102 protein-coding genes and 1 tRNA gene (1 of these 103 cut by a window edge) are annotated in these 112,243 nt (G+C 68.5%); 60 read left to right on the forward strand and 43 right to left on the reverse strand.

The annotated features are described in order from the left end of the window. Positions 1-474 precede the first annotated feature (474 nt). A complete protein-coding gene (locus H9656_RS08430) occupies positions 475-2,490 on the forward strand; it encodes a TonB-dependent receptor (protein ID WP_318240621.1) in 2,016 nt (671 codons plus the stop codon). An 83-nt stretch (positions 2,491-2,573) separates the two neighbouring features. On the opposite strand, the gene H9656_RS08435 is transcribed toward H9656_RS08430, so the two are convergent. Both H9656_RS08435 and H9656_RS08440 read right to left on the reverse strand, forming a co-directional pair. Then, positions 2,574-3,914, reverse strand: a complete 1,341-nt coding sequence (locus H9656_RS08435; protein WP_191743809.1) for a sigma-54-dependent transcriptional regulator — start codon at positions 3,912-3,914, stop codon at positions 2,574-2,576. Between the two features lie 14 nt (positions 3,915-3,928). After that, positions 3,929-5,761: a sensor histidine kinase gene (locus H9656_RS08440; RefSeq protein WP_191743810.1), complete on the reverse strand. Its 1,833-nt coding sequence runs from the start codon at positions 5,759-5,761 to the stop codon at positions 3,929-3,931. 237 nt (positions 5,762-5,998) lie between these two features. On the opposite strand from H9656_RS08440, the gene H9656_RS08445 reads away from it, so the two are divergent. The 9 genes from H9656_RS08445 to H9656_RS08485 all read left to right on the forward strand — a co-directional run bounded on the left by H9656_RS08445 (position 5,999) and on the right by H9656_RS08485 (position 18,492). Beyond that, positions 5,999-7,354, forward strand: coding sequence for a dicarboxylate/amino acid:cation symporter (locus tag H9656_RS08445; protein ID WP_225212404.1), 1,356 nt, complete (start codon positions 5,999-6,001; stop codon positions 7,352-7,354). A gap of 64 nt (positions 7,355-7,418) precedes the next feature. Continuing rightward, the gene (locus tag H9656_RS08450) at positions 7,419-10,451 is read left to right on the forward strand and encodes a TonB-dependent receptor domain-containing protein (RefSeq protein ID WP_191743812.1); all 3,033 of its coding nucleotides are present in this window, start codon (positions 7,419-7,421) and stop codon (positions 10,449-10,451) included. Between the two features lie 16 nt (positions 10,452-10,467). After that, complete coding sequence (locus tag H9656_RS08455) at positions 10,468-11,790, forward strand: hypothetical protein (RefSeq protein WP_191743813.1); 1,323 nt, start codon at positions 10,468-10,470, stop codon at positions 11,788-11,790. Between the two features lie 118 nt (positions 11,791-11,908). Continuing rightward, a complete protein-coding gene (locus H9656_RS08460; RefSeq protein ID WP_191743815.1) occupies positions 11,909-13,150 on the forward strand; it encodes a putative DNA modification/repair radical SAM protein in 1,242 nt (413 codons plus the stop codon). Next, positions 13,150-14,577, forward strand: coding sequence for a UdgX family uracil-DNA binding protein (locus tag H9656_RS08465; protein ID WP_191743817.1), 1,428 nt, complete (start codon positions 13,150-13,152; stop codon positions 14,575-14,577). The genes H9656_RS08460 and H9656_RS08465 overlap by 1 nt, the downstream gene beginning before the upstream one ends. Positions 14,578-14,657: 80 nt before the next feature. Then, on the forward strand, positions 14,658-15,686 hold the full coding sequence (locus H9656_RS08470) for an Ldh family oxidoreductase (protein WP_191743819.1): 1,029 nt from the start codon (positions 14,658-14,660) through the stop codon (positions 15,684-15,686). Positions 15,687-15,798: 112 nt separating this feature from the next. Continuing rightward, positions 15,799-16,728, forward strand: a complete 930-nt coding sequence (locus H9656_RS08475; protein ID WP_225212405.1) for a dihydrodipicolinate synthase family protein — start codon at positions 15,799-15,801, stop codon at positions 16,726-16,728. A gap of 12 nt (positions 16,729-16,740) precedes the next feature. Then, positions 16,741-17,739, forward strand: a complete 999-nt coding sequence (locus H9656_RS08480; protein ID WP_191743820.1) for a 4-hydroxyproline epimerase — start codon at positions 16,741-16,743, stop codon at positions 17,737-17,739. Positions 17,740-17,823: 84 nt separating this feature from the next. Continuing rightward, positions 17,824-18,492: a GntR family transcriptional regulator gene (locus H9656_RS08485; RefSeq protein ID WP_225212406.1), complete on the forward strand. Its 669-nt coding sequence runs from the start codon at positions 17,824-17,826 to the stop codon at positions 18,490-18,492. A gap of 21 nt (positions 18,493-18,513) precedes the next feature. Here the strand turns inward: H9656_RS08485 and H9656_RS08490 are convergent, their stop codons facing one another. Beyond that, entirely contained in the window at positions 18,514-19,392 is an 879-nt protein-coding gene (locus H9656_RS08490; protein WP_191743824.1) for a TSUP family transporter, read from the reverse strand. Positions 19,393-19,493: 101 nt separating this feature from the next. Here H9656_RS08490 and H9656_RS08495 point away from each other — a divergent pair, with 101 nt between their 5' ends. The 3 genes from H9656_RS08495 (at position 19,494) to ligD (ending at position 24,507) form a co-directional block, all read left to right on the forward strand. After that, complete coding sequence (locus H9656_RS08495) at positions 19,494-20,663, forward strand: M24 family metallopeptidase (RefSeq protein ID WP_191743825.1); 1,170 nt, start codon at positions 19,494-19,496, stop codon at positions 20,661-20,663. Beyond that, the gene (locus H9656_RS08500) at positions 20,660-21,910 is read left to right on the forward strand and encodes an NAD(P)/FAD-dependent oxidoreductase (RefSeq protein ID WP_191743827.1); all 1,251 of its coding nucleotides are present in this window, start codon (positions 20,660-20,662) and stop codon (positions 21,908-21,910) included. Before H9656_RS08495 ends, H9656_RS08500 begins: the two co-directional genes overlap by 4 nt. Before the next feature lie 62 nt (positions 21,911-21,972). After that, the gene (gene ligD, locus H9656_RS08505) at positions 21,973-24,507 is read left to right on the forward strand and encodes a DNA ligase D (protein ID WP_191743829.1); all 2,535 of its coding nucleotides are present in this window, start codon (positions 21,973-21,975) and stop codon (positions 24,505-24,507) included. Between the two features lie 3 nt (positions 24,508-24,510). Here ligD and ku read toward each other — a convergent pair whose 3' ends face one another. After that, complete coding sequence (ku, locus tag H9656_RS08510; protein WP_191743831.1) at positions 24,511-25,356, reverse strand: non-homologous end joining protein Ku; 846 nt, start codon at positions 25,354-25,356, stop codon at positions 24,511-24,513. Between the two features lie 213 nt (positions 25,357-25,569). Between ku and H9656_RS08515 the strand changes: the two genes are divergently transcribed. From H9656_RS08515 to mnhG, 6 genes are read left to right on the forward strand one after another with little or no spacing between them, the layout of a single operon-like run. Beyond that, entirely contained in the window at positions 25,570-28,524 is a 2,955-nt protein-coding gene (locus H9656_RS08515) for a monovalent cation/H+ antiporter subunit A (RefSeq protein ID WP_191743833.1), read from the forward strand. Next, the gene (locus tag H9656_RS08520; RefSeq protein ID WP_191743835.1) at positions 28,521-28,865 is read left to right on the forward strand and encodes a Na+/H+ antiporter subunit C; all 345 of its coding nucleotides are present in this window, start codon (positions 28,521-28,523) and stop codon (positions 28,863-28,865) included. Before H9656_RS08515 ends, H9656_RS08520 begins: the two co-directional genes overlap by 4 nt. Further along, on the forward strand, positions 28,862-30,457 hold the full coding sequence (locus tag H9656_RS08525) for a monovalent cation/H+ antiporter subunit D (protein ID WP_191743837.1): 1,596 nt from the start codon (positions 28,862-28,864) through the stop codon (positions 30,455-30,457). Before H9656_RS08520 ends, H9656_RS08525 begins: the two co-directional genes overlap by 4 nt. Continuing rightward, a complete protein-coding gene (locus tag H9656_RS08530) occupies positions 30,454-30,951 on the forward strand; it encodes a Na+/H+ antiporter subunit E (protein WP_191743839.1) in 498 nt (165 codons plus the stop codon). The genes H9656_RS08525 and H9656_RS08530 overlap by 4 nt, the downstream gene beginning before the upstream one ends. Next, complete coding sequence (locus H9656_RS08535; protein WP_134582140.1) at positions 30,948-31,229, forward strand: K+/H+ antiporter subunit F; 282 nt, start codon at positions 30,948-30,950, stop codon at positions 31,227-31,229. The genes H9656_RS08530 and H9656_RS08535 overlap by 4 nt, the downstream gene beginning before the upstream one ends. Continuing rightward, the gene (gene mnhG, locus H9656_RS08540) at positions 31,226-31,657 is read left to right on the forward strand and encodes a monovalent cation/H(+) antiporter subunit G (RefSeq protein ID WP_191743841.1); all 432 of its coding nucleotides are present in this window, start codon (positions 31,226-31,228) and stop codon (positions 31,655-31,657) included. The genes H9656_RS08535 and mnhG overlap by 4 nt, the downstream gene beginning before the upstream one ends. On the opposite strand, the gene H9656_RS08545 is transcribed toward mnhG, so the two are convergent. From H9656_RS08545 to H9656_RS08565, 5 genes are all read right to left on the reverse strand, one after another. Then, positions 31,617-31,913 carry an HPr family phosphocarrier protein gene (locus tag H9656_RS08545; protein ID WP_191743843.1) on the reverse strand — a complete coding sequence of 99 codons (297 nt, stop codon included), beginning with the start codon at positions 31,911-31,913 and terminating at the stop codon, positions 31,617-31,619. The genes mnhG and H9656_RS08545 overlap by 41 nt on opposite strands. Then, positions 31,910-32,314, reverse strand: coding sequence for a PTS sugar transporter subunit IIA (locus tag H9656_RS08550; protein ID WP_191743845.1), 405 nt, complete (start codon positions 32,312-32,314; stop codon positions 31,910-31,912). Before H9656_RS08550 ends, H9656_RS08545 begins: the two co-directional genes overlap by 4 nt. Before the next feature lie 77 nt (positions 32,315-32,391). Further along, positions 32,392-32,847: an HPr kinase/phosphorylase gene (locus tag H9656_RS08555; RefSeq protein WP_191743846.1), complete on the reverse strand. Its 456-nt coding sequence runs from the start codon at positions 32,845-32,847 to the stop codon at positions 32,392-32,394. Further along, positions 32,844-34,454 (reverse strand): ATP-binding protein, encoded by a 1,611-nt coding sequence (locus H9656_RS08560; RefSeq protein ID WP_191743848.1) that lies wholly within the window; start codon positions 34,452-34,454, stop codon positions 32,844-32,846. The genes H9656_RS08555 and H9656_RS08560 overlap by 4 nt, the downstream gene beginning before the upstream one ends. Continuing rightward, positions 34,423-35,130 carry a response regulator transcription factor gene (locus H9656_RS08565; RefSeq protein ID WP_134582144.1) on the reverse strand — a complete coding sequence of 236 codons (708 nt, stop codon included), beginning with the start codon at positions 35,128-35,130 and terminating at the stop codon, positions 34,423-34,425. The genes H9656_RS08560 and H9656_RS08565 overlap by 32 nt, the downstream gene beginning before the upstream one ends. A 210-nt stretch (positions 35,131-35,340) precedes the next feature. Here H9656_RS08565 and H9656_RS08570 point away from each other — a divergent pair, with 210 nt between their 5' ends. Continuing rightward, a complete protein-coding gene (locus tag H9656_RS08570) occupies positions 35,341-37,062 on the forward strand; it encodes a hypothetical protein (RefSeq protein ID WP_191743850.1) in 1,722 nt (573 codons plus the stop codon). A gap of 9 nt (positions 37,063-37,071) precedes the next feature. Here the strand turns inward: H9656_RS08570 and H9656_RS08575 are convergent, their stop codons facing one another. The 10 genes from H9656_RS08575 to nepR form a co-directional block, all read right to left on the reverse strand. Continuing rightward, positions 37,072-37,422: a TFIIB-type zinc ribbon-containing protein gene (locus tag H9656_RS08575; protein WP_191743852.1), complete on the reverse strand. Its 351-nt coding sequence runs from the start codon at positions 37,420-37,422 to the stop codon at positions 37,072-37,074. Between the two features lie 146 nt (positions 37,423-37,568). After that, entirely contained in the window at positions 37,569-38,792 is a 1,224-nt protein-coding gene (locus H9656_RS08580) for a BaiN/RdsA family NAD(P)/FAD-dependent oxidoreductase (RefSeq protein WP_191743853.1), read from the reverse strand. Between the two features lie 53 nt (positions 38,793-38,845). Continuing rightward, entirely contained in the window at positions 38,846-39,154 is a 309-nt protein-coding gene (locus H9656_RS08585; protein WP_191743855.1) for a GNAT family N-acetyltransferase, read from the reverse strand. A 377-nt stretch (positions 39,155-39,531) separates the two neighbouring features. Continuing rightward, positions 39,532-42,426: a DNA polymerase I gene (polA, locus tag H9656_RS08590; protein WP_191743857.1), complete on the reverse strand. Its 2,895-nt coding sequence runs from the start codon at positions 42,424-42,426 to the stop codon at positions 39,532-39,534. A gap of 185 nt (positions 42,427-42,611) precedes the next feature. Continuing rightward, entirely contained in the window at positions 42,612-43,667 is a 1,056-nt protein-coding gene (gene obgE / locus H9656_RS08595) for a GTPase ObgE (protein WP_191743858.1), read from the reverse strand. Between the two features lie 48 nt (positions 43,668-43,715). Next, positions 43,716-44,834 (reverse strand): alanine dehydrogenase, encoded by a 1,119-nt coding sequence (gene ald, locus H9656_RS08600; protein ID WP_191743860.1) that lies wholly within the window; start codon positions 44,832-44,834, stop codon positions 43,716-43,718. 139 nt (positions 44,835-44,973) lie between these two features. After that, positions 44,974-45,111: an entericidin A/B family lipoprotein gene (locus H9656_RS08605; RefSeq protein WP_025976938.1), complete on the reverse strand. Its 138-nt coding sequence runs from the start codon at positions 45,109-45,111 to the stop codon at positions 44,974-44,976. 47 nt (positions 45,112-45,158) lie between these two features. Beyond that, positions 45,159-46,847: a sensor histidine kinase PhyK gene (gene phyK, locus H9656_RS08610; RefSeq protein ID WP_191743862.1), complete on the reverse strand. Its 1,689-nt coding sequence runs from the start codon at positions 46,845-46,847 to the stop codon at positions 45,159-45,161. A gap of 80 nt (positions 46,848-46,927) precedes the next feature. Continuing rightward, a complete protein-coding gene (locus H9656_RS08615; protein ID WP_191743864.1) occupies positions 46,928-47,536 on the reverse strand; it encodes a sigma-70 family RNA polymerase sigma factor in 609 nt (202 codons plus the stop codon). Beyond that, positions 47,533-47,739, reverse strand: a complete 207-nt coding sequence (gene nepR / locus H9656_RS08620) for an anti-sigma T factor NepR (RefSeq protein WP_191743866.1) — start codon at positions 47,737-47,739, stop codon at positions 47,533-47,535. The genes H9656_RS08615 and nepR overlap by 4 nt, the downstream gene beginning before the upstream one ends. Before the next feature lie 197 nt (positions 47,740-47,936). Between nepR and phyR the strand changes: the two genes are divergently transcribed. Then, positions 47,937-48,728: an anti-anti sigma factor/receiver protein PhyR gene (gene phyR, locus H9656_RS08625; protein ID WP_191743868.1), complete on the forward strand. Its 792-nt coding sequence runs from the start codon at positions 47,937-47,939 to the stop codon at positions 48,726-48,728. 70 nt (positions 48,729-48,798) lie between these two features. Here phyR and H9656_RS08630 read toward each other — a convergent pair whose 3' ends face one another. Further along, on the reverse strand, positions 48,799-49,101 hold the full coding sequence (locus H9656_RS08630; protein WP_191743870.1) for a hypothetical protein: 303 nt from the start codon (positions 49,099-49,101) through the stop codon (positions 48,799-48,801). A gap of 333 nt (positions 49,102-49,434) precedes the next feature. Between H9656_RS08630 and H9656_RS08635 the strand changes: the two genes are divergently transcribed. After that, complete coding sequence (locus H9656_RS08635) at positions 49,435-50,457, forward strand: NADP-dependent oxidoreductase (protein WP_191743872.1); 1,023 nt, start codon at positions 49,435-49,437, stop codon at positions 50,455-50,457. Between the two features lie 17 nt (positions 50,458-50,474). Continuing rightward, positions 50,475-50,882, forward strand: a complete 408-nt coding sequence (locus H9656_RS08640) for a MaoC family dehydratase (RefSeq protein ID WP_191743874.1) — start codon at positions 50,475-50,477, stop codon at positions 50,880-50,882. Positions 50,883-51,022: 140 nt separating this feature from the next. Here the strand turns inward: H9656_RS08640 and H9656_RS08645 are convergent, their stop codons facing one another. Further along, positions 51,023-51,814, reverse strand: a complete 792-nt coding sequence (locus tag H9656_RS08645; protein WP_191743875.1) for a SapC family protein — start codon at positions 51,812-51,814, stop codon at positions 51,023-51,025. Positions 51,815-51,965: 151 nt separating this feature from the next. Between H9656_RS08645 and H9656_RS08650 the strand changes: the two genes are divergently transcribed. The 3 genes from H9656_RS08650 to H9656_RS08660 are packed head-to-tail and all read left to right on the forward strand — an operon-like array spanning position 51,966 to position 54,191. Next, complete coding sequence (locus tag H9656_RS08650; RefSeq protein ID WP_191743876.1) at positions 51,966-52,460, forward strand: Fur family transcriptional regulator; 495 nt, start codon at positions 51,966-51,968, stop codon at positions 52,458-52,460. A gap of 5 nt (positions 52,461-52,465) precedes the next feature. Continuing rightward, positions 52,466-53,353 (forward strand): alpha/beta fold hydrolase, encoded by an 888-nt coding sequence (locus tag H9656_RS08655; protein WP_191744380.1) that lies wholly within the window; start codon positions 52,466-52,468, stop codon positions 53,351-53,353. A 34-nt stretch (positions 53,354-53,387) separates the two neighbouring features. Then, positions 53,388-54,191 (forward strand): hypothetical protein, encoded by an 804-nt coding sequence (locus tag H9656_RS08660; RefSeq protein WP_191743877.1) that lies wholly within the window; start codon positions 53,388-53,390, stop codon positions 54,189-54,191. A gap of 4 nt (positions 54,192-54,195) precedes the next feature. Here the strand turns inward: H9656_RS08660 and H9656_RS08665 are convergent, their stop codons facing one another. Both H9656_RS08665 and secA read right to left on the reverse strand, forming a co-directional pair. After that, positions 54,196-55,359, reverse strand: a complete 1,164-nt coding sequence (locus tag H9656_RS08665; protein ID WP_191743878.1) for a kynureninase/PvdN C-terminal domain-containing protein — start codon at positions 55,357-55,359, stop codon at positions 54,196-54,198. 83 nt (positions 55,360-55,442) lie between these two features. Then, positions 55,443-58,295 carry a preprotein translocase subunit SecA gene (secA, locus tag H9656_RS08670; RefSeq protein WP_191743879.1) on the reverse strand — a complete coding sequence of 951 codons (2,853 nt, stop codon included), beginning with the start codon at positions 58,293-58,295 and terminating at the stop codon, positions 55,443-55,445. 276 nt (positions 58,296-58,571) lie between these two features. Between secA and H9656_RS08675 the strand changes: the two genes are divergently transcribed. The 4 genes from H9656_RS08675 to H9656_RS08690 are packed head-to-tail and all read left to right on the forward strand — an operon-like array spanning position 58,572 to position 61,494. Then, positions 58,572-59,495 carry a peptidylprolyl isomerase gene (locus H9656_RS08675; RefSeq protein ID WP_191743880.1) on the forward strand — a complete coding sequence of 308 codons (924 nt, stop codon included), beginning with the start codon at positions 58,572-58,574 and terminating at the stop codon, positions 59,493-59,495. Next, positions 59,492-60,877, forward strand: coding sequence for a bifunctional glutamate N-acetyltransferase/amino-acid acetyltransferase ArgJ (gene argJ / locus H9656_RS08680; protein ID WP_191743881.1), 1,386 nt, complete (start codon positions 59,492-59,494; stop codon positions 60,875-60,877). The genes H9656_RS08675 and argJ overlap by 4 nt, the downstream gene beginning before the upstream one ends. Continuing rightward, on the forward strand, positions 60,874-61,290 hold the full coding sequence (locus tag H9656_RS08685; RefSeq protein WP_003168254.1) for a (deoxy)nucleoside triphosphate pyrophosphohydrolase: 417 nt from the start codon (positions 60,874-60,876) through the stop codon (positions 61,288-61,290). Before argJ ends, H9656_RS08685 begins: the two co-directional genes overlap by 4 nt. Positions 61,291-61,317: 27 nt before the next feature. Next, positions 61,318-61,494 (forward strand): Flp family type IVb pilin, encoded by a 177-nt coding sequence (locus H9656_RS08690; protein WP_191743882.1) that lies wholly within the window; start codon positions 61,318-61,320, stop codon positions 61,492-61,494. Between the two features lie 3 nt (positions 61,495-61,497). Here H9656_RS08690 and H9656_RS08695 read toward each other — a convergent pair whose 3' ends face one another. After that, positions 61,498-62,394: a methyltransferase domain-containing protein gene (locus tag H9656_RS08695; RefSeq protein ID WP_191743883.1), complete on the reverse strand. Its 897-nt coding sequence runs from the start codon at positions 62,392-62,394 to the stop codon at positions 61,498-61,500. On the opposite strand from H9656_RS08695, the gene H9656_RS08700 reads away from it, so the two are divergent. The 6 genes from H9656_RS08700 to H9656_RS08725 are packed head-to-tail and all read left to right on the forward strand — an operon-like array spanning position 62,393 to position 65,732. Then, positions 62,393-63,199: a ComF family protein gene (locus H9656_RS08700; protein WP_191743884.1), complete on the forward strand. Its 807-nt coding sequence runs from the start codon at positions 62,393-62,395 to the stop codon at positions 63,197-63,199. The genes H9656_RS08695 and H9656_RS08700 overlap by 2 nt on opposite strands. Before the next feature lie 35 nt (positions 63,200-63,234). Beyond that, entirely contained in the window at positions 63,235-63,492 is a 258-nt protein-coding gene (grxC, locus tag H9656_RS08705; RefSeq protein ID WP_191743885.1) for a glutaredoxin 3, read from the forward strand. Position 63,493: 1 nt separating this feature from the next. Beyond that, positions 63,494-64,333: a carbon-nitrogen hydrolase family protein gene (locus tag H9656_RS08710; RefSeq protein WP_191743886.1), complete on the forward strand. Its 840-nt coding sequence runs from the start codon at positions 63,494-63,496 to the stop codon at positions 64,331-64,333. Further along, complete coding sequence (locus tag H9656_RS08715) at positions 64,330-64,779, forward strand: DUF1178 family protein (protein ID WP_191743887.1); 450 nt, start codon at positions 64,330-64,332, stop codon at positions 64,777-64,779. The genes H9656_RS08710 and H9656_RS08715 overlap by 4 nt, the downstream gene beginning before the upstream one ends. 4 nt (positions 64,780-64,783) lie before the next feature. Continuing rightward, a complete protein-coding gene (locus tag H9656_RS08720) occupies positions 64,784-65,152 on the forward strand; it encodes a DUF6265 family protein (RefSeq protein ID WP_225212407.1) in 369 nt (122 codons plus the stop codon). Positions 65,153-65,198: 46 nt separating this feature from the next. Then, the gene (locus H9656_RS08725) at positions 65,199-65,732 is read left to right on the forward strand and encodes a GNAT family N-acetyltransferase (protein ID WP_225212408.1); all 534 of its coding nucleotides are present in this window, start codon (positions 65,199-65,201) and stop codon (positions 65,730-65,732) included. A gap of 4 nt (positions 65,733-65,736) precedes the next feature. Here the strand turns inward: H9656_RS08725 and ubiG are convergent, their stop codons facing one another. Next, entirely contained in the window at positions 65,737-66,567 is an 831-nt protein-coding gene (gene ubiG, locus H9656_RS08730) for a bifunctional 2-polyprenyl-6-hydroxyphenol methylase/3-demethylubiquinol 3-O-methyltransferase UbiG (RefSeq protein WP_225212409.1), read from the reverse strand. A gap of 45 nt (positions 66,568-66,612) precedes the next feature. On the opposite strand from ubiG, the gene H9656_RS08735 reads away from it, so the two are divergent. The 5 genes from H9656_RS08735 (at position 66,613) to H9656_RS08755 (ending at position 73,335) form a co-directional block, all read left to right on the forward strand. After that, complete coding sequence (locus tag H9656_RS08735; RefSeq protein WP_191743888.1) at positions 66,613-67,902, forward strand: aspartate kinase; 1,290 nt, start codon at positions 66,613-66,615, stop codon at positions 67,900-67,902. 55 nt (positions 67,903-67,957) lie between these two features. Then, positions 67,958-70,237 carry a phosphoenolpyruvate--protein phosphotransferase gene (gene ptsP / locus H9656_RS08740; RefSeq protein WP_025976913.1) on the forward strand — a complete coding sequence of 760 codons (2,280 nt, stop codon included), beginning with the start codon at positions 67,958-67,960 and terminating at the stop codon, positions 70,235-70,237. Between the two features lie 98 nt (positions 70,238-70,335). Continuing rightward, complete coding sequence (locus H9656_RS08745; protein ID WP_191743889.1) at positions 70,336-71,490, forward strand: helix-turn-helix domain-containing protein; 1,155 nt, start codon at positions 70,336-70,338, stop codon at positions 71,488-71,490. Between the two features lie 91 nt (positions 71,491-71,581). Next, the gene (ispG, locus tag H9656_RS08750; RefSeq protein ID WP_191743890.1) at positions 71,582-72,736 is read left to right on the forward strand and encodes a flavodoxin-dependent (E)-4-hydroxy-3-methylbut-2-enyl-diphosphate synthase; all 1,155 of its coding nucleotides are present in this window, start codon (positions 71,582-71,584) and stop codon (positions 72,734-72,736) included. A 2-nt stretch (positions 72,737-72,738) separates the two neighbouring features. Continuing rightward, on the forward strand, positions 72,739-73,335 hold the full coding sequence (locus H9656_RS08755) for a glutathione S-transferase N-terminal domain-containing protein (RefSeq protein ID WP_191743891.1): 597 nt from the start codon (positions 72,739-72,741) through the stop codon (positions 73,333-73,335). Positions 73,336-73,338: 3 nt separating this feature from the next. On the opposite strand, the gene H9656_RS08760 is transcribed toward H9656_RS08755, so the two are convergent. The 3 genes from H9656_RS08760 to H9656_RS08770 form a co-directional block, all read right to left on the reverse strand. After that, positions 73,339-74,031: a hypothetical protein gene (locus H9656_RS08760; protein ID WP_191743892.1), complete on the reverse strand. Its 693-nt coding sequence runs from the start codon at positions 74,029-74,031 to the stop codon at positions 73,339-73,341. A gap of 64 nt (positions 74,032-74,095) precedes the next feature. Continuing rightward, positions 74,096-74,866, reverse strand: coding sequence for a sulfite exporter TauE/SafE family protein (locus H9656_RS08765; RefSeq protein WP_191743893.1), 771 nt, complete (start codon positions 74,864-74,866; stop codon positions 74,096-74,098). A gap of 87 nt (positions 74,867-74,953) precedes the next feature. Then, positions 74,954-75,571, reverse strand: coding sequence for a response regulator (locus H9656_RS08770; protein ID WP_191743894.1), 618 nt, complete (start codon positions 75,569-75,571; stop codon positions 74,954-74,956). Positions 75,572-75,769: 198 nt separating this feature from the next. Between H9656_RS08770 and prfA the strand changes: the two genes are divergently transcribed. After that, on the forward strand, positions 75,770-76,837 hold the full coding sequence (gene prfA, locus H9656_RS08775) for a peptide chain release factor 1 (protein WP_191743895.1): 1,068 nt from the start codon (positions 75,770-75,772) through the stop codon (positions 76,835-76,837). A gap of 29 nt (positions 76,838-76,866) precedes the next feature. On the opposite strand, the gene H9656_RS08780 is transcribed toward prfA, so the two are convergent. Next, positions 76,867-78,048 (reverse strand): YihY/virulence factor BrkB family protein, encoded by a 1,182-nt coding sequence (locus H9656_RS08780; protein ID WP_225212410.1) that lies wholly within the window; start codon positions 78,046-78,048, stop codon positions 76,867-76,869. Positions 78,049-78,207: 159 nt separating this feature from the next. Between H9656_RS08780 and prmC the strand changes: the two genes are divergently transcribed. The 5 genes from prmC (at position 78,208) to H9656_RS08805 (ending at position 83,002) form a co-directional block, all read left to right on the forward strand. Beyond that, positions 78,208-79,116, forward strand: coding sequence for a peptide chain release factor N(5)-glutamine methyltransferase (prmC, locus tag H9656_RS08785; protein ID WP_191743897.1), 909 nt, complete (start codon positions 78,208-78,210; stop codon positions 79,114-79,116). 276 nt (positions 79,117-79,392) lie between these two features. After that, complete coding sequence (locus H9656_RS08790) at positions 79,393-80,274, forward strand: DUF4167 domain-containing protein (RefSeq protein ID WP_225212411.1); 882 nt, start codon at positions 79,393-79,395, stop codon at positions 80,272-80,274. An 82-nt stretch (positions 80,275-80,356) separates the two neighbouring features. After that, entirely contained in the window at positions 80,357-81,700 is a 1,344-nt protein-coding gene (locus H9656_RS08795) for an ATP-binding response regulator (protein WP_191743899.1), read from the forward strand. Between the two features lie 138 nt (positions 81,701-81,838). Continuing rightward, entirely contained in the window at positions 81,839-82,525 is a 687-nt protein-coding gene (locus H9656_RS08800; RefSeq protein ID WP_225212412.1) for a DUF4893 domain-containing protein, read from the forward strand. Positions 82,526-82,597: 72 nt separating this feature from the next. Further along, positions 82,598-83,002 (forward strand): hypothetical protein, encoded by a 405-nt coding sequence (locus H9656_RS08805; RefSeq protein ID WP_125900338.1) that lies wholly within the window; start codon positions 82,598-82,600, stop codon positions 83,000-83,002. Positions 83,003-83,059: 57 nt separating this feature from the next. On the opposite strand, the gene H9656_RS08810 is transcribed toward H9656_RS08805, so the two are convergent. The 3 genes from H9656_RS08810 to H9656_RS08820 all read right to left on the reverse strand — a co-directional run bounded on the left by H9656_RS08810 (position 83,060) and on the right by H9656_RS08820 (position 87,667). After that, positions 83,060-84,712: a serine hydrolase gene (locus tag H9656_RS08810; protein ID WP_191743901.1), complete on the reverse strand. Its 1,653-nt coding sequence runs from the start codon at positions 84,710-84,712 to the stop codon at positions 83,060-83,062. 70 nt (positions 84,713-84,782) lie between these two features. After that, entirely contained in the window at positions 84,783-86,693 is a 1,911-nt protein-coding gene (locus H9656_RS08815; protein ID WP_191743902.1) for a BCCT family transporter, read from the reverse strand. A gap of 89 nt (positions 86,694-86,782) precedes the next feature. Next, positions 86,783-87,667: an isoaspartyl peptidase/L-asparaginase family protein gene (locus H9656_RS08820; RefSeq protein ID WP_191743903.1), complete on the reverse strand. Its 885-nt coding sequence runs from the start codon at positions 87,665-87,667 to the stop codon at positions 86,783-86,785. 109 nt (positions 87,668-87,776) lie between these two features. Between H9656_RS08820 and H9656_RS08825 the strand changes: the two genes are divergently transcribed. Beyond that, the gene (locus tag H9656_RS08825; RefSeq protein ID WP_191743904.1) at positions 87,777-88,778 is read left to right on the forward strand and encodes an NADPH:quinone oxidoreductase family protein; all 1,002 of its coding nucleotides are present in this window, start codon (positions 87,777-87,779) and stop codon (positions 88,776-88,778) included. A gap of 2 nt (positions 88,779-88,780) precedes the next feature. Here the strand turns inward: H9656_RS08825 and H9656_RS08830 are convergent, their stop codons facing one another. Next, positions 88,781-89,185 (reverse strand): YkvA family protein, encoded by a 405-nt coding sequence (locus tag H9656_RS08830; protein ID WP_191743905.1) that lies wholly within the window; start codon positions 89,183-89,185, stop codon positions 88,781-88,783. Between the two features lie 54 nt (positions 89,186-89,239). Between H9656_RS08830 and H9656_RS08835 the strand changes: the two genes are divergently transcribed. The 4 genes from H9656_RS08835 to lpdA all read left to right on the forward strand — a co-directional run bounded on the left by H9656_RS08835 (position 89,240) and on the right by lpdA (position 95,026). Next, the gene (locus H9656_RS08835) at positions 89,240-90,022 is read left to right on the forward strand and encodes an SDR family oxidoreductase (protein ID WP_191743906.1); all 783 of its coding nucleotides are present in this window, start codon (positions 89,240-89,242) and stop codon (positions 90,020-90,022) included. Between the two features lie 269 nt (positions 90,023-90,291). After that, positions 90,292-90,366 (forward strand) — tRNA-Gly (locus tag H9656_RS08840). A gap of 223 nt (positions 90,367-90,589) precedes the next feature. Beyond that, positions 90,590-93,424: a TonB-dependent receptor gene (locus H9656_RS08845; RefSeq protein WP_191743907.1), complete on the forward strand. Its 2,835-nt coding sequence runs from the start codon at positions 90,590-90,592 to the stop codon at positions 93,422-93,424. 189 nt (positions 93,425-93,613) lie between these two features. Further along, the gene (lpdA, locus tag H9656_RS08850; protein WP_191743908.1) at positions 93,614-95,026 is read left to right on the forward strand and encodes a dihydrolipoyl dehydrogenase; all 1,413 of its coding nucleotides are present in this window, start codon (positions 93,614-93,616) and stop codon (positions 95,024-95,026) included. 66 nt (positions 95,027-95,092) lie between these two features. Here lpdA and H9656_RS08855 read toward each other — a convergent pair whose 3' ends face one another. Both H9656_RS08855 and H9656_RS08860 read right to left on the reverse strand, forming a co-directional pair. Further along, positions 95,093-96,121, reverse strand: coding sequence for an FUSC family protein (locus H9656_RS08855; protein ID WP_318240637.1), 1,029 nt, complete (start codon positions 96,119-96,121; stop codon positions 95,093-95,095). A 92-nt stretch (positions 96,122-96,213) separates the two neighbouring features. Further along, positions 96,214-96,765: a MarR family winged helix-turn-helix transcriptional regulator gene (locus H9656_RS08860; RefSeq protein ID WP_225212414.1), complete on the reverse strand. Its 552-nt coding sequence runs from the start codon at positions 96,763-96,765 to the stop codon at positions 96,214-96,216. A 35-nt stretch (positions 96,766-96,800) separates the two neighbouring features. Between H9656_RS08860 and H9656_RS08865 the strand changes: the two genes are divergently transcribed. Then, complete coding sequence (locus H9656_RS08865) at positions 96,801-97,592, forward strand: SDR family oxidoreductase (protein WP_191743910.1); 792 nt, start codon at positions 96,801-96,803, stop codon at positions 97,590-97,592. Here H9656_RS08865 and H9656_RS08870 read toward each other — a convergent pair. The 4 genes from H9656_RS08870 to fsa all read right to left on the reverse strand — a co-directional run bounded on the left by H9656_RS08870 (position 97,579) and on the right by fsa (position 100,951). Then, positions 97,579-98,526: an aspartyl protease family protein gene (locus H9656_RS08870; protein WP_191743911.1), complete on the reverse strand. Its 948-nt coding sequence runs from the start codon at positions 98,524-98,526 to the stop codon at positions 97,579-97,581. The two genes, H9656_RS08865 and H9656_RS08870, sit on opposite strands and share 14 nt — an antisense overlap. A gap of 133 nt (positions 98,527-98,659) precedes the next feature. Continuing rightward, entirely contained in the window at positions 98,660-99,589 is a 930-nt protein-coding gene (locus H9656_RS08875) for a tyrosine recombinase XerC (protein WP_191743912.1), read from the reverse strand. Next, positions 99,571-100,272 carry a DUF484 family protein gene (locus H9656_RS08880; RefSeq protein WP_191743913.1) on the reverse strand — a complete coding sequence of 234 codons (702 nt, stop codon included), beginning with the start codon at positions 100,270-100,272 and terminating at the stop codon, positions 99,571-99,573. Before H9656_RS08880 ends, H9656_RS08875 begins: the two co-directional genes overlap by 19 nt. A 25-nt stretch (positions 100,273-100,297) precedes the next feature. Then, positions 100,298-100,951 (reverse strand): fructose-6-phosphate aldolase, encoded by a 654-nt coding sequence (gene fsa, locus H9656_RS08885; RefSeq protein ID WP_191743914.1) that lies wholly within the window; start codon positions 100,949-100,951, stop codon positions 100,298-100,300. Between the two features lie 203 nt (positions 100,952-101,154). On the opposite strand from fsa, the gene H9656_RS08890 reads away from it, so the two are divergent. Further along, entirely contained in the window at positions 101,155-103,317 is a 2,163-nt protein-coding gene (locus H9656_RS08890) for a primosomal protein N' (RefSeq protein ID WP_191743915.1), read from the forward strand. Between the two features lie 162 nt (positions 103,318-103,479). Here H9656_RS08890 and H9656_RS08895 read toward each other — a convergent pair whose 3' ends face one another. Further along, entirely contained in the window at positions 103,480-104,265 is a 786-nt protein-coding gene (locus H9656_RS08895; protein ID WP_191744384.1) for a glutaminyl-peptide cyclotransferase, read from the reverse strand. A gap of 26 nt (positions 104,266-104,291) precedes the next feature. Beyond that, positions 104,292-105,119 carry a TerC family protein gene (locus H9656_RS08900; protein ID WP_191743916.1) on the reverse strand — a complete coding sequence of 276 codons (828 nt, stop codon included), beginning with the start codon at positions 105,117-105,119 and terminating at the stop codon, positions 104,292-104,294. 332 nt (positions 105,120-105,451) lie between these two features. On the opposite strand from H9656_RS08900, the gene H9656_RS08905 reads away from it, so the two are divergent. The 5 genes from H9656_RS08905 (at position 105,452) to H9656_RS08925 (ending at position 110,344) form a co-directional block, all read left to right on the forward strand. Beyond that, on the forward strand, positions 105,452-106,006 hold the full coding sequence (locus H9656_RS08905; RefSeq protein ID WP_191743917.1) for a F0F1 ATP synthase subunit delta: 555 nt from the start codon (positions 105,452-105,454) through the stop codon (positions 106,004-106,006). A 67-nt stretch (positions 106,007-106,073) separates the two neighbouring features. Continuing rightward, positions 106,074-107,606, forward strand: coding sequence for a F0F1 ATP synthase subunit alpha (gene atpA / locus H9656_RS08910; protein WP_191743918.1), 1,533 nt, complete (start codon positions 106,074-106,076; stop codon positions 107,604-107,606). 37 nt (positions 107,607-107,643) lie between these two features. After that, a complete protein-coding gene (locus tag H9656_RS08915; protein WP_191743919.1) occupies positions 107,644-108,513 on the forward strand; it encodes a F0F1 ATP synthase subunit gamma in 870 nt (289 codons plus the stop codon). A gap of 37 nt (positions 108,514-108,550) precedes the next feature. Next, positions 108,551-110,071 carry a F0F1 ATP synthase subunit beta gene (atpD, locus tag H9656_RS08920; protein WP_191743920.1) on the forward strand — a complete coding sequence of 507 codons (1,521 nt, stop codon included), beginning with the start codon at positions 108,551-108,553 and terminating at the stop codon, positions 110,069-110,071. Between the two features lie 3 nt (positions 110,072-110,074). Next, positions 110,075-110,344, forward strand: coding sequence for an ATP synthase F1 subunit epsilon (locus H9656_RS08925; RefSeq protein ID WP_003166300.1), 270 nt, complete (start codon positions 110,075-110,077; stop codon positions 110,342-110,344). A gap of 84 nt (positions 110,345-110,428) precedes the next feature. Here H9656_RS08925 and H9656_RS08930 read toward each other — a convergent pair whose 3' ends face one another. Beyond that, on the reverse strand, positions 110,429-110,905 hold the full coding sequence (locus H9656_RS08930) for an RNA pyrophosphohydrolase (protein WP_191743921.1): 477 nt from the start codon (positions 110,903-110,905) through the stop codon (positions 110,429-110,431). A gap of 77 nt (positions 110,906-110,982) precedes the next feature. Between H9656_RS08930 and H9656_RS08935 the strand changes: the two genes are divergently transcribed. After that, positions 110,983-111,378: a Tat pathway signal protein gene (locus H9656_RS08935; RefSeq protein ID WP_191743922.1), complete on the forward strand. Its 396-nt coding sequence runs from the start codon at positions 110,983-110,985 to the stop codon at positions 111,376-111,378. 25 nt (positions 111,379-111,403) lie between these two features. On the opposite strand, the gene H9656_RS08940 is transcribed toward H9656_RS08935, so the two are convergent. After that, positions 111,404-112,243 carry the 3' portion of an ABC transporter ATP-binding protein gene (locus tag H9656_RS08940; protein WP_191743923.1) on the reverse strand. The gene runs 135 nt beyond the window's last position, so the window shows 840 of its 975 coding nt (coding positions 136-975); its start codon lies off the right edge, out of view; its stop codon occupies positions 111,404-111,406.

Consider the following 112,243-nt stretch of genomic DNA (forward strand, 5'->3'; position numbering starts at 1 on the left):
GATGGAGCAGCCCGGTAGCTCGTCAGGCTCATAACCTGAAGGTCGTAGGTTCAAATCCTACTCCCGCACCCAAGCCTTACCAAACCCCGTAGCCCATGCTGCGGGGTTCTCTGCTTTCTGGCTCACTCCGACGTCAGCGCGCCCAGGTCGCACAATCCCGCCCGGCCCGTCAGAACGCGTTGCGGCAGGACGCAGAAGGGGCGCTCGGTCGCACCATGCCGCTTTCCCCATGATGTGACCCGACGCCTATTCAGTCGACCATTTCTGGCGTGAACCCAAGGCGCCGCACCGGCGATGCTTCAGCGCCCTCCGTTCAAGAGCCCCTTCTTATAACCGGGGGCGGAACCTCAAGAGGAGAGTGGGATTCCATCGTCTCTTGTATGGAGGCCGACGGCATGCAGGCCTCTGCGGGCGACATCGGCGCTGTCATCACGTAGGGCTTTGCCGTCCAGGCAGCGTCGCAGGAGAAGTAGCGTGTTCGAATCTCAGCCGGTTTCCGTGGACGAGGTGGTGGTGACGGCGGCGCGCTTGCCGCCTGCAGCGGGGGAAGCCGCCTTTTCGGTCGTGCGGCTGGATGGATCTGCGCTCGATCGGTCGATGCGGCTGGACGAAGCGCTGGCCAGTGTGCCGGCGGTTTCGTTGTTCAGGCGCACCACCAGCCTCTCGGCCAATCCGACGACCCAGGGGATCTCCCTGCGCGCCATCGCGCCTTCCGGGGCCGGGCGCACGCTGGTGACGCTCGACGGCGTGCCTCTGAATGATCCGTTCGGCGGCTGGGTTCTGTGGTCGCAGTTGCCGACGGAAGCATTGGAAAGTCTGGATATCGTGCGCGGGGCGGGGGCGGGTCCCTACGGCGCGGGCGCCCTGACCGGGGTGATCCAGCTGCGCGAGCGCGAGCGCGGCGGCGTGCTGGACGCCTCAATCGCCGAGCGCGCCGGCGCGCGGTTGGCGGGATCGGGCGGGATCGACGCCGGACCAATGCGGCTGACCGGTTCCGCCCTCTACGAGACCAGCGACGGCTATGTTCCCGTGCGCGGCGCGGCGGCGGGTCAGGCGGACACGCCGCTGGATCTCGAGACGCGAGCGGCGGCTCTGCGGCTGGACGCGCCGCTTGGCGGGGCGCGCCTGTCCCTGCGCGCCTCGGCCTATGACGAAGAGCGCGGCTCGGGCCTGTCAGGCGCGCGGTCCAGCGCCAGCGGCCATCTGCTGTCGGCGACGGCGGCGCGGCGGCCTCAGGAAGGCGCCTATGGCTGGCGGCTGCAGGCCTGGCGACGCGAGAGCGACTTCGCCAACAGCTCGGTCGCCGTTGCGGCGGACCGCAGCGCGACGACTCCCGCCAACGATCAATATGCGACCCCGGCGACCGGCTGGGGCGTCAACGCCGCCCTGCGCCGCGCCGCGCGCGATGTGGCGGGCGGGCGGCTGGAATGGGAGTTGGGCGCCGACGCGCGCTTTAACGAGGGCGAGACCCGCGAACGCTTCCGCTTCATGGACGGCGCCTTCACCCGCGACCGCTTCGCGGGCGGCGAGACCTCGGTGGCGGGCCTCTATGGCGAGGCGTCGTGGCGTGACGACCTGTGGCTGGTCGCCGGGGGCTTGCGTCTGGACGGCTGGAAGAACGAAAACGGGCGCCGGCTGGAGCGTGATCGAGCCAGCGGCGCGGCGACCCTCGATGAGGCCGATCCCGAGCGTTCCGGCGAGGTGGTCAGCGCCCGCCTGGCGGCGCGGCGTATGATCGGCGGCGGCTGGGCGGCACGGGCTGCGGCCTACTCCGGCTTCCGTCCCGCCACACTGAACGAGCTGCACCGTCCGTTCCGGGTCGGCAACGATCTGACCGAGGCCAACGCCGGCCTGGTTCCCGAGGCGCTGCAGGGCGCGGAGGCGGGTCTGGCCTATGAGGGACCGATCGCGACATTCGGCGCCACCCTGTTCTGGAACCGGATCGAGGACGCCATCGTCAATGTGACCATAGGCGAGGGGCCGGGAACCTTCCCGCGCGCCGGTTTCGTTCCGGCCGGCGGCGTTCTGCGCCAGCGCCAGAACGCCGGGACCATCGAGGCGACGGGTATCGAGCTGACGGCGCGCCGCAGCCTGGCCGGCGGAGTGACCCTGGACGGGGCTGTTTCCGTCACCGACGCCCGCATGGACGGCGGCTCGGCGGCCCCGCAGCTGACAGGTCTGCGTCCGGCTCAGGCGCCGATCTGGAGCGCCACGGCGGGGCTGGACTGGCGCGCCAGCGACCGGCTGACCCTGGCCGCCCAGGCCCGCTATGAGAGCAAGCGGTTCGACGATGACCTGAACAGCCGCGTTCTGGGCCCGGCTGTCGTGATGGACGCCCGCGCCGAATGGCGGATGACGCCGGCGGCCATGATCTGGGCGGCGGCCGACAACCTGTTCGACGAGGCGGTGGAGGTGTCCGAGACGGGAACGGGCGTCGAGGGCTACAGCCCGCCGCGCACCCTGCGCCTGGGCGTCCGCTGGACCTATTGAAGCGATCAGCGGCAGTGACGTCGCGGCCTGAGGGGGACCCCGTTCGAGGCGTGAGCGGGCGCGGGGCGGCGGCTTCGGGCGTCTCAGCCGCTGCGATAGTCCGCCGGCTTCAGGTTGTGGCGCTTCAGCTTGTCGTAGAGGGTTTTGCGGGGAACCCTCAGCTGTAGAAGGGCCTCGCTGACGTTGCCGCCGACGGCTTCCAACGTGTCCTCCAGGATTCGTTTCTCGAAATCGGCGACGCGCTCCACCAGGCCGCGGGTCTCGCTGCTCGCCATGTCTTCGCGGCCTTCCAGACCGAGGGCGAAGCGTTGGGCGAAGTGGGACAGCTCGCGGATGTTGCCGGGCCAGCTATGCTCCAGCAGGTGGGAGCGAACCGTGTCGGTGATGACCGGCGGCTCAGCCCCCGCCGCGATCGGCGCGCGCGCCGCCAGGCTGGCGAACAACAGGGGGATGTCTTCGCGACGCTCGCGCAAGGGCGGCACGCGCAGCCGTACGACGTTCAGGCGATAGTAGAGCTCCTCGCGAAGGCGGCCGCTGGCGAGGGCCTGATCCAGGTCGCCGGTCGCCGAGGCGAGGACGCGAATGTCGACGGTGCGCGGCTCCGACGCGCCGATGGGGTGGATCTCGCGCTCTTCGAGGACGCGGAGCATCTTGACCTGGGCGGCGGTTGGCATGCTTTCCACGGCGTCCAGAAACAGCGAGCCCCCATGCGCGCGCTCGACATGGCCGATCCGGCGTCGCAGGGCCCCGGCGAAGGCGCCCAGCTCATGACCGAACAGTTCGCTTTCGATCAACCCGTCGGGCAGGGCGCCGCAGTTGACCGCGACGAAGGGGTGGGGGCGGCGCCGACCGCCATTGTGCAGGGCGCGGGCCACAGCTTCCTTGCCGACGCCGGTCTCGCCTTCAATCAGGACGTCCATGCGTGCGTCGGCGATCTGGGCGATGGTGGCGCGCAGCGAGCGGATCGCAGGGCTGTCGCCCAGCAGCGGCAGTTCCAGCCCGGCCTCGGACGACAGGGCGGTCAGCCGCCGATTGTCCAGCACCAGGGCGCGCTTCTCCAGCGCCCGAGTCAGGCTTTCGCACAGGCGGTCAAAGGCGAAGGGCTTGGCGACGAAGTCATAGGCGCCGCCGCGCATGGCGGCGACCGCTTCGGCCACGTCGCCGTGCCCGGTGCTCAGGATGACGGGCAGGGCGGGGTCGAGCGCCTGAAGCCGGTTGAGCGTCTGACGGCCGTCCAGACCCGGCATTCGCAGGTCGGTCACCACCACGCCGGGAAAGTCGGCGTCGATTTCGGCCAGCGCGGCCTCGGCTGAGCGATACGCGCGCACGCTCAGGCCTTCGACCTCCATGCGTTCGGCAAGGGCGTTGCGGAAGTCGTCGTCATCCTCGATCAGGGCGACGGTCTCAAGGCGAAGGAAATTCATGACGCGCGCCTCCATCAAGCGGCCTTCAGGCGGATCGTAAAGGCGGCGCCGGCGGCAGCTGAGCGCAGGTCCAGTTCTCCCCCGAAGCCGGCGACGATGTCGCGGCTTATGACCAGGCCCAGACCCAGGCCGTTGGCCTTGCTGGTGACGAAGGGGGTGAAGAGCTGGTCGCGAATCTCGTCGGTCACGCCAGGTCCGTTGTCCGCAACCCGCAGTTCAACCTGGTCTGCGATCCGCTCCACCGCCAGCGTGATGTGGCCGTCGGGACGTCCTTCCAGCGCCTCAGCGGCGTTCTGCATCAGGTTGACGATCACCTGCTCGAGACGAAAGCGGTCGGCGACCACCATCATGTCTTCGCCGCGCGGACGGGTCAGACGGACCCCGGCCTGGCGCAGGCGTCCGCCCAGCAGCAGCAGGGCGCCGTCGATCGCCTCGTTGAGCGAGACCGGGCGCAACTGCGGCTCGGCCTTGCGTGAGAAGACCCTCAGTTCGTGCGTGATGGCGCCGATGCGGGCGGTCAGGTCGCCGATGCGGCTTAAGGCGCGGGCGGCTTTGGCGCCCTGGTCACGCTGCAGATAGGCTGAAGCCGTTTCAGCCTGGGTGCGGATGGCGGCGACGGGCTGGTTGATCTCATGGGCCACGCCGGCGGCGATCTGGCCCAGAGCCGCCAGCTTGCCGGCCTGCACCAGTTCGTCGCGCAGGGCTTCGCGGCTGGCCTCGGCGCGAACGCGTTCTTCAATCTGGCGATTCAGGGCGATATTGGCTTGGCGAAGGTCGTGCGTCCGCTCCTCAATGCGGCGTTCCAGTTCCAACCTGGCGGCCTCGGCAGTGCGTTGCCGTGCGGCGGCCTGCTGGCGCCGACGCAGAAGCACGGCGGCGACGCCGAAGGCCAGGGTTGCGATCAGGACGGCGAGGGTGCGGGCGTTGGCGACGTTCGTCTCTATGGCGCCCCGGTCGGGGGTCAGCAGGTGCAGCGTCCAGCCGGGCGTCATGGTGTCGACGCGAGCATGCATCCATGGGCGCGGGACGCCTTCCAACGGCGCTTCGACCCGCTGGGTCTTTCCGCCCTGCGGCGTGTGGAAGGGCAGGGGCTTCAAGGCGCCGTCGGTCAGGGTCTGGTCGGCCAGGGTCAGACGACGGCTTTCGGCGTCCATCGGCCGCAGGGTGCGGAAGCGCCAGTCCGGAATGCTCGTGATCAGCACCACGCCGCCCGGATCGACGACATAGGCGGGCTCGCCCGAGGCGCGCCACTCCGCCTCCAGGGCGTCGAACTCGACCTTGACCACCACCACCCCGATGGCGCGAGCTCCCTCAACGACCCGCCGCGCCAGGAACAGCCCAGGCTTGCCGCTGACCGTGCCCAGGGCGAAAAACTCCGCCGACCCGTCCCGCATCGCCTTGTTGAAATAGGGCCGAAAACTGTAGTCAGCCCCAATGAAGGTCACCGGATGGTTCCAGTTGCTGGCGGCGCGCGTGACGCCGTCTGCGCCGATGACGTAGATGGCCGACGCGCGGGTCTGATCTGCCAGGGCTTCCAGTCTTTGGTTCAGGGGCCTGGCGTCGAAACGCGGCGTCGTCAGCAGCCGCGCGACGTCGGCGTCGGTCGCCATGGCGGGGGCCAGCGCGCGGTATTTCTCCAGTTCGCTGCGCAGGACCGCCGCGTGCAGAGCGGCCGCGGCTTCCGACTGGCGCGCCAGTTCGGCGGCGGCTTCTTTGCGGGCGGTTTCGCCAAGGGCGTAGGCGCCCGCCGTCGCGGCAATCAACCAGCCGAGCACGAGGCCCGCCCACAGGCCCAGCTGTCGCCGGTGACCGTTGCCGCGAGAGGATGCAGGGCGCGCAGAGTTCATCGTGACAATGTGCGGTAATCCGCACTAATCCGCCATAGATCAAGGCGATTAATCGCACAAACTGCGTCTGCGTCCATGCTCATTCTAAAAAATTAATAGCAAATACAAATATTTGTTGCCGTTCCTGCCGCGCCTTGGCTCCGGCAGACGTCGTGGCCACACTAAGGTCGAAGCGTGGCGAAGATCGCGCCGAGAGGAAATCCGCGAGCCGTGCGCTCGCCATCAGGAGCGACCTTCTTGTCCCCTATCGCGTCCCAGACGCCGGCGGTTGTTCGCCGGCCCTTCTATCAGCATCTTTATGTGCAGGTGCTGGTCGCCATCGTGCTGGGCGGGGCCATCGGCCACTTCTGGCCGACGTTCGGCGAAAGCCTGAAGCCGCTGGGCGACGCCTTCATCAAGCTGGTGAAGATGATCATCGCGCCGGTGATCTTCCTCACCATCGTCACCGGCATCGCCGGGATGCGCGATATCGGCCGGGTCGGTCGGGTGGCGGCCAAGGCGTTCGGTTACTTCCTTTTCTTCTCGACCCTGGCGTTGATCGTCGGTCTGATTGTCGCCAATGTGGTCCAGCCCGGCCGCGGTCTGAACATCGATCCCGCCAGCCTCGATAACGGCGCAGTGGCGCAGTACGCGCAAGCGGCGCACGAAAGCACCATCGTCGGTTTTCTGACGGGCATCATCCCGGACACCGTGGTCAGCGCCTTCTCGACCGGCAACATCCTGCAGGTGCTGTTCGTCTCCATCCTGTTCGGCATCGCCCTGGCCATGATCGGCGATCTGGGCAAGCCGGTGATGACCTTCCTGGAGTCGGTCAGCGCGGCGTTCTTCAAGCTGGTCGCCATTCTGATGAAGGCGGCGCCGGTCGGCGCCTTCGGGGCCTTCGCCTTCACCATCGGCGCCTATGGCATCGCCTCGGTCGCCAACCTGTTCGCCCTGATCGCCACCTTCTATCTGACGTCCGCCATCTTCGTGGTCGGGGTGCTGGGTCTGGTCGCCATCGCCAACGGCTTCAACATCCTGAAGCTGATCCGTTATCTGAAGGAAGAGCTGCTGCTGGTGCTGGGCACCTCCAGCTCCGAGGCCGCCCTGCCCAGCCTGATCTCCAAGATGGAGCGCGCGGGCGCCGCCAAGTCGGTGGTCGGCCTGGTCGTGCCGACCGGCTATTCCTTCAACCTGGACGGCACCAACATCTATATGACGATGGCGGCCCTGTTCATCGCCCAGGCGCTGAACATCGACCTGAGCCTGCAGGACCAGATCCTGCTGCTGCTCGTGGCCATGCTGTCGTCCAAGGGGGCGGCGGGCATCACCGGCGCCGGCTTCATCACCCTGGCCGCCACCCTGTCGGTGGTGCCTTCGGTGCCGGTGGCGGGCATGGCCCTGATCCTGGGCATCGACCGCTTCATGAGCGAGTGCCGGGCCCTGACCAACTTCATCGGCAACGCCGTGGCCACCATCGTCGTCGCCCGCTGGGAAGGCGAACTGGACCGCGATGCGCTGAAGGCCGCGCTGGATGGCGGGCCTCAGCCGCTGGCCGCCGCCCCTGATCCCGCCGCCGGACCGGGCGACGACCTGGTCCTCGCCGACGACTAACCCAAACCCTGAATCAAACGACCTCAACGACACGATCGCCGCCCACGGCGACTGGGAGAGAGATATGAGACACCCCTTCAAGATCGCCCTGATGGCGACATCCGCCTCGACGGTGCTGTTCGCGGGCGCGGCCATCGCGCAGGAAGCTCCGGCCGAAGCCACCCAGGTCGAGGACATCGTCGTCGTCGGCACCAACATCCGCGGCGCGCGCACCACGGCGGCCCTGCCGGTGGTGGTGGCCGACCGCGAGCAGATCGAGGCCACCGGCGCCACGACCGGCGACGAGCTGATGCGCACCATCCCGCAGATGGGCGACGTCCTGTTCGATTCCGCCAACAACCCCCAGACGTCGAACTCGGCGCGCGGCGATGTCAACTCGGTCAACCTGCGCTCGCTGGGCGTGGGCAACACCCTGGTGCTGCTGAACGGTCGTCGTCTGGTCCAGCACCCGACCAGCCAGGGCACGTCGGACACCGGCACGGTGCCGGTGCTGAGCTACAACTCCAACGCCATCCCCGTGTCGGGGCTGGAGCGGCTGGAGGTCCTGCTGGACGGCGCCGCCGCCATCTATGGCGCGGACGCGGTGGCGGGCGTGGTCAACACGGTCCTGCGCGACAACATCGACGGCCTGACGGTCAGCGCCCGCTACGGCGGCGCCGAGGGCACGCAGATGCGCGACACCGAGTTCAACCTGTTCACGGGCAAGAATTTCGATCGCGGCAACGTCTCCCTGTTCGCCAACTACGCGCAGCGCACCGCCCTGTGGGCCTCGGATCAGGACTTCACCCGCTCGGACGACCTGCGTCCGCTGTTCGCCGGCTATCCCGATTTCGCCGACGTCCAGTCGCTGGACGGCCGCTCCTCGCACACGCCGTGGGCGCGCTTGTCGGTCGGCTCGCGCCCGGTGATCCGCTCGAACGGCGTGGCGGTGACCAACACTGCGGGGGCCTTCCGCTTCCAGCCGTCCAGCTTCGGCTGCGGCGTCGACATGGGCGGCGACATCTGCCTGTCCAGCGGCAACCACAACTTCAACACGACCAACCGCGACATGCGGTACGACACCCGGCATGAGACGACGGTCCGCCCGTCGGTCGAGCGGCTGAACCTGTTCCTCACGGGTCGTTACGACCTGACCGACAGCGTCGAGGCCTTTGGCGAGGTCGGCTATTACAGCGCCCACAGCCGCGCCGTGCAGCCGCCGGTGGTCAACCTGAACCAGATCTGGATTCCGGCCAGCAACTACTACAACCCGTTCGGCCCCATGACCTTCGCCGACGGAACGCTCAATCCGAACCGCCTGCCGGGTCTGTCCGGGGTTCCGGCCGAGGGCCTGCCGGTCCTGATGACCAACTACCGCTTCGTCGACACCGGCTTCCAGGTGGTGAAGGTCGACAACTATCAGGCCCGCCTGCTGGGCGGCCTGCGCGGCGAATGGCGCGGCTTCAACTGGGAGACGGCGGTCGTCTACTCCGAGGCCGAGGCCAAGGACGTCTCGCCCAACGTCAACATGACGGCCCTGCAGAAGCAGTTGGCTCTGTCCACGCCCGACGCCTACAACCCCTTCAGCGGGGGCTGCGTCGCCACCACCAGCTACGGCGACTGCTCGCCCAGCTCGCAGGCGGCGATCGACGCCATCATCTTCGACCTGCGCCGGGTGTCGCGCACGACCCTGACGATGGCGGACTTCAAGCTGTCGCGCGGCGATCTGTTCCAGCTGCCGGGCGGACCGGTCGGCATGGCCTTCGGCGTCGAGGCGCGCGGCGAGACCCAGAAGGACGACCGCGACGCCAACCTGGACGGAACCTTCACCTTCACCGACATGGTCAGCGGCGAAACCAACCTGTCGAACGTCTCGGCCGTGAGCCCCAACCCCGACACCTCGGGCAGCCGCGAGGTCTTCTCGACCTATGTCGAGTTGGCCGTGCCGGTGGTCTCGCCCGAGATGAACATTCCTCTGGTCTATCAGCTGGATGTGCAGCTGGCCGGCCGCTACGAGCACTATTCCGACTTCGGCTCGGTGGCCAAGCCGAAGATCGCCGCAGCCTGGGACGTCGTGCCGGGTGTGCGCGTGCGCGGCTCCTATTCGCAGGGCTTCCGCGCGCCGAATCTGGAGCAGACCCACGCCACCGAATACGCCCGTCTGGCCAGCGGCACGGACTATGTCCGCTGCGAGGCCGACCTGCGCGCCGGCCGCATCAGCAACTTCTCGCAGTGCGCGCAGAACACCTCGGGCGCTTCGCTGCTGGTCGCCGGCAACCCGGACCTGGAGCCGGAAGAGAGCACCAACACCTCCTACGGCCTGGTGCTGCAGCCGTCCTTCATCCCAGAGCGTTTCGGCGCCTTCACCTTCACCATCGACAAGTGGCGGATCGAACAGGAGAAGATCGTCGGCCTGCTGGGCGCCCAGACGGCGCTGGCGCTCGACTATCTGAACCGCGTCGAGGGCGGCTCCAATCCGCTGGTCAACCGTCGCGCGCCGACGCCTGAGGACATCCTGCTGTTCCAGGGCACGGGCCTGACCCCGGTGGGCGAGGTGGTCTCGATCAACGACCGCTTCATCAACCTTCAACCCCAGACTGTCAGCGGCCTGGACCTGGCCATGAACTGGTCGCTGCGTCGCACCAAGTACGGCACCTTCATCGTCAATGTGAACGCCAGCAAGCTGGACGAATTCACGCGCGATCCGGGCGACATCGTCAATGAGCTTTACGCCGCCCGCGAAGCCGGAACGATCAATGCGGGCACGACCCTGCCGGACTCCTCGCAACTGGTGGGGCAGAACGGCCGTCCGGAATGGCGCCTCAACGCCAGCCTGACCTGGCGCAAGGGTCCGTGGCGCGCAGGGATGACCAGCCAGTACGTCAGCGACTTCCAGCAGCCCGGCCTGCTGGGCGCCTCGGGCGATCCGTGGGTCGTTGACGCCCGCCAGACCGTCAACGCCTATGTGGACTATGAATTCCCGGCCGAGACCCGAGTCCGCCTGGGCGTGCGCGACCTGACCGATGAAGGCCCGTCGCTGGCCGACAACGGCTATCGCGGCACGGTTCACAGCCCGTGGGGCCGTTACTGGTACGTCACGGCGACCAAGTCGTTCTGATCTGAGGAGGCGAGGGATGCGTCTGTTTTCGATGCTGGCGGCGGCTTCCGCCATCACGCTGACCGGCGCGCCCTTCGCCGCCGCCCAGGATGCGCCGGCGAACCCGTCGCCGGCGCCCGCCCCGGCCGTCTGTCCCGATTTTCTTCCTCAGCAGGCGCACTGCTGGTCGGGGCGGGCGGCCAAGGGCGGCTATTACTGGATCGCCATGCCGGAGAACTGGAACGGATCGCTGATCGTCCACGCTCACGGCGGGCCCCGCACCGGCGCGCCCAAGGCCGATGATCCGCTGGAGGATCTGGAACGCTTCTCCATGACGGTGAAGGAGGGCTTCGCCTGGGCGGGCTCCACCTATCGCCGGGGGGGCTACGGCGTTCGCATGGCGGCCGAGGACACCGACGACCTGCGCCAGATTTTCTGGGACGCCTTCGGGCGGCCTCGCCGCACCATTCTTCATGGTCAGTCGTGGGGCGGAAACGTCGCGGCCAAGGCGGCCGAACTCTATGCGCGCGACGCCGAAGGCCAGGTGGTCTGGGACGGCGTGCTCCTGACCAGCGGGGTGCTGGCGGGCGGAACCGAGGCCTACAGGTTCCGAGCGGACCTGCGCGCGGTCTATCAGTTCTATTGCCAAAACCACCCCGGCCCCGACGAGGCGCAATACCCCGTGTGGCAGGGCCTGCCCGAGGGCGTGCGCCTGACCCGCGCCCAGCTGGCCGAGCGGGTCAAGACCTGCACCGGCGTCGGCCTGCCTGCGGCGGAACGCACGCCCGAGCAGGAGCAGCGCCTGGCCGACATTCTCAATGTGGTGGGGATCGGCGAGGGCCAGCTGGTGTCGCACCTGGCCTGGGGCACCTTCCTGTTTCAGGATCTGGTGCAGAAGCGCCTGGACGGCCTCAATCCGTTCGACAACAGCCGGACCGTCTATCAGGGCTCGCACGACGACGCGGCGCTGAACGCCGGGGTCGAGCGGTTCGCCGCCGATCCGATGGCGGTGGCGCGTCTGGCCTATGACGCGGACCTGTCGGGCCTGATCGTCGCCCCGACCGTGACGATCCACGGCAAGCACGACCCCGTCGCCTTCGTCTGGCACCAGGACGCCTATCGCGACCGCGTGGCGGCGGCCGGGCGTGCGGATCTGCTGGTCCAGACCTTCACCGAGGAAGCGGAACACAGCGCGCTCAGTCCTCCCGAATACGTCGCGGTGTTCGAGGCCTTGATGGCTTGGATCGACCAGGGAGCAAAGCCGAACGCCGGCTCGATCGCCGCCCTGTGCGAGGCGGCGCGCCCGCGCTATGACGCCGCTGCCTGCCTGTTCGATCAGCACCTGAGCGGCGAGAAATAACTCCGCCCAGCTGGCCGGTCGCGCCGGCCAGCTGGCTGAGGGCCGTCTTTCCAACCCGGATCGAAAAAGCTCTGCGGCCAAGCTGGACCCGTTCCTCATTGGAACATAACATGAACGCATGGCTCAGATCGATCTTCGACGAAAGCTGGCGGTTCTGGCGGACGCAGCGAAATACGACGCCTCCTGCGCCTCGTCCGGCACGACAAAGCGGAACTCTCTGGGCGGCCGGGGGATCGGTTCGACCGAGGGCATGGGCATCTGCCACGCCTATACGCCCGACGGTCGATGCATCAGCTTGCTGAAGATCCTGCTGACCAACTTCTGCATCTACGACTGCGCCTATTGCATCAACCGGGTGTCGTCGAATGTCGAGCGGGCGCGCTTTACGGTGCAGGAGGTCGTCGACCTGACCCTGGCCTTCTACAAGCGCAACTATATCGAGGGCCTGTTCCTGTCGTCCGGCGTGATCCGCAACGGCGACTATACGATGGAGCAGCTGGTCGAGGTCGCGCGGCGCCTGCGCGAGGATCACGACTTCCGGGGCTATATCCACCTGAAGCTGATCCCCGAGGCGGACCCGCGGCTGGTGGAGCTGGCGGGCCTTTACGCCGACCGCCTGTCCGCCAATATCGAACTGCCCCGTGACGAAGCCCTGGGCCGCCTGGCCCCCGAAAAAGACGCGCGAACCATCCGCAAGGCGATGGGGCAGGTGCGGCTGAAGCTGGAAGAGGCCAAGCCGGAAAAGCGGGACCGCAAGCGCCCGCCCGCCTTCGCCCCGGCGGGGCAGTCGACCCAGCTGATCGTCGGCGCCGACGGCGCGCCGGATACGGAGATCATGGCCCGCAGCGCCGCCCTGTACGGCGGTTATGGCCTGCGTCGGGTCTATTACTCGGCCTTCAGCCCCATTCCCGACGGGTCAAGCCTGCTGCCCCCGACAAAGCCGCCGCTGATGCGCGAACACAGGCTCTATCAGGCCGACTGGCTGATGCGGTTCTACAGCTTCACCGCGCCTGAGATCGGGGAGGGGACCGACGACGGCATGCTGGATCTGGCCGTTGATCCCAAGCTGGCCTGGGCGCTGCGGCGCCGCGAGGCCTTTCCCGTCGACGTGAACCGGGCGGCGCGCGAGACCCTGCTGCGCGTGCCGGGGCTGGGGGTGAAGGCGGTGGACCGCATTTTGTCCGTGCGGCGCCATCGCACCTTGCGGCTGGAGGATGTCGGCCGGCTGACGCGGTCAATCGAGGCGGTGCGGCCGTGGATCACGGCGCTGGACTGGACGCCGGGCGGTCTGACCGACGCGGTCGACCTGCGCGCGCGCCTGGCGCCCCAGCGCAAGCCTAAGCAGTTGAGCCTGTTCTGATGCGCACGGCGGTCCTGTCCGATCCGCTGGATTTCGACGGCTGGCGCAAGGCGGCGCGGCGCCTGCGTCTGGCGGGCGTTGAGCCGGACCGCGTGAAGTTTGTCGTGGGCGCATCCCTTGGCGGACTGTTCGACGTGGACGCCGCCCTGCCCGAGGTCGAGGGCGCCTTCACCGCGCCGCGCGCGTTTCTGGATATGGCGGCGCAACTGATCCAGCATCGGTCCGAGGATCGCTTCGAGCTGATGTATCGCCTGCTGTGGCGGCTGAAGGATCAGCCGAACCTGATGGCGGTCCTGTCCGACCGCGACGTGGCCGAGGCGGCGGATCGGGTGAAGGCGGTGCGCCGCGCCGCCCACAAGATGAAGGCCTTCGTGCGCTTTCGACAGGCGCAAGACGAGGCGGGCGAGCGCTGGGTGGCGTGGTTCGAGCCCGCCCATCGTGTGCTGCAGGCGACGGCCCCCTTCTTCGCGCGGCGGTTCAGCGCCATGCGGTGGTCGATCCTGACGCCGGACGGGGCGGCGCATTGGGACGGAACGCTCCTGACCTTCGGCCCGCCCGCCGACCAGTCGCAGGCTCCCGCCGAAGACGCGGTGGAGGATTTCTGGCGCACCTACTACGCCTCGACCTTCAATCCGGCGCGGCTGAGGCCTCAGGCGATGCGGTCGGAAATGCCCAAGCGCTATTGGAAGAACCTGCCCGAGGCCGGGCTGATCCCGGAACTGACCGCCGCTGCGTCGGTTCGCACCGATGCCATGGTGAACCAGCCCGCGCCCACGCCCAATGACCGGTTCCAGCGCGTGCGCGCGCCGGTGGTGGATCGCGCCGCGACGGATGATCTGATCGCCGACAGTCTGGACGAACTGGCGCGCGGCGTTCAGGGCTGTCACCGCTGTCCGCTGTGGCGCGACACCACTCAGGGCGTCTGCGGCGAGGGGCCCAGGCGCGCGGCTCTGATGGTGGTCGGCGAACAGCCGGGCGATCAGGAGGACCTGGCCGGTCGGCCCTTCGTCGGCCCCGCCGGGCGCCTTCTGGATGCGGCGTTCGAAGAGGCGGGGCTGGATCGCCGCGACCTCTACCTCACCAATGCGGTCAAGCACTTCAAGCATGAACCGCGCGGCAAGCGCCGTCTGCACAAGACGCCTAACGCGGGCGAGGTCGAGGCCTGCCGCTGGTGGCTGGATCATGAGCGAAGTCTGGTGAAGCCCCGACTGATCCTGGCTCTGGGCGCGACGGCTGGGCTGGCGGTGCTCGGCCGAAAGCCCGCCGTTCAGACTGAGCGCAGTCGCGTTCTCACGACCGAGGATGGCGCGCGCGTGCTGTTGACGGTCCACCCGTCCTACCTGCTGCGCCTGCCCGACCCGGCGTTGCGCGCCGAGGAGCGGAGCCGGTTCCTGGCCGACCTGACCGTGGCTCGCCACGCGCTCTAAACAGCGGCCTCAGCGCCAGCGGACTTGAAGTTTTCGCGCGCGCCCATATCGTATACGATATCGTGAGGCGGGAGAACGATATGAGCGTGTTTGAGGCCCAGGAAACGGTCGCCTTGTCGATCGACGAAGTGTTCGCCCTGTCGCGGCGGGTGCTGACGGGGGCGGGGCTGTCCGTCCCGCACGCCGAGGCGGTGGCTCGGGTCATCACAGCGGGCGAGCGGGACGAGTGCGCCTCGCACGGGCTCTATCGTCTGCCCGGCTGTGTCATGACCATCCGATCGGGCAAGATGTCGCTGGACGCCGAGCCTGTCATCACCGACGCCTCACCCGCCCTGGTGCGCGCCGACGCGCGCCACGCCTATTCCCTGCTGGCCTTTGAACGCGCTGCGCCACTGTTGGCGCAGAAGGCCAAGGAAGTCGGGGTCGCGGCGCTGGTCATCAACAACTGCTTCCACTTCTCGGCCCTGTGGCCCGAGATCGAGCAGCTGACCGGGATGGGCGTAGCGGCCCTGGCCATGACGCCCAGCCATTCGTGGGTGGCGCCGGCGGGGGGCAAGCGCGGCCTGCTCGGCACCAATCCGATCGCCTTCGGATGGCCGCGTCCGGGGCCGCACCCCTATGTCTTCGACTTCGCCACCAGCGCCATCGCGCGCGGCGACATGGCGCTGCATGACATCGCCGGCAAGCCGATCCCCGAGGGCTGGGGGGTCGACGCCGAGGGGCGGCCGACGACGAACGCCCGCGCCGCCCTGGACGGCGCCATGCTGACCTTCGGCGGGCACAAGGGCTCGGCCCTGTCGACCATGATCGAACTGATGGCGGGGCCGCTGATCGGCGATCTGACCAGTCGCGAGTCGATGGCTTTCGATGACGGCGCCAAGGCGGCGCCCATGCATGGCGAACTGATCCTGGCCTTCGATCCCGATCTGATGGGCGGCGGCGACGCGGCGGTGAACGCCGCCCGGGCCGAGGCTCTGTTCGCCGCCTTCGCGGACCAGGACGCGCGCCTCCCGTCGCACCGCCGTTACGAGGCCCGCGCGCGGAGCCTGGCGGACGGCGTGCGCACGCCCAAGGTTCTCTACGACCAGATCGTCGCGCTAGGCTTTTAGGCAAATGGAGACGGGCGCCTCGGCTCAAAGGCGGTTGTTCGACGCTTGACGGCCTACGCCTGCTACAATCATATACCGTATACAAAAATGGCGAGCTCGGGAGGGGCTGCATATGGCGGGGATGAAGTTGGACTGGACGGGGGTGATCCCGGCGGCCACCACGCAGTTCGATGAGACGCTGGCGGTCGATTTCGACGCCACCCAGAAGGTGCTGGACGGTCTGATCCGCGATGGCGTGGACGCCATCATCGTCATGGGCACCGTGGGCGAGAACAACTCGCTGGAGCCGGAAGAAAAACGCGCCGTCCTGAAGGCGGCGGTCGAGGTCGCGGACGGCCGCGTGCCGATCATCACCGGGGTCAGCGAGCTGACCACGGCGCGGGCCGAGGCCTACGCCAAGGACGCGGAGGACATCGGGGTCGACGCCCTGATGGTGCTGCCCGCCATGGTCTATGTGCCGACCCCGGCGGAGCTGGAGGCGCACTTCCGCGCTGTGGCGGCCGCCAGCGGCCTGCCGAACATGCTGTACAACAACCCGCTGATGTACCGTCAGACCCTGAACAACGACGACCTGCGCCGTCTGTCCGACGTTCCGAACATCGTGGCCCTGAAGGAAAGCGCCCCGGATTCGCGTCGCATCACCGACATCTTCAACGAGCTGGGCGACCGCTACTCGGTCATGGTCGGCCTCGACGACGTGGCGCTGGAAGGCATGATCCTGGGGGCCAAGGGTTGGGTCTCGGGCCTGACCAACGCCTTCCCCGAAGAATCGGTCGCCCTCGTCAAGGCGGTGCAGGCGGGCGACATCGCGCGCGCTCTGGAGATCTATCGCTGGTTCATGCCGCTGCTTCACCTGGATTCGGTTGCGGATCTGGTGCAGTCGATCAAACTGTCCGAGATGATCATGGGGCGCGGGAGCGAGCGGGTCCGCATGCCGCGCAGGCCGCTGGCGGGCGCTCGTCGGGCCGAGGTCATCGCCATGGTCGAAAAGGCGGCGGAAACGCGCCCGATCGGCTCGGGCAAGGCCATCAAGATCACCTGATCCGGAGCCCAGATGCGCGACGTCTTTTTCTGCATCGACGGTCATACCGCCGGCAACCCGGTTCGCCTGGTCGCCGGCGGCGCGCCCCTGTTGTCAGGGGCCAGCATGGCCGAGCGTCGGCTCGACTTCCTGAGCCGTTACGACTGGATCCGCACCTCCTTGTGTTTCGAGCCGCGCGGCCACGACATGATGAGCGGCGGCTTCCTCTATCCGCCGACCCTGCCGGATGCGGACGCGGGCATCCTGTTCATCGAGACCAGCGGCTGCCTGCCCATGTGCGGCCACGGGACGATCGGCATGATCACCTTCGGGCTGGAGCACGGCCTGATCCGGCCACGCACGCCGGGTCGGTTGAAGATCGAGGTCCCTGCGGGCGTTCTGGACATCGCCTATGAGACTGAGGGCGACAAGGTGACCTCGGTGCGCATCCGCAATGTCCCCGCCTATCTGGCGGCGGAAGGCATCGATATCGACGTGCCGGGCCTTGGCCCGCTGAGCGTCGACGTGTCCTACGGCGGCAACTACTACGCCATCGTCGAACCGCAGGGCGCCTACACCGGCCTGGACGATCTGGGCGCCAGCCGCATCATCGAACTGAGCGGTCTGGTGCGCGAACGGGTGCGGGCGGCCTTCCACCCGGTGCACCCGGACGAACCGTCGATCAACGGAGTCAGCCACGTGCTGTGGGCCGACAAGCCCAAGGGCGACGGCGCCGACGGCCGCAACGCTGTCTTTTACGGCGACAAGGCCATCGACCGCAGCCCCTGCGGCACCGGCACCTCGGCGCGGCTGGCCCATCTGCACGCCAAGGGACGGCTGCAGGTCGGCGACGCCTTCGTGCACGAAAGCTACATCTGCAGCCGCTTTATCGGCCGCGTCGAAGCCGAGACGACCGTGGGCGACCACAAGGCGATCGTGCCCTCGATCGAGGGATCGGCCGTCGCCACCGGCTTCAACACCATCTGGGTGGACCGTCAGGACCCCTTCTGGGCGGGCTTCCAGGTCGTCTGACCGAGTTGCGCGTCGTAATTGCGATCTGTGCGCGTTATGGCTGGGACGGGCGACCGGCCCAGCCTTTTCGACTTGATGAACCGCATGGCCGCATCTCCGCTTGAAGTCCGCACCCTGTCCGACCGCTTGGTGGAGGTCGTCCGCGACATGATCTTGTCGGGGGCGATCGCGCCGAACGTGCCGATCCGTCAGGACGCCCTGGCGGCGGACCTGAACGTGTCCAAGATTCCCCTGCGCGAAGCCCTGGTGCGGCTGGAACAGGATGGGCTGGTCGTGTCGCACGCCAACCGCGGCTTCTTCGCGCGCGGCATGAGCTCGGCTGAGGTCGAGGAGATCTTTGAACTGCGCCTCAAGCTTGAGCCGGACGCGGCGGCCGAAGCCTGCCTCGTCGCCGATGACGCGCGACAGGATGAAGCTCGGCGGGTGCTGGCCCAGCTGAACGCGGCTGCGGCTGCCGGCCTGCCGACGGTCGGCCCGCTGAACCGCGCCTTCCATATCGCCATGGTGCGGCCCGGCGGGCGCGCCTTGACAACCGAAATCACCGCCCGCCTGCACGTCATGGCCGACCGCTATGTCCGCAAGCACCTCGAGCACAAGGGCCGCCATCTGACGGCCGAGACCGAGCATCAGGACATCCTTCAGGCCTGGCTGGCTCGCGACGCCGCCACGGTGCGGCGACTGGTGGCCGACCACCTGCAGCACACCCTGGCTGACCTGCGCGAAGAGTTCGCACAGGGCGACGGGCAAGGCTGACGGACAGCCTCGCCCGCGACCTTAGCCCTGTTCGACCGGAACCGGGTCCGGACGGGCCTTCAGGGCGGTCATCAACAGGTTGACGGCGGCGTACAGCACCACCACCACGACGCCCCAGCGCAGGATCGTCAGCGGCAGGGAGGTGATGACGAAGGCGGCCAGCAGCACTGCCGGTATCCCCCCGATGGCCATGCCCAGCACCAGTCGCAGGTCGATGCGCTCGCTCTTGATGAAGCGCAGGCTCGACACCGGCATCAGGAAGGCGCAGGCGCCCATCATGATCGGGAAGGCCGCCGTCGGGTTCATCCCCATGAGGCTGAGCATGATCAGCGAGGGGGCGTAAAGCCCTATGCCGAAGCTCATCAGGGCGCCCATCACCACGTGAGCGACGACAGCGATCACGAACAGATGGCCGTCCAGGGCGACCGCCTCCCCGCCCGTCGGCATCAGGTTCAGATTGGTCATGGCGTACAGCGCTGCGGCGATCAGCAGGGCTGCGCCCACCACCATCTGAACGGCGCGCACCGGCAGGCGCAGCACGATAGGCGCGCCGATCACGGCTCCGACGATGGAGGCGCCGATGCAGGCGATCAGCAGCACGGGATCGACCTGGATCAGCTTCATGAAGACCAGCCCCTGCAGGACCGTCGGCAAGCAGTGGCCTGCATTCAGCACCGCCGGAAGAAAGCTGTCCGGCACCAGTTTGCGAAACCGAAGCCAGGCCGTGGTCGGCGCAAAGGAGCCGATGCCCAGCGCATCGAAGAAGTTGGCGACCGCGCCGATGGCCGTGCCTTCGGCCTTGGGCTTCAGCGCGCCGCGCGCCTTGGCGGTCCGTAGCAGTTGGACCGCATAAAAAACGGCCAGCGACGCCAGCGCCGTCAACAAAACGGCTATAATCATCTTGTTTCCCTCCCCCGAGGTTTCTCGGCCCGCGCTTGACGAACGATCCGAGAGGTGAAGGAAAACATGACTGGAAATCAGATACAATATACATCCGCCCCATGACATTCATTCCGCCCAGCGCCCCGCCCATCACCACCGCCGAACGGCAGGAGCGCATCGCCGCCCTGGCCGCGAGACTGAGAGCTGACGGGCTTGCGGCCCTGCTGGTCGGGCCCACGGCGTCTTTGCGCTATTACACGGGGCTGGACTGGCATCCGTCCGAACGACTGACGGGCGCGCTGATCCATGCCGACGGCCGCGTCCAGTACATCTGTCCCCGGTTTGAGCTGGACAAGGTGGCGGGGCTGACGGCCGATGCTGTCGCGGGCGACATCCTGACCTGGGAAGAAGAAGAGAGCCCCTATGTCCTTGCGGCCGCCAACCTGGCCGAGGGCGGCGTGCTGGCGATCGACGACCTGGCGGCGGCCTTCATCTGGCTGGGCCTCAGCCGCGTTCTGGGCGCCGATCGCGTCACGGACGGCGGCCCGCTGATCGTCGCCCAGCGCAGCATCAAATCGGCGGCTGAGATCGCGCTTCTGACCCGCGCCAAGGCCATCACGCTGGAAGTTCAGCGTCGCACCCGCCACTGGCTGAAAGCGGGCGTCCTCACCTCCGAGGTCAAGGCCTTCATCGACGCCGAGCACCGCGCTCTGGGCGGCGAGGGCGGCTCCTGGTTCTGCCTGGTCTCCTTCGGCGACGACACCTGCCTGCCGCACGGGGGCGAGGGCGACCGCGCCCTGGCGGCGGATGATGTGGTGCTTGTCGATACCGGGACCCTGGTCGACGGCTATCACTCGGACATCACGCGCACCTATGTCTTCGGCCAGCCGAGCGAGGACTTCCGCCGCGTCTGGATGCATGAGAAGGAGGCGCAAGGCCGCGCCTTCGCCGCCGCCGCCGTGGGCGCCCCTTGCGCCAGCGTCGACGCCGCCGCGCGCGACTATCTGACCGGCCTGGGCTACGGCCCCGACTACCGTCTGCCGGGCCTGCCGCACCGCACCGGCCACGGTATCGGCCTGGACATTCACGAAGCGCCCAATCTGGTGCGCGGCGACGCTACGCCGCTGGCGCCCGGCATGTGCTTCTCGAACGAGCCGATGCTGGTCATTCCCGGCCGGTACGGCGTGCGCCTGGAAGACCATTTCTACATCACCGAGGGCGGCCCGGTCTGGTTCACCGAGCCGTCGCACAGCCTGGACGACCCGTTCGGCGAGGACGCGGCGGCATGAGGACGGCCCGGCGCTGGGCCGTCGTCGGCGGGGGGCTGGTCGGAGCGGCGACGGCGCTTCGGCTGCAGGCGGCGGGCTTTGAGACCGTGCTGATCGATCGGGGCGACCCGCGACGCGGCGCCTCCTTCGGCAACATCGGCCACATCGCGGCCGAGCAATGCGAGCCGATGCCCTCGCCCGCGACCCTCAAGGGCGCCGTGGGGCGGCTGTTCGCCTTTGGCGGCCCGCTGGATTTCCGTGCGCGCGATGCGTCGCTGTGGGGGCCGTGGGCGCTGCGGTTTCTGGCGGCGTCCCGCCCGGCGGCCGTCGCCCACGGGGCCGAGGTTCTGGCGCATCTCCTGGACGATCCGGTCGGCGCCTGGGTGCGCCTGGCCGCCCTGGCCGAGGCGCCGAAGGACCTGATCCGCGCGACCGGCCACACGGTGGTCTGGTCCACGCCTGAAGCGGCCCGGCGCGGGCTGGCCGGCTGGAACGCCGCGCGCATCGGCGCCGCGCGTTTCCGCGTGCTGGAGACCGAGGAACTGGCCGCCTATGGTGCCGTCCTGAGCCAGCGCCCGGCGGGCGGGATCCGCTTCACCGGCACCGGCCAGGTCAGCGAGCCGCAGGCGGTGCGCGACGCCCTGCTGGCCGCCTTCGCCGCCAGAGGCGGACAGACGATGCATGCTGATGCAACCGCCATCCGGCCCGTGGCCCACGCCGCCGAGGTCGCCCTGTCGAACGGAACGACGGTCACGGCCGACCGCGTCGTGGTGGCGGCCGGGGCGTGGTCGGAGCGTCTGATGACGCCGTTGAGCGTGCGCGCGCCTCTGATCGGCGAGCGGGGCTATTCGGTGCAGTCGGCCCAGCATGACTGGCCGGACGACTTGCCTCTGACCGTCTTCGAGGACCGGGCCCTGGCGGTCGCCCGTTTCGACGGAGGTCTGCGCGCCTCCAGCCACGTCGAGTTCGGCGCCCCGTCGGCCCGGCCCGATCCGCGAAAATGGCGCAGTATCGAGGCGCATCTGCGCGATCTGGGGGTGGCCTTTTCTGCGCAGCCTGACCGATGGTGCGGTCCCCGGCCGACCCTGCCTGACTATCTGCCGGCCATCGGACGTCTGCAGGCTCACCCCCAGGTGCACTACGCCTTCGGCCACCAGCACCTGGGCCTGACGACGGCGGCGCGGACGGCGGAAATCGTCGAGCAGATGGCGCTGGGCCGGCCTGCTCCCGACTGGATCGACGCCTTGCGGATCGAGCGCTTCGGCTGAAGTCCGCTCGGCGCGCGGCGCTTGGTATCGCAACGGTTTCTGCGCGGGCGGATTAAGCGTCCATGCGCGGCGAACTGAAGACCTATCAGGCCAAGCGGCGGTTCGAGCAGACGCCGGAACCCAAGGGCGCGCAACGCGCGAGGGGAAAGGGCGCTCGCCGCTTCGTGATCCAGCGCCATGCGGCGACGCGGCTGCACTACGACTTCCGGATCGAGGCGGACGGGGTGCTGAAATCGTGGGCCGTGACCAAAGCCCCGTCGCGGGATACCGCGGTCAAGCGCCTGGCGGTGGAGGTCGAGGATCATCCGCTGGACTACGGCGACTTCGAGGGGACGATCCCGGCGGGCAACTACGGCGCGGGGACGGTGCAGCTCTGGGACGTCGGAACCTGGGAGCCGCAGGAGGCCGACCTTGAGGCGGCCTGGGCGCGCGGCCAGATCAAGATGATCCTTCATGGCGAGCGGCTGAAAGGGAAATGGGCGCTGATCCGGCTGAAGAGCGACCGGGGCAAACCGTCCAAGCGCCACAACTGGCTGCTGCTGAAGGAAAAGGACGATCAGGCCGTCGCGGGCGAGGGCGACGCCTTGGCGGAAATCGACGCCTCCGTGACGACCGGACGCTCCCTGGCCCAGATCGCCAAGGGCGACGCGCAATGGACCTCGTCCAAACCGACCCGCCGCAAGGCGCCGCCCAAACTCGCGCCGTCGAAGGCCGCGTCCAAAGCGAAGCGGCCGCACGCCTTTGTCCCCATCCAGCTGTGCAAGGCGGTTGATCATCCCCCCTCGGCCGCCGGCTGGGCGCATGAGATCAAGTTCGACGGCTATCGGCTGCAGATCGGCGTCGGCGGGGGTCAGGCTGTGCTGAGGACGCGCAAGGGTCTGGACTGGTCCGACCGGTTTCCCGAGCTGGCGGCGGATGCGGCCGGCTGGCCCGACGCCGTGCTCGACGGCGAACTGTGCGCGCTCGATGCCGACCACATGCCGGACTTCAGCGGGCTGCAGGCGGCGATCTCCGAGGGCGAGACGGACCGGCTCGTCTACTTCGCCTTCGACCTGCTGTTCGAAGGGGCGGAGGATCTGCGCAAGCTGCCGCTGTCGCACCGCAAGGCGCGATTGCAGGCCTATATCGACCGGATCGGCGCCAAGGCCGGCGTGCGGATCCGCTTCGTCGAGCATTTCGCCTCTACGGGAAGGGCGGTGCTGGAAAGCGCCTGCCGGATGCATCTGGAGGGCGTCATCTCCAAGAAGCTGGACGCTCCCTATCATGCGGGCCGGTCGTCAAGCTGGGTGAAGTCCAAATGCCGAGGGCGCGACGAGGTCGTCATCGGCGGCTGGTCGTCGGAAGGCGGCAGCCGGTTCCGCTCGCTGCTGGTCGGGGTGCGCGAAAAGGGCGGGCTGAGGTATCTCGGCCGGGTCGGCACGGGTTTCGGCGAGACGGCGACGCGGTTGCTCCTGCCGGCGCTGAAGGCCGAGGCGGCGGACAAGAGCCCCTTCGTCGGCCCCGGCGTGCCCAGGGGCGGCAAGGACATTCACTGGGTGACGCCAAGGCTGGTCGCCGAGATCGAACACGGCGGCTACACCGAATCCGGCGCCTTGCGGCAGGCGGCGTTCAAGGGGCTGCGCGACGACAAGACCGCCGAGGACGTCACGGCCGCGCCCCAAGCGCTGGCCGCGCCGCAAACCCTGAGAAAGAACGGCAAGGTCTCGGTGGCGGGCGTGGCCATCTCCAGCCCCGACAAGGTGTTGTGGCCGGGCTCGGGCGGTCGACCGCCCATTACCAAGGCCGACCTCGCGCACTACTACGAGGCGGCGGCCGAGCGGCTGCTGGCCCATGTGGCGGACCGGCCCGTCTCGATCATCCGCGCCCCTGACGGCATCGAGGGCGAGACCTTCTTCCAGCGTCACGCCATGACGGGATCTAACCCGCGCCTGAAGCTGATCGACGTCAAGGCGCGCACGCCCTACGTCGCGGTGGTCGATGTCGGCGGTTTGGCGGCGGTGGCCCAGTCGGGCGGGCTGGAGTTGCATCCCTGGGGCTGCAAGCCGGGCGATCCGGAAACGCCCGATCAGATCACTTTCGATCTGGACCCCGACGAGGGGCTGGACTTCGACGACGTGATCGCCGCCGCTCTGGCGGTCAGAGCCAAGCTGGAGGCCCTGGGGCTCAACCCCTTCGTCAAGACGACGGGCGGGAAGGGGCTGCACCTGGTCGTGCCGATCCGCGCCGACGGCCGCTCGCGCGTCACCTGGGATCAGAACAAGGCCTTCGCCAAGGCCGTGTCCGAGGCGATCAAGGCCGAGGCGCCGGACCGCTTCACCACCACCTTGGCCAAGAAGGCGCGGGGCGGAAAGGTCTTCATCGACTATCTGCGCAACGGCCGCATGGCGACCGCCGTGGCGCCCTGGTCGCCGCGTGCGCGTCCGGGAGCAGGGATAGCCTTTCCCCTGTCGTGGGATCAGGTGAAGCCGGGGCTGAACCCGGCCGACTACAATCTGTGGGTCTGGCCGGAACTGCTGGAACGACCCGACGCCTGGTCGGGCTTCCGCGACGCCGCCGTCAGCCTGAGGCCCGCTCTGCGCAAGATGGGCGTGGACTGACCGTCAGGCAGTCTTCTTGCGCGGCGCCGACTTTGAGGCCGGCTTCTTGGCCGCCGGTTTGCGGGCCCCGCCGGCCGAGCCTTTCAGGCTGTTCTTCAGCGCCGCCATCAGGTCGATCACGTTGGTGTCGTCCGGCTCGGCCACATCCACCAGACCCTTGCCGCCCTTGGTCTTGGCCTTGATCATCTCGCGCAGAGCGTCGTCGTAGCGGTCCTTGAAAACCGTCGGGTCGAAGTCGGCTTCCTTCTGGGCGATGATGCGGGCGGCGATCTCGACCATGTCCGCGTCGGCCTTCACCTTGGGGATGTCGTCGAAATAGTCGTCGGCGTCACGCACCTCGTCATGGGCGCGAAGGGTGTAGGCCAACAGGCCCTTGCCGCGCACCTCGAGCGCCAACTGACGCTCCTTGCCGCGCAAAACGAGCTGTCCCAGCGCCACCTTGCCCTGTTTCTGCATGGCGTCGCGGATCACCGCGAAAGCCTCGACGCCCGCGCCCTTCTCCGGAACGACGAAGAAGGGATCGTCCCAATACAGGCGGTCGATTTCGGACTCGTCGACGAACTTGTCGATGGAGATGGTCTTGGTGCTCTCTAGCCGCACCTGGTCGAAGTCAGCGTCGTCGAACAGGACGTATTCGTCTTTGGATACCTCATAACCGCGCACCAGGTGGCTGCGCTCCACCGGCCCGGCGTCCGGATCGGTCGGCACCATGCGGATGCGGTTGTGGGTGTCGGGGTTGATCAGGTGGAAGCGCACGTCGCTGGCGCTGGTGGTCGCGGTGTAGAGCGCCACCGGGCAGGTGACGAGCGACAGCTTCAGGTGTCCTTGCCAGGTCGGGCGAGCAGCCATGTGATCCTCCATCGGCAGAGGGAATGCACAGGAACGACATGCGTTCGCCCCAGCGGTTCACATCGCCTCATCGTCGAATGGCTCCCGTTGCGGTCACAATCGCGCCAACTCGTCGCTTTGACTAAGGGACGTCATTTCCCTTAGGAAAAACTCTGGCAAAACAGCGAGGCGCGCGCAGCGCCCTGCGCAGAGCCTTCCCACAACCTATCGGAGATGATCGACACGCCCGTGCCCGCCAGCTTCCTTCTGCTAGTCATTCTCGTCCTGCCCTTCCTCGGGGCCCTGATCGCATCGGGGCTGCCGCGTCACGCGCGGACCGCTGCGGCCGTCCTGTCGTGGGTCGTCGCCCTGATCAGCGTCGGCTGTCTGGCGGTGCTGTGGCCCAGATTCCAGGACGGCGAGGTGCTGAAGCTGACGCTGGCGTGGCTGCCATCGCTCGGGGTGAACCTGACCATTCGCCTGGACGGCCTGTCATGGGTCTTCAGCGCATTGATCCTGGGGATCGGGGCGCTCGTGGTCCTGTACGCGCGCTACTACATGTCGCCCAAGGACCCGGTGCCGCGCTTCTTCTCCTTCCTGCTGGCCTTCATGGGCGCCATGCAGGGCGTGGTGCTGTCTGGCAATCTGATCCAGCTGGTGGTCTTCTGGGAGCTGACCAGCCTCTTCTCCTTCCTCCTGATCGGCTACTGGCACCAGAACGCCTCGGCGCGCGAGGGCGCGCGGATGGCCCTGACCATCACCGCCACCGGCGGGGTCGCCTTGCTGGTCGGCATGATCCTGATCGGCCGCATCGTCGGCAGCTATGAGCTGGACGCCGTCATCGCCGCGCGCGACGTCATCCTGGCCAGCCCGATGTACCCGGTCGCGCTGGGCCTGATCCTGATCGGGGCCCTGACCAAGAGCGCCCAGTTCCCCTTCCACATCTGGCTGCCGCGCGCCATGGCGGCGCCGACGCCGGTCAGCGCCTATCTGCACTCGGCCACGATGGTGAAGGCGGGCGTCTTCCTGCTGATGCGGTTCTGGCCCGTCTTCGGCGAGACCGAGATGTGGTATTTCGTGGTCGGCGGCCTGGGCCTGACGACCCTGCTGGTCGGCGCCTGGTGCGCCATCTTCCAGCACGACCTGAAGGGCCTGCTGGCCTATTCGACCATCAGCCACCTGGGCCTGATCTGCCTGCTGCTGGGGCTGGGGTCGGACCTGGGCGCCATCGCGGCCATCTTCCACACCATCAACCACGCCACCTTCAAGGCCTCGCTCTTCATGGCGGCGGGGATCATCGACCACGAGGCGGGCTCGCGCGACATGCGCAAGCTCAGCGGCCTGATCCGCTTCATGCCGATCACCGCCACCCTGGCCATGGTCGCGGCCGCAGCCATGGCGGGCGTGCCGCTGCTGAACGGTTTCCTGTCGAAGGAGATGTTCCTGGCCGAGGCCCTGGCCAGCACCCAGACCTCGGCGCTGAACCAGGCCCTGCCGGTGCTGGCGACCCTGGCGAGCGCCTTCAGCGTCCTTTATTCGCTGCGCTTCATCCACACGACCTTCTTCGGTCCGCCGCCGACCGAGCTGGACCGCGTCCCGCACGAGCCGCCCGGCTGGATGCGGCGTCCGGTCGAGGTGCTGGTGGCCTTGTGTCTGCTGGTCGGGATCTTCCCGGCGGTCACCGTCGGGCCCTTCCTGCGCAGCGCGGCCGTAACCATGCTCGGCTTCGACCTGCCCTATTACAGCCTGGCGCTGTGGCACGGGTTCAACCTGCCGCTGCTGCTCAGCGTCATCGCCATGGCGGGGGGCATCGGCCTCTATGTCGTGTTCGGCAAGGCGCTGAACGCCAATCCGCGCGGCGGTCCGTGGGGCATGAAGCGGCTGAACGGCGGCTATCTGTTCGAGCGGTCCCAGGTGATGCTGATGGACCTGGCGCAGTGGATCATTCACCGTCTCGGCGCGCACAGGCTGCAGCCGCAGTTGCGTCTGATCGTGCTGACGGCGCTGCTCTCGGGAGTGGTGGCGGCGGCGGGCGGCTTCGTGCTGACCTGGCCGGAGTTCCGCGTGCCCCAGGCGCACAACCTGGCCTTCGCCGCCCTTTGGCTGGCCGGCGGAGCCTGCGCCCTGGCCGCGGCCTGGCAGGCCAAATACCATCGGCTGGCCGCCGTCATCCTGATGGGTGGGGCGGGGCTGGCCAGTTGCCTGACCTTCGTCTGGCTGTCGGCGCCCGACCTGGCCCTGACCCAGCTGGTCGTCGAGGTGGTGACCACGGTGCTTCTGCTGCTGGGCCTGCGCTGGCTGCCCAAGCGGCTGGCCGAGATCCATGTGCCCGAGTCCGAGAAGCGCCGCGCGCGCTGGCGTCGTCGTCTGGACCGGGGGATCGCCATCTTCGCCGGCGCAGGCGTGGCCCTGATCTCCTGGGCCGTCATGGTGCGCCCGCCGGTCGAGGGCGTGTCGCGCTTCTTTATCGAGAAGGCCTATGAGGAGGCCGGCGGCCGCAACGTCGTCAACGTCATCCTCGTGGACTTCCGCGCCTTCGACACCTTCGGCGAGATCACCGTCCTGGGCGTCGTCGGCCTGACGGTGCTGGCCCTGCTGCGCCGCTTCCGACCGGCCAGCGACAGCCTGTCCCAGCCCATGCAAAAGCGGGTTCAGGACGCGTCCGACCGCGCCCGAGAGGGCCGCAGCGAGGGCGACACCCTCAGCGACACCATGCTGATCCCCGGCGTGGTGATGCGCTGGCTCTTCCCCTTCATCATCCTGTTGGCCGTGCACCTGTTTCTGCGCGGGCACGACCTGCCGGGCGGGGGCTTCGCGGCGGGGGTGGCGCTGTCGATCGCCTTCATCCTGCAGTATATGGCGTCCGGCGCCCGCTGGGTGGAGGAACGGCTGGAAATCCGCCCGATCATCTGGATCGGCGTCGGCCTGCTGATCGCGGCGATCAGCGGCGCCGTGGGATGGGTATTCGACCAGCCCTTCCTGACCTCCTATTTCCAATACGCCGACCTGCCGCTGCTGGGCCGCGTGCCTTTGGCCAGCGCCGTCCTGTTCGACCTGGGCGTAGTGGTCCTGGTCGTGGGCGCCACCGTGCTGATCCTGGTCGCCCTGGCGCACCAGTCGCTGCGCCGCGCGCGCATTGAGGAGGCCGAGGCCGAGGCGGACGCCGAGCAGAAGGGAGGGGCGCAATGACCCAGATCGTCCTGGCCCTGGCCATCGGCGTGCTGACCGCCTCGGGCGTGTGGCTGATGCTGCGCCCGCGCACCTTCCAGGTGATCATCGGCCTGTCGCTGGTCTCCTATGCGGTCAATCTGTTCATCTTCTCCATGGGGCGGCTGCGGTCAGGAGCCGCGGCCTTCACCAGCAAGGGCGCCGAGGACCCGGCCCTCTACGCCGATCCGACTCCCCAGGCGCTGGTGCTGACGGCCATCGTCATCAGCTTCGCCCTGACGGCGCTGTTCCTGGTGGTCCTGCTTGCTTCGCGCGGCGAGACCGGCAGCGACCATGTCGACGGCCAGGAGACGCCCGAATGACCGACTGGCAGGAACATCTGATCATCGGGCCGATCGTTCTGCCCATGGTCATCGCGGCGGCCATGCTGCTGTTCGACGAGCGTCGCCGCCTGCTGAAGGGCGGCCTCAGCCTGTTCGCCATGGCGGCCATTCTGGCCATGGCCCTGGCCCTGCTGCACGAAAGCGCGACCGGCGCGACCGGCGGGGGCGACACCGCTCGCGTCTACCAGTTGGGCGACTGGCCGGCGCCGTTCGGCATCGTTCTGGTGGCGGACCGTCTGTCGACGCTGATGGTGGCCCTGACCAGCGTGCTGGGCGCCTGCTCCATGATCTTCGCCCTGGCGCGATGGGACCGGGCGGGGCCGCGTTTCCACGCCCTGTTCCTGCTGCTGGTCATGGGGGTCAACGGCGCCTTCCTGACGGGCGACCTGTTCAACCTTTTCGTCTTCTTCGAGATCATGCTGGCGGCCTCCTACGGTCTGGCGCTGCATGGTTCGGGCGAGGCGCGGATCCGCGCGGGCCTGGCCTACATCGCCGTCAACCTGACGGCCTCCATGCTGTTCCTGATCGGGGTCAGCCTGATCTACGGCGTGACGGGCACCCTCAACATGGCCGATCTGGCGGTGCGTATTCCCCAGATCGCCGAGGCCGACCGCGGGCTGTTCCACGTCGGCGCGGCGATCCTGGGCGTGGCCTTCCTGACCAAGTGCGCCATGTGGCCGTTGGGCTTCTGGCTAACCACCACCTATTCGGCCGCCAGCGCCCCGGCGGCGGCCGTCTTCGCCATCCTTTCCAAGGTCGGCGCCTATGTGATCATCCGCCTCAGCTTCCTGCTGTTCGGGCCTGACGGCGGCGCCTCTGCCGGGTTCGGCCAGTTGTGGATTCTGCTGGGCGGGCTGGCGACCATCGGCTTCGGCACCGCGGGTCTGATCGCCGCCCGGGATTTGTCCATCGCCGCCGCCTATGCGGTCATCGTCTCATCGGGCACGGTGCTGGCGGCCGTCGGCACGGGCAACGCCGACGTGCTGGGCGGGGCGGTGTTCTACCTGGTCGGATCGACCCTGGCGTGCGGCGCTCTGTTCATGCTGGCCGAGGTGCTGAACCGGGGGCAGGACCCCGGCGCGCGGTCCGGACGGGCGGTGTTCGAGGATGAGTATTTCGATCCTTTCGACGACGAAGAACGCAATGAGCCCGGCCTGGTCATTCCTGCGGCCGTGGCGGCCCTGGGCGGCGCCTTCCTGATCGCGACCCTGATGGTCGCGGGCCTGCCGCCGCTGGCCGGCTTCATCGGCAAACTGGCCATGATGGAGGCGTCGGCCCGGTTCGGCGGGTGGGCGGGATATGCGATCGTCGTGGCCCTGTCGCTGGCGTCCCTGGGCGCCTTGATCGGACTGACGCGTCTCGGCGTGGCGGCCTTGTGGGCGCGTGACGACGATGCGGAACCGGCGGTCGTCGTCGGGGCGGCCGAGGGCGTGGCCATCGCCGGTCTGCTGGCGGCGTGCATCTTTCTCGCGATCTTCGGCGAGGCGGGCTTCGCCTATGCCGACCACACGGCGGACTGGCTGGTGCGGCCCGACGCCTATATCCGCGCCGTGCTGGGAGGCGGTTCATGATCCGGGCGGTTCTGCCTCACCCCCTCCTGTCGTTCGCCCTGTTCGGGGCGTCCCTGTTGCTGAGCGATTCGGTGGCGCCCCCCGCCCTGGCCCTGGCTCTGCTGATGGCCCTCGCGGCGCCCCAGATCATGCGCGCCCTCGACGTGGAGCCGGTGCGGGTGAGAAAGCCTCTGACCCTGCTGAGCTTCGCCCTGGTCGTCGCGCGCGACATCGTCCGTTCCAACTGGGAGGTGGCGCTGGTCGTGCTGGGCCTGAATCCCTCTGGCGACCGACGCGTCTCGGGCTTTGTCCACATTCCGCTGGAGATGCGCGACCGTTACGGCCTGGCCGTCCTGGCGGTGGTCATCACCAGCACGCCGGGCACCATCTGGGTCGAGTATGAGGACGCGACCGGCGTGCTGCTGCTGCATATCCTCGACCTTCAGGACGGCGACGACTGGGCGGAGCGCATCAAGAACCGTTATGAACGCCGCCTGATGGAGATCTTCGAATGAGCGGCGCCGTCTTCTACTGGGCGCTGGTCCTGGCTCAGTTGTTCCTGGCGGCCGCCGGCCTGATCGGCGTGTGGCGCATCGCCAAGGGCCCGCGCGCCCAGGATCGTATCCTGGGCCTCGACACGCTTTATCAGGCGGGGATGCTGCTGGTCGTCGCCTTCGGGGTGCGGACGGGAACCCAGCAGTATTTCTATGCGGCCGTGATCATCGGCATGCTGGGCTTCACCTCTTCGGTCGCCCTGGCCAAATTCCTGATGCGCGGCGAGGTGATCGAATGAGCGGCTTTCCGGCTAACGTCCCCGCCTGGGCGGCCCTGCTGGCGGCCGGACTGGTGCTGTTCGGCGCCGGCCTGACCTTCATCGGCGCGTTGGGTCTCGTGCGGCTGCAGACCTTCTACGAGCGGGTTCACGCCCCGACGCTGGGGGCGACGCTGGGCATGTTCGCGGTCTTGTGCGGCTCGGTGGTCTATTTCACGGGGGCGGAGGGGCGGTTCATGCCCATCGAACTGCTGGCGGCGGTCTTCTTCACGGCGACGACGCCGGTGACGCTGATCATCCTGGCCCGCGCGGCCCTGTTCCGCGACCGCACCGACCGGTCTGGCGAGGGCGTGCGCGTGCCGCTGGAGGGCGAGTGCGAGGGCGTGGTCCGCACGCCCCCGGACGTCGTCACTGATCCTCGTCGAAGCGACGCGCCACAAGGTCGGTAAGGGCGGCCACGGCCTGGGGCGCGTCGCGCCCCTCCGCCGTCACCTCGACATCGCAGCCGATCCCGGCGCCCAGCATCAGCAGGCCCATGATCGATCGCGCGTCAACGCTGACCCCGTCGCGTGTGACGTGAATCTCGGATTCGAACTCCGAGGCCAATTTGACGAACTTGGCCGAAGCGCGAGCATGCAGGCCGCGCTGATTGCAGATGTTCAGGGTCGCCGTGGCGATGGCGGCGTGATCGGCGGCGTCGCTCATTTTTCGCCCGCCAGCACCCAGGAAGCGACCGAAATGTATTTGCGCCCGGCGTCCTGAGCGTGGGCTACGCAGGCCTCCAGGCTCTCGCGCCCGCGCACGCTGGCCAATTTGATCAACATGGGCAGGTTCAGCCCGGCGATCACCTCGGCGCCGGTCTGCTCCATGACCGAGATGGCCAGGTTGGACGGCGTGCCGCCGAACATGTCGGTCAGCAGGATCACCCCGTCGCCCTCATCGACGGCGGCGGCCGCGTCGACGATGTCGCGGCGGCGCCGCTCCATGTCGTCGTCGGGGCCAATGCAGATGGCGGCGACGCCGCGTTGCGGCCCCACCACATGCTCCATCGCCGATAGGAATTCAGAGGCCAGGCCCCCGTGGGTGACGATCACCAGCCCGATCATATAGGCTTCACCAAAGACATCCCCTGCTCGCCTTCGCGAGCGACAAGCCCCATTTCATAGGGCAATCGGGGCAAGGATCAAAGAGCGGGCGCCTGCATCGCTGAAACGGCGTGCAGTGCCGCCGCCGCCACGGCCGCCGCCGAGGCCGGGCGGGGGTCCAGATCCAGTTGAGGCAGGCGCACGCCCTCTATGTCCCGCCAGATCGGCTGGGGCAGGCGCTCGACCGTCTCGCGCGTCAGGCGCAAGGCGAGGGCCAGACGGGTCGAGGGGCGGAAAGGCTGGGCGACGATGCCCACGCCGCGTACCTCCATGCGGCCGGCGATGGTGTCGGGTACCGCCGCGTACAGGGCGTTGCGACAGGCGAAGACATCCACCCAGTCGTCGCCGACCAGCCGCCACCCGTCCTGCATCAGCCGCAGCGCCAGGTCGCTCTTGCCCGCGCCGGACGGGCCCTGGATCAGCACGCCGCGCCAGCCTTGCGACGTGCGGGCGGCGACGACGCTGGCGTGGACGGGCTGGCGGGCGGGGGTCATGCGCGCTTGCCGACGGCGGGCAGGCTGACTTCGAAGCGGGCCCCTAGCACGGCGCCGTCCTCGCCCTTGCGGTTCTCGGCGCGGACCTGGCCGCCGTGGGCGTCGACGATCTGGCGTACGATCGACAGGCCCAGCCCTGAGTTGGCGCCGAAGGCCGTGCCTTTGGGCCGCGAGGTGTAAAAGCGCTCGAACACCGTCTCCAGATTCTCAGCCGGGATGCCGGGCCCGTCGTCGTCGATGCGGATACGCAGGGGCAGGTCGGCTTGGCTGTCGTCGCGATACAGGCTGACACGGACCTCGCCGCCGGCGGGGCTGAACGAGCGGGCGTTGTCGATCAGATTGCGGAACACCTGGCCCAGCGGCACGTCGCGGCCCATGACGCGGGCGTTGTCGGTCGCTGTGGTGAGGCGAACGGCCGGCTCTTCGGGCTTTCGGCCGGCTTCATAGACGCCGATGATGTCGCCCAACAGGTCGTTCAGGTCGATCGCGCGCGGCCGGTCGCGCGACAGTTCGGCGTCCAGGCGCGAGGCGTTGGAGATGTCCGTGATCAGCCGATCCAGGCGCCGGACGTCCTGTTGCAGCAGATTGGTCAGGCGGGCGCGCTGCTCGTCCGTCTTGACCAGAGGCAGGGTCTCCAGGGCCGAGCGGATCGAGGTCAGGGGGTTCTTGATCTCGTGGCTGACGTCGGCGGCGAAGCGTTCGATCGCGTCCATCCGGGTCGACAGGGTGTCGGTCATCGACTCCAGGGCGCGAGCCAGGTCGCCGATCTCGTCCTTGCGGTCTTCCAGATCGGGCAGGGAGATGGCGCGGGCGCGTTGCAGGCGCACCTGGTCCGCTGCCGCCGACAGCCGCATCATCGGCCGGGCCACGAACAGGTGCAGCACCAGCGACGCCAGAAGGTTCACCGCCAGGGCGACCAGGGCGAAGGGCATCAAGGCGCGGCGCTGGGCGTCCAGAGTGGCGTTGACGTCGCCCGCCTCAAGCGTCAGCACGCCCAGCACCTGTTGCACATGGCGGACGGGCAGGGAAACCGAGACGACGCGCTCGCCTTCCTCATTGCGGCGCAAGGAAGCCTGCGGCGCGCCGGTCAGAGCCCTCTCGACCTCGGCTGACAGTTCGGCGTTGGCGCGGGCCAGGCGCGCGGTCTCGCGCGGCGACGGCTCGGCGGAGGGAAGCGCCGTCCCCGCGGGGTGAGCCGGCGGCAGGGGCGCGCCCGGGATGGCGTCGCTGACCCGATAGGAGTCGGACACCTCGATGCCGTCGATGTCGAATAGACGCGCCCGCTGGCCGGCCGGAATGAAGTTGTCGCGCAGCCACAGGGCGGCGGCGCGGTCGTCCAGCATGGGATAGGGGTCGCCCTGAGTGATCCCCAGTTCGCCCAACACGTTCGCCAGAAGCTCGGCCTGGACGCTCAGCGATTCCTGGCGCGCCTCGATCAGGCCGCGCTTCCATTCGTTCAGCAGCAGGGCCCCGCCGAACAGGATCAGCAGGCTGAGAAGATTGAGGGCCAGGATGAACCCGCCCAGGCGCGAGCCGCCGAAGCGGAATCGGCGCCGCGCCCGGACGTTTTCAGGTTCAGCTCTCGCGGTAGCGGTATCCGACGCCATACAGGGTCTCGATAGCGTCGAACTCAGGGTCGACCATGCGGAACTTCTTTCGCATCCGTTTCACATGGCTGTCGATGGTGCGGTCATCGACATAGACTTGATCGTCATAGGCGGCGTCCATCAGGTTGTCGCGGCTCTTCACGAAACCGGGGCGCTGGGCCAGGGCCTGAAGCAGCAGGAACTCGGTGACCGTCAGCTTCACCGGCTTGCCGTCCCAGGTCGATTCGTGGCGCGCCGGGTCCATCGACAGCTTGCCGCGCTTGATCGCCTTGCCGGCTTCGGCGGCGGCCGGGTCGATGGGATCCAGGCCTTCGACGCCCGCGCGGCGCAGCAGGGCCTTCACGCGTTCGATCAGCAGACGCTGGCTGAAGGGCTTGTGGATGTAGTCGTCGGCGCCGAGGTTGAAGCCGAGAATCTCGTCGATCTCCTCGTCTTTCGACGTCAGCATGATGACCGGCAGGCTGGAGGTCTGGCGCAGGCGGCGCAGCACTTCCATGCCGTCCATGCGCGGCATCTTCACATCCAGGATCGCCAGGTCCGGCGGGGTGGTCTCCAGCGCTTCCAGCCCCGAGGCGCCGTCGTGGTAGGCGGTCACCGTGTGGCCATGGCTTTCCAGAGCCAGGGAGACGGAGGCGACGATGTTCTCGTCGTCGTCGACCAGAGTGATGTTGGCCAAGGGCTTCTCCTTAGTGCGGGCGGGGGAACGTCCGGTCCGTCGTCATCTGCACAACGCACGGCAAGCGTAACTGTTCTACTCGATCGTGGTGACTTTACGTTCATACAAAATGGAGCGCGTCGTCGCGGCTTTCAACCGCTGGCGGCGAAAGCGAAACCCGAACTTAAGCTTGGGGCCTCACGATGGCAGGCTGTGCTTGCGAAGGGCGTCATGGCCGGACCTGTTCACTACGAGATCTACATCCGCCGCACGGCGCCGGCCGACTGGTCCCTGCATCAGGCGATGGAGGACCGGCGTCAGGCCGTGGCAGCCGCCGAGGATCTGCTGCGCGACCGTGAGGCGGTGGCCGTGCGCGTCACCAAGGAGACGCTGGACCCTGACACGATGGAGTTCGCCAGCGTCATCATCCTGACGCGCGGGGCGCCCGAACTGTCGCGCAAGCGCGCGCCGGCCGTCGATCAGCGCGGCCCGGCCTGCCGGGGCGTCGGCGACCTGTACGCCCCCCACGCGCGCGAGACCCTTGGCCGCGTGCTGGAGGACTGGCTGAACCGTCAGGGCGCGACCGCCTTTGAACTGCTGCACCGGCCCGACCTGGCCGAGCGGCTGGAGGCCTCTGGGGTTGAGCTTCAGCACGCCATCCAGAAAATCGCGGTGCCTGAGGCGCAAGGGTCAGGTCAGTCGGTGCATGACCTGATTCGTCATTATCAGCGCCTGGCCGAACAGACGATCGAGCGCCTGCTGGCGGCGGGACGCACGAAGCAGTTGGTCAGCTTCGACGATCGGTCCGTCGCTGAAACGGCTCTGGCGCTGCAAGGCGCGGCTGATCGAGCCTTCGTCATGGGCGGGGCCGTGGCGGGGGCGCTGCGCGGCCTGCCGGGCGCGCGGGCGCGGCTCGAGCGATTGATGGACATCTGCGATCAGGCGCCCGCCGAAGGCGCCCCGCGCGCTCTCGTGCTGGTGCCGGTGGAGCAGATTCTCTGCGAGATCCTGGGGTCGCGTCATGGCCTGGCCCAGGTCTTGGGACCAGGGCTGGACCAGGGCGCCAGCCTGGCGGCGGTCGTGCGCATGGCGGCCCCGCGCGAGGTGGACGCCGTCCTGGCGCAGGATGCGCGCCTCAGCCTGCTGGCCCCGCCGATCGAGGGGCCGGTGCGACGTCTGGGCGAGCGGCTGGCGGCGGGCGAGTTCCCTCTGTTGGCCGCCTCTCTGGCGCGCATGGTGCTGCGCGAACTGATGGGTCAACGCCGCCTGCGGCCTGGCGACGCGGTCGGCGAGATCGAGATTCTGCGCGTGCTGGCCATGGCCCTGACGGCCACGGCGGGGCGCCTGTTGACGCTGGAAGAGGTGCAGACCGCCTTTATCGAGCGGTCCAAGGGGCTGGTCGCCGCCGACTTCGTCGCTGCCTATGTCAAGGACTGCACGACTGTTCTCGCCGAGGCCGAGCGGCTGGCGCGCCTGTGCGAAAACGTCACCGGCGGCGCCAACAAGCGGGCCGCGGCGCGCTGGCTGGACGCCTGCGTCGTCTCCCTGCGCTTCGAGACCGAGATGAGGGCCCGCACGCCCGGCGCCACGCCGCCCGGGCAGCGGCTGATGGCCCTGGCCGAGCTTCAGCGCGGCGTGCGCAAGGCCGGGCTGTCGGACCGCGAGACGCAAGCCGTGGTCGAGGCCCTCGGCGCCGTTGGCGGCGCGATCGAGGCGGACGCCCGGCTGACGGCTCAGCTGGCCCGCGCGCCGGCCCCGCTTCCGCAGAAGCTGGCGGTGCTGCTGCGTCTGGCGGCGGGCGAGACGGGGCCCAGCGGCCCGGTCGCCGAGCGCGCCCGCGCCGAGGCGGTGCGCCTGATGCGCGCGCCCGACGCCCGCGTCGCGCTCAGCGCGGAGCCGCAGGCGGTGCAGACCCTGCGTCCCTTGATGCAGGCCGTCGGGCTGGCGGCCTGAGGCCCCGGTTCAGTCGAAGATGTCGAAGATGTCCAGCCGCTTCTTCTTCTTGCGGTAGTGGTAGTCGTCGTCGCGGCGACGGTCGTGGTCATAGCGGTCGTCGCGATGGCGCGGCGCCTCGCGGTAGGTGGGCTGGCCGCCCCAGGGTTGCGGGGCCTGAGCTTGAGGAGGCGGCGGCGCATAGGCCTGGGGCGCGGGCGCGGCGGCGCGGCCCTCGTCAGTGGCGGCGGCCATCAGTTTTTCCAGTTCGCCGCGATCCAGCCACACGCCGCGGCAGCTGGGGCACATGTCGAACTGGACGCCATGGCGGTCCAGCGTCTGCATGGGCGCATTGTCGTTGGGGCACATCAACAGGGGCATCGTCATCCTCTTTCGTCGTTGAAAGCGGTCCGACATCACGCCGCCGAAGCGTCGCCAGAGGGGCCCGTCCCGCTACGCGAGAGAGGTAGGGAGCGTCCGCGCGCGCGACAACGCGCCGCGTCGCCGCAGGCCCTGTTTTTACCTGCTCAGCAGCTCTGACCCGCGGCCCAGCCCGACGACCAGGCCCACTGGAAATTGTAGCCGCCCAGCCAGCCGGTCACGTCTGCGACCTCGCCGATGAAGAACAGGCCGGGGACCGCCTTGGCCTCCATCGTCTGCTGGTCCAGGGCGGCGGTGTCGACGCCGCCCAGCGTGACCTCGGCGGTGCGATAGCCCTCCGAGCCGACCGGCTTGACCGTCCAGGCGTTGACCGCCTCGGCCAGGGCGCGCAGCTTCTTGTCGCCGACCTCGGCCAGTTTGCCTGACAGGTTCTCGCGCGCGCACAGGGCCTCGGCCAGACGGCGCGGCACGACGTGGCCGACGGCGGTGTGGACGGCCTGCTTGCCGTTCTCGGTCTTGGCGGCCAGAATTTCGGCCGCTGCGTCGCGGTCGGGGGCCAGATCGACGGTGATCGCCTCGCCCTCGCGCCAGTAGGAGCTGATCTGCAGGATCGACGGCCCCGACAGGCCGCGATGGGTGAACAGCAGGCCTTCGCGGAAGACGGTCTCCTTGGCCGGACGGCCCGGGCCGGCCTCCTTGGGCGCCTTGTGCCGCACCACGGCGTCCACCGACACGCCGGCCAGGGGCTTCAACTGCTCCAGCAGCCCCGGCTCGAAGGTCAGGGGAACCAGGGCGGGGCGGGTGTCGGTGACCCGCAGGCCGAAGCGGCGCGCCACCTCATAGCCCCAGCCGGTGGCCCCCATCTTGGGAATGGACTTGCCGCCGGTCGCCACGACCAGCGAGGCCGCCGTCACCCGCGACCCGTCGTCCAGATCGACCTGGAACCGCTCGCCGCTGCGCTCGACCGCTTTGACGCCCAGGCCCAGCGACAGGACCACGCCCGCCGTCTTCATCTCGTCCGTCAGCATGCGGATGATCAGCTTGGCGCTGTCGTCGCAGAACAACTGGCCGAGGGTCTTCTCGTGCCAGGCGATGCCGTGGCGATCGACCATCTTGATGAAGTCGTGCTGGGTGAAGCGCCGCAGGGCCGACAGGGCGAAGCGCGGGTTCTCACCCAGGAAGTTGGCGCCGCTCGTCCCCAGATTGGTGAAATTGCAGCGGCCGCCGCCCGAGATGCGGATCTTCTCGCCGGGCGCGCGGGCGTGGTCGATCACGCGCACGCGGCGGCCGCGCTTGCCCGCCTCGATGGCGCACATCATGCCGGCCGCGCCGGCGCCGACGATCAGGACGTCGATGTCTGAAGACTTCATCGCCCCGCCCTAGCAGGAGCGGGCCCCGCCAGGGAAGGGCGCGAAGCGACGGCCTACAGGCCCAGCATGGCCCGATAGGTCGGATGCACCTGATCGGCGTACTCCGGGTGCTTCTTCAGATAGCCGGAGAAGAAGGTACAGGTCGGCAGGATCAGCAGGCCCTTGGCCTTCAGGTCGGCCAAGACGTGTTTGGCCATGCGGCTGGCGATGCCGCGTCCTTCCAGCGGGATGGGCACGATGGTCTCGGTGATCAACCGCCCGCCCGCGACGGGGTTGTAGATGACCACGGCGGTCTCGCCGTCGACGTCCAGTTCGTAGCGCTTGGCGTCTTCGTTATCGCGGATTTCGGGGTCCAGGCTCATGTCGTGATCTTCTTCCTTAACCGGACTTCCAGACAGCCACGTTCCGCGCGGCACGATCAAGAGCTCGACGTTCATCACGTGTCAACACGCGGCGCGTGACGAATTCAAGTTCTGGATCGACGTAAGGCTTGTCGTTGGGTCGCTCTACCCAATGCCGCTTAATTCTTGTGATTGAACATCCCAGCATCTTTGCGATCTGCGCGTCTGAAATGCCGTCCGCTCGCTTCTGATCCAGGAACGCGGCCTCTGCCTCCGAAAGGTAGGGTGAAGGGCGTGGGCGATCACTCAGACCGCCCAACTTGCTCCGAGGAGGAAGGATGAAGTTCGGATATGGGAGCGAATCGGCCATATCTTCATGTTAGCACAAAACGAGAACATCAGTGCGCGCCGTCCCAGTTCGGGGCCGCCTTGGCCTCGACGTCCAGCGGCACGCTCAGGTCGACGACAGGCAGGGCGGCGCCTTCCATGACGCGGCGGATGACGGCGATGGCGCGTTCGGCCTCGGCCTCGGGGGCCTCGAACACCAGTTCGTCGTGGACCTGCAGCAGCATGCGGGTGGAGAGGCCCGCATCAAGCAGGGCGCCGGGCATGCGGATCATGGCGCGGCGGATGATGTCGGCGGCGGCGCCCTGGATCGGGGCGTTGATGGCCGCGCGCTCGCCGAACTGACGCTCGGCGCCGGACTTGGAGTGGATGGCCGGAATGTGGATGCGCCGCCCGAAGACGGTGGTGACGAAGCCCTGCTCCTTCACCAGCGCCTTCGTCGCATCCATGTAATCGCGGATGCCGGGGAAGCGCTCGAAATAGGTCTTGATGTAGGCCCCGGCCTCGCCCTGGTCGATGCCCAGCTGGGCGGCCAGGCCGAAGGCTGAAATGCCGTAGATGATGCCGAAGTTGATGGCCTTGGCCCGGCGGCGCGTCTCGCTGGGCATGCCCTCGACCGGGACGCCGAACATTTCCGAGGCGGTCGCCGCGTGGATGTCCAGGCCGCTCTTGAAGGCGCGCTTCAGCTCGGGGATGTCGCCGATGTGGGCCAGCAGGCGCAGCTCAATCTGGCTGTAATCGGCGCTGATCAGCACATTGCCCGGCGAGGCGATGAAGGCCTGGCGGATCTGGCGGCCGGTCTCGGTGCGGATCGGGATATTCTGCAGGTTGGGGTCGGATGAGGCCAGACGCCCCGTCGTCGCCGCCGCCAGTTGGTATGAGGTGTGGACCCGGTTGGTCTGCGGGTCCATCGCCGCCACCAGGGCGTCAGTATAGGTGCCCTTCAGCTTGGACAGCTGGCGCCAGTCGAGGATGGTGCGGGGCAGGGTCTGGGTCTGGGCCAGCTCCTCCAGCACGCTGGCGTCGGTGCCCCATTGGCCGCTGGCGGTCTTCTTGCCGCCGGGCAGGTTCATCTCGCCGAACAGGATCTCGCCGATTTGGCGCGGGCTGCCGACGTTGAACGGGCGGCCGGCCAGCTTGTGCGCCTCCTCCTCCAGCTCGGCCATGCGCTGGCCGAAGGTCGAGGACAGGGAGCGCAGCCGGTCCGGGTCGACGCGAACGCCCGCCCGCTCCATGTCGGCCAGGACGGCGGGCATGCCGCGCTCCAGCGTCTCATAGACGCTCGACAGCCCTTCGGACGCCAGGCGCGGCTTGAGGAGGCGATGCAGGCGCAGGGTCACGTCCGCGTCCTCGGCGGCGTAGCAGACGGCCGACTTCATCTCGACGTGCTTGAAGCTCTTCTGCGACTTGCCGGTCCCGGCCACGCTCTTGAAGGTCATCGGCTCATGGCCGAGGTGCAGGCGCGCCAGTTCGTCCATGCCGTGGCCGTGCAGGCCGCCTTCCAGCACGTAGGAGATCAGCATCACGTCGTCGATCGGGGCGACGCGCACGCCGCGCCGGGCCATGACGGCCAGGTCGTATTTGATGTTCTGTCCGACCTTCAGCACCGACGGGTCCTCCAGCAGCTCCTTCAGCCGGGCCAGGGCCGTCGGCTTGTCGATCTGCTGCAGGGCCGGACGGGCGTCGCCGCCGTCGCCGAAGTCCAGGCCGCCGCCGCCGCTCGGCTCGTGCTCGTGCGTCAGCGGGATGTAGCAGGCCTCGTTCGGCCCCACGGCCAGAGACACGCCGCACAGCCCGGCGTGCGTCGAGGACAGGGCGTCCGTCTCGGTGTCGAAGCCGACCACGCCAGCCGCCCTGGCCCGCGCGATCCAGCGGTCGAGATCTTCCAGCGTCTGCACGCACTCATAGCGATCGTGGTCGATCACGTGGGTTTCGACCGGGGCGGCGACTTCGGTCTGGCCATAGCGCGGCGTGGCCACGGGCGCGCTGGGCTGGCGGGCGAAGGCCGAGCCTTCCTTCTGCGGGGCCTTGCCGTCGCCGACGCGCCGGGCCAGCGAGCGGAACTCCATCTTCTCAAGGAAGTCGGACAGGACCGCGGGATCAGGATCGCGGATGACGAAGTCGTCGATCGGCTCGGGCATCGGCGTGTCGCAGTCCAGCTGCACCAACTGGCGCGACAGGCGGATCTGGTCGGCGAAATTGATCAGGGTCTCGCGGCGCTTGGGCTGTTTGATCTCGCCAGCGCGGGCCAGGAGCGTGTCGAGGTCGCCGTATTCGCCGATCAGCTGGGCCGCCGTCTTGGGGCCGATGCCGGGGGCGCCGGGCACGTTGTCGACGCTGTCGCCGATCAGGGCCTGGACCTCGACGACCTTGTCCGGGGTGACGCCGAATTTCTCGAACACGGCGTCTTCTTCGAGACGACGGTCCTTCATCGGGTCATACATGACCACGCCGCCGCCGATCAGCTGCATCAGGTCCTTGTCGGACGAGACGATGACCGCCTCGCCCCCCATGTCGCGCACCTTGCAGGCATAGGCGGCGATCAGGTCGTCGGCCTCATAACCGGCCAGTTCGACGCCGTGGACGCCGAACGCCTTGGTCGCCTCGCGCACCAGCGGGAACTGCGGCACCAGGTCCTCGGGCGCGGGGGGGCGGTGGGCCTTGTATTGATCGTAGAGCTCGTTGCGGAAGGTCTTCTCCGAATGGTCGAAGACGGCCATCAGGTGCGTCGGTCCGTCCTCGCCCTTCATGTCGCGGATCAGCTTCCACAGCATGTTGCAGTAGCCCTGCACCGCGCCCACGGGCAGGCCGTCCGACTTGCGGGTCAGCGGCGGCAGGGCGTGGTAGGCGCGGAAGATGTAGGCCGAGGCGTCGATCATCCACAGCCGCAGCGGCGGCCCGTCTTGCGTGAGGGGGCGGGCGGGGATTTCGGCGGGCGCGTCGGTCATGGCGCGAACATAGGGGGCGGAAGGCGCGGCGTCATCCGGCCTTCGCTTTCCTCCCCATGCAATGGGGAGGGGGACCGCGTAGCGGTGGAGGGGCTTTACGCCAGCGGAACCAAGCGGCCCCTCCGTCACGGACGCTACGCGCCCGCGCCACCTCCCCATGAAATGGGGAGGAGAGCCTCAGCCTCTTACGGCTGCCAGCCGCCCGGCGTTTCGGGAATGACGTCCTCGCCCTCGTCGGTGACCTCGCCGCGGGTCAGTTTGACCTCGGCCCAGGCGGCGCGCAGCAGCTCGGTCACGCCCTCGCCCGAGACGCCGGACACCAGCACGGGGCGTCGGCCCGCGACCGCCTCCAGCGCCGCCGCCTTTTCCTCGCGGGCCTCAGGCGTCAGGGCGTCGATCTTGTTCAGGGCCAGAATCTCGGTCTTGTCGCCCAGACCCTCGCCATAGGCCTCCAGCTCGCCGCGGATGATGCGATAGGCCTCGACCACGTCGTCCTGGGTGCCGTCGATCAGGTGGATCAGGCTGGCCGAACGCTCGACGTGGCCCAGGAAGCGGGTGCCGAGCCCTGCGCCCTCGCTGGCGCCTTCGATCAGGCCGGGGATGTCGGCGATGACGAAGCGTTCCGATGGGCTCAGGTCCACCATGCCCAGGTTCGGCGTCAGGGTGGTGAAGGGATAGTCCGCCACCTTGGGCCGCGCCGCCGAGACGGCCGACAGGAAGGTCGACTTGCCGGCGTTTGGCAGGCCCGCCAGGCCGATGTCGGCGATCAGCTTCAGGCGCAGCCAGATCCAGCGCTCCTGGCCTTCCTGACCGGGGTTGGCGTGGCGCGGGGCCTGGTTGACCGGCCCCTTAAAGCGGGTGTTGCCCCAGCCGCCGTTGCCGCCGGACAGCAGCTTCACCTTCATGCCCGGCTCGTCCAGGTCGACGAGCACCGTCTCCTTGTCCTCGTCCAGAACCTGGGTGCCGACGGGGACGCGCAGGACCACGTCCTCGCCCTTGGCGCCGTGCATCTGGCGGCCCTGGCCGTGGTGGCCGGTCTGGGCCTTGAAATGCTGCTGGTAGCGGAAGTCGATCAGGGTGTTCAGCCCATCGGCCGCCTCGACCCAGACGTCGCCGCCCTTGCCGCCGTCGCCGCCGTCGGGCCCGCCGTTGGGAATGAACTTTTCGCGGCGGAACGAGACGGAGCCCGCGCCGCCGTTGCCGGAGCGAATATAGATCTTGGCCTGGTCGAGGAACTTCATGGGCGCCTTATGGCCCAGAAGCGCGGCGAATTACAGGCGGGCGCGATCTTAGCCGCGCGCCCAGACGCCAAAGGGATCCCGCCACGACAGACCCAGCGCCTTGCCGACCGCCGGATGGGTGATCTCGCCCTTCAGCACGTTCAGACCGTGAGCCAGGTGCGGATCGGCGCGCAGGGCGTCCAGCCCCCGGTCGGCCAGGGCCAGGCCGTAGGGCAGGGTGGCGTTGTTCAGGGCCTCGGAACTGGTGCGCGGCACGGCTCCGGGCATGTTGCCGACGCAGTAGTGGCTGACGCCGTCGACCATATAGGTCGGATCATCGTGGGTGGTCGGGCGCGAGGTCTCGAAACAGCCGCCCTGGTCGATGGCGACGTCGATCAGGACGCTGTCCTTCTTCATCGACGCCAGTTGATCGCGGCGCACCAGGGTCGGGGCCTCGGCGCCCGGCGTCAGGACGGCGCCGATCACCACATCGGCGCGCGGCAGTTCCTCCTCGATGGCGTGCAACGAGGAGTAACGGGTGATGACGCGCCCGCCGGTCACCTCGTCGATGTGGCGCATCCGGGGGATGGAGCGCTCCAGCACCACCACCTCGGCGCCCAGACCGACGGCCATGCGCGCGGCGTTCAGCCCCACCACGCCGCCGCCCAGCACCAGCACCCGCGCGGGCGCCACGCCGGGCACGCCGCAGAACAGCAGCCCCATGCCGCCCTTGTGCTTCAGCAGGGTCTCGGCCGCCGAGAAGACCGCGATGCGTCCGGCCACCTCGGACATGGGCGCCAGCAGAGGCAGGCCTCCATTGGCGTCGGTCACCGTCTCATAGGCGATGGCGGCGCAGCCCGAGGCCAGCAGGGCTTTCGTCTGTTCGGGATCGGGCGCCAGATGCAGATAGGCGAACAGAATGTGGTCCGGCTTCAGCAGGGCGAACTCGGCGGGCTGAAGCTCCTTGACCTTCACGATCATGTCGCTGTCGGCGAAGACGGCGGCGGCGTCGGGGGCGATGCGGGCGCCCGCCTTCTGATAGTCGGCGTCGGTGAAGCCCGCGCCCAGACCGGCGCCGGTCTCGATCAGGACGGTATGGCCGTGGGCGACGTATTCGCCGGCGGCGGCCGGCGTCAGGCCGACGCGGTGTTCATTGGTCTTGGTTTCTCGGGGGGAGCCGACGCGCATTTTTCTTTCACTGTCCTCACCCCAGCGTGGGGCGCGGGGACGCTAAACAAGCGAGCCATGCGGCGCCAGCGAAAAATAAAACCCCGCAGACAGAAATGTCCGCGGGGCGAGAAAGTCGGCCCTATGAGGGCTGAAGCGCTTAGTTCTTGGCGTCGCGAGCGGCGCCTTCGACGGCCTGGCCAGCGGCCTGGGTGTCCTTGCCGACGCCCTGAATGGTGTTGCAGGCGGCGGTGGTCAGAGCGGCGGCGGCGACAGCCAGAATGATGATCTTGCGCATAGGAGACTCCTGTTGGTTCGGGCTCCGCGCCCGTCCCGCATACAACGCTACGCTTGCGACGCGGTTCCGCTCAGGCGGAAGGCCGCGACCTCTCGCACCTGGGCGGCGGCGTCGCGCGCTTCGGGCGTGACAAAGGTCAACCGCACGATTGAGCCGCCGCCGGGCGCCGGAACGATTTGAGCTTCGCCGCGCAGCTGTTTGGCAAAGGCCATCATCAGTGTGCGGCCGACCCCTGCCTCTATGCCGTCATCCAGTCCGGGCCCGTCATCCTCAACCTCCAGCACGCTGGTGTCGCCATTGACCTTGAAGCGCACCTTCAGTTCGCCGCCGCGTCCGGCGAAGGCGTGCTTCTGGGCGTTGGATACGGCCTCGACCACCCACAGAGCCAAGGGCGCCAGCTTGTCGGGGTCGATGAGCAGCGGATCGGCTTCGATGGATGTCGTCACCAAGGGCCCGCGGACGGACTCGCCGGCGATCAGCTGGCCCACGAGCTCACGCAGGAAGGTGTCGGCGTCAGCCTCGCGGATGTCATCGCTCTGGTAGAGGACGCGATAGATCTGGGCCAGGGCGGTGATGCGCTGGCGCGTGTCGCCCAGAGCGGAGCGCGCGGCCGGATCGGTCACCGCTCGTTGCTGCATGGACAACAAGGAGGAGATGATCTGCAGGTTGTTCTTCACCCGGTGGTGGATCTCCCGCAGCAGGGCGTCCTTTTCCTCCAGCGCGTCCAGGATATCCTTGTCGCGGCGCGTGATGGTCTCGCCAAGATGGCCCAGGGTGCGGGCCAAGGTGCGGATCTCGGCCGGGGCGTGCTCGGCTTGGGCGGGGCGAATGGAGAAGCGCCCCCGCGCATAGATGGCCGCCACCCGCTCCAGATAATCGAGCCAGCGCACCACGATCCGTTCAGACAGCAGCATGACGGCCGCGAAGGCGGTCAACCAGGCAGCCAAGGGCAGCAGCAGAGTGCCGAACGGGTTCAGCCTCGCCCACGACAACAGCCCCGGGGCCGGCGCCGACAAGAGGACGAAGACGTCGCGTCCGGCCAGCGGCGCGCCGCCGTAGATATGACGCCGTCCCTCGGCGTCACGTGCTTCGAACATGACGGCGGCGCCGGTGCGCGCGCGATCAGTCCAGTCGTCCGCCTGGCGCGCGGGCTTCAGTGTAAACGGCGCCGGGTCGGTGGCGACCAGGACATTGCCAGCCGCATCCGTCAACGCCGCCTGAGAGCCGGCGGGCAGAGCGGGGTCGCGGATATCCGGTTGAAGCTCGCTGAGCGGCACGGTGGCCGTCATGGCGCCTTGAAATGCGCCCAGCGGGCGCTCCCAACGCACGGCGATGATCAGCGAGCGACCATCGTCCGAGCGCTGCATCACCACGTCTTCGCCTTGCCGCAGGCGATTATGCCAGGCTTGGCCAAGAGCGGTTTTCGCCTCGGGGGCCTGAGCGTCGCTTCGTGATGCGCAGACACGCGTGCCGGTAGCACTATAGCGTGCGAGGCTGGAAATCTCGTCCATCCGCGCGGCCAGGGCGGTCAAGCGCGCCTCGCAGAAGAAGCCGACTCCCTCAGGCGTCAAAGCCTGCAACAGCACGACGGTCGAGCTGATCCGGGCCTTGGCGTCCGAGGCGCTGCGTTCAGCCGCCAGTTGCAGGTCGACGCGTCGTTCCTGTTCCTGTTTGCGGAACTCGGCCTCGGTCTGGATCGCGCCCAGCAGCAGGATGGGAAGCAGGCCCAAGGCCATGGCTAGGCCCAGGCGGAATCGAATGCCCTGGACGCTGCGGCGCCCGAGCTTTCGGCCCAGGACCCGGCCAAACCTCACAGCTATTTGCGCCCGGCGCCGCTTAGTCTGTCCGCGTCGGCCAGGATCGAGCGCATGGCGTCGCCCGCCGATTGGCCGTCGCGCGCATAGCCGCCGCGTTCAAGAGTAGCCTGCAGCGCCTTGCGCGCGCGCGACACCCGGCTCTTCACCGTACCGACCGCGCACTGGCAGATTTCCGCCGCTTCTTCATAGGCAAAACCGCCGGCGCCGACCAGGATCAGGGCTTCGCGCTGTTCCTCGGGCAGGGATTTCAGGGCCTGACGCAATTCGTCCAGCGCCACCGGCGCCTCGGGGTCGTCGACCGCGATCAGGGTGCGCTCGGCCGCTTCCTGGTCAAGCTGGGTCTGGCGCCACGAACGGCGCTTCTCCGAATAGAACTGGTTGCGCAGGATCATGAAGGTCCAGGCCTTCATGTTGGTGCCCATCTGATAGCTGGCGCGGGCGTCCCACGCTTTCATCATGGCTTCCTGGGCCAGGTCGTCGGCGGACGTCGGGTCGCCGGTCAAGGTGCGGGCGAAGGCCCGCAGGTGCGGGATCAGGGTGACGAGTTCCGCCTTGAACGCGTTATCGTCGGACGATGAGGGCCTGGCGGCGGGTTTCGGGGTGCTCACTGCCCCTCCTTGACGGAGGCGCCTTGATCGGCGCGACGCAGGATTTCCAGGAATTCATCCGGCACCGGCTCGTTGACGACTTCATCGAACATGTGGCGCAGCTTCACGCCAATGGCTTGCTGACGCAGACGGACCTCTTCGAGATCGCGCTCGTTCGAGGTGGACCCGCTGTTACGCGCGGGGTTGTCCTTAGGTTCAATCATGGAGTGTCCGGCCGCCGCCCAAGCCTAATGAAGTCGTTCATAGAGACGCAAAACGCCGCCTCGCCAATAGGGTTCCTACGCCGCCGTTATTTTATGCTCAAGCTACACACCCGTGTCGGAACCGTGGCGTCATTAGCGCGTTGAACGCCTCTAAGCCTGTCTCGTTCGTGGAGACGGGCGCAGTCGGGGATCTATATATGAGCCTTCTGGCCAGACTTGCGCCGCATCTGCCCTATGTTCGTCGTTACGCTCGCGCCCTAACCGGCGATCAGAGCACCGGCGACAACTATGTCCGCGTCGCGCTTGAAGCGCTGGCGGCAGGCGAGCGCCAACTGCCCTCGGACATGACGCCGCGGGTTGCGCTGTATCACGTGTTCCACACCATCTGGTCCAGCACCGGCGCCCAGCTGGAAAGCGGCGCCGCGACCGAGGGCGACGACGCCGCCCGTCGCCTTCTGCGCATCGCGCCTCAGTCCCGGCAGGCGTTTCTGCTGACGGCGCTTGAGGGCTTCACCCCGTCCGAGGCCGCCCAGATCCTGGCTGTCGACCCGCGCACGGTCGAGCGCCTGATCTCTGAAGCTCAGTCCGACATCGACGCCGAACTGGCGACCGACGTGCTGATCATCGAAGACGAAGCCATCATCTCGGCCGACATCGAGAGTCTGGTGAGGGAGCTGGGCCACCGCGTCACCGGCACCGCCACCACCCACGACGAGGCCGTGGACGCCGTAGCGCGTCATACGCCCGGTCTCGTGCTGGCCGATATTCAGCTGGCGGACGGGTCGTCCGGCATCGACGCCGTCAAGGATATCCTGCGTCAGTTTGACGTTCCCGTCATCTTCATCACCGCCTTCCCCGAGCGGCTTCTGACGGGCGAACGTCCCGAGCCCACCTTCTTGATCACCAAGCCGTTCCAGCCGGAAACGGTGAAGGCCGCGATCAGTCAGGCGCTGTTCTTCCATCCCTCGCGTCAGAAGGCGGCGGCCTAAGCGAGCCTGACATCAGGTCGCTTCGAACGCTCAAGGGCTCCGCTGCGGCGGAGCCCTTCTCGTACGGGGCTCAGGCCGCTGGCGCGGGGTTCACCGGTGGCGCTGATTCGGGGCCTACGCTGCGAGCGGCAGGGTCCGTATCCGTGACCGGCGGCGGCTCGGGCGTCATGCTGGTGGCCTCAGGCGTCTCATGCAGACTGGCGTTGGTGGCCGCCCATAGGCCCAGCAGCAGAACTGCGGCGGCCCCGGCTGACACGATCAGCACCATCAGGATGCGCCGTCCGCCCCGGCCCTGGCGCACATACTGGGCCTCGACGGCGTGATGGGTCTCGACCGCATCGGCGGAGTGGGAGTGCGGATCCTGGTGCGTCATCGCTCACGTCCTTGTCTGATTGGCGGAGTATCTCCAAAGCGAACGTCGCGGGCGCCGGGCCGTTCCGATGCGGCTTCGTCCGACGTCCATCGACGCCTGGGAACTCACTCGGCTCAGCATCGTTACTTGATCGCCGAGGGCTATTCCCCCGCCCGGCTTCGCGGCCGGTCTTCGCCCTCGCCTCATTCTCGATGATGCGACTCCTGGCGGATCCTCAAAAAGGGTCCGCCTTCTTTTTTGGCGTGATGTTTGATCCTCGCAAGGCGCCGCTTGCTCTGCAAGCCAGAGGCGCCACTATGCGTCCTGAAAGAAAACCCTATCGGAGACGGACTGATGAGCTTGCGCAACCGACAGTGGATCCTGCGTCGCCGGCCGCATGGGCTGATCCAGGACGGCGATCTCGAACTGGTCGAGAGCGTCGTGCCGGAACTGCAGGACGGCGAGGTCCTGGTCCGCACGATCTACCTGTCCATCGACCCGACGAATCGCACCTGGATGAACGACTCCGAAGGCTATCTGCCGCCGGTCGGGCTGGGCGACGTCATGCGGGGCCTGACGCTGGGCGTGGTCGAGCAGTCGCGGGGCGATCGCTTCAAGGCGGGCGATCTGGTGACGCCTCTGGCCGGCGCCTGGGCCGATTACGCCGTCGTGCCCGAAGACGGCCTGCGTCCGGTCCACCGCGCGCCCGGCCTGCCGCTGACCGCCAATCTGTCTGTGCTGGGCATGACCGGAATGACGGCCTATTTCGGCGTCACCGACGTGTTGAAGGCCAAGGCGGGCGAGACCCTTGTGATCTCGGCGGCGGCCGGCGCGGTCGGCTCCATCGCCGGCCAGGTGGCCAAGCAGCGCGGCTGCCGCGTCATCGGCATCGCGGGCGGCGCCGAGAAATGCCGCTGGCTGACCGAGGAGCTCGGCTTCGACGCGGCCGTCGACTACAAGAACGAGGACGTCGGCGACGCCCTGGACCGGCTGGCTCCTGACGGGATCGACCTCAACTTCGAAAACGTCGGCGGCGACATCATGATCGCCGTGTGGAACCGGCTGAAGGTGCACGGCCGCATGGCCGTCTGCGGCCTGATCTCGGCCTATAACGCCACGCGGATGCCGCCGTCGCCGAACTTCGCCCGCATCATCACCCACCGCCTCGACGTGCAGGGCTTCCTGGTTCTGGACTACGCCCATCGCGCCAAGGAGATGGTCGCCGAAATGGGCCCGTGGCTGGCCGACGGAAAGATTCAGTGGAAGGTCCACGTGGATGACGGACTGGAAGGGGCGGTCGGCTCGCTGAATCGCTTGTTCACCGGCGACCATGACGGCAAGCTGATGGTTCGGGTGTCGGAGGAGCCGGCGGCCTGAGCGAGGACCAGCCGCGCATGACCGAACCGCTACACGTCCATTTCGAGGACCTCGAAATCGGTCAGGTCGTTCCCTTGGGCGCCTGCGCCGTGGATGCGGCGGCGCTGGACCTGTTCGCCGAGCGCTTCCTGCCTGGCTGGGATGTCGCCTATGGCGCGCCCGAGGCCATGGTCTACGCCCTGTGGAGCCGCCTGTCGGCCGACCGCATGGGCGGCTGGGCGGGATCCAAGACCCTGGCGGTGGATGGCCTTCGTTTCCTGCGCAATCCTCCGGCTGGCGAGCTGCTGCGCGGCCGGCTGACGGTGATGGGCAAGGATCCGGTCGGCGACGAAAAGGGCGTGGTCATCGCCCAGCAGGACCTGCTGGACGAAGCGGGCCGACTGGTCTTCTCCTGCCTGACCCGCGCCCTCGTGGCCCGCCGATAGACAAGACGCCCCGCCAGCAGACTGGCGGGGCGTCTTCATTTCATCGCTTCATCCGGGCCCCAAGCAGCGCGAACGCGCGTTAGGCCCGGTTCAGAGAGGCCTCAAGCAGCGCGAATGCGCGTTAGGCCCTCTCAAGAAGATCAGGCGTTGGCCGCGACCGGCTGTTGGGCGGCGGCGCGGGTCAGGGCCATGGCGATCAGGCGGTCCCAGCCCAGCAGCGACACCAGGTGGGCGTAGATCTGGCCCAGGGCGCCGTTGTCGCGCAGTTCGGCCAGCTTCTCGACCGGCAGGGCCTTCAGCTTGTCTTCCGAAACGGCGAAGTATTCGGCGATCTTCTGCGGGGCGCCGGCGGTGCCGTCGGCGTTGCGCGGGGTGAAGTTGGCCTCGCGCACCTCGAACAGGTCCAGCTCCGTCAGCAGGTTGACGAAGGATTCGGTGCGCATGCGCTCCTGCTCGAAGTTGTTGCAGAACTCCATGCCGAAGTTGACGTAGTCGCTGGGCTGGCCGTTCTGGAACAGGGGCGTCTCGCCGCCTTCGACCACGAAGGGAGCGGCGCGGTCGATGCACAGCACCATGCGCTTCTGCTCTTCGTCATTGGCGAAGACGAAGGGGTAGCGGCGGACATAGGCCGGGATATAGGCGTCGGGGCGGAACTCGCCGTCCTCGATGAACAGGTTCTCGGCCTGGTTCAGACCCATGGCGGCGACGGGTTGCTTGGCGTCGCCGACGAAGATGACCGGATAGGACAGGGCGGCCGGGGCGAACTCCGTCACCGTCAGCGGCACGACGTGGGTCTGGGCCACGAAGGCGTAGGGCTTGTCAGCAGCCGTCACGCCCAGCTTGCCGTGGACGTCGGCCGACAGCGGCTCCGGCTGGGAATAGAACAGGACATTGCCCGACAGGGGGCTGTTCGCTTGGGTGGCGTCGGTCATGAATTCGGTCTTCTGAACAGAAAGGACGGCTCTTCTAGCCCATGGCCGGGGCCGCCGCAAACGCCGCTGTTTGGCCATAATGCGCCTGGATCCGACCTGCGGCGCGCGGTCCCGGTTGCAGGGCGGCGACGGACCCCCTAGCTCTAGGCCCATGGGCGACGCTTGTGACCACGATCATATCGACAGCCGACCCGGCGCCGCCGAGGTCGAACGGGCGATCGCCGCCGTCGAGGCGCGATTTTCGGCTGACGGCGACCGCATGACCGCCCCGCGCCGTCGGGTGCTGGAGCTGCTGCTGTCGGCCGCCGAGCCGGTCAAGGCCTATGATCTGATCGCCCGTTATGGCGTCGATGGCCAGGCCGCCAAGCCGCCGACCGTCTATCGCGCCCTGGAATTCCTTGAAAAGCGGGGCCTGGCCCACCGCATCGCCTCGATCAGCGCCTATGTCGCCTGCACGGCCGACGCCTGCGCGCCGGGGGGCCATGCGGCGGCCTTCCTGATCTGCGACTGCTGCGGCGCGACCGAAGAGGTGGCGGTGCCCGGCGCCGATGTGATCGCCCAGGCGGCGGCGAACGCGGGCTACGCCATCGAGCGCACCACCATCGAAGGCCACGGCCGGTGCGGCGCCTGCCGCATCGCGGCCTGATCCGGATGGACGCCCTGGCCCTGTCGGCGCCTCGCCGGGTCAGCGTGCCGATCGATAACCGCTGGGGCGCAGGCGAAATGGCCGTGCTGGACTACGGCGATCCCAAGCGGCCGGTCGACCTGATCTTCGTTCACGCCAACGGCTTCAACGCCAGGGCCTACCACTCTTTGCTGCAGCCCCTATCAGGGGCGCTGCGCATCTGGGCCCCGGATCTGCGCGGTCACGGCCGCACGCGCCTGCCCGCCCACCCGGACGGCCGCCGCAGTTGGAAGGATCATCGCGACGACCTGGCCTGCCTGCTGGAGACGATTGACGGCCCGCCGGTCGCCCTGGCCGGCCACTCCATCGGCGGGACCAGCGGCCTGCTGGCCGCCGCGCAGAAGCCGGACCGGGTCTCGCGCCTGTTGCTGCTGGATCCCGTCGTCTGGCGGCGCGAAATGGTGTGGGCGATGAACCTGCCGCTCGCCGGGCTGGTCTCGCGCCGCTTCCCCTTGGTCGCCAGCACCCTGCGCCGCCGCGCCCTGTTCGACAGTCGCGAGCAGGCGATGAGCGCCTATCGCGGACGCGGCGCCTTCAAGGGCTGGCCGGACATCATGCTGGCCGACTATCTGGCTGACGGTCTTGTCGAGACGGATCGCGGGCTGGAACTGGCCTGCCCGCCGGCGTGGGAAGCGTCCAACTATGCGGCCCAGGCGCACGATCCCTGGCGGGCCCTGGTGGGTTATCCGGGCGCCGTGCGCATCCTCAAGGCCGAGGCCGGCTCCCTGTGCTACGTGTCGGCCTCGCCGCGGCGTCCGCACGTGGACGTCGAGACCGTCGCGGCCGGCGGGCATCTGTTCCCCATGACCCATGCCGAGGTCACGCGCGACGCCCTGCTGGACCTGGCGGTCTGACAGCCGAGCCATTCGGTGCTAGGCCTTGGCGGCGATGACCTCCGCCGCCCTGACCTCATCCTCTGACACGGACTGGCCGCGCCTTCTGCTGGGGGCGCTGATCGGCGCCGTGCTTGGCCTGTTGTTGCTGGGCGTGGTGCTGGCGGCGTGGTGGCTGGGCGTGGGGCGGCACGACCTGCAGCGCCTGACGGCGTCCCAAGAGCTGGAGGCGCGGCTGGAGCAGGCGGCGGGCGCCGCGGCCTTCGGCCTGACACCCGTCTATGTCTATGACCCGGGCGGCGCGGGGCGGGACTGGCTGGCGCAGACGGGTCCGTTGTGGGAGGCGCAGGGGCATGAGGTCCGCACCGTTCCTGTCGGGGCCGATGCCGCGCTGGAGAAGAATCTGGCCCGCCTGGCCCAACGCTGGGCCGAGCCGCCGCGTCGCCCGCTGATCCTGTGGCGCGAGGGCGAGGATCTGGTTCTGTGCCGTTGCGACAGCCCCCGCGCGCGAACCCAGGCGCGTCAGGCGCTAGAGATCGCGGCGCCTCAGACTGAAGCCGCGCCCAGCGCCTTGGCCGCGCCTTCGCCGCCGCGCCGACCGCGCCAGCCGCCTGCACCAAAATATCCGACGCTGGGACCGCCGCCGAAAGCTGAGACGAGGGCGCCGCCAGCCGCTGCCGCTCCAGCGTCGCCGGCGACCCCTGCGCCTCGACTGCCGGGCGACCCGATGCCTGCAGCTTCCGCACCGACGGACAGGGCGACGCCGGCTGCTACATCCCCGGCCCCCCGCCGCGAGCGTCAGGCGCGCCGTTCGGATCCGCCCGAAGCAAGGCGCGACGCCGACAGCCTGTTCTTCTAAAGGCCTAGTCCAGCCGGGCGCAGGCGTGGATCAGCCGCTCAACGTCGTCCTGGCTCTGATACAGGCTGAAGCCGAAGCGGATCACGTCGTCGCGCACATCGGCGATGACGTTCATCTCCTGCAGGGCCGCCTTCCAGCGCGGGCCGTCGTCGTGGCGCAGGGCCAGGAAGCGCGCGCGCGGCGCCTCGCCCTCGACGGGGTTCAGGATCCCGGCCTTTGACAGGCCGCCCGCTTCTCCGCCTTCGATCGCCGCCTGGAACCGCGCCTGAAGGCTGCGCGCGTGGTCGGCGATCACCGCTGTGGTGAGGCCGCGCTGGTCCAGCATCTGGCGAACGGCGTTGAAGCGGTAAAGGGCGCTGGCGTCGAAGGTGGCGCCCCAGAATCGGCCACCGTCGGTGCGGTACTGAACCCCGCCGGGCGGGCCTTCCAGATGGCCGAACTCGGCGAACCAGCCGGTCACGACGGGGCGCGACCCGAAGCCGGGCGGGGCGTGCAGGAAGCAGGCGCCTTCGCCCGCCATGGCGTATTTATAGCCGCCCGCCAGATAGAAGATCTTGTCCGCCACGGCCGACAGGTCGGTCGGCGTCGCCATGAAGCCGTGGTAACCGTCCAAGACGACCCACGGCCCGGCAGGGTCAGCCAGGTCCGCCAGTTCGGCGATGCGGTCGAACAGGCCGCCAGTGCGGAAGAAGACCTGGCTGACGAAGATCAGGTCATGTCCGCCCGCCTGCGCCGCCGCGACGAAACGCTCGGCGAAGGTCCCGAACGGAGCCAGGGGCACACGCGTGACGGCCGCCTGACCAGCCTCTTCCCAGCGTTCCGACTGGCGGCGGAAGGAGTGAAACTCGCCGTCGGTGGCCAGGATGCGCACCGGAGCCTTGTCGACCGCCGAGACGATGCGCAGCAGGATGTCATGGGTGTTGGGCGCAAAGATCAGGCTGTCGGGCGAGGGCAGGCCTAGTTCGCGCGCGACGTGGCCCTGAGCCTCGGGGATGACCTCGCCGAAGATCAGGTCCCATTTGCGATCAGCGAAACGGTTGGCCTCAGCCCAGGCCCGGACCTGGCCATCGAAGCTGGCGTCGGGCCACAGGTGGTGGCTGTGGGCGGCGAAATGCAGGCGTTCGGGGTCGAGGCCGAGCGCGCGCGAGAACAGGGGCTTGTAGTTCATGAGGGTACGCTAACCCGCATGAAGGGCGGCGTCACCGGCCAAAGAAAAAGGCGGGCCGCCTTCGCGAGCCCGCCTGCATATTCTTAGATCAAGCTGCCGTGGCAGTGCTTGAACTTGCGGCCTGAGCCGCAGGGGCAGTCGGCGTTGCGGCTGGTGCGCTCCCAGTCGGCGGGCAGGGCCTCGACCGGCAGTTTCGAACGGTCGTCGCCGGTCAGCATGCCTTCCGGGTTCTGGGCCATTGGGTTCAGCATCTCGTTCTCGCCGGTGCCGGGGTTCAGGTGGATTTCCTGGAACTCGGGCATCTCCATCGCGGGCGGCGCCTGGAACTGGAACTCGACCGTCATCAGCCAGCGCGTGACGTTGTGGCGCAGGTCGTGCAGCAGCGTCTCGAACAGGTTGAAGGCTTCGGTCTTGTATTCGTTCAGCGGGTCGCGCTGGCCGTAGCCGCGCAGGCCGATGACGCCGCGCAGGTGGTCCAGATGGACCAGGTGCTCGCGCCACTGCATGTCGATCATCTGCAGCATGAACTGCTTTTCGAGACCGCGCGTCTGGTCGGCGCCGATCAGCTCCAGACGCTCGGCGGCGCGGGCGTCGGCGGCGGCGGTGATGCGTTCCTCGATTTCCTCGTTGGAGACGCCTTCCTCGGCGGCCCAGTCATGCAGCGGCAGCTCCAGGCCCAGGGTCGAGCGGACCTTTTCGTCCAGGCCGTCGATGTCCCACTGCTCGGCGTAGGCCTTGGGCGGCATGTAGCGCTCGACCAGGTCGTTGATCACGTCGCTGCGGAAGTCGTTGACCAGTTCCGACAGGTCGGTGGAGTCCATGAACTCCTGGCGCTGTTCGAACACGGCCTTGCGCTGGTCGTTCACGACGTCGTCGTACTTCAGCACGTTCTTGCGCATGTCGTAGTTGCGGGCTTCGACGCGCTTCTGAGCGGTCTCGACGGCGCGGTTCAGCCACGGGTGGCTGATGGCCTCGCCCTCGGCCACGCCGAACTGGCGCATGATGGCGTCCAGGCGGTCGCCGGCGAAGATGCGCAGCAGGTCGTCTTCACACGACAGATAGAACTTCGACGTGCCGGGGTCGCCCTGACGGCCGGTCCGGCCGCGCAGCTGGTTGTCGATCCGCCGGCTTTCGTGGCGCTCGGTGCCCAGGACGAACAGGCCGCCGGCGGCCAGAGCCTTCTCCCTGGCGACAGCGATCTCGGCCTTGAACTCGGCTTCCTTGGCGGTCAGGGCCTCGGGCGGGACCTCCATGGCCATGTTGCGCTGTTCCTGGACCCAACGCTGGATCCGCATGTCCAGGTTGCCGCCCAGCTGAATGTCGGTGCCGCGACCGGCCATGTTGGTGGCGATGGTCACCGCGTGCGGCAGGCCCGCCTCGGCGACGATATAGGCTTCCTGTTCGTGCTGGCGCGCGTTCAGGACGTTGTGCGGGATGCCGCGGCCGGTGACGTACTCGATGTCATAGGCCAGGTCGCCGGCCTTCTGGGCTTCCTTTTCGTGGCCTTCGTATTCGGGCTTCAGCTTGCGCGAGACCTCGACCTGATAGTCGTAGTCCTTCAGCAGGTCCGACAGTTCCTCGGACTTCTCGATCGACACCGTGCCGACCAGGATCGGCTGGCCGCGCACGTAGCAGTCGGCGATTTCAGCGGCGATGGCGCGGTTCTTCTCGGCGAAGGTGCGATAGACCTCGTCGTCGTAGTCCTTGCGCAGGATCGGACGGTTGGTCGGCACTTCCAGGACATCCATCTTGTAGATGTCGAGGAACTCCTGGGCCTCGGTCGCGGCGGTGCCGGTCATGCCGGACAGCTTGTCGTAGAGGCGGAAGTAGTTCTGGATCGTCACCGAGGCCAGGGTCTGGTTCTCGGGCATGATCTTGACGTCTTCCTTGGCCTCGATGGCCTGGTGAAGACCTTCGGATAGGCGACGGCCGGTCATCATGCGGCCGGTGAATTCGTCGATCAGGACGATCTCGCCGTCCTTGATGATGTAGTCCTTGTCGCGCTGGTAAAGGGTGTTGGCGCGCAGGGCCTGGTTGACGTGGTGGACCAGGCTGACGTTGGCCGGGTCGTACAGGTCGACGGTGTCCTCGGCGAAGTGGCCGCCCTCTTCCAGCACCTGCTCCATGCGCTCCGAGCCCAGCTCGGTCAGCAGGGCCTGACGCTGCTTCTCGTCGAGGTCGTAGGTGTCCTTGTCCTTGACCAGTTCCTTCACCAGGGCGTCGACGATCTTGTAGAGGTCCGAGCGGTCCTCGGTCGGGCCCGAGATGATCAGCGGCGTGCGCGCCTCGTCGATCAGGATGGAGTCGACTTCATCGACGATGGCGAAGTGGTGACCGCGCTGCACCATCTCGCGCCGGTCATAGACCAGGTTGTCGCGCAGATAGTCGAAGCCGAATTCGTTGTTGGTGCCGTAGGTGATGTCGGCCTGATAGGCCATCTGGCGCTGGCCCTGCGACAGGCCGTTGACGATGACGCCGACCTCAAGGCCCAGGAAACGGTAGACCTTGCCCATCTGCTCCGCGTCGCGGCGGGCCAGGTAGTCGTTGACGGTGACGACGTGGACGCCCTTGCCGGCCAGGGCGTTCAGATAGACCGGGGCCACGGCCACCAGGGTCTTGCCTTCGCCGGTCCGCATCTCGGCGATGCCGCCTTCGTGCAGGATCATGCCGCCGGCCATCTGCACGTCGTATTGACGCTGGCCCAGCACGCGTTTGGAGGCTTCGCGAACGACGGCGAAGGCCTCGTTCTGCAGCTTGTCCAGGCTCTCGCCGGCTTCGATACGATCCCGGAAGGTCTGCGTCATCATGCGCAGTTCGTCGTCAGAGAAGGCCTCGAACTTGGGTTCAAGGGCGTTGATCTTCTGGACCTGGGCCTGGAAGGCCTTGACCTTGCGGTCGTTGGAGGAACCGAGAAGTTTCTTGGCGAAGCCGAGCATGGGCGATCCGGGTTAGGCGGTCGAGCGGCTGAAGGCTCTGAGAAAGACAGGTTTCGCCCGGTCGGGAGGCCGCGATCACGCCAGCCCCAGGCCTTCCCTGCAGTCAGGGCGCGCGAAGGGCCGCGCATACGATCGAAAATCCCTCGACTTGGGCGCAGGCGGGACTTAAGCACCGCCCTTACCCCTGTCAACGCGAGGGCCTTTTTAAGGCGGCGCCGCGCAGGCGCGAACGGTCGCCCCGGCGACCTGTCCCCAGACCCTTGCCCGGAGCGTCCGATGCGAGCGCGGCGTCCCCTCACAAGCCTGTTTTTGGTCGCCGTCGTCGGGCTGGCGCTGGGCCTGTCCGCCTGCGGGCGGGGCGGCGACGAGGCCGCGCCGGAAAAGAACGACCGGGTGGTGGCCAAGGTCAACGACCGCGCCGTCTGGGCCTCGGACGTGCGGCGCGAGGCGGTGGCGCAAGGGCTGATTGGCGAGGACGATCCTCTCGATGTCTCCTCCGAACTGTTCCGCCGGGTGATGGACGAGGTGGTGGATCAGAAGCTTCTGGCCGCCGAGGCCGAGCGTCGCGGACTGGATTCCAGCCCGGCCGCCCAGCGTCGCCTGCAGGCCGTGCGCGAACGCATTTTGGGCGACATGCTGGTGGAGAAGGTGGTGTCCGGCGCCGTGTCCGAACAGGCGGTCGAACGCCTCTACGCCGAACAGCAGCGTCTGGCGCGCGCCACCGAGGAAATCCGCGTGCGGCTGATCCTGGCGCCGACCAGGGAACAGGCCGACGCCGTTCTGGGCGTCCTGGGGCAGGGGGCGGCCTTCGAGGCCGTGGCCGCTCAACGCTCCATCGACGACGCCACCCGCTACTCCGGCGGCGACCTGGGCTATTCGACGCTCGACGTCCTTCCCGGCGCCTATGCGACCGCGCTGCAAGGCACGACGCCGGGCCAGGTCGTCGGCCCGATCCAGACCGAGACCGGCTGGGCCGTGCTGAAGGTCGAGGACCGCCGCGTCGAGACGCCGCCGACGTTGGAGCAGGCCCGTCCCCAGATCGTCCGCTATCTGACCTATGAAGGCGTGCGCCAGTTGCTGGAGCAATTGCGCGGCAAGGCTGACGTCGAAATCACCCTGACCGACGCTCAGGCGGCGACGCCGGACGCGACTCTCGCCGATAAAGTCAAATTTTCTCCTGCCGCCGGAAACGCCACATGAGCCAGCCGCCCAAGTCCGCCTCGACCGGCAAGAAGATCGAAACCGTCATCGAGAAGGCTCTGGACCCCTTGGCCTCGGCTCTGAAACGCGCGGCCCAGTCGGCTGGAACGACGCCGGCGAAGGCTTCGGCGCCCGGCAAGCCGGGCCTGATGATCTCGCCGCTGGCCGTGCCCTTCCCGGCCATCGCGCCGATCGGCGGGGTCGAGATCGCGACCGCCCGCGCGGGCTTCTACAAGCATGAGCGCGACGACCTTGTGATCTTCCACTTTCCCGAAGGCGCATCGTGCGCGGGCGTCTTCACCCGGCACAAGGTCGGCTCGGCCCCGGTCGACTGGTGCAAGCGCCAGCTGGACGCCGACAAGGGCGGCGAAGAGGTTCGGGCGCTGATCGTCAACGCCGGTTGCGCCAACGCCTTCACCGGCAAGGCCGGCGCCGATGCGGCGCGTCACACGGCTTCGGAGTTCGCCAAACGCTTTGGCTGCCGACAGCGCGACGTCATGCTGGCCTCGACCGGGGTCATCGGCGTGGTGCTGGACGACAAGAAGATCACCGCCCGCCTCCCCGAGGTTCAGGCCGGTCTGAAAGCCGACAACTGGGCCAAGGCCGGTCTGGGCATCATGACGACGGACACCTTCCCCAAGGGCTCCTACGCCGAGTGCGAGATCGAGGGCGTCAAGGTGAAGATCGCCGGGATCGCCAAGGGCTCGGGCATGATCGCGCCCGATATGGCGACCATGCTGGCCTTCATCGTCACCGACGCCGATATCGCCCCGCCGGTGCTGAAGGCCCTGCTGAACCTGCACGTCCGCACCACCTTCAACTCGGTGACGGTGGACGGCGACACCTCGACCAACGACACGGCCCTGCTGTTCGCCACGGGCGCGTCGGGCGCGCCGCGCATCGGCCGCGTCGGCGACCGTCGCCTGAAGGACTTCTCGGCGGCGCTGGACGCCGTCATGCTCGATCTGGCTCACCAACTGGTCAAGGACGGCGAGGGCGCGACCAAGTTCGTCAAGGTGACCGTCGAAGGCGCAGCCAGCCCCGCCTCGGCGCGCAAACTGGCCAAGTCGATCGCCGACAGTCCGCTGGTCAAGACCGCCATCGCGGGCGAGGACGCCAATTGGGGCCGCATCGTCATGGCGGTGGGCAAGACGGAGGAGGCGGTGGACCGCGACCGCCTGGCCATCCGCTTCGGTCCCCACGTCGCCGCCGTCGACGGCGCCCCGTCGCCTGACTACGACGAGGCGGTCATGAGCGCCTATATGAAGAACGACGAGATCGACATCACCGTCCATGTCGGCTCGGGGCGGGCGTCGGCCACGGTGTGGACCTGCGACCTGACCAAACGCTACATCGAGATCAACGGGGACTACCGCTCGTGAGCGAGACGCCTGCCGTTCCCACCGTCCTGGTCGTCGCCGTCGCCCTGATCGACCCAGACGGCCGGGTGCTGATCGCCAAGCGCCCCGAGGGCAAGCAGTTGGCGGGCCTGTGGGAATTCCCCGGTGGCAAGGTCGAGCCGGGCGAGCGGCCGGAAACGGCGCTGATCCGCGAGCTGAAGGAAGAACTGGGCATCGACGTGAAGGAGGCCTGCCTGGCCCCCTTCGTGTTTACCAGTCACGCTTACGAATCCTTTCACCTGTTGATGCCACTGTATCTGTGCCGGCGCTGGTCCGGCGTGGTCGAGGCGCGCGAGCATGCGGGCCTGGCCTGGGTGAAGCCCGACAAGCTGTCGGCCTATCCCATGCCGCCGGCCGATGAACCGCTGATCGCCTGGCTGCGCGATCTGCTCTGACGGGCCGACGACAGGGGAGGGCCGGGCGTGAAGGGTTTCATCCACCAGCTGCTCCGCGATGAAGGGGGCGCCACCGCCATCGAATACGGCCTGATCTGCGCCTTGATCGGCATGGTGGTCCTGGCCGCGCTCGGGGCCTTCTCCGGGCGGATGGAGGCGGTCTACGGCAAGGTCAGCCAGTTCGTTCTCGTCGCCGGAGGCTGACGGTCAGCCCTCCTCGCCGGTCTGCTCTCTGACGCCCAGGGCATCGGCCAGCCGGGTCTTGGCCGAGCCGCGCTTGGCGGGCTTCTGCTGGCTCTCGTGCGGCGCCCATCCGGCCAGGTGAACCATCTCGAAGGTGGCGGGGATGCGCCCGTCGGCCTCGGCGTGACGCTCGGCGTAGAGCTGGGCCGCGCGGGCCAGCACGGCGCGGCTGAGCGGCCGGATCGGCCCGGCCAGCACGTTTGTCTCTCCCATCGCCCGCAGGTCGCGCATCAGGGCGAACGGATCGCCATAACGCACCGTCACCCGGTCCACGTCCGTCACTGGCAGGGCGAACCCGGCCCGTTGCAGCAGGGCCGCCCCGTCGAAGCCGTCGGCGAAGGGCGAGACGCGCGCCTGGGCGCCGCCGTTGACCTCCAGCTCCGCCTCGGTCAGCACCCCACGCAGTTCCTTCAGCGTCGCGGCGCCGAACAGGCTGGCGACGAACAGGCCGTCGGGCTTCAGCGCGCGCCTGATCTGGCTCAGCGCGCCGGGCAGGTCGTTGGCCCAGTGCAGGCCCAGCAGGTTGACGATCAGGTCGGCCGATCCGTCCTCAAGCCCCAGCGGGTCGGCGCCGGGCGCGGCGCGTTCGGCGGTCGAGCCGACGGCGCGGACCTCAGCCACCCGTTCGCGCGCCGGACTGTCGGCCAGGGCGCGGGCGAAGACGCCGGGATGGGGCGACAGGTCGACGGGCGTCTGAAACTCGCGCAGGATCACTTCCAGGCTGTTCACCGCATTTTCGGCGGCGCGCAGGTGCAGGAAGTCGGCGTCCGGGAAGCGGCGGGCGGCGCGGCTCAGGCGCACGGCGCGGCGGGCGGCGTCGAAGATGATCGGGGGACCGGAGGAGGGAGAGGGGGCGCTCATGTCGGTTCAGGATGGGGGCTGGCGAGGTCGATTGAAAGGCGTCGGGGGGCCTTTAGCATCCGGCGCGCGCGATGCGGGTCGGGGCCTGCTGGATATTTTGCTGCCGCCCCTCGCTCACGACAGTCGGGAGGCGGCGGCGTCCGCCGGCCTTTCGCCCGACGCTTGGAGCCGGGTCGCCTTTCTGGAGGCGCCGGTCTGCGACGGCTGCGGAGCCGCGTTTGAATGCGACGGCGGCGACTTCGCGGCGGATCGGTGCGCCGCCTGCCTCTCCAGTCCTTACGCCTTCGGCCGGGCGCGGACGGCCTGCGTCTACGACGAGGCGTCGCGCGGGATCATCCTGAAGTTCAAGCATGGCGACCAGCAGCAGTTCGCGCCTCTGTTCGCCCGCTGGATCAGCCGTTCGGCCGCGCCCCTGATCGAGACGGCGGACGCCGTGGTCCCTGTGCCCCTGCATCGCGCCCGCCTGCTGTCGCGCCGCTTCAATCAGGCCGCTGAGATCGCCCGGCCGCTGGCCCGCGCGGCGCGCCTTGAGTACCTGCCCGACGCCCTGATCCGCGCCCTGCCGACCGCCAGCCAGGGCGGCAAGTCCGCGCGCGGGCGGCGGCTGAACGTCAAGGCGGCCTTCGCTGTGACCGAGGCCGGGCGGCGACGCATCAAGGGACGGCGCCTGCTTCTGGTCGACGACGTGCTGACGACGGGGGCCACCGCAGAGGCCTGCGCGCGGGTTTTGGTGGAGGCCGGAGCGCGCGCCGTGGACCTGGCCGTCATCGCAAGGGTGAAAAACGCGCGAGAACCGCCTAAATGAAAGAGAACCTTCCCCTCAGCCTCTAGGAGTCTCCCTTGGCCGAAGTCGTTCTCTACACCAAACCCGGCTGCCCCTACTGCATCCGCGCCATGGCCCTGCTGGACAGCAAGGGCGCGGCCTATACCAACATCGTCGCCTCCAACGACCCCGAGAAGAAGGCCGAGATGGTCGAGCGCTCGGGCGGCGCCGCCACCTTCCCGCAGATCTTCATTGACGGAAAACACGTCGGCGGCTCGGACGACATCCACGCCCTGGACCGCAAGGGCGAGCTGGACGCCTTGCTGGCGGCCTGACGTGACTGACGCGCTCGACATTGCGCTGATCCAGACGCGGACGCCGGCGACGGCGCCCGCGGGGCTGGCGCATGTCGAGCCCCTGATCCGGCAAGCCGCGGCCGGAGGCGCGCAGCTGATCCTGACGCCCGAGGGGACCAACTTCCTCGAACAGCGCCGAGCTTTGCGCGACGCCGCCCTGTCGGGCGAGGGCGCCGATCCGGCTGTGCTGGGGCTGCAGGCCCTGGCCGCCGAACTGGGCGTCTGGCTGCTGGTCGGCTCGGTCATCGTCCGCTCGGGCGTGGCGGATGATCCGCGCGCCGCCAACCGGTCGCTCCTGATCGACCCCGGCGGGGCGATCACGGCGCGCTATGACAAGCTGCATGTCTTCGACGTCGACCTGCCGAACGGCGAGACCTATCGCGAAAGCGCCTCGATCAGGCCGGGCGAGGCGGCGGCGGTGGCTGACACGCCCTGGGGCGGTCTGGGCCTGACCATCTGCTACGACCTGCGTTTCCCGCATCTGCACCGCGCCCTGGCCAAGGCGGGCGCGAATCTGATCGCCGTTCCCGCCGCCTTCACCCGCCCGACCGGCGAGGCGCACTGGGAGACGCTGCTGCGCGCCCGCGCCATCGAGACCAGCGCCTTCATCCTGGCCCCGGCCCAGGGCGGCACGCATGAGGACGGCCGCCAGACCTGGGGCCGCTCCCTCGTCGTTGGCCCGTGGGGCGAAGTCATCGCCCGGCTCGACCACGATGAACCGGGCGTCCTGCACGCCCGGCTGGACCTTTCCTCGGTGGAGCGAGCGCGGGCCTCCGTGCCGGCCCTTCGCCACGACCGCGACTTCGACCTGTCCCTATGATCCGTTACGCCCTCTCCTGCGACCACGACCACGGCTTCGAGGCCTGGTTCGGCTCCTCGTCCGACTATGACGATCAGGCGGCGCGCGGCCTGGTCGAATGCCCCTTCTGCGGCTCGACGGCGGTGCGGAAGCAGGTGATGGCCCCGGCCGTCTCCGGCACGAAGAAGACCGCGCCTTCGCCCGACGCCCTGAAACCTGAAGCTCTCAAGCAGATGCAGTCGATGATGATGCAAGCGGCGCAGCAGGTGCGCGACCACGTCGAGCAGAACTTCGACTACGTCGGCGACGCCTTCGCCCGCGAGGCCCGCGACATCCACGAAGGCCGCAGCGAGAAGCGCGAGATCTACGGCGAGGCCACCCCCGCCGAGGTCAAGAAGCTGAAGGACGACGGCGTGCCCTGCGCGCGCCTGCCCAGCCTGCCGCCCGATCCCAAGAAGGCGAACTGACGCGATGTCCCTGATGATCGCCCTGGCCGTGGCCGCGCTGCAGACGGCGCCTGCCTCGACCCCCGACCTGTCGTGGCTGGCGGGTTACTGGCTGGACTGTTCCGGCGGACGCGAGGCGTCCGAGACCTGGAGCGATCCGCGCGCGGGTCTGATCGTCGGCCTCACGGTCACCGTGCGCAATGGCCGCAGCGGCTTCGAGAGCGCGCGCATCGGCCCCCTGAGTGACGGAGCGCTGGCCTATTTCGCGCAGCCGGGCGGGGCGCCGGCGACGGTCTTTCGGCTGGTCGACAGCGGGCCGCAGCGAGTTGTGTTCGCCAACCCGGACCACGACTTTCCGCAGCGCATCATCTATGAACGCGCGGGGATACGCTGAGCGCCCGGATTGAAGGGGCGGTCGGCGACGAGAACCGGAGCGTGCAATGGCGATTCAACAGGGCGGAACTGAACGCCCGCTGCCCCCTCCGACCTGGCGGGCGATGACGCCGGACGACCTCGACGGCGTGGTGGCGGTGGCCCAGCTCTCCTTCCCCGATCACCCGGAAGAACGCGCCTGCTTCGCCAACCGTCTGGAGCTGTATCCTGAGGGCTGTTTCGTTCTGGCGGCCGAGGGCCGGCCGGTCATGGGATATATGGTCGCCTATCCATGGAAGTTGAACGCGGCTCCGGCGCTGAACGTGCTGATCGACGCCATCCCGGCCGAGGCCGAGGTGGTCTATCTGCACGATCTGGCCCTGCACCCAGACACGCGCGGCGGCGGCTTCACCCGACCGGTGGTCGAACGCCTGGCCGAGCAGGCCACGGCGGCGGGCTGGCCGGCGCTCGCCCTGGTGGCGGTCAACGACGCATCGAGCTTCTGGGCGCGCAACGGCTTCGAGATCCAGAATCCGCCCGGCATGGCCGAGAAGCTGGCCAGCTACGGCGACGACGCCCGCTACATGGTTCGCCCGCTCTGAGCCGTCAGGCGTCCCGCGTCGCCATCATCATATAGTTGATGCCCACGTCGTCGCCTTCGCTCCAGCGGTCGCTCAGCGGGTCGTAGGCCAGGCCGTAGGGCCCGGTTACGCTCAGCGGCTCGCCGTCCAGCATGGCGCGCAGCTCCTCGGGCTTGAGGAACTGGCGCCAGTCGTGGGTGCCCGCCGGCACCCAGCGAAGCACATATTCCGCCGCGACCTTGCCCAGCAGCAGGCCCTTCAGCGTGCGGTTCAGGGTGGCGACGATCATCAGCCCGCCCGGCTTGATCAGCTTGGAGCAGGCGCGGATGAAGGCCTCGGGGTCGGCGACGTGTTCGATCACCTCCATCGTCAGCACCACGTCGAACGGACCTGCGCCCGCTTCGACCATCTGTTCGACGGTGGCGGCGCGATAGGCGATGTCGAGGCCGACCTGCTCGGCGTGGGCGCGGGCGGTGCCGATGTTCTCGGACGAAGCGTCGATGGCGGTGACGTCAAAGCCCATGCGCCGCATCGGCTCGGCGATCAGCCCGCCGCCGCAGCCGATGTCGATCAGGCTGAGTCCGTTGAAAGGCGCGCGCGCCTTTACGTCGCGCTGGAAATGCTCGGCCGCCCGGTCGCGCACGAATTTCAGCCGCGCCGGATTGAAGCGATGCAGGGGCGCGAAAGGCCCTTTGGGGTCCCACCACTCGGCCGCCTGGGCCGAAAAGCGCGCCACATCGGCAGGATCAATGCTCGGCCCTTCGGCACGATCGGTAGCAAAGGGTGAAAAACCCTCATCGCTTTGGGGTTTGCGCGGATCGAGGCTGTCGTTAGAAGCGGGCATGGGCTCAGGCATGGACCGCCTTCGCCCGCCATGCAAGCAGGGGGATCAGGCGCAGGGATGACGCGGGCCGACACGAACCGGTTGGTGATGAAGTTCGGCGGCACCTCCATGGCCGACCTCGAACGCATCCGTCGCGCGGCGCGCATCGTCGCCGCCGAGGCCTCCAGAGGCAAGGGCGTGGCCGTGGTCGTCTCGGCCATGGCGGGCAAGACCAATGAGCTGGTGGCCTGGACCGATGGTGTCGGCGCCGCCGCGCCGGGCCTGTACGCCGACAGCGCTCTGTCGGACGACGAATATGACGTGGTGGTCGCCTCGGGCGAACAGGTGACCTCGGGCCTTCTGGCCCTGACCCTGCGCAACATGGGCTTCAAGGCCCGCAGCTGGATGGGCTGGCAGATTCCGATCCTGACCGACGACGCCCACGGCCGCGCCCGCATCGAGGACGTGCAGGGCGACGTGCTGGGCGCCGCCGTCGACGCGGGCGAGATCGCCATCGTGCCGGGCTTTCAGGGCGTGACCCGCGACGGCCGCATCACCACCCTGGGCCGGGGCGGCTCGGACACCTCGGCGGTGGCGGTGGCGGCGGCGCTCGGCGCGCCGTGCGACATCTACACCGACGTGGACGGCGTCTATACGACCGACCCGCGCATCCAGAGCCGCGCCCGGCGTCTGGAGAAGGTGTCCTACGAAGAAATGCTGGAGATGGCGTCGCTGGGCGCCAAGGTGCTGCAGACCCGTTCGGTCGAACTGGCCATGCACAAGCGCGTGCCGGTGCGCGTCCTGTCCAGCTTCATTGAACCGGATGAAAACGGAAACCTGCCGCAACACGCCGGCACCCTGATTTGCGACGAGGATGAGATCGTGGAAAAGCGCATCGTTTCCGGCGTGACCATGAGCCGGGACGAAGCCCGGATCACGCTTTTGGGCCTGTCGGACCGGACGGACGCCCCGGCCGACGTCTTCACCCGCCTGGCCGAGGCCGAGGTCAACGTCGACATGATCGTGCAGAGCCAGGCCCGCACCGAAGGCGCGGTCAACCTGACCTTCACGACCGGCCGCCGCGACGCGCGCCGCGCCGCCGAGCTGATGATGGCGGCCAAGGCCGAGATCGGCTTCGAGGAGCTGCGGGTCGACGACGACGTGGCCAAGGTGTCGGTGATCGGCGTCGGAATGAGAAGCCACGCGGGCGTGGCCCAGACCATGTTCCGCGCCCTGGCCGACAAGGGCGTGAAGTTCCAGGCTATCTCGACCTCTGAAATCAAGATCAGCGTTCTGATCGATTCGGATTATGCAGAGCTGGCGGTGCGTGCGCTGCACGCGGCCTACGGACTGGACGCGGAAAGCTAGGATAAGGGACGCGCCGCCCTATCTGAACGGATCGGACGGTTAGGCGGGAGAGACCATGGTAAAGGGCGCAGCAGTGACGGCGAGGGGGCCACGCCTCCTGTTGCGCCAGATCCGCGAGGCCCTGGCCGGGCCGGGGGGCGGCGCGCCGGCCCAGACCCGGCTGAACATGGTGGTGCGGATCATCGCCCGCTCCATGGTGGCCGAGGTCTGCTCCATCTATCTGCGGCGCGCCTCGGGCGAGTTGGAGCTGTTCGCCACCGAGGGGCTGAACCCAGAGGCCGTCCATAACACCCGCCTGCGCCCCGGCGAGGGCCTGGTCGGCGAGGTGGCCCGCACGGCCGAGCCGCTCAGCCTGTCGGACGCCCAGTCGCACCCCAGCTTCTCCTACCGGCCGGAAACGGGCGAAGACCCCTATCACGCCTTCCTCGGCGCGCCCCTGCTGCGCGGCGGCCGGGCCATCGGCGTTCTGGTCGTCCAGAACCGCGCCGCTCGTCGCTATGACGAGGAAGAGATCGAGGACATCCAGACCATCGCCATGGTCCTGGCCGAGACGGTGGCCTCGGGCGAGCTGCTGGCGCTGGAGGAGCTGCGCGACGTCGAGGTGGCGCCTCATCGGCCCGAACGGCTGCGGGGACAGAAGTTCGCCGAAGGCCTGTCGTTCGGTCGGGCGGTGCTGCACGAGGCGCCGATCGCGCCCGAACAGCTTCTGGCCGACGACCCGGTCGCCGAGGAGGTCCGCCTGAAGGCGGCGCTGGACGGTCTGCGCACCAGCATCGACGCCCTGCTGGAGGGCAGTCAGGGCAAGCTGGGCGGCACCCCCTATGAGGTGCTGGAGACCTATCGCATGTTCGCCGACGACCGGGGCTGGAACCGGTCGCTGGAGGAGGCGGTGCGCTCTGGCCTGACGGCCGAGGCCGCCGTCGACCGCGTCCGCAACGAGCACCGCGCCCGCTTCGCCAACGCGCGCGACCCCTACATCCGCGAGCGGCTGCACGACTTCGAGGACCTGGCCAACCGCCTGCTGCGGCTGATGGCGGGCGACCATCCGGGCCAGCGCGACCTGCCCGACGACGCGATCCTGGTGGCCAAGAATCTGGGTCCGGCGGACCTGCTGGAATATCCGCGCCACAAGCTGCGCGGCCTGCTGCTGGAAGAGGGCTCCGCCGCCGCTCACGCGGCCATTGTCGCGCGCGCCCTGCAGATTCCCTGCGTCGGCCGCCTTCAGGGCCTGCGCGACCGCCTGACCGAGGGCGATCAGGTGATCGTCGACGGCGAAACGGGCGAGGCCTATCTGCGGCCGCGTCCGGACATGCTGGCGGCGGTCGAGAGCCGGATGGCCGTGCGCGCCCAGCAGCGCGCCGAGTTCGACCAACTGCGCGACACCCCCGCCGTCACCAAGGACGGCAAGCGCATCGTGCTGCTGACCAACGCCGGTCTGGCGGTGGATCTGGAGAATCTGGACGCCACCGGGGCTGAGGGCATCGGCCTGTTCCGCACCGAGTTCCAGTTCATGGTCTCGGACGAACTGCCGCGCCTGGACTCGCAGACGGCGCTCTACAAGCTGGTGCTGGATGCGGCGGGCGATCGGCCGGTCACCTTCCGCACGCTGGATATCGGCGGCGACAAGGTCCTGCCCTATCTGGACAATGAGCGCGAGGAGAACCCGGCGCTGGGGCGGCGCGCCATCCGTCTGGGGCTGGATCGTCCGGCCCTGCTGAGGATGCAGTTGCGCGCCCTGCTGACCGCCGCCGCCGGGCGCGAACTGCGCGTCATGTTCCCGATGATCGCCACGGTGGACGAGTTCAGGGCCGCGCGCGAACTGGTCGACATCGAATGCGACTGGGCGCGACGCCGGGGCCGCCCGCTGCCGTCCCTGCTGCGCGTCGGGGCCATGATCGAGTGCCCCAGCCTGCTGTGGCACCTGGACGCCCTGCTGCCGCTGACCGACTTCGTCTCGATCGGCACCAACGACCTGATGCAGTATATGTTCGCCTCCGACCGCACGAACCCGCGGGTGTCCGAGCGTTATGACGCCCTGTCGCCGCCCTTCCTGCGCGCCCTGGCCGAGATCCAGCAGAAGTGCGCCGACAGCGCCACGCCGGTCTCCGTCTGCGGCGAACTGGCGGGCCGCCCGCTGGAGGCCTTCGCCCTGATCACCCTGGGCTACAGCCGCCTGTCCGCCCCGGCGGGCGGGGTGGGGCCGGTCAAGCGCATGATCCTGTCGGCGGATCTCAACGCGGCGCGACGGGGGATGAACGTCCTGCTCGGCTCCTCGGCCGGGTCGGTGCGCGGCGAGATCGAGTCGCTGGCGCGCAAGCTGAACGTGGAAGTCTAGGAAAGCTGCGCCGCTTTCCCGCGTTGCCCGCGCTCCTCGCCTCGTCTAAGCGGGGATGACGGGCGCACGGCCGCCTGGCGTGACGGAACCCCGACCCTATGGACCAGGATCGGCAAGCCGCGTTCGACTTCGACGCCGACGCGACGCTGGATCAGACCCCTGAGCCGACGCCCCAGCCGGCGCCGGAAGATCCCTCGGATGATTCCCTGGGCGCGACTTTGCGCGCCGCGCGTCTGGCCTCGGGCCTGTCGATGGCCCACCTGTCGACCATGACGCGGGTGCATCCGCGTTTCCTGACGGCGCTGGAGCAGGCCGAGTACGCCGCCCTGCCGTCGCGCATCTTCTCGATGGGCTATGTGCGCGCCTATGCGGGCGCCCTGGGGCTGGACGAGCTGAACGCGGTCGAGCGGTTCAAGCAGGAATATCCCGATGCGGCCGTGCCGTTGCAGCCGCCGACGGGCGCCGCCCTGCAGCAGATGCGCCAGAACTCGCCCAAGATCCTGGGCGTCATCGGCGCCTTTCTGGCGGTGGTGGTCGGCTGGAACGTGTTTCAGCGGCTGAACCGCATCGAGGCGCCGCACCCGTCGGATCTGGTCGCCGTGCCCAAGGACTGGGCCGAGCAGGCCGACCGCCAGCGCGACCGCGCGCTTTACCTCGGGGCGCCCAGGGCGGCCCCGCCGGATCAGACCACGCCGGCCTTGTACGTCACGCCGGGGCTGGAGGCGCAGCTGACCGGCATCGACCCAGACGACCCCAACGCCGCGCCGCCGCCAGCCCCTCCGGTTCAGGCCGCCTTCAACCCGCGCGGGGCCATCTACGGCGCCTCGGCCACGGCGTCCCAGGTCACGCTTCAGGCGCGCAAGCCGGCCATTCTGGTCATCCGCCAGGGCGACGGCCGCATCCTGTTCGCGCGCCAGTTGGCGGCGGGCGAGGCCTGGCGTGCGCCGCCCGGCCTGTCGGCCACCATCGACACGCCCGATCCGGAGGCGTTCGACATCTATCTGAACGGCGAGCACGGCGGCGTCCTGCCCGCGCCCCAGTCGCCGCTGGGGACGCTGAACAACCGCGCCCAGGCCGCCGCGCGTGAATCCGAGGCGCGCGTCGCCGCCGCCGCCGAGGCTCGCGCTCGCGCCGCCCAGGCCGCTGCCGCAGCAGCCGCTGCGGCCGCGCCGAGACCGCAGCCCTATCAGCCGACGACTCCGGCTGCGACTGCGACAGCGACTGGGCCGGTCGCCCAACCGCCCGCCGTCTGAATGCTTTGCAGCGTGATCGCGCGGCCCAGGCGATGATCTTTCGTCGTCTGTCGTGGTTTTGCCGTCCTTCCTGTCCTATGTTTGCGGCGTCATGAGCGACCATAGTTCCGAACTCGGCCACGTCCGTCCCTGGCGCCACATCGAGCGCCGCAAGAGCCGCCAGATCATGGTCGGCTCCGTTCCCGTCGGCGGGGGCGCGCCGATCAGCGTCCAGTCGATGACCAATACGCCGACCGCCGACGCGGCGGCGACGCTGGAACAGATCCGTCAGCTGGAAGAGGCTGGGGCCGACATCGTCCGCGTCTCCTGCCCCGATGAGGATTCGACGGCGGCCTTCAGGACCATCGCCCGCGAAGCCCGCGTGCCGCTGGTGGCCGACATCCACTTCCATTATCGCCGCGGCATCGAGGCCGCCCAGGCGGGCGCGGCCTGCCTGCGGATCAATCCCGGCAACATCGGCTCGATCGAGCGGGTCAAGGAGGTCGTTCAGGCCGCCCGCGACCACGGCTGCTCCATGCGCATCGGCGTCAACGCCGGCTCGCTGGAGAAGGAGTTGCTGGAGAAATACGGCGAGCCCTGTCCGGACGCGATGGTCGAAAGCGCGCTGAGCCACGCCCGCATCCTGCAGGACCTGGACTTCCACGAGTTCAAGATTTCGGTGAAGGCGTCCGACCCCTTCTTGACGGTCGCCGCCTATCAGCAGCTGGCCGACGCCATCGACTGCCCCCTGCACCTGGGCGTGACCGAGGCGGGGCCGCTTCGCACCGGCACGATCAAGTCGGCCATCGGCATGGGCAATATGCTGTGGTCGGGCATCGGCGACACCATCCGCGTCTCCCTGGCCGCCGATCCGGTCGAGGAGATCAAGGTCGGCTTCGACATCCTGAAGTCGCTGGGCCTGCGCCACCGGGGGGTGAACATCATCGCCTGCCCGTCCTGCGCGCGTCAGGGCTTCAACGTCATCGAGACGGTGGGGATTCTGGAAGACCGGCTGGCGCACATTTCGACGGCCATGTCTCTGTCGATCATCGGCTGCGTCGTCAACGGGCCGGGCGAGGCGCTCTATACCGACGTCGGTTTCACCGGCGGCGGCAAGGGGGCGGGCATGGTCTATCTGAACGGCAAGATCGCCCATAAACAGGCCAACGACGGTATGATCGAGGAGATCGTCGCCCAGGTCGAAGCCAAGGCCGTTGAACTGGACGCCGCCCGTGCGGCCCCCGCCGCCCTCAACGCCGCCGAGTAATCATGAAGCTCTACATCACCACGCCTTCGCCCTTCGCGCGCAAGGTGCGCATCGTCGCCCGCGAAAAGGGCCTGTCCGAGCGGATCGAGGAAATCGCCGTCGATCCCTACGGCAATGCGCCGGAATTGCTGGCGACCAATCCTGCGGTGCAGGTGCCGACCCTGATCGCCGAGGACGGCCTGCCGCTGAACGACAGCCCGGTGATCGCCGAATATCTGGACGCCCTGGGCGCCGGCCCGCGCCTGCTGCCTCCGGAAGGCGCAGAGCGCCTACGGGTCAAGCGGCTGGAGACGCTCGGCAACGCGACGCTGGAGATGGGCGTCAAACTGGTGCTGGAGAAGCGCCGGCCGGAGCATGAACGCTCGGCGTCGTGGATGGAGCGCTGGACCGTCAACATGGGCCGCACCCTGGATGCGCTCGAAGCCGCCGCGCCGGACGCAGAGGCGCTGGACATGGGCGTGCTGACGGCGGGCGTCGCCGTCACCTGGATCAGCTTCCGACACCCGGACTATGACTGGAAGACCGGGCGTCCGAACCTGGTCGCCCTGCAGGCGGCGCTGGAGAAGCGGCCCAGCTTCATCGACACCTATCCAGTCTGAAGCTTACTCGTCCGTGTCGAACGGAGCGAGGAGCCGGTAGCGCAGACGGGTGTTGTCGGCCTCCAGAACCTCCAGCCGCGCCCCGCGAAAGCCGATCACCGCGCTGTGGTTCAGATCATAGTCGATGCTCTGGCTCTGGGGCGCGTCGTCGCCGCTCGTCTCGCGATAGAGGAAGCGTACTTTGCCGTCGGCGCGGCCGTGATAGATCAGCTCGCGCCGCCGCGCGCCCTCGTCGGCCTCGTCGATGCGGATGTCGCGCACCTGGGGCGTCGCGTTCCAGCTCAGGACGCACAGGCCCGGCGTGATGAAGCCGCGCACCGGGCCTGATCCGTCGTTGGCGCGGCAGAGCCCGCCCGAGGCATAGGGCGCCGTTCCCAGCAGAGGATCGCGGGCCGTCATCCGATCGGAAAAATAATAGGTGTGTCGCGCGTCGCTCTGGCGCGCCGCCAATCGGCCCGGCGCGACCGTGAAGCGCTTTCTCAGCACGCCGTCGCCCCAGGTCAGCTCGTTCGAGAGCGCCAGGCCGGGCAGGCTGCGACGTCGCCCGCTTTCGACCGCCGCCTCGCCCAGCTCGATTTCGACAACGGCGCCCAGGGCGGGACGGTCGATCTGTTCAATCTGCGGCGGGATTGTCTGTGTCGATGCGCAGCCGGACGCCAGCCCCCCGATTATGACGCCGATTATCCATTCGCGCATTCGTCGCCCCCGACCTGTGCAATCGACAGTCGGCTGCGCGCGAGCGGAGTGTCAATGACCCGCGTTAGGTCAGGAGCTGATAGCCTTGGAACGCCGCCAGCACGATCAAGAGGCCGCCGACGGCATAGGTCAGCACCTTGCGCGGCACCTTCTTGACGATCAGGCCCGCGAAGGGGGCGGCGATCAGCCCGCCGACGACCAGGCCGGCCACAGCGGCGGCGTGATTGCGCAGGGCTCCGGCTTCTTCCCAGTGACCGGTGACCAGGGCCCAGACGAAGGTGGCGGAGATGGCGACTGTCAGGAAGAACTCGGCCGTATTCACCGTGCCGATGGCCTTGCGCGGCTCATGTCCGGCCCCGACCATGGTCGAGGAGACGGTCGGGCCCCAGCCGCCGCCGCCAATCGCGTCGAGGAACCCGCCGACCAGTCCCAGAGGACCGGTGACCCAGGCAGGCAAGTGGCGGGTCGGGATGTCGTGCCCCGCCCGCCACAGGATCCACACGCCGACCAGGGCCAGATAGGCGACGATGAAGGGCTTGATCACCGCCGCTTCGAGGCCCGTCAGCACATAGGCGCCGACAACTCCGCCGACCACCCCGGCGACGGCCAGCGGCAGCAGCAGGCGCCACTCGACGTTCCGATGCAAGGTGTGGCTGCCCGCGGAGGCGGCGGTGGTGAAGACTTCAGCGGCGTGAACGCTGGCGGAGGCCGTGGCGGGGGGCACGCCCAGGGCCAGCAGGACGGAAGATGAGATGACGCCGTAGGCCATGCCGAGCGCGCCATCGACCGCCTGGGCCAGGACGCCGACCAGCAGGAACAGGAAGAAGGTTTCCATTCAGCGCCTCAGCCGGTGATTACGGGCCATCAGGCGCAGGTCGCGGCTGCTCTGGCAATGGCCTGCGTGCCCGCACCCGCCCAGCCGTCAGGCGCTTTCCAGCCGCGCGATGGCGTCCAGCACGTCACGCCCGCTATAGGGTTTGATCACCATGGCGGCGGCCAGTTCAGCGTTCTGGGCCGCCGCCGTAACGTCGCCCGACAGGAAGATGACCGGCACGCCCCAGCGCGATTTCAGCTTCCGCGCCAGATCCACGCCCGTCGCTTCGCCTGACAGATTGATGTCGAGCAGGGCCAGGTCGATGGGGTGAAGAGCGGTGGCCGCCTCGGCCGCCTCGGCGCTGTGGAAGGGCCCGACCACCCGGTGCCCGGCGGCGTCCAGCGTCTCGGTCAGATCGGCGGCGGCGTCGGCGTCGTCCTCGACCAGCAGGACGGTCCGGGGCTCGACGGGAGGCGTGACGCTGGTCGCCTGAGGCGGAGCCTGTCGCACGAGAACCGCTCGAACAAAGGGCCACAGTTCGGCAGCCGAACGCTCGGCGTCCAGATCGAAAATCTTGGCCAGGGCCTTCAACTCTTGTTCGGCTGAGCGGCTCAAGGGTTCGCCGCCCGGGGCCAGCAGGCCGTCGTAGAGGGCGCACAGGCGTGCGACATCCGTGGCTGGCGCGATGCCCGCCGACACGCCATCGGGGGGATTTTCATGGCTCATGCCCTGTCTCCGTTTTCGCTTCAGCCCGTTAAAGTCGAGGTGGAGCTAGGGCGTTTGCAGGTGCGAAGAAACCGGGCTGACGGGCTTGTGACGGCCGTTCACAATCGCTCCATATGCGCGTGTAGAGGCGTTTTTATCGACACGGTGCCGCGTCGCGGGTAAGGCTCCGCGCTCGATTTTCTCTGCAAGGACACGCCGTTGCGACTGCCCCAGGCCCGGCTCGATCAGGTGCTCGATCGCTTCCATCAGGTGGAGGCCCGCATGGGCGCCGCCACGGACGGCGCCGAGATCGTGCGCCTGTCGAAAGAGCACGCCGAGCTCAAGCCGGTGGCCGATGCGGTCCAGGCCCTGGCCCGCGCCCGGGCCGAGGTGGAAGACCTGAAGGCCATGGCCGCCGATCCGGAAATGGCCGCCCTGGCCGCCGATGAACTGGACGCCCTGACCGAGCGCCTGCCGGGGCTGAAGCGCGACGTCGCGCTTCTGCTGGCGCCCCGAGACGCCGATGAGAACGCCTCGGCCGTGCTGGAAGTGCGCGCCGGCACCGGCGGGGACGAGGCGGCCCTGTTCGCGGGCGACCTGTTCCGCATGTATTCGCGCTACGCCTCCACGCGCGGCTGGCGCGTCGAGATCGACAGCGCGACCGAGGGCGACGCGGGCGGCTTCAAGGAGATCATCGCCACTGTCAGCGGCGAGGGCGTGTTCGGCCGTCTGAAGTTCGAAAGCGGCGTCCACCGCGTCCAGCGCGTGCCGACGACCGAGGCAGGCGGGCGCATCCACACCTCGGCGGCCACCGTCGCCGTCCTGCCCGAGGTCGAGGACGTCGAGATCGAGATTCTCGACAAGGACATCCGCATCGACACCTACCGCTCGTCCGGCGCGGGCGGCCAGCACGTCAACAAGACCGACTCGGCGGTGCGCATCACCCACCTGCCCACCGGCATCGTCGCCACCTCGTCAGAGAAGTCGCAGCACGTGAACCGCGACAAGGCGATGAAGAACCTGCGCATCCGCCTGTATGACATGCAGCGTCAGGCCAAGGATGCGGCCCGCTCCGACGCGCGCAAGTCGCAGGTCGGCTCGGGCGACCGCTCCGAGCGCATCCGCACCTATAACTTCCCGCAAGGACGGGTGACCGATCACCGCATCGGCCTGACCCTGCACAGCCTGCCGCAGATTCTGGAAGGCGACCTGGCGCCCCTGCTGGATGCCCTGATCGCCGAGGACCAGGCCGCCCGTCTGGCCGATCTGGAAGCCGAGTTCGTCTGACAGGACCCCGACGGGCGGAAGCGATCGCCCTATCTGCGCCGCGCCCTTCGCTTCAGCACCCGGTCGCCCAGGCTCTCGGCGTATTTCAGCGTATAGGCCAGGGCGGCGGGGTTGCCGCGCCGAGCGCCGACGGAATCGGCCATCACCGCGCCTCGCTCGCCGATCGGGAGGGGCGCGCCAATGGTCGTGTCCTGGGCCGTCTGGTGCTCGATCTCGGCGTTTAGCCGCGCGCCCATCAGGATCACCTGCACCGAGAACCAGGTCCACAGCAGGAAACCCATGGCCGCCGCCAGAGGGCCGTAGGAATCGGTCCGCACGAAGTTGGTCAGGAACCAGCTGAACAGGAAGGACACCAGCAGGCTCATGACCGCCGCGAACAGGGCGCCCGGCGTCAGCCAGCGCCACCGCGCCCGCGCCCGGCTCGGTCCCAGGCGATAGATCAGAGCCAGCGCGCCCACATAGCCGAAGAACAGCAGTGGCCAGCGCAGCGGCGCCAGATAGGCCCACTCGTCCTGAAGCCCGAACACCGCCAGCACCAGGGGCACGCCGACCACCAGGGCCGAACTCAGCAGCACCGCCGCTATGGCCGAGAGGGTGAAGCCCATGCACATCAGGTTGTAGACCACGATGTTGCGCCGCTCGACCTCGTGATAGGCGAGATTCAGGCCGTAGAAGAGCGTCTTGATGCCCCCGTTCGCCGCCAACAGCGTCAGCAGCAGGGTCCACACCAGGGTGAAGGTCAGCTGGCCGGTCGAATTGCCCGCCAGCCGCGTCATCTCAGCCCCCAGGAACTGCGCTACGTTCGAGGGCAGAATCTCATAGAGGAAGCTGAGCTGGCCCCAGGCGTCGGCGGGGTCGGCGAACAGGCCGTAGACGGTGACGAAGGCGCCCAACGTCGGAAACAGGGCCAGCAGCATGAAGAAGGTCACGCCGCCGGCGACGAAACCGACTCGATCGCCGAAATAGCCCATGACGGTGCGCCACAGAATATCGACCCAGCCCTTGTGCGGGATTTGCAACGGCCGATGGGCCAGGCGGCCGCGTCCCGGCTCCTTGGCGTCATAGTCCTCGGGCGTCGGATCGCGCGGGGGCAGGACGTCGGGGCGCGACGGCCGCAACTCAACCCCGAACCGATGGCCTTGAGTGTAGAGCAGATGGGCCGCGGTCGCGCCGGTCGCCAGTCCGCCGGCCGCAGCCGCCAGATAACGCAACAGCCCGCCAGCCCCTCTCGCCGGGGGGCGAGACGGGCGACGCCCTGAACGGCGGCGGTTCGATCTGAGCAGGTCGTTCATCCCCATTCGCCCCTCAACGGCTACGCTGCCATGCCGTTCCGTCTTGAAATCGCGCGCGGCAGACCCCAATCACCGGTGATGTCCGATCAGAACACCCAACCGACCTTGCTGACCGCCTGGAAAGGCGCGCAGGCCCGCCTGAAAGCCGCCGGCATCGACAGCCCCTCCATCGACGCCCGCCTGCTGCTGGAAGCGGCGACCGGGGCGGGACGTGTCGACATCCTGAACGATCCCTATCGCGCCCTCAGCGAAGAGCAAACCCGCGCGCTCGACGCCATGGTCGATCGCCGCCTGCGCCGCGAGCCGGTGTCGCGCATCCTGGGCCGCAAGGGCTTCTGGAAGATCATGCTGAACGTCACCCCCGACGTGCTCAGCCCCCGTCCAGACACCGAGACGGTGGTGGACGTGATCGTCCGCGCGTTTCCGCCGCACTCGACCTTCGACATGGCTGATCTGGGCACCGGGTCGGGCGCGATCCTGCTAGCGGCGCTGGCCGAGCGGCGCGGCGCGCGCGGCGTCGGCACCGACATCTCGACCGAGGCCATCGCCGTGGCCCGCGAGAACGCGGCCAACCTGGACCTGAACAACCGCTGCACCTTCATGCGCACGGACTGGGCGGCGGGTTTCGCCGACGCCAGCTTCGATCTGGTGGTGTCCAACCCGCCCTATATTCCGACCGGCGACATCGCCGGCCTGGACCCCGAGGTGCGCGAGCACGACCCTCATCTGGCTTTGGACGGCGGGCCGGACGGGCTGCAGCCCTATCGCGACCTGGCGCCCGAGATCGCCCGCATCCTGCGCCCCGAAGGCGTCTTCGCCGTCGAGATCGGCTGGGACCAGGGCGAGGCGGTCAAGGCCCTGTTCGAGGCGGCCGGCTTCGCCGACGTCAAGGTGGTCAAGGATCTGGCGGATCGCGACCGCGTCGTGACGAACGGTCCGGACCCGCGCGTGGGTCCTATCCCCGAGGTCGAAGCGCCGCTGCAATAAAAACCCTTGGAAAGCGCCGCGCCGCGCGCTAAGTCCGTGTTGTTCCCATCCAAACGCATCCTTTTCGGGCAGGTTTGCTCGCTTAAGCGCGTCTGGGTCCAGTGACGGTCGCGCCCCTCAGACGGGCGCGGCGGACCACGGGGAACGCACGGTTTTCCGAAAAGCTCGCACCGGGGATAGGCCCCGAACGAACGGAACGACGAACAGGGTCCCGCCCGTCTTCTTCGACGGCGGCCCGCACCAGCACGGTAAGCTCCGATGAGAGATTTCAAGGGCATGAAGCGTCAGCGCGGACGCAACCGGAAGCCCGGCGGCGGCAACAACGCCAACGCCACAAATCCGAACCGCTCGTGGGACTCGCAAGGTCCCGAGAACATTAAGGTCCGGGGCAACGCCCAGACCGTCTATGAGCGCTATATGCAGCTGGCGCGCGACGCCGCAGCCGCTGGCGACCGCGTTCTGGCCGAGAACTACACCCAGCACGCCGAACACTATTTCCGCGTCCTGCGCGCGCTGCAGCCGCAACGCCCGGTCAGCGAGATCGCCCAGCGCGAACTGGCCGGCCAGGGTTTCGACATCGATTTCGAGGACGAATCGGGCGCCCAGGCTGCGGCGATCATCGCCGCTCAGCAGGCCGAGGAGCGCCGTCTGGAAGACGAGGCGCGCCGCCAGGCCGAGCGCGCCGACCGCGAGGCCAACCGCGACCGCGATCGTGACCGGGACCGCGAGGGATCGGACAACGGCGCCGACGCCGAGGGCCGTGAGGGCGGGCGCCGCGAAAGCCGTCGGGAGCGCTGGGAGCGCCGCCGCGACGAGCGCAACCGTCGCTTCGAGAACAACGAAGGCGACGCTGGCGGTTCTGACGAGGAGCCGGCTCCGGGCGACGATCAGCCTTCCGAAAGCGCCGACGCGCCCGCCGTGATCGAAGAGGCGCCGGTCGAACGCGCGCCGCGCGCGCCTCGCGCTCCGCGGCGTCCGCGTGCCGCGGCCGACGACGTGACTGCTCAGCCGACTGATGACGCGGCTGGCTTGCCGGGCTTCCTGACGCGGCCGATCGCGGCCGAGGAGGGGGCCGCCGCCGAGGATGAGGCGGCGCCCGCGCCCAAGCGCCGCACGCGTCGTAAGGCCGAAGCGGCGGGTCCCGACGACGAAGGCTGAGGCCGCGTTGACGCCCTAGGGTTGCGCCTACAGACAAATACAACCTTTCATCGCCATTCTTCTCGCTACGGGAGGAAGGTCGATGGAACTGTTGCTGTTCGTGGCTGCTCTGTCGTTGGCGACGGGGGTGGCCGGCATCCGGCTTTCTTTCCGGGCGCATCGCCGCATCGCTGCGGTGCAGCGGGTCCATGACGGCGAACTGGGCGGGGCTCGTCGCCGTCTCGTCGATCTGGAAACGGCGCTGGCCGAGGCAGACGCAGCCCGCCTGCGCGCCGTCGAAGACGCCTTTCAGGGGCGTCGCCGCCACGCCGATTTGATCCGCGTCGTGAGCCGGCAAATGCGGACCCCGCTGGAAGGCGTGCTCGGATTTTCCGACCTGATCCGCGTGAACGCGGGCGGCGAACCGCTGAGCCACCGCCAGCGGCAGGCCGCCGAACGCATCGGCGAAGCCGCCACGCGCCTGCTCACCCTGGTCGAGGGGATGAGCGCGCTGGCCGAGGCGGAGCGGCCGGCCACGGCGCCGCCTCAAAGCGTCGATCCTCTGCTGGTTGCGCATCGCGTCTGCCAGTCGCTGGCGGCGGAAGCGGCGGCCGCGCAGGTGATCCTCGAGCCGCCAGAGCCGCAGGCGGGCCTGACCGTCGCAGCGGACTCCGAACGCTTGCAGCGCGTCTTCGTCGGCGTGATCGCGCTCGCCGTCGGGCGTTGCCCCGCTGGAGGGGCGGTCACCTTCGACGCGCGCCGTCTCGGCGGCGACGTCCAGGTGACGGTCCGCGATAGTGGTCCCGACCTGACGGCCGCGCAGCTTGAAGCCTTGTTTCAACCCCTAGACGCCCCGGCCATCGCCGCCGTTCGTGAGGAAGGCGGTCGCGCGCTCTGGCCGGGACTGGCCGCCGCGCAGCGGCTGCTGCAGGCCATGCAGGGGCGGCTCGAAGCGACGAACGTTGAGGGGCGCGGCGTGGCCTTCATCATCAGCCTGCCCGCAGCCGGCGCCGCGGGGGCTGTTACCCCGGATGCGGCCCGCCTGCTGCCGGAACTGCAGCGTTTTCCGCACGGCGTGGTCCTGTATGTCGCCAGGGACCCGGCGGCAGTCGCTCTGATGCGACGCCTGGTGCAGGACTTCGCCGGCCTGCAGCTTCACGTCGCGGCCTGTGCGACGAACGGGTTGACGCTGGCGCGCGACCTGCGGCCGGACGTGGTCGTGTTCGACCTGGATCTGGCGGATGACCGCGGAGCGGCCTTCGTGGCGGAGCTGCGCTCGGACCCGGCTATGCAGCGGATTCCCGTGCTGGGCGTCAGCTCCGACACCGACATCGACAGCGTCGAGGGCGTGGCGGAACTGCTCCAGCGACCGGTCTCCGTCAAGGCATTGGCCGAGGCGTTGAAGCGCGCTCTCAGCCGACCGGCCCTGGCGCGCGCGGCGTCATAAGTCGCGGCTCAGGGTTGACGCGGCGGGCTGCGGCGGCTTCCTAGGGCGTAGGGGCTTCGATCCCGTTGCTAAGGGAAACCCGCTATGCCGCGCTCGCCGATCCATTCCCGCCGGCCAAGCCGAATCCAAACGGGTCTGATGGCGCTGTCGCTGTCGGCGGCGCTCGCCGCGTGCGCCACGCCGTTTGCGCCTCCCCCGCCGCCGCCTCCGCCGCCTTCGCCGCCCGTCCCGGCCGTCCCTGACGCACCGACCGGAGCCGTGCTGGCCGATTGGCGCGGCGTCATAACGGCTGCCGACCGCGATCGCTATCAACGCCGCGCCGCCGCCTGGTCGCTGGCTTTGGAGCAGGCCAAGCGTCAGACCGGGTCTGGCGACCTTATGGCGGTCGGTGACTTGATCGACCCAGGCGCGGCGCTGCCGGGCGTAGCCCCGCCCGAGGGGGCCTATCGCTGCCGAACGATCAAGCTGGGCTCTCAGGGCGGCGAGGGCGGCCTGGGCTACGTCGTTTACGGCTGGTTCGCCTGTCGTATCGACAACACCGCCTTCGGGCTGAAGCTGACCAAGCTCAGCGGCTCGCAGCGCCAGGCGGGTCTGCTGTTCCCCGAGAACGATCGCGAGATGGTCTTCCTCGGCTCGATGGCCCTGGCCTCGGAACCGGCCGCGCGCGCCTATGGCCAGCGGCCTGAGCGCGACATGGTTTCGGTGCTGGAACGGATCGGCGACCGCCGCTGGAGACTGGTGACGCCCTGGCCTGCGCTGGAGTCCAATTTGGACATTCTCGAACTGGTCCCGGCGCCGGCCTCGACGTCCACGCGCAGACGGTAGATCACAAAGCTTGACTGGCGGCGGCCCCCGCCGCCACCTTGCCCTCTCTTTGCTTAACTTCAGGACAAGCCCATGCGCGGCGTCGGCCTCACGCTCGGATCCATCATCGCCATCGCCGTTGTTCTGGCGGTCGTGCTGATCGGCTTCCCTACCTACAACGTCTATTCCAAGCAGATGGCCGGCAAGGCCGCCTATGAAGAGGCGGTCCAGAACCGCCGCATCCGCGTGCTGGAAGCCCAGGCCGCCCTGGACTCGGCCAAGCTGACCGCCGCCGCCGAGATCGAGCGCGCCAAGGGCGCCAACGAAGCGAACCGCATCATGGCCGAGGCGCTGGGCGGCCCCGAGGCCTATCTGCGCTGGTCCTACATCAACATGCTGCAGGAGACGGCCGGCAAGGAAGGCCGCCAGACCATCTACATCCCGACCGAGGCGGGCATGCCGATCCTCGAGGCGGGGCAGCGTCCCGCGGCGCGCTAAGCCACAGCGACGAAATGAAGAAGGGGCGGCCCGTCGGACCGCCCCTTTTTGCTGCCTTCAGACCCGCGTCAGCCGCAGGTCCTGATAGTCGTACGAGAAGTCGATGTCGGGCGACACGCCCTTGACCGTGGCGGTCGCGGGCTTGGCCGTGGCGATCGCAAAGGTGATGAAGGCGTCCTCGTCGCGCTTGTCGGGGAAGCGGGTGCGGAAGGTCTCGCCGTCATAGGGCTCCAGCCAGCCCTGCAGCGCCGGGGTGTGGGTGAAGCGCAGCCACAGGCCGGACTTGCGGTTGCGGCCGCGCCCTTCGGTCTTCGGCTCGATGACGATGTCGCCGTACCAGGGATCGCGCCAGGTCCCGGCGTAGGCCTCCAGCGGCAGGGAGGGGGCGGCGCCGGCCGCCTGCTTGGCGTCGATTTCGACGGCGGCCTTCAGCGACTTCTCGGTTCCCTCGGCCTCGCGTTTCTTGGAGTCGGCGATCCAGTCGACGTCGACCTTGTTCATGGCGATGTCGGACAGGCCCGAGCGCAGGGCGCGTAAGAGGAAGCTCTCCTCGGCGTTGGTGAAGACGGAAAAGCCGATCTTGCGGCCAGGGATCAGCACCGTGGCCGAGATGCCGCCCGGCGAGCCGCCGCCGTGCGTCACCAGCCGCTCGCCGCGATAGTCCTGCACCTGCAGCCCCATGGCGTAGGTCGAGGCCACCGCCCGGTTGGGCAGTTCGGCCGTCGGCCCGTTGGAGGAGGAGACGACGATGTTCGGCTTGACCATTTCGCGCGCGGCGGCTTCGGAGAACAGGCGCGAGCCGTCGGCCAGCTTGCCGTCGTTCAGGCGCACGGCGATCCATTTCGCCCAGTCGTGGGCGCTGGCGCAGATGCCGCCCGCGGCCGCCGCCGAATCCCAGTTCCAGACCTCGACGATGGAGTAGGCGATCTGGGTCATCGGCCCCTGATAGCGCAGGGGCGGGCCGACGCGGCCGTGGGGCAGGGCGGACTTCTTCGGATCGGCCAGACGGGCCAGGGGCACGCTCTCGCTCATGCCTACCTTGTCGAAGATGCGGGTCTGGACGAAGTCCTCCCACGAGAGGCCCGACACGGTCTCGATCACGGCGCCGGCCACCACGAACATCAGGTTGCAGTAGTGGTAGTCCTCGCGGAAGCCGTCCTCGATCGGCACGAAGGCGGCCTGGGCCAAGACCTCGGCGCGGGTCCGGTCGCTGTTGGGCCAGAACAGCAGGTCGCCGGCGCCCAGACCGAAGCCGGCGCGGTGGCTCAGCGTGTCGCGCACCGTGATCCGCTCGCCGACCATCGGGTCCGACAGGGTGAAGCCGGGCAGATAGGTCTTGATCGGCTCGTCCCACTTCACCTTGCCCTCATCGACCAGGATGGCCAGGCAGGCGGCGGTGACGTTCTTGGAGTTGGAGGCGATGGCGAACAGGGTGTGTTCGTCGACGGGCTCGGCCTTGCCCTGACGCCGCACGCCATAGCCCTTGGCCAGCACCGTCTTGCCGTCGCGCACCAGCGCCAGCGACACGGCGGGCTGGTCCGGCCAGGCTTCCATACAGCGTTTGATCCAGACGTCGGCGGCGGCCGCGACCTCTTCGTCGGTGCGCGTATCGGCGCTGGTCTGGGCCCAGCCGGTCGCGGGCAGGGCCGCGCCCGTGGCGGCGACGGCGGAGGAAATCAACGCCGCGCGGCGCGACAGGCGGATGGACATCAAGGACGCTCCCGAAGACTGAGCGGCGACGCTACCGCCGCCCGTCTCCGGGGCCAAGGGGGAGTCTGACCTAGGCGGCAAGCCGCCAGCGTTGCAGGTGCTCCAGCACGTCGGCGACGATCTGGGCGCGGGTGAAGCCGGTGACGTCGCGCGGGCGGGCGCCGTCGCCGGTCACCGCGCTCATCCGCCATTCCAGCGGACGGCGGCCTTCCGGCGTGTCCAGGGCGGTCAAGGCCGGACGCGGCCGCGCGCGCACGCCCAGCCGATAGAGGAAATCGCGGCCGTTGGCGTGCTCGACCCTCAGCCAGACGCCATTGTCGTCGGTCTGGACCTCGCAGTTCTCCAGGCCCTCGGCGGCGAGAGCGTCGCGCACCTCCGCCAGGGCCGGCGCGCCGTGGCGCTCCATCTCGCGGGCGATGTCGGCGCGGCTGGCGGGGGCCAACATGCGCTTGAGCCGTTCGCGCAGGGGCGCGCCTTCGACCTCGACCGCCTCGCCCTTGAGGTCGGCGTTCATCTGTCGGCTGAGGCCGAAGCACAGCAGCAGCATGATGATGGCGAACGGCAGGGCGGCCACCAGGGTGGCGGCCTGCAAGGCCGCCAACCCGCCGGCCAGCAGCAGAAGCGCCGCCGCCAGCGCCTGTAACCCGCACCAGTAAAGCCGCTGCCAGCGCGGCGTATCCTCGGCCCCGCCCGAGGCCAGGGTGTCGATGACGAGCGAGCCCGAGTCCGCTGAGGTGACGAAGAAGACCGCCACCAGGGCGATCGCCAGGGTGGAGGTGAGCGCCGGGGCCGGAAGATACTCGAGGAAGCGGAACAGGGCTGTCGACAGATCGGCCTGCACGGCGTCCGAGATTGCTCCCGCTGCAAGGCCGAGATCCAGGTTCATCGCCGTATTGCCGAAGACGGTCATCCACAGGAAGGTGAAGCCTGACGGCACCAGCAGCACGCCGATGATGAACTCGCGGACCGTGCGACCGCGCGAGATGCGGGCGATGAACATGCCGACGAACGGCGACCAGGCGATCCACCAGGCCCAGTAGAACAGCGTCCAGTCCGCCATCCACGCGCGTGGCTCATAGGCGTAAAGGGTGAAGGTGCGCATGAAGAAGTGGTCGAGGTAGAGCCCGAAATTCTGCACATAGGCCTGCAGCAGGAACAGGGTCGGCCCGGCGATCAGCACAAACAGCATCAGGCAGACGGCTAGGATCAGGTTCAGCTCCGACAGCCGCCGCACGCCGCGCTCGACGCCCGACAGGACGGACAGGGTGGCGGCGCTCATGACCACGGCGATCAGGATCACCTGCACCACCACGGTGTTGGGCAGGCCGAACACATAGTTCAGCCCTGACGTCATCTGCGCCACCCCGAACCCCAGCGAGGTGGCGATGCCGAACAGAGTGCCGCAGATGGCGAAGATGTCGACCGCATCGCCGAGCGGCCCGTTGATGCGCTTGCCCAGCAGCGGATAGAGGCCGGAGCGCATGGTCAGAGGCAGACCTTTGCGGTGCGAGAAATAGGCCAGGCTCAGCCCCACCACCGCATAGATGGCCCAGGCGTGGACCCCCCAGTGGGTGTAGGTGATGACCATGGCTTCGCGCGCGGCCTCGACGGTCCCAGGGGCGGCCTCGGGCGGAGCGATGTAGTGCTGCACCGGCTCGGCCACGGCGAAGTACATCAGCCCGATGCCCATTCCCGCCGCGAAAAGCATGGCCAGCCAGGAGACGTAGGGAAAGTCCGGATCGGCGTCGTCAGGGCCCAGTTTCAGCCGACCGGTCGGCCCGATGGCCAGCACCGTCACAAACAGCAGGAAACCGGCGACTGACGCCACGTAGAACCAGCCGAAGGTGTCGATCACCCAGGCCTGGGCGCGCCCGAACAAGAGGTCGGACGTGGCCGGCGCGACCAGGGCGAGCAGCAGCAGTCCGCCCGCGATACCGCTGGCGCCCCAGAAGACTCGCGGGTTCATCTTGGTGGTCAACATGGGGGCCAAGCGCCCGGCGAAGCTTATTGTTCCCGTCGCGCCGAGCGCCGGTTAAGTCGCCCCCGCGCGCGGGGGCGGGTGTGGAAGGCTCAGGCCCCCTGCGGTCCGAACACCTCGACCCCGACGCGGCCGTCGGTCGCCAGCCAGGCGCGCTTCATGCCCTGGCTGTTGTAGGGGGCGGCGATGTTTCCGTTGCGGTCCAAAGCGATCAGGCCGCCGTCCCCGCCCAGGGCGCCGATGCGGTCGATCACGCTCTGCGAAGCTTCGCTCAGCGACTGACCGGCGGCGACGCCGAAGGCGGTGCGGGCGGCGGCGGCGACGCGGATGAAATACTCGCCCTGGCCGGTGCAGGAGACGGCGGCGTGCTCGTCGGCCCAGGTTCCGGCGGCGGGGATGGGGGTGTCGCCGACGCGGCCCGGCACCTTGCCGAACACGCCCGCGGTCGAGGTGGCGGCGGCCAGGCGGCCCTGGCTGTCCAGCACGCAGCAGCCCACGGTGCCGTGGCTCAGCATGCTGGGCGGATGGTTGTCCTCGCCCTTGCCGGCGCCGGTGAACCAGGCGGCGGGGTCCTCTACGCGGGTCAGGCCCTGTTCGGCGGCGAAGCGGGCGGCGCCGCTTCCGGCCAGCATGACGTGGGGGGTGCGGTCCATCACCGCCCGGGCGGCGACGACCGGGTTGCGGAAGCCCTGCAGGGCGGCGACGGCCCCGGCCTTGCCGGTCGCGCCGTCCATCAGGCTGGCGTCCAGCTCAAATTCGCCCGCCAGATTGGGCGAGGCGCCGCGCCCGGCGACATAGAGGCCCGAGTCCTCCAGCATGACCACCGCCTCGACCGCCACGTCCAGCGCCGAGGCTCCGGCGTCCAGCCGCGCCTTCATCGCCTCGACGACTTCGCGCATGTTGACGACCTCGGCGTCGTAGTTGCGCTCGCGCCGCGCGCCGGCGCCGCCGTGAAGGATGAGGGCGGGTTTCGCCATGATCGTCTCCTCAGAACCTGTTCGGCCTCTTTGCATCGGGCCGCAGGCTGATTAGCGTCACCGGCGTGTCGGCGCCATGGCCGGCGGGGGTGGCTGAAGAGAGTTCCTAATGCGCGCAGTCCTGTCCAAGGCCCCCGGCGGCCCGGAAACGCTCGTCGTCGAGGAGGTCATGGACCCCACGCCCGGACCGGGCGAGGTGGTGATCGAGGTCAAGGCCGTGGGCGTCAACTATCCCGACGCCCTGATCATCGCCGACAAATACCAGTTCAGGCCCGAGCGCCCCTTCGCGCCGGGGGCCGAGGTCGCAGGCGTGGTCGATGCGGTTGGCGAAGGCGTGAAGGGCGTCTTCCGGGGCGACCGCGTCGTCGCCGTGCCCGGCTGGGGCGGCATGGTCGAGCGGCTGAAGGTCAGGGCCGAGACCCTGATCCCCATCCCTGACGGCATGGACTATGAGACGGCCGCCGCCTTCATCATGACCTATGGCACCAGTTATTACGCGCTGAAGGACCGGGCGAACCTGCAGCCGGGCGAGACCTTGCTGGTGCTGGGCGCGGCGGGCGGCGTCGGCGCCGCCGCCGTCGAGCTGGGCAAGGCGATGGGCGCGCGTGTGGTCGCCGCCGCCTCGACCAATGACAAGGTGGAGTTCGCGCTGGAGCTGGGGGCCGACAACGGCCTGATCTATCCCACCGGCCCGATGGACAAGGCGGCCCAGAAGGCGCTGTCGGGCGAGTTCAAGCTGTCGACCGGCCGCGACGGCGCCGATGTGGTCTTCGACGGCGTCGGCGGCGACTACGCCGAGCCGGCGCTGCGGGCCATGGACTGGAACGGCCGCTATCTGGTGGTCGGATTCCCGGCGGGGATTCCGTCCCTGCCGCTGAACCTAACTTTGCTGAAGTCGGTGTCGGTGGTCGGCGTCTTTTGGGGCGCCGCCGTCGCCCGCGAGCCCAAGGCAAACGCCGCCAACATGGCCGAGCTGATGCAACTGTGGAAAGACGGCAAGATTCGGCCCCGCATCAGCCGAACCTTCCCTTTGGAACGCGCCCACGAAGCCATTCAGACGCTTAGCGAGCGCACCGCCGTCGGCAAGATCGTCGTGAAGGTGGAAGACTAGGCCTAGTCTTCCTCGTCCCGTAGCCGCTTCAGCGCCTGCGCCGCCTGATCGTGATGGCGCGGCTTAAGGTGAGCGCCCAAGGTGGCCAGCACCGCCGCAATCACCGCCGCGTCGTCGGTGAAGCCGATGCCGGCGAAGATGTCGGGAATGGCGTCCACCGGCATGACGAAATAGGCCAGTGCCCCCAGGATCAGCCCTTTGGCCGCCAGCGGGGTCTTGGGGTCCTGAGCCGCGTACCAGGCGGCGACCGCCTGCTGGGCGAAGGGGATGCGGGCGGCGGTGCGCCGCATTTTGGGCCAGAAGCCTTTGCGCACGCGCAACTCGTTCACCTTCTGCACGGCGGGAACCAGGGCCTTGTCAGGATTGATGGCGTCATCAGGCGACATTCCGTTGGTCTTTGCGGTCATGGCCGCTAAATCCTCGCACGAGCACTCGGTTCAATCGAATATAGGACGACTTCCATGAAACTCGACGCTTCGATCGCGGCGGTGGTGACCGGCGGGGCCTCGGGCCTCGGCGAGGGCACGGCGCGCGCCCTGGCCGCCAAGGGCGTCAAGGTCGCCCTTTTCGACCTGAACGAAGAACGCGGCGAGGTCATCGCCCAGGAAATCGGCGGCGTCTTCTGCAAGGTCGACGTGACCTCGGACGAGAGCGTCGCCGCCGGCTTCGCCAAGGCCCGCGCCGCCCACGGCCAGGAGCGCCTGACCGTCAACTGCGCCGGCATCGCCACCGGCCAGAAGACCGTCAGCCGCAAGAAGGACACCGGCGAGATCCGCGCCCACGACATGGCCCAGTTCGAGCGCACCGTCTCGATCAACCTGTTCGGGACCTTCCGCGTCCTGTCGCAGTCGGCGGCGGGCATGGTGACGGCGGAGCCGATGGAAGACGGCGAGCGCGGCCTGATCGTCAACACCGCCTCGGTCGCGGCGCAGGACGGCCAGATCGGCCAGGCGGCCTATTCGGCCTCCAAGGGCGGCGTCTACGCCATGACTCTGCCGGTGGCGCGTGACCTGATGAACGAGGGCGTGCGGGTCAACACCATCCTGCCCGGCATCATGTGGACGCCGATGATGGCCGGCATGGATCAGAAGGTGCAGGACGCCCTGGCGGCCATGATCCCCTTCCCCAAGCGCCTGGGCACGCCGGCCGACTACGCCGCCCTGGCCCTGCACCTGGCCGAGAACACCTACATCAACGGCGAGTGCATCCGTCTGGACGGGGCTATACGCCTCGCCCCTCGCTAAGCGAGGCGCTGAAGGCTGCTAACGCTCGCCGCGCGGCGGCTCGCTGCTTGAGCGGGCAGGGCGCATAAGGGGCTGACGGCTCTGTTTTGAAACGGCCTCCTTGGCGTCCTTGCGGACGTTTCGGGGGCCGTTTTCGTGTGAAGTTTCAGGGCCGTTCGAAAAAAATCGACGGATTGGACGAAAATCGAAAAAGGGGCTTGCGCGATCCGAAGCCGGTCCGCTATACGCCCCTTCCTCGACGGGGAGCAGCACACCGCTCCCAACGGAGTGCGGGCGTAGCTCAGGGGTAGAGCATCACCTTGCCAAGGTGAGGGTCGGGCGTTCGAATCGCCTCGCCCGCTCCAGTCGAAAACGGAAAACGGGGTCCGGCCGCAAGGTCGGGCCCCGTTTCCTTTTGCGCGATCGTCTTGTGACGAATGGTCCGAGTCGGGACCAACTGTCGCGGTTCCGTGTTCCGTCCGCAGATTCCTTTTCTTCAAACCGTCGTGGCCGCGTCTTCGCGGCGCATTAGCCATCCCCGCAGACCCGGATCGCCAGAAACGGCGCCGGTCCTTCAGGGATTTGGACATGAAGCTCGGACTTCTTCTCAGCGCGGCGAGCCTGCCGCTGGTTTTCGCCGTGGCCGCCCAGGCTGCCGATGTCGCGGTCGCGGCTGACGCGGCGCCGGCTTTCGCGTCCGCCCCGGCGGGCGACGGCCTGATCGGCCGCGTCGTCAATGCGGACGGCTCGCCCCTTCCCGGCGCCGAGATCATCGACCGCGTCAGCGGCCGCCGCGCCGTCGCCGACAGCCAGGGCGAGTTCAACCTGGGCGGCGTCTCAGGTCAGGTGACGCTGGAGGCGCGCTACATCGGCCTGCCGAGCGCGACCCAGAGCGTCGCTGTCGCCCCGGGCCGGCTGACGTCGGTCACCGTCATGATGGGCTCGGGCGCGGCGACGGCCGTTGCCGACGTCATCGTCAACGGGGTCATCACCGAGGGCGTCGCCCGCTCGCTGAACCAGCAGAAGAACGCCGACGGCGTGATCAACGTCCTGTCGGCCGACGCGATCGGCCGCTACCCCGACCCGAACGTGGCCGAATCCCTGCAGCGCGTTCCCGGCATCGCCATCCAGCGCGACCAGGGCGAGGGCCGCTACATCAACGTGCGCGGCGCGCCGTCGGCCTTCACCGCCGTATCGGTGGACGGCGTGACGATTCCGGCCGTCGATCCGGGCACGCGCGCGGTCGACCTGGACACCCTGCCCAGCGACATCGTCTCCAACATCGAGATCTCCAAGACCCTGCTGCCGAGCCAGGATGCCGACTCCATCGCCGGCGCGGTCAACATCAAGACCCGTTCGCCCTTCGACCAGCGTCGCCTGGCCGTCAGCGGCTATGCCGGCGGCAGCTACAACGACTACGGCGGCGAGGACATCCGCGCCGGCGCCACGGCGTCGAACGTGTTCGGCGCGGATCAGACCTTCGGCGGCCTGCTGTCCTACTCCTACTCCAAGACCAACCGCCGTCCCGACAACGTCGAGTCCGGCTGGACCAAGATGGAGACGCCCGAAGGCGGCGAGGTGTTCGCCCTCGAGGAAAGCCTGTTCAAGGATTACGACACCGAGCGCACGCGCCAGTCGATCAACGGCTCGCTGGAGTTCCGTCCGTCTGACGCCTATCGCGCCTGGATCCGCGGCTCGTTCGCCCAGTTCGAGGACGACGAATACCGCAACCAGCTGCTGCTGACCTATGACGAGGACGAGCTGCAGGCCGGGGCGACCGATCGCAAGGCGACCTTCGACAACGTCACGGTCGAGCGTCAGCTGCGTCACCGCACCCAGAAGAACGAAATCCTGACCCTGACGACCGGCGCCGAGCGCATCTTCGCCAACGGCGCCGTCTGGGACGCCGCCCTGTCCTGGGCCAGCAGCGAGCAGACCTATCCGAACCGCAACGAGCTGCTGTTCCGCTCACGGGCGAACCCGTCGGTCACCTACGACTTCACCGGCGACCACTACGAGCCGACCTATTCGATCTTCACGACCGGCGAGCACATGGATGCGGCGCAGTACCGCTTCCGCGAGAACGCCTTCCGCTCCAGCACCACGGAGCAGGAAGAGCTGACCTTCCAGACCAACTTCGAACTGCCCTCGGTCATCGGCGGGCGCGAAGTCACCTGGAAGTTCGGCGGCAAATACCGCACCCGCGACATCTCTGCCGACGAGGATCGCTTCCGCAGTCGCGACGCCGCCCACGCCCCGTCGCAGCCGTACGCCGACCTGCTGACGGACACGGACTCGCGCAACTACGGCTATCTGCTGGGCAGGAAGTTCAACAACGGCCTCGTGGACGACTATTTCGGCCAGATGCGCCCGCTGTCGCCGCTCCGTCCGGCGGACTCGATCGCGGCGGACTATACGGCGCAGGAAGACATTCTGTCGGCCTACGCCCAGGGCCGCCTCGACATCGGCGCGACCAACATCGTTTTCGGCCTGCGCGTCGAGAACACCCAGTTCGAGGGCGAGGCCGCCAGCCTGATCGATAACGACGGCACCCGGCCCTATGACATGGCGCGGGTCGACCGCGACGACACCGAGTTCTTCCCGAACCTGACGGTGCGCCACAGCTTCTCGGACAATCTGATCGGCCGCTTCGCTCTGACGCGCTCGATCTCGCGCCCCGAGTTCAATCAGATCGTCCCGCGCCGCATCGAGGAGACGGACGGCACGGACATCTCCTATGAGATCGGCAACCCCGACCTGCAGCCGACACTGTCGAACAACGTCGACTTCGGCCTGGAGTATTATTTCGCCTCGCTGGGCGTCGTGTCGGCTAACGCCTTCTACAAGGACCTCACCGACTATCGCTACATCCTCAAGTACGAGGATACGGTGACCATCGACGGCAACGCGTTCGACGCCGAGTTCGAGACGCCGATCAACGCGCCGAACGGTCACCTGATGGGGCTGGAGCTGAACTGGCAGCAGAAGTTCAGCTTCCTGCCGGGCTGGGCCTCGGGCTTCGGCGTGTTCGCCAACTACACCTGGACCGACGCGGAGATCGAAACGGCCCAGGCTTATGGCGGCCGCAACAAGTTCTCCCTGCCGGGCCAGTCGGAGAACAACTACAACCTCGCCCTCTTCTACGAGATGGCCGGCTTCAGCGCGCGCCTCAGCTACACCAAGCGCAGCGACTATCTGGAAGAGATCAACGCCGATGATCCGGACTTCGACCTGTTCGTCGAGGGCCGCGAGCAGCTGGACTTCACCGCCTCCTACGACTTTGGCAGCGGGATCGAGGTGTTCGGCGAGGCCAAGAACCTGACCGACTCCGCCGGCGTCAAATACTACGGCGCGCGCGATCGCACGTATGAGTACGAGAAGTTCGGCTACAACGTCTTCATGGGCGTGCGCTTCAAATACTGATCGGCTCCCTAGGGCTGATAAGGAAGGCCGGGCGGCGACGCCCGGCCTTTTGCGTCGGTCCGGCATGGCCCCCGAAAGCATCCGGGCCTATATGGACCGTGGCGGTTGACCCCGCCGGGGTCGGCGCTAGTGTCCGCGCCGCTTCATTTTTCAGCGCCTGCCTGGCGCCCGAACAAGTCAGAGGACCTCATGGCCGACGCCGCTTCCCAGACCTACGACGTGGTGATCATCGGGGGCGGGCCGGGCGGCTACAACGCCGCCATCCGCGCCGGCCAGCTGGGCCTGAAGGCCGCCCTGGTCGAGAAGCGCGCCACGCTGGGCGGCACCTGCCTGAACGTCGGCTGCATGCCGTCGAAGGCCCTGCTGCACGCCTCGGAGCTGTACGAGGCCGCCAACGTCGAATTCGCCGGCATCGGCATCGAGGTGAAGCCCAAGCTGAACCTGACCCAGATGCACAAGGCCAAGGACGACAGCGTCGAAGCCCTGACCAAGGGCATCGAATTCCTGATGAAGAAGAACAAGGTCGACGTGGTGAAGGGCTTCGGCCGCATCGCCGGCGCCGGCAAGGTCGAGGTCGAAGCCGAGGGCGGCGCCAAGACCACGCTCGCAACCAAGAACATCATCATCGCCACCGGCTCCGAGCCGACCCCGCTGCCGGGCGTCGCCTTCGAGGACGGCAAGGTCATCGACTCGACCGGCGCCCTGTTCCTGCCCAAGGTGCCCAAGCATCTGATCGTCATCGGCGCGGGCGTCATCGGCCTCGAGCTCGGCTCGGTCTGGCGTCGTCTGGGCGCCCAGGTCACGGTCGTCGAGTTCCTCGACAAGGTCGGTGCGGGCATGGACGGCGAAGTCGCCACCGCCTTCCAGCGCGGCCTGACCAAGCAGGGCATGACCTTCCGCATGGGCACCAAGGTCACCGGCGCCCAGACCTCCAAGGACGGCGTTGAACTGACGCTGGAACCGGCCAAGGGCGGCGCGGCCGAGACGCTGAAGGGCGACGTGGTGCTGGTCGCCATCGGCCGCCGTCCCTACACGCAGGGCCTGGGGCTGGAGACGGTCGGCGTCACGCCGGACGCGCGCGGCTTCATCGCCAACGACCACTTCAAGACCTCGGCGCCGGGCGTCTGGGTCATCGGCGACGTGACGCACGGCCCGATGCTGGCCCACAAGGCCGAAGAAGACGCCGTGGCCGTGATCGAGCTGATCGCGGGCAAGCCGGGCCACGTCGACTACGACCTGGTGCCGTCGGTCATCTACACCGGTCCGGAAGTGGCCTGGGTCGGCAAGACCGAAGAGGCGCTGAAGGCCGCCGGCGTCAACTACAAGAAGGGCAAATTCCCCTTCGCCGCCAACAGCCGCGCCAAGATCAACCACGAGACCGACGGCTTCGTGAAGGTCCTGGCCGACGCCGCGACCGACAAGGTCCTGGGCGTCCACATCTACGGCCCGCAAGCCGGCGAACTGATCGGCGAGGCCTGCATGACCATGGCCTTCGGCGGCTCGTCCGAGGACATCGCCCGCACCTGCCACCCGCACCCGACCCGCTCGGAAGCCTTCCGTCAGGCGGCCATGGGCGTCGAAGGCTGGACGATGCAGGCGTAAGCCTAACCGTCAGTTCGACATCAGAACGGCGCGTCCCGCAGGGGGCGCGCCGTTTTTCTTAGCGGGTCAGCGATCTGGCGCGGGTCGGATCCGATGCGCGAGATGGGCGCGTTCGTCCGCAGACGAAAACACCACCGACAGGACGACCCCGACCGCCACGCCGATCAGGGTCTCCACGATGCGCTCGGACGCCATCTCGGGACCGAGCGCGCGGGCCGCGCCGAGATAGGTCATCAGCAGGGCCATCGGCGTCACCAGGACTTGGCCGAAGGCGTAGTTGAACCCGATCACCACCTCGGTGAGCAGTTGCAGCGCGGCCAGCACGGCGATCAGCACCCAGACGGACGGGTCCTGCAGAAGCAGCAGCCAGGCCAGCAGAGCGCCGATCGTCGTGCCCCCCATACGCTGCAGGGCGCGGTTCATGACGATGTGGAGCTGGGGCCCCTGCATGACCGCCAGCGCCCCCATGGCGGCCCAGGCCGGGTGCTGGCCGTCGAGCGCCAGACTGACCACGATGGCGAGGCCGGCCCCGGCCACGGTGCGCCCGGCCGCGATCAGGCGGCTTCGAAGCGGCGGCAGGGGATCCTCGAGCCTATCGCCTGCGGGCGGGGGAACATGGCGACCGGCTTCGGTGACCAGGCAGACCAGCCAGGCGAGGGCGGCGACAATGGCTGTGGCCGCGGTTCGTTCGACGACCTGGCCCAGCGTAAGCTGGGGCGCCATGGCGGCGCTGGCGGCGAAGACGAAGATCAGGGCGCCGGGCGCGCCGAACCGGCCGAGGATGGTGACGAACAGGCAGACGCCGCACCAGATCGCCAACAGGGCCAGTTGCACGCCCTGCGGCGCACCCAGCCAGACGGCCATGGACATCAGCAGGACACTTGCGACCTGGAACAGGCCGCAGAGCAGCACCACGCTCTGGCGGCGGCCGGCGGGTGCAAAGCGGCCGAACAGGGCCACCAGCGCGCCTAGCGAGGCGAAGCCGATCAGATGCGCCCACGGCGACAGCACGACGATCGGCAAGGCGATGAGCACCGCCAAGGCGGCCTGCAGCCCGGCGAGCGTCGCATTGCGCAGCGACGCCTGGGGCGCCACGCTCAAGCTGTCTCTGAGTTGGACGGGGTGCAGCAGCAGGCGGGCGGCTTCCCTTCTCCGCGTCCGTCGCTCGGGCCGGGGATCGGTCGGAGTCACGCTGTCGCGCCTCCAAGGCTTTCGCGTTCCGCCATGCGACGCTCGATCGCGCCGAAACTCTCCAGCATGACGCCGAGATCCGCATCGGACAGGTCGACCAGCATGGCCGTTTCCGCAACTCTCAATTCGGCTTGGATTTCGCCCACCCGTTTCTCGCCCGCCTGGGTCAAATGAATGAGCCTGTTGCGCCCGTCGGCAGGGTCGCGGCGTCGCTCGATCAGGCCGTCGCGCTCGAGAATATCGAGCACCCGCACCAGGCTGGAGCCGTCCACGCCGACCAGAGCCGCCAACTCCTTTTGCGCCAGGCCGCCGCCGGTGGCGTCCAAGTGCACCAGCGGGCGCCAGGTGGCGTCGGTCAGGCCGGTTGTCGCCAGGTGCGCCTCAATCAACCGCCGCCAGCGACGGGCCAGCAAGGAGAATGTCACGCCGAAGCGAGCGCGCTCGGGGGATATCTTGATCATCCTAGAAGAATGGGATTTTTGATTTGAATTGCAAATCAAATCAAAAATCGATGCGGCCGTTCTCGTATTCTTGTCGAGCGTGACCATGTGAGGCTCATTCATCATTGCCTCGGAACGTCGCTATGGACCTTCAACTCACCGGTAAACGCGCATTGGTCTGCGGCGGCTCCAGCGGCCTTGGGCGCGCGGTGGCGACGGCCTTGGTCGCCGAAGGGGCGCACGTGGCCCTGCTGTCGCGCGATGCAGGCAAGCTTCAGACCGTCGCCGAAGAGCTGAACGCCATGGGGCCGGGCAGGGCGATCATCGCCCCGGCCGACTTGGCCGATCACGACGCCCTGCTGAAGGCGGTGGATTCCGCCGAGGCGGGTCTGGGCGGGCCCATCCAGATCCTGTTGAACAACACCGGCGGGCCCCCGCCGTCGGGTGTCGCGGGCCTCGACCCAGCCCTGTGGCGCGAGCAGTTCGAGGCCATGGTGCTGTCGGTCTTCCGTCTGACCGATCGGGTGATGCCGGGGATGCGCTCCATGGGCTGGGGCCGGGTGCTGAATGTGGCCTCAACCAGCGTGGTCGAGCCGATCGGCACGCTGGGCGTGTCCAACACCCTGCGCGCCTCGGTGGCGGCCTGGTCCAAGACTCTGGCCAGCGAGGTCGCGGCCAACGGGGTGACGGTCAACACCCTGTTGCCGGGTCGGATCGACACGCCGCGCATCGAGCGGCTGGACGCCGCCCGCGCCGCCGCCACCGGCGTTGAACCCGCGGAGGCTCGCGCGGAGTCGGTCAAGACCATCCCGGCCGGACGCATCGGCTCGCCCGAGGAATTCGGGGCCGTCGCCGCCTTCCTGGCCAGTCCGCTGGCCGGATACGTCACCGGCTCGTTGATCCGCGTCGACGGCGGGGCGGTCAGGGCGATCTGACGCTGGAGGGCGCCAACGTCTGCGGGGGAACCAAACCTTCGAATACGACCCGGGCGAGGCCGTAATCGAGAATGACGCGATTGAAGCGCGTCAGTGCGTCGGCGCCCAGGAGGAGCGCCGGACGGGCGATCAGGTCCAGCACTCCAAAGGCGTGCAGGTCGCCGAACAGGAGCGGGGTCTCGCCCAGATTATGCCGATGCAGCCGCAGATTACCGACCTTACCCGCCTGAACGAGCATTGACTGTCCGATGACGCCATACACCCGCACCGGCAGCCGCGAGGTGGCGCCCTGGACCGCATCCAGGGCGCGCATCAGCGCGAGATTACCGATCGAATACTGCGCTCCGGTGTCGATGAAAGCCGTGACGTTGATGCCGTCGACGGCGGCGCGCGTGATGAACAGGCGCTGGAACACGTCGGTGCGCGCCGTCGTCTCAACCTGCGGGATACGCGTGTTGCGACCGGTGTCGTAGAAGCGCGGACTATCGAGGCCCGAAGGAGCCAGGGAAACCCGACGTCGGCGATAGTCGAGCGTCAGCCTGAAACGGGCCAAGGCGTCCAGGCCCAGCAGGCCGTCTGCGGCCAGCAGACCGCGAGGAAAGACGGGCACGATCAGGTTGGCGAAGCGCCGCCCGGCGAAAGCCAACAGGGGCAGGCGCACCGTCGGCGCCAACTCGGCGGCAGTGATGCCGTGAACGCGCACCGGCTGGCCGGGCTGCAACTCCAGCGTCTGGGCCAGTTGATCGGAGATCGAGGTCCGTTCGGCGCCCGTGTCGATGACGAAGATAGCGCGGCGTCGTCCCAGATCGACCTGAACCCCGATGCGTGTCAGCAGATTGGTCAGCAGCCGTGGCGCTTCGAGGGGCGCTGGCGGTTCGACCTGAGCGGCTGTTAGCGACCAGGGCGTCGCGGACCAGGCGGCCGCCGCCAGCAAGAGATCGCGTCTCGCGGGCGCTGGCGATTGTGTGTCGGCCGATCTGCGCACGCGTGAACTCCCGTTCCGCGATCGATCCCCAAGGTGAATTCTGGCGCCTTTTTAATCGGCTGAAAAGTCCGCGCCCGGAGGGTCAGCCGCGCGGGTGCGCCTGGGCGTAGGCGGCCAGCAGGCGGGCGGCGTCGACCTGGGTGTATTTCTGCGTCGTCGACAGGCTGGCGTGGCCGAGCAACTCCTGGATCGAGCGCAGGTCGGCCCCCGCGCCGAGCAGGTGGGTGGCGAAGCTGTGCCGCAGCGCGTGGGGCGTGGCAGAGGCGGGCAGCCCGAGGCGCCCGCGTAGCCGCTGCACCGTCGCCTGCACATGGCGGGCGCTCAAGGGGCCGCCCCGCCGCGCGCGGAACAGGGCCTGCTCGGCGTCGATGACGAAGGGCTGCAGGGCCAGATAGGCGTCCGTCGCCTCGCGCACCTGGGGCAGGACGGGGACCATGCGCGTCTTGTCGCCCTTGCCGGTGATGCGAAGGCTGTCGGGCAGGGGGGCGTCCGACCGCTTCAGCGACAGGGCCTCGGAAATCCGCAGGCCGCAGCCGTAGAGCAGGGTCAGGACGGCCCGGTCGCGCGCGGCCTCCCACGGCTCCATGTCGGGATCGGCCTCGGGCTCGTGCAGCAGGCCCTTGGCCTGATCCTCGCTGACGGGACGGGGCAGGGAGGCCTTGACCTTGGGCCCCCGCACCAGGGCCAGTTGCGGCGTCGCCACGGCCAGGCGTCGGTCGAGAAAGGCATGAAAGCCCCGGATGGCGGCCAGCGTCTGGCTGAGCGAGCGGGCGTTCAGCGGGCGATCCCCGCTGCGGCGCTCGGCCAGATGGGCGCGCGCCTCGGCCGCCGTGACCGAGCCAAGATCAGCCGCGCTCTGCGGCCCGCCGCGATGGCGCTCCAGAAAGGCCAGGTACAGCCGCCCGATGTGGCCATAGGCCTCCACCGTGCGCGGCGACAGGCGCCGCTCATGGGCCAGATGCTCCAGCCAGGCGGCCAGAGCGTCCTGCGCGGTCAGGCTTCCAGCGGCCATCGCTCGGCCATGCGTTCGACGACGCGGGCGACGAAGGCCACAAGTTCGCAGCCCATGGCGGGGGTGAAGCCGTCGTCCTCGGCCGAGCCGAAGGCGCACAGGGCCGGACGGGGCAGGCTTTCGCCGGGCGCGTTCAGGCTCATCCGCACCAGGGCGACCGAGGCGACTTCGCCCTCGGAAGGGCCGAACAGGCTGAGGCCGGTGAAGTTGGGGCCGAGCCAGTGCAGGCCGTCTTCGCCCAGCAGGGCGTCGACGCGGCCCGGCTCCAGCGCCTTCCAGCCGAAGGGGACGGCGCCCGGCTTCTCGATCGCCACGGCGGCGCCGGCCAGGCCGAAGCGGCCTTGCGCGACGGCGTCCAGATGGCGCGCCAGTTCGGCGTGGGTGCGGGCTTCCATCAGATCCAGAGCGGCGACGTGGGTCTGGGTCTGGGCGGCGAAGTTGGCGCGGGCGATCTCTTCGATCAGCTTGCGCGCGCCCGCCTCGCGCTGGGCGACGGCCTCCAGCCGCGCCAGGGCGGCGCGGCCGAAGTCGACGACGTTGCGGCCGGTGGCGGCCAGGCCCAGCTCTTCCAGCAGGGCCCGGTCGTCCAGCAGGTGTTCGACGTGATGTTCCAGCCAGGCGCGCACCTGCGGCCAGTGCAGGCTGTTCGCCGGGTCGGCTGAGAGGTCCAGGGAAGTGCTCAAGCGGGACCTCTCATCGGGTCAGAAACTACAGAATGGACTGACCGGTCTTGCCCCAGTCCGCCATGAAGGCATCCAACCCCTTGTCGGTTAACGGGTGCTTGACCAAGGCCTTGAAAACGTCGGCCGGGATGGTCGAGGCGTCGGCGCCGGCCAGGGCGGCGGCGGTCACATGATCCGCATTGCGCACCGAGGCGGCCAGGATTTCCGTGCTGAAGTCGTGGATGTCGTAAAGGGTGCGGATGTCTTCCAGCAGGCCCACGCCGTCGGCGCCGACATCGTCCAGACGACCGACGAAGGGCGAGATGAAGGTCGCGCCCGCCTTGGCCGCCAGCATGGCCTGGGCCGCCGAGAAGCACAGGGTGACGTTGGTCTTGATCCCCTTGTCGGCGAAGGCGCGGGTGGCGCGCAGCCCGTCCCACGTCAGCGGCAGCTTGACCACGACGTTGGGGGCGATGGAGGCCAGCTTGTCGCCCTCCTTGACCATGGTCTCGAAGTCGGTGGCCACGGCCTCGGCCGAGATCGGCCCCTCGACCAGGGCGCAGATTTCGGCGATGACCTCGGCGATGTTGCGACCCGACTTGGCGATCAGGCTAGGATTGGTGGTGACGCCGTCCACCATCCCGGTGGGCAGCAGGTCCTTGATGACGGCGACGTCGGCGGTGTCGAGGAAGAGTTTCATGAGACCAGTTTTAGCGCCGAGTTGTGACGGAAGCGACCGTCTTTCGCGGCCAGGGATATTTCAGACTCCGTGACAGAAAAAACAGAGTCCAATTCGTCTGAATCGTCTGAAATCGCTTCGCCGGGCGTGGCGAGGGGCGGCGATCCTGGCATGGCGCTACGTCGGGATCGGACGTCGGCGTTGCGGGCGTGCGGGGGCGGGCAGTGAAAGTCGCCTCCGTCCTCATCCCCCTGCCGGTGCCGGAAGCCTTCGACTACGAAGTCCCCGAGGCACTGCCGGTCGCGCGCGGCGATCAGGTCGCCGTGCCGCTGGGCCCGCGCCTGATCCGGGGCGTGGTCGCCGAGGTGTTCGAGACGACCGGCTCCAATCGGCGTCTCAAGGCGGTCGAACAGGTGCTGGCCGATCCGCGTCTGCCGGAACGGACGCTGGACTTCGTCGAATGGGCGGCGCGCTGGACCCTCAGCCCGCCGGGCGAGATGGCGGCCACGGCGCTGAAGGGCCTGCGCGCGCCCCGGCCTCGGCCCGAGCGGCGGGTGCGGCGCGTCGAGGGACGCAGTCCCGCCCGCCCGACGACCGCGCGCACGGCGGTGCTGGAGGCGCTGGGCGCGCGGTCCATGCCCGGCCCCGATCTGGCGCGGGCGGCGGGCGTCTCGTCCGGCGTGGTCAAGGGACTGGTCGACGAAGGGGTGCTGGAGGCCTTCGAGGTCGAGGCGGTCGCCGCCTTCGATGCGCCTGATCCCGATCATGCGCCGGCGACCCTGAATCCGGATCAGGCGGCGTCGGCGGCGGCCATCGCCGAGGCCGTAGCGGCGGGCGGGTTCGCGCCCTTCCTGCTGGACGGGGTGACGGGCTCGGGCAAGACAGAGGCCTATCTGGAGGCGGCGGCGCGCGCGCTGCGGGCCGATCCGACGGCGCAGGTGCTGATCCTGCTGCCCGAGATCGCCCTGACCCAGGCGGTGATCGAGCGCATCACCGCCCGCTTCGGCGTCGCCCCGGCCGAATGGCATTCCGGCGTCGCCCCGCCGCGCCGTCGACAGGCGTGGGAGGCGGTGGTCGCCGGCCGCTGCAACATCGTCGTCGGGGCCCGCTCGGCCCTGTTCCTGCCCTACGCCAACCTCAAGCTGATCGTGGTGGATGAGGAGCACGACGGCTCGTTCAAGCAGGAGGAGGGGCTGGTCTACCACGGCCGCGACCTGGCCGTCGCGCGGGCGCGGATCGAGGGGGCGGCTGTGGTGCTGGCCTCGGCCACCCCGTCGCTCGAGACGCTGTGGAACGCCCATCAGGGGCGGTATCGCTGGCTGAAGCTGGCGGCGCGGCACGGCGCAGCGGTGCTGCCGGAGATCGGGCTGATCGACCTGCGCGAATGTCCGCCGGATCCGCAGACCTGGCTGTCCCAGCCTTTGCGCGAAACCATCGGCGAGACGCTGGCGCGCGGCGAACAGAGCCTGCTGTTCCTCAACCGTCGCGGCTATGCCCCGGTGGTGCTGTGCCGGTCGTGCGGGCATCGGCTGACGGCGCCGGACACGGATTCATGGCTGGTCGAGCACCGCTACACCGGGCGGTTGGTCTGCCATCTGACCGGCTTCTCCATGCCCAAGCCCAAGGCCTGCCCCTCGTGCGGGGCCGAGGATTCGCTGGTCCCGGTGGGGCCTGGCGTCGAGCGGGTCGAGGAGGAGGTGCGCCAGCTCTTCCCTGAGGCGCGCACCGCCGTGTTCAGCTCGGACACCGTGCCGGACGGCAAGTCGGCCCGCGCCCTGATCCAATCCATGGCCGACGGCGAGATCGACATTCTGGTCGCCACCCAGGCTGCGGCGAAAGGCCACAACTTCCCGCGCCTGACGCTCGTGGGCGTGGTGGACGCGGACCTTGGGCTTCGCGGCGGCGACCTGCGCGCGGCCGAGCGCACCTATCAGCTGCTGGCTCAGGCCACGGGCCGGGCCGGGCGGGCGGACAAGCCGGGACGCGCCCTGCTGCAGACCTGGACGCCCGAGCATCCGGTGCTTCAGGCGCTGGCGGCGGGCGACCGCGACGCCTTCGTCGAGGCCGAGATGGCCGAGCGCGAGGCGGCGGCCTTGCCGCCGCACGGCCGTCTGGCGGCGCTGATCCTGTCCAGCGAGAACGCCATGGCGGTCGAGAAGGTCGCCCGCGATCTGGCCGAAGCCATCCCCAACGCCGAGCGGCTGGAGGTCTATGGTCCCGCCGACGCGCCCCTGGCCCTGGTCCGCGGGCGGCGACGCAAGCGGCTGCTGGTGCGGGCGGATCGCGATGTGAACCTGCAGGCCTTCCTGCGCGCCTGGCTGGCGCGGGTGAAGGTCCCGGCCTCGGTGCGGCTGACCGTGGACGTGGACCCTTATAGTTTCCTGTAGGGCGCGCTGGCGCCTACCCACTCTCTGTCATCCTCGGGCTTGACCCGAGGATCGGTCCATCCGCAGGCGCGACTTTGGAGACGGCGAGCGCGCGGGCCGCTTGATCCTCGGGTCAAGCCCAAGGATGACGGTGGAGGGAGGGGTGAGGGGCGACGGCCGCGCCTACCTCGGCCCGGTCAGCTTGATCTCGAACAGGGCGGGCCAGTTCTTGCCGGTGACGAACAGGCGGCGGCTCTTGGCGTCCCAGGCGATGCCGTTCAGCACGTCGTCGGCCGGATCCTGGACCGGATCCTTGAGCAGGCCGCTGAGGTCGATGACCCCGACCACCTGGCCGGACGCCGGGTCGATGCGGACGATGTAGTCGGTCTGCCAGACGTTGGCCCAGACCTCGCCGTCGATCCATTCCAGCTCGTTCAGCCGACCCAGCGGACGACCGTTCAGGGTGACCGTCACGCGCCCGGTCTCGGCCTGGGTGTCGAGGTCGAGAAAACGCAGGGCCGTCGATCCATCGGACAGGATCAGGCGCGACCCGTCGTGGGTCAGCCCCCAGCCTTCGCCGTCATAGGCGAAGCGCGACAGGAGGCTGAGATCCCTGGCGTCCCAGATGAAGCCGACGCCGTTGATCCAGGACAGGGAGAAGACGCGGCCGTCGGCCTCGGTCAGGCCCTCGCCGAAGTATTCCGGGTCCAGTTCGCGCTTCTCCAGCACGACGCCGTCCTCCAGCCGCACGCGGCGCACGCCGGAGGGATCGCGGCCGGTGCTTTCGATCAGCACGCCGTCGCGGATGACCAGCCCCTGGGTGAAGGCGGTCGGATCGTGGGGAAAACGCCGCACCACCTCATAGCCGTAGACGGGAACGCGCGCGGGCGCTGGCTGGGCGGGGGAAGAAGAGGGGGCCGGCCCCGGCGCTTGCGCCGCCGCCGGCGCGGAAAGCGCCAGCAGTAGCATCGCCAGGACCGGCCCGATGCGCACGTTTAGACGCCAGGCTCGGCGGTTTCGGCCTTGTTGAGGGCGGCCTTGGCGGCTTCCTCGGCCTGGTTCTTTTTGATCTGGGCGTTGCGCGACCACATGTTCAGGCCTTCCACCAGAGCCGAGAAGGCCATGGCGGCGTAGATGTAGCCCTTCGGCACGTGGACGCCGAAGCCGTCGGCGATCAGCACGGCGCCGATCATCAGCAGGAAGCCCAGGGCCAGCATGACCACGGTCGGGTTCTTGTCGATGAAGTTGGCCAGAGGATCGGCGGCCAACAGCATGACGGTCACGGCGACGACGACGGCCACCATCATGATGGGCACGTGTTCGGTCATGCCGACGGCGGTCAGGATCGAGTCGACCGAGAAGACCAGGTCCAGAAGGATGATCTGGAAGATGGCCGCGCCGACATTGTTCATGACGACGTCCTTCTTGTCCTTCTCCAGCAGGTCGTTCGACGGGGTGGTGTCGACCGAATGGTGGATCTCCTTCGTCGCCTTCCACAGCAGGAACAGGCCGCCGGCGATCAGGATCAGGTCGCGCCAGGAGAAGGCGGTGTCGAAGGTCTCGCCATGGATGCCCAGGTCGAAGACGGGCTGGGTCAGGCCGACGATCCAGCCGATGGTGGCCAGCAGGCCCAGGCGCATGATCAGCGCCAGGCCGATGCCGATGCGGCGCGTCCGCTGGCGATGCTCGGGCGGCAGCTTGTTCGACAGGATCGAGATGAAGATCAGGTTGTCGATCCCCAGCACCACCTCCATGACAATCAGCGTCACGAGGGCCGCCCAGGCGGCGGGATCGGTCAATAGCGGGGTTATGCTTTCAAGCATCGCGGGTCCTGATGGAGGTTAAGGCTTTCCGGTAACGGGAGCGTGAGCACGCATCAAGCGGTCGAACGCGTCGTCATCGTCGCAGGCACGGCTCTCGGGTCCAGCTAGACCGGTACGTCTTCGACCAAAGAGAGCGCGGGTGCGGCGTTATCGTTCCGCGCCCCTTGGTTGCGGGTTGCGGCCTTGCATGGTATCAGCCGCGCGGCTTTAGCGAAGGGCGTATCGAAAGATGCGTCCCCAGCGTGCTTTCTTAAAGCATATCAGGCCCTTGACTGGCGCAGGCGACTGCCGCCGGTCTTGCGACAATCGCTTCAGACGCGGACCAAATATAAGTGGCGGACGATTTCAGGACGACGGAAGTCGGCGGACGGTATGCACAGGCGCTGTTCGACCTCGCGGACGAGACGGGGGCGTTGGACGCCGTGCGCGCTGATCTGCGCGCGCTGAAGGCCGCCTGGCTGGACAGCGCGGATCTGCGTCGCCTGGCGACGTCGCCGCTGATCTCTTCGGATGATCAGGCGAAGGGTCTGACGGCCATCGCCGACAAGGCGCAGTTCACGGCGACGACACGCAACTTCCTGGGCCTGGTGGGCCAGAACGGCCGCGCGGCGGACCTGCCGGGCGTGATCGCCGCCTTCGAGGCGCTGTACGCCAAGAAGACGGGCGTTGTGGCCGCCGAGGTGGTCTCGGCCGTGGCTCTCAGCGCCGCCCAGACCAAGAAGATCCAGAGCGAGCTGCGCGCCGCCCTGGGCCGCGACCCCGAACTGACCGCCCGCGTCGATCCGTCGATCCTGGGCGGCCTGAAGGTCAAGGTGGGCTCGAAGCTGTTCGACGCCTCGCTGAAGACCAAGCTCGACCAGATGACCTTTGCGCTGAAGCGCGCCTAAACCCCGAATTTCAGTTCAAGCCGGGCCAGCGGGCCCGCACCGAAGACGAAAGCCGAAAGAGCCAATCATGGATATCCGCGCCGCCGAAATCTCGGCCATCCTCAAGTCGCAGATCGCCAACTTCGGCGTGGAAGCCGATGTTTCCGACGTCGGCCAGGTGCTGTCGGTCGGCGACGGCATCGCGCGCATCCACGGCCTGGACAACGTCCAGGCGGGTGAAATGGTCGAGTTCACCAAGGCCGGCGTGAAGGGCATGGCCCTGAACCTGGAACGCGACAACGTCGGCGCCGTGATCTTCGGCGCGGACGCCGACATCGCCGAGGGCGACGACGTGCGCCGCCTGGGCGAGATCGTGGACGTGCCGGTCGGCAAGGGCCTGCTGGGCCGCGTCGTCAACCCGCTGGGCGAGCCGATCGACGGCAAGGGCCCGATCCAGTTCACCGAGCGTCGCCGCGTCGACGTGAAGGCCCCCGGCATCATCCCGCGCAAGTCGGTTCACGAGCCGATGCAGACGGGCATGAAGGCGATCGACACCCTGATCCCGGTCGGCCGCGGCCAGCGCGAGCTGATCATTGGCGACCGTCAGGTCGGCAAGACCGCCGTCGCCATCGACACCATCCTGAACCAGAAGACGGTCAACAAGTCGGACGACGAGTCGGCCAAGCTGTACTGCATCTACGTCGCCATCGGTCAGAAGCGCTCGACCGTGGCCCAGATCGTCAAGACCCTCGAAGAGTCGGGCGCGCTGGAATACACCATCGTCGTGGCCGCCACGGCGTCGGAACCGGCCCCGCTGCAGTTCCTGGCTCCGTTCGCCGGCACCGCCATGGGCGAGTATTTCCGCGACAACGGCATGCACGGCCTGATCATCTATGACGACCTGTCCAAGCAGGCCGTGGCCTACCGCCAGATGTCGCTGCTGCTGCGCCGTCCGCCGGGCCGTGAAGCCTACCCGGGCGACGTCTTCTACCTGCACAGCCGCCTGCTGGAGCGTTCGGCCAAGCTGAACGAGGACTACGGCTCGGGCTCGCTGACGGCCCTGCCGATCATCGAAACCCAGGCCAACGACGTGTCGGCCTACATCCCGACCAACGTGATCTCGATCACCGACGGCCAGATCTTCCTGGAATCGGACCTGTTCTATCAGGGCATCCGTCCGGCCGTGAACGTCGGCATCTCGGTGTCGCGCGTGGGCTCCTCGGCCCAGATCAAGGCCATGAAGCAGGTCGCCGGTTCGATTAAGGGCGAGCTGGCCCAGTATCGTGAAATGGCCGCCTTCGCGAAGTTCGGCTCGGACCTGGACGTCTCGACCCAGCGCCTGCTGGCCCGCGGCGCCCGCCTGACCGAGCTGCTGAAGCAGCCGCAGTATTCGCCGCTGGCCGTCGAGGAGCAGGTCGTGTCGATCTACGCCGGCACGCGCGGCTACCTGGACGCCATCGAAGTGTCGCAGGTCGGCCGTTTCGAGAGCGAACTGTTGGCCCGCATCCACGCCAACCACGCCTCGCTGCTGGAAGGCATCCGCACCAAGAAGGCCCTGACGCCCGAGCTGGAAGCCGAGCTGAAGGACATTCTGGCGGCCTTCGCCAAAACCTTCGCCTGATCGTTCGGCCCTGTAGTCAAAGGAAGAGCAGAGCCGGATGGCTAGCCTCAAGGAAATGCGCGATCGGATCGGAAGCGTCAAAGCGACGCAGAAGATCACGAAAGCCATGCAGATGGTCGCCGCGGCCAAGCTGAAGCGCGCCCAGGAGCAGGCGGAGAACGCCCGCCCCTATGCGTCGCGGATGGCCTCGGTCATCGCCAACCTGGCGGCGGGCGTCGGCGACGACGGCCCGCGCCTGATGACCGGAACCGGCGCCGACCAGAAGCACCTGGTCGTCGTCGCCACGGCCGACAAGGGTCTGGCGGGCGGGTTCTCGACCAACGTCATCCGCGCCGCGCGGGACCACATCAACAGCCTGATCGCCAACGGCAAGGACGTCGAAATCGTCGCTGTCGGCCGCAAGTCGCGCGACCAGCTGACCCGCCTGTTCGGCGACAAGGTCGTCAAGACTTTCGAGCTGAGCGAGCACAAGACGGTGGGCCTGCATTCGGCCCAGCCGATCGCCGAGCTGCTGGCTGAAAAGTTCGAGGCGGACGAGGCCGACAAGGTCACCCTCTTCTACAGCCAGTTCAAGTCGGTGATCTCTCAGGTCCCGTCGTCGCGTCTGCTGGCTCCGGCCGAAGTCGACGCCGACGCCTCGGCCGACGCCGGCGCGCTCTATGAGTACGAGCCGTCGGAAGAGGACATCCTCGAGACCCTGCTGCCGCGCAACCTGACGACGCAGATCCTGGCCGCCCTTCTGGAAAACCAGGCCGGCTTCTTCGGCGCCCAGATGGCCGCGATGGACAACGCCACGCGCAACGCCGGCGACCTCATCAGCGCCTTGACGCTGCAGTACAACCGTTCCCGCCAGGCCCAGATCACCACCGAGCTGATCGAGATCATCGCCGGCGCTGAAGCGCTCTGATCCCGACACAGCTGACATTCGACACGGATAAACCCCGATGACCGACACCACCGCTCCCAAGAAACCCGCCGCCAAGAAGCCGGCCGCCAAGAAGGCCGCTCCGGCCGTCGCTCCCGCCGCCGTCGCGGGCCAGGGCAAGATCGCCCAGGTCATCGGCGCCGTCGTCGACGTTGAGTTCGACGGCCACCTGCCGGGCATCCTGAACGCTCTGGAAACCCAGAACGTCGACCAGAAGACGGGCGAGCCCTTCACCCTGGTCCTGGAAGTCGCCCAGCACCTGGGTGAGAACATGGTCCGCACCATCGCCATGGACACGACCGAAGGTCTGACGCGCGGCCAGGCCGTCGTCGACACCGGCAAGTCGATCATGGCGCCGGTCGGCCCGGGCACGCTCGGCCGCATCATGAACGTCGTCGGCCAGCCGATCGACGAAGCCGGTCCGATCAAGACCACCGAGTTCCGCCCGATCCACCGCGAGGCGCCTTCGTTTGAAGAGCAGTCGACCTCGTCGGAAATCCTGGTCACCGGCATCAAGGTCATCGACCTGATCTGCCCCTACACCAAGGGCGGCAAGACCGGCCTGTTCGGCGGCGCCGGCGTCGGCAAGACCGTGACCATGCAGGAACTGATCAACAACATCGCCAAGGCTTACGGCGGTTATTCGGTTCTGGCCGGCGTGGGCGAACGCACCCGCGAAGGCAACGACCTGTATCACGAGATGATCGAGTCGAACGTGAACGTCGCCGGCGGCGGCGAAGGCTCTAAGTGCGCGCTGGTTTACGGCCAGATGAACGAGCCCCCCGGCGCCCGCGCCCGCGTGGCCCTGACCGGCCTGGCCCAGGCCGAGTACTTCCGCGATGAAGAGGGCAAGGACGTCCTGCTGTTCATCGACAACATCTTCCGCTTCACGCAAGCCGGTTCGGAAATGTCGGCTCTGCTGGGCCGCATCCCCTCGGCCGTGGGCTATCAGCCGACGCTGGCCACCGAGATGGGCAACCTGCAGGAGCGCATCACCTCGACCAAGAAGGGCTCGATCACCTCGATCCAGGCTATCTACGTCCCGGCTGACGACCTGACCGACCCGGCGCCCGCCGCCTCGTTCGCCCACTTGGACGCGACCACGGTTCTGAACCGCGACATCGCCGCCCAGGCCATCTTCCCGGCCGTGGACCCGCTGGACTCCACCTCGCGGATCATGGACCCGCTGGTGATCGGCGAAGAGCACTATCAGGTCGCCCGCCGCGTTCAGGAAATCCTGCAGCAGTACAAGGCGCTGAAGGACATCATCGCCATCCTGGGCATGGACGAGCTGTCGGAAGACGACAAGCTGGTCGTGTCGCGCGCCCGCAAGATCCAGCGCTTCCTGTCGCAGCCCTTCTTCGTGGCCGAACAGTTCACCGGCTCGCCTGGCAAGTTCGTCGAGCTGGCCGACACCATCCGCTCGTTCAAGGCGATCTGCGACGGTGAATACGACCACCTGCCGGAAGCCGCCTTCTACATGGTCGGCGCCATCGAAGAGGCCGTCGAGAAGGCCGCCAAGATGGCTGCGGAAGCCTAAGTCATGGCCGGTAAGCTGAACTTCTCCCTCGTCGCCCCGGAACGCGAAGTCTTCGCCGGTTCGGTCGATCAGGTCGATGCGCCGGGCGTTGAGGGCGACTTCGGCGTCCTGCCGGGGCATGCGCCCTTCATGACCACCCTGCGCGAAGGCGTGGTGACCGTCTATGACGGCGCCCAGCGTCGCCGCTTCGAGGTCAAGGGCGGCTTCGCCGACGTCAATGGCGAAGGCCTGACCATCCTGGCCGAAGAGGCTTCGGAGCTCGTCGCGAACTAAAGCGTCGTGCGGCTGAAACGATCAAAGGCCCCTCGCTCCGGCGAGGGGCCTTTTTCGTGGGCCAGGGCTGGGCGGGCGGCGCGCTTAGGCGGCCCAGGCTCCGAACGCCTGCACCACCTGCTCATAGACCGGCCGCTTGAACGGCACGATCAGGCTGGGCGCTTCGTCCAGCCGGCCCCAGCGCCAGGCGTCGAACTCGGGCTCGCCGTGGCCGTTCAGGTCGATTTCGTCCTCGGCGCCGGTCAGGCGGAAGGCGAACCACTGCTGGCGCTGGCCCTTCAGCCCTTTCCAGCTTTTCGGGCTCGGCAGCCCCTCGGGGAAGTCATAGGGGATCCAGTCGCTCGTGCGGCCCAGAAGGGCGATGGAGCGGACGCCCGTTTCCTCGTGAAGCTCACGACGGGCGGCGGCCTCCAGGTCCTCGCCGTCGTCGACGCCGCCTTGCGGGAACTGCCAGTTCCACGGCTCGGGCGTGTCGGCTCGGCGGCCGAACCAGACCTGGCCGGCCGGGTTGAACAGGACGACCCCGACGTTGGGGCGATAGAGGGACAGATCGATGCTCATGCCCTTCGCATACGCCGCCGTCTCGGTGCGGGCTAGGCGTCAACGTCCGAGAAAGGCCCCGCGACTAAGGTCGCCGCATGGACAGACGTCATCTGATCGGCCTGACTTTGAGCGGCCTCGCATGGGCGGGCGTCGCCCACGCTTCGCCTGACAAGAGCGGGGGCGGCAAGGGCGGCTATCTGTCCCTGCCGACCGCCACGGCCACGGTGCTGCGTCGCGACGGCCGGCGCGGGATCATGACGGTCGAGACAGGGCTGGACATCGCCGACGGCGCCTTGATGGAGCGGGCGCGCCTGTCGCAGCCGCGCCTCAGCGCCGCCTATAACGAGATTGTCCGCATCGCCGCCGAACGGCTGCTGCCCGATGCGCCGCCCAATGTCGAATGGCTGGTCGTGGCCCTGCAGCACGCCACTGACGCCATCCTGGGCAAGCCGGGCGCCAAGCTGCTGCTGGGCACGGTGATGGTCGCCTGACGGCAGGGCGGCGACGCCCGCCCGCTCAGTCCTGCGTCGGGTCCGGGCGGCTGGCGTCGCCGTAGGTCATGGCCAGGAAGACGTCTTCCAGGTCCGGATCCTCAGTGGCGATGTCCTTGATGGTCACCCCCGCCGCGCGCACGGCGGCCAGCACCTGCTCGACACTGGATTCGCCCGTGCGGTAGGTGACGACGAAGGCCCCGTTGGCGCGCGGGGCGACGTGGAAGCCGTTCAGGACGGGCAGGGTCGCGGGCGCCGTCTCGGGCGTCACCACCACGTTGCGGGTGTCCAGCCGCTTCAGCAGTTGTTCGGTCGGCTCGCAGGCCACCACCTCGCCGCGGTTGATGATGGCGATGGTGTCGCACAGCTCCTGCGCCTCTTCGAGGTAGTGGGTGGTCAGGATCACCGTCACCCCCTCCTCGTTGATCTTGCGGACGTAGTCCCACAGCTGGCGGCGCAGCTCGACGTCCACGCCCGCGGTCGGCTCGTCCAGGATCAGCACGGGCGGATTGTGCACCAGGGCCTTGGCCACCATCAGGCGCCGCTTCATGCCGCCCGACAGGGCGCGGACATAGGCGTTGGCCTTGTCAGACAGGCCCAGGGCCGCCAGCAGCTCGTCCGAGCGGCGCTCGTCCGCCGGCACGCCGTAGAAGCCGGCCTGGACCTCAAGCGCCTCGCGCGGGGTGAAGAAGACGTCGGCGACGATTTCCTGCGGCACGACCCCCAGGGCCGAGCGGGCGTCGCGCGCCTCGTGGTCGATGTCGCGGTCCCAGATACGGACCGTGCCCTCGGACTTGTTCACCACCCCGGCGATGATGTTGATCAGGGTCGACTTGCCCGCGCCGTTGGGGCCCAGAAGGCCGAA

Origin of the sequence: Brevundimonas guildfordensis, from assembly GCF_014836405.1 — a bacterium.
Lineage (GTDB): Bacteria > Pseudomonadota > Alphaproteobacteria > Caulobacterales > Caulobacteraceae > Brevundimonas > Brevundimonas guildfordensis.

Excerpts from the sequence above, each read along its gene's own strand:
- H9656_RS08435 (WP_191743809.1), bottom strand. The coding sequence starts at position 3,914 with ATGAATTTCCTTCGCCTTGAGACCGTCGCCCTGATCGAGGATGACGAC.
- H9656_RS08440 (WP_191743810.1), bottom strand. The coding sequence starts at position 5,761 with ATGAACTCTGCGCGCCCTGCATCCTCTCGCGGCAACGGTCACCGGCGA.
- H9656_RS08450 (WP_191743812.1), top strand. The coding sequence starts at position 7,419 with ATGAGACACCCCTTCAAGATCGCCCTGATGGCGACATCCGCCTCGACG.
- H9656_RS08455 (WP_191743813.1), top strand. The coding sequence starts at position 10,468 with ATGCGTCTGTTTTCGATGCTGGCGGCGGCTTCCGCCATCACGCTGACC.
- H9656_RS08460 (WP_191743815.1), top strand. The coding sequence starts at position 11,909 with ATGGCTCAGATCGATCTTCGACGAAAGCTGGCGGTTCTGGCGGACGCA.
- H9656_RS08465 (WP_191743817.1), top strand. The coding sequence starts at position 13,150 with ATGCGCACGGCGGTCCTGTCCGATCCGCTGGATTTCGACGGCTGGCGC.
- H9656_RS08470 (WP_191743819.1), top strand. The coding sequence starts at position 14,658 with ATGAGCGTGTTTGAGGCCCAGGAAACGGTCGCCTTGTCGATCGACGAA.
- H9656_RS08475 (WP_225212405.1), top strand. The coding sequence starts at position 15,799 with ATGGCGGGGATGAAGTTGGACTGGACGGGGGTGATCCCGGCGGCCACC.
- H9656_RS08480 (WP_191743820.1), top strand. The coding sequence starts at position 16,741 with ATGCGCGACGTCTTTTTCTGCATCGACGGTCATACCGCCGGCAACCCG.
- H9656_RS08485 (WP_225212406.1), top strand. The coding sequence starts at position 17,824 with ATGGCCGCATCTCCGCTTGAAGTCCGCACCCTGTCCGACCGCTTGGTG.
- H9656_RS08490 (WP_191743824.1), bottom strand. The coding sequence starts at position 19,392 with ATGATTATAGCCGTTTTGTTGACGGCGCTGGCGTCGCTGGCCGTTTTT.
- H9656_RS08495 (WP_191743825.1), top strand. The coding sequence starts at position 19,494 with ATGACATTCATTCCGCCCAGCGCCCCGCCCATCACCACCGCCGAACGG.
- H9656_RS08500 (WP_191743827.1), top strand. The coding sequence starts at position 20,660 with ATGAGGACGGCCCGGCGCTGGGCCGTCGTCGGCGGGGGGCTGGTCGGA.
- ligD (WP_191743829.1), top strand. The coding sequence starts at position 21,973 with ATGCGCGGCGAACTGAAGACCTATCAGGCCAAGCGGCGGTTCGAGCAG.
- ku (WP_191743831.1), bottom strand. The coding sequence starts at position 25,356 with ATGGCTGCTCGCCCGACCTGGCAAGGACACCTGAAGCTGTCGCTCGTC.
- H9656_RS08515 (WP_191743833.1), top strand. The coding sequence starts at position 25,570 with ATGATCGACACGCCCGTGCCCGCCAGCTTCCTTCTGCTAGTCATTCTC.
- H9656_RS08520 (WP_191743835.1), top strand. The coding sequence starts at position 28,521 with ATGACCCAGATCGTCCTGGCCCTGGCCATCGGCGTGCTGACCGCCTCG.
- H9656_RS08525 (WP_191743837.1), top strand. The coding sequence starts at position 28,862 with ATGACCGACTGGCAGGAACATCTGATCATCGGGCCGATCGTTCTGCCC.
- H9656_RS08530 (WP_191743839.1), top strand. The coding sequence starts at position 30,454 with ATGATCCGGGCGGTTCTGCCTCACCCCCTCCTGTCGTTCGCCCTGTTC.
- H9656_RS08535 (WP_134582140.1), top strand. The coding sequence starts at position 30,948 with ATGAGCGGCGCCGTCTTCTACTGGGCGCTGGTCCTGGCTCAGTTGTTC.
- mnhG (WP_191743841.1), top strand. The coding sequence starts at position 31,226 with ATGAGCGGCTTTCCGGCTAACGTCCCCGCCTGGGCGGCCCTGCTGGCG.
- H9656_RS08545 (WP_191743843.1), bottom strand. The coding sequence starts at position 31,913 with ATGAGCGACGCCGCCGATCACGCCGCCATCGCCACGGCGACCCTGAAC.
- H9656_RS08550 (WP_191743845.1), bottom strand. The coding sequence starts at position 32,314 with ATGATCGGGCTGGTGATCGTCACCCACGGGGGCCTGGCCTCTGAATTC.
- H9656_RS08555 (WP_191743846.1), bottom strand. The coding sequence starts at position 32,847 with ATGACCCCCGCCCGCCAGCCCGTCCACGCCAGCGTCGTCGCCGCCCGC.
- H9656_RS08560 (WP_191743848.1), bottom strand. The coding sequence starts at position 34,454 with ATGGCGTCGGATACCGCTACCGCGAGAGCTGAACCTGAAAACGTCCGG.
- H9656_RS08570 (WP_191743850.1), top strand. The coding sequence starts at position 35,341 with ATGGCCGGACCTGTTCACTACGAGATCTACATCCGCCGCACGGCGCCG.
- H9656_RS08575 (WP_191743852.1), bottom strand. The coding sequence starts at position 37,422 with ATGCCCCTGTTGATGTGCCCCAACGACAATGCGCCCATGCAGACGCTG.
- H9656_RS08580 (WP_191743853.1), bottom strand. The coding sequence starts at position 38,792 with ATGAAGTCTTCAGACATCGACGTCCTGATCGTCGGCGCCGGCGCGGCC.
- H9656_RS08585 (WP_191743855.1), bottom strand. The coding sequence starts at position 39,154 with ATGAGCCTGGACCCCGAAATCCGCGATAACGAAGACGCCAAGCGCTAC.
- polA (WP_191743857.1), bottom strand. The coding sequence starts at position 42,426 with ATGACCGACGCGCCCGCCGAAATCCCCGCCCGCCCCCTCACGCAAGAC.
- obgE (WP_191743858.1), bottom strand. The coding sequence starts at position 43,667 with ATGAAGTTCCTCGACCAGGCCAAGATCTATATTCGCTCCGGCAACGGC.
- ald (WP_191743860.1), bottom strand. The coding sequence starts at position 44,834 with ATGCGCGTCGGCTCCCCCCGAGAAACCAAGACCAATGAACACCGCGTC.
- H9656_RS08605 (WP_025976938.1), bottom strand. The coding sequence starts at position 45,111 with ATGCGCAAGATCATCATTCTGGCTGTCGCCGCCGCCGCTCTGACCACC.
- phyK (WP_191743862.1), bottom strand. The coding sequence starts at position 46,847 with ATGGCCTTGGGCCTGCTTCCCATCCTGCTGCTGGGCGCGATCCAGACC.
- nepR (WP_191743866.1), bottom strand. The coding sequence starts at position 47,739 with ATGATTGAACCTAAGGACAACCCCGCGCGTAACAGCGGGTCCACCTCG.
- phyR (WP_191743868.1), top strand. The coding sequence starts at position 47,937 with ATGAGCCTTCTGGCCAGACTTGCGCCGCATCTGCCCTATGTTCGTCGT.
- H9656_RS08630 (WP_191743870.1), bottom strand. The coding sequence starts at position 49,101 with ATGACGCACCAGGATCCGCACTCCCACTCCGCCGATGCGGTCGAGACC.
- H9656_RS08635 (WP_191743872.1), top strand. The coding sequence starts at position 49,435 with ATGAGCTTGCGCAACCGACAGTGGATCCTGCGTCGCCGGCCGCATGGG.
- H9656_RS08640 (WP_191743874.1), top strand. The coding sequence starts at position 50,475 with ATGACCGAACCGCTACACGTCCATTTCGAGGACCTCGAAATCGGTCAG.
- H9656_RS08645 (WP_191743875.1), bottom strand. The coding sequence starts at position 51,814 with ATGACCGACGCCACCCAAGCGAACAGCCCCCTGTCGGGCAATGTCCTG.
- H9656_RS08650 (WP_191743876.1), top strand. The coding sequence starts at position 51,966 with ATGGGCGACGCTTGTGACCACGATCATATCGACAGCCGACCCGGCGCC.
- H9656_RS08655 (WP_191744380.1), top strand. The coding sequence starts at position 52,466 with ATGGACGCCCTGGCCCTGTCGGCGCCTCGCCGGGTCAGCGTGCCGATC.
- H9656_RS08660 (WP_191743877.1), top strand. The coding sequence starts at position 53,388 with ATGACCTCCGCCGCCCTGACCTCATCCTCTGACACGGACTGGCCGCGC.
- H9656_RS08665 (WP_191743878.1), bottom strand. The coding sequence starts at position 55,359 with ATGAACTACAAGCCCCTGTTCTCGCGCGCGCTCGGCCTCGACCCCGAA.
- secA (WP_191743879.1), bottom strand. The coding sequence starts at position 58,295 with ATGCTCGGCTTCGCCAAGAAACTTCTCGGTTCCTCCAACGACCGCAAG.
- H9656_RS08675 (WP_191743880.1), top strand. The coding sequence starts at position 58,572 with ATGCGAGCGCGGCGTCCCCTCACAAGCCTGTTTTTGGTCGCCGTCGTC.
- argJ (WP_191743881.1), top strand. The coding sequence starts at position 59,492 with ATGAGCCAGCCGCCCAAGTCCGCCTCGACCGGCAAGAAGATCGAAACC.
- H9656_RS08700 (WP_191743884.1), top strand. The coding sequence starts at position 62,393 with ATGTCGGTTCAGGATGGGGGCTGGCGAGGTCGATTGAAAGGCGTCGGG.
- H9656_RS08695 (WP_191743883.1), bottom strand. The coding sequence starts at position 62,394 with ATGAGCGCCCCCTCTCCCTCCTCCGGTCCCCCGATCATCTTCGACGCC.
- H9656_RS08715 (WP_191743887.1), top strand. The coding sequence starts at position 64,330 with ATGATCCGTTACGCCCTCTCCTGCGACCACGACCACGGCTTCGAGGCC.
- H9656_RS08720 (WP_225212407.1), top strand. The coding sequence starts at position 64,784 with ATGTCCCTGATGATCGCCCTGGCCGTGGCCGCGCTGCAGACGGCGCCT.
- H9656_RS08725 (WP_225212408.1), top strand. The coding sequence starts at position 65,199 with ATGGCGATTCAACAGGGCGGAACTGAACGCCCGCTGCCCCCTCCGACC.
- ubiG (WP_225212409.1), bottom strand. The coding sequence starts at position 66,567 with ATGCCTGAGCCCATGCCCGCTTCTAACGACAGCCTCGATCCGCGCAAA.
- H9656_RS08735 (WP_191743888.1), top strand. The coding sequence starts at position 66,613 with ATGACGCGGGCCGACACGAACCGGTTGGTGATGAAGTTCGGCGGCACC.
- ptsP (WP_025976913.1), top strand. The coding sequence starts at position 67,958 with ATGGTAAAGGGCGCAGCAGTGACGGCGAGGGGGCCACGCCTCCTGTTG.
- H9656_RS08745 (WP_191743889.1), top strand. The coding sequence starts at position 70,336 with ATGGACCAGGATCGGCAAGCCGCGTTCGACTTCGACGCCGACGCGACG.
- ispG (WP_191743890.1), top strand. The coding sequence starts at position 71,582 with ATGAGCGACCATAGTTCCGAACTCGGCCACGTCCGTCCCTGGCGCCAC.
- H9656_RS08755 (WP_191743891.1), top strand. The coding sequence starts at position 72,739 with ATGAAGCTCTACATCACCACGCCTTCGCCCTTCGCGCGCAAGGTGCGC.
- H9656_RS08760 (WP_191743892.1), bottom strand. The coding sequence starts at position 74,031 with ATGCGCGAATGGATAATCGGCGTCATAATCGGGGGGCTGGCGTCCGGC.
- H9656_RS08765 (WP_191743893.1), bottom strand. The coding sequence starts at position 74,866 with ATGGAAACCTTCTTCCTGTTCCTGCTGGTCGGCGTCCTGGCCCAGGCG.
- H9656_RS08770 (WP_191743894.1), bottom strand. The coding sequence starts at position 75,571 with ATGAGCCATGAAAATCCCCCCGATGGCGTGTCGGCGGGCATCGCGCCA.
- prmC (WP_191743897.1), top strand. The coding sequence starts at position 78,208 with ATGTCCGATCAGAACACCCAACCGACCTTGCTGACCGCCTGGAAAGGC.
- H9656_RS08790 (WP_225212411.1), top strand. The coding sequence starts at position 79,393 with ATGAAGCGTCAGCGCGGACGCAACCGGAAGCCCGGCGGCGGCAACAAC.
- H9656_RS08795 (WP_191743899.1), top strand. The coding sequence starts at position 80,357 with ATGGAACTGTTGCTGTTCGTGGCTGCTCTGTCGTTGGCGACGGGGGTG.
- H9656_RS08800 (WP_225212412.1), top strand. The coding sequence starts at position 81,839 with ATGGCGCTGTCGCTGTCGGCGGCGCTCGCCGCGTGCGCCACGCCGTTT.
- H9656_RS08805 (WP_125900338.1), top strand. The coding sequence starts at position 82,598 with ATGCGCGGCGTCGGCCTCACGCTCGGATCCATCATCGCCATCGCCGTT.
- H9656_RS08810 (WP_191743901.1), bottom strand. The coding sequence starts at position 84,712 with ATGTCCATCCGCCTGTCGCGCCGCGCGGCGTTGATTTCCTCCGCCGTC.
- H9656_RS08815 (WP_191743902.1), bottom strand. The coding sequence starts at position 86,693 with ATGTTGACCACCAAGATGAACCCGCGAGTCTTCTGGGGCGCCAGCGGT.
- H9656_RS08820 (WP_191743903.1), bottom strand. The coding sequence starts at position 87,667 with ATGGCGAAACCCGCCCTCATCCTTCACGGCGGCGCCGGCGCGCGGCGC.
- H9656_RS08825 (WP_191743904.1), top strand. The coding sequence starts at position 87,777 with ATGCGCGCAGTCCTGTCCAAGGCCCCCGGCGGCCCGGAAACGCTCGTC.
- H9656_RS08830 (WP_191743905.1), bottom strand. The coding sequence starts at position 89,185 with ATGACCGCAAAGACCAACGGAATGTCGCCTGATGACGCCATCAATCCT.
- H9656_RS08835 (WP_191743906.1), top strand. The coding sequence starts at position 89,240 with ATGAAACTCGACGCTTCGATCGCGGCGGTGGTGACCGGCGGGGCCTCG.
- H9656_RS08845 (WP_191743907.1), top strand. The coding sequence starts at position 90,590 with ATGAAGCTCGGACTTCTTCTCAGCGCGGCGAGCCTGCCGCTGGTTTTC.
- lpdA (WP_191743908.1), top strand. The coding sequence starts at position 93,614 with ATGGCCGACGCCGCTTCCCAGACCTACGACGTGGTGATCATCGGGGGC.
- H9656_RS08860 (WP_225212414.1), bottom strand. The coding sequence starts at position 96,765 with ATGGTCACGCTCGACAAGAATACGAGAACGGCCGCATCGATTTTTGAT.
- H9656_RS08865 (WP_191743910.1), top strand. The coding sequence starts at position 96,801 with ATGGACCTTCAACTCACCGGTAAACGCGCATTGGTCTGCGGCGGCTCC.
- H9656_RS08875 (WP_191743912.1), bottom strand. The coding sequence starts at position 99,589 with ATGGCCGCTGGAAGCCTGACCGCGCAGGACGCTCTGGCCGCCTGGCTG.
- fsa (WP_191743914.1), bottom strand. The coding sequence starts at position 100,951 with ATGAAACTCTTCCTCGACACCGCCGACGTCGCCGTCATCAAGGACCTG.
- H9656_RS08895 (WP_191744384.1), bottom strand. The coding sequence starts at position 104,265 with ATGCTACTGCTGGCGCTTTCCGCGCCGGCGGCGGCGCAAGCGCCGGGG.
- H9656_RS08900 (WP_191743916.1), bottom strand. The coding sequence starts at position 105,119 with ATGCTTGAAAGCATAACCCCGCTATTGACCGATCCCGCCGCCTGGGCG.
- atpA (WP_191743918.1), top strand. The coding sequence starts at position 106,074 with ATGGATATCCGCGCCGCCGAAATCTCGGCCATCCTCAAGTCGCAGATC.
- H9656_RS08915 (WP_191743919.1), top strand. The coding sequence starts at position 107,644 with ATGGCTAGCCTCAAGGAAATGCGCGATCGGATCGGAAGCGTCAAAGCG.
- atpD (WP_191743920.1), top strand. The coding sequence starts at position 108,551 with ATGACCGACACCACCGCTCCCAAGAAACCCGCCGCCAAGAAGCCGGCC.
- H9656_RS08925 (WP_003166300.1), top strand. The coding sequence starts at position 110,075 with ATGGCCGGTAAGCTGAACTTCTCCCTCGTCGCCCCGGAACGCGAAGTC.
- H9656_RS08930 (WP_191743921.1), bottom strand. The coding sequence starts at position 110,905 with ATGAGCATCGATCTGTCCCTCTATCGCCCCAACGTCGGGGTCGTCCTG.
- H9656_RS08935 (WP_191743922.1), top strand. The coding sequence starts at position 110,983 with ATGGACAGACGTCATCTGATCGGCCTGACTTTGAGCGGCCTCGCATGG.